This window comes from Pseudomonas sp. GD03944 (genome assembly GCF_029839275.1).
Lineage (GTDB): Bacteria > Pseudomonadota > Gammaproteobacteria > Pseudomonadales > Pseudomonadaceae > Aquipseudomonas.
This window is the reverse complement of sequence record NZ_JAOCAH010000010.1, coordinates 55,523-167,424: the sequence shown is the minus strand read 5'-3', so window position 1 is coordinate 167,424 and position 111,902 is coordinate 55,523. Positions and strand designations below refer to the sequence as shown.

General features: G+C 66.0%; 106 protein-coding genes, 2 tRNA genes and 1 other RNA gene (1 of these 109 cut by a window edge). 65 read left to right on the top strand and 44 right to left on the bottom strand.

The genetic code is table 11. The annotated features are described in order from the left end of the window. Nucleotides 1–392, bottom strand: the 5' end (the start) of a protein-coding gene (locus tag N5C28_RS16665; protein WP_279824043.1) for a sterol desaturase family protein. It extends 826 nt beyond the left edge of the window; the window shows 392 of its 1,218 coding nt (coding positions 1–392); its start codon is at nt 390–392; its stop codon lies off the left edge, out of view. 95 nt (nt 393–487) lie between these two features. Between N5C28_RS16665 and N5C28_RS16660 the strand changes: the two genes are divergently transcribed. From N5C28_RS16660 to N5C28_RS16610, 11 genes are all read left to right on the top strand, one after another. Beyond that, nucleotides 488–1,594, top strand: coding sequence for an NAD(P)/FAD-dependent oxidoreductase (locus N5C28_RS16660; RefSeq protein ID WP_279824042.1), 1,107 nt, complete (start codon nt 488–490; stop codon nt 1,592–1,594). 61 nt (nt 1,595–1,655) lie between these two features. Beyond that, nucleotides 1,656–3,890 carry an AsmA family protein gene (locus N5C28_RS16655; RefSeq protein ID WP_279824040.1) on the top strand — a complete coding sequence of 745 codons (2,235 nt, stop codon included), beginning with the start codon at nt 1,656–1,658 and terminating at the stop codon, nt 3,888–3,890. Beyond that, nucleotides 3,887–4,954, top strand: a complete 1,068-nt coding sequence (gene mutY / locus N5C28_RS16650) for an A/G-specific adenine glycosylase (protein WP_279824038.1) — start codon at nt 3,887–3,889, stop codon at nt 4,952–4,954. The genes N5C28_RS16655 and mutY overlap by 4 nt, the downstream gene beginning before the upstream one ends. Continuing rightward, nucleotides 4,951–5,223 (top strand): oxidative damage protection protein, encoded by a 273-nt coding sequence (locus N5C28_RS16645; protein ID WP_279824036.1) that lies wholly within the window; start codon nt 4,951–4,953, stop codon nt 5,221–5,223. The genes mutY and N5C28_RS16645 overlap by 4 nt, the downstream gene beginning before the upstream one ends. 90 nt (nt 5,224–5,313) lie before the next feature. Beyond that, nucleotides 5,314–5,389 (top strand) — tRNA-Phe (locus N5C28_RS16640). 278 nt (nt 5,390–5,667) lie between these two features. Next, nucleotides 5,668–6,441: an ABC transporter ATP-binding protein gene (locus tag N5C28_RS16635; protein ID WP_279824034.1), complete on the top strand. Its 774-nt coding sequence runs from the start codon at nt 5,668–5,670 to the stop codon at nt 6,439–6,441. A 16-nt stretch (nt 6,442–6,457) separates the two neighbouring features. Continuing rightward, a complete protein-coding gene (locus tag N5C28_RS16630; RefSeq protein WP_279824032.1) occupies nt 6,458–7,210 on the top strand; it encodes an ABC transporter substrate-binding protein in 753 nt (250 codons plus the stop codon). Between the two features lie 49 nt (nt 7,211–7,259). Further along, entirely contained in the window at nt 7,260–7,955 is a 696-nt protein-coding gene (locus N5C28_RS16625; protein WP_279824031.1) for an ABC transporter permease, read from the top strand. Next, entirely contained in the window at nt 7,952–8,641 is a 690-nt protein-coding gene (locus N5C28_RS16620; protein WP_279824029.1) for an ABC transporter permease, read from the top strand. The genes N5C28_RS16625 and N5C28_RS16620 overlap by 4 nt, the downstream gene beginning before the upstream one ends. A 42-nt stretch (nt 8,642–8,683) precedes the next feature. Further along, nucleotides 8,684–9,898: a methyltransferase gene (locus N5C28_RS16615; protein WP_279824028.1), complete on the top strand. Its 1,215-nt coding sequence runs from the start codon at nt 8,684–8,686 to the stop codon at nt 9,896–9,898. Between the two features lie 293 nt (nt 9,899–10,191). Next, nucleotides 10,192–10,267 (top strand) — tRNA-Thr (locus N5C28_RS16610). Between the two features lie 195 nt (nt 10,268–10,462). Here the strand turns inward: N5C28_RS16610 and N5C28_RS16605 are convergent. Further along, entirely contained in the window at nt 10,463–11,896 is a 1,434-nt protein-coding gene (locus tag N5C28_RS16605; RefSeq protein WP_279824025.1) for a catalase, read from the bottom strand. A gap of 407 nt (nt 11,897–12,303) precedes the next feature. Here N5C28_RS16605 and rfbB point away from each other — a divergent pair, with 407 nt between their 5' ends. The 9 genes from rfbB to dctM all read left to right on the top strand — a co-directional run bounded on the left by rfbB (nt 12,304) and on the right by dctM (nt 22,310). Then, nucleotides 12,304–13,362, top strand: coding sequence for a dTDP-glucose 4,6-dehydratase (gene rfbB, locus N5C28_RS16600; protein ID WP_279824024.1), 1,059 nt, complete (start codon nt 12,304–12,306; stop codon nt 13,360–13,362). Beyond that, nucleotides 13,359–14,225 carry a glucose-1-phosphate thymidylyltransferase RfbA gene (gene rfbA / locus N5C28_RS16595; protein WP_279824022.1) on the top strand — a complete coding sequence of 289 codons (867 nt, stop codon included), beginning with the start codon at nt 13,359–13,361 and terminating at the stop codon, nt 14,223–14,225. The genes rfbB and rfbA overlap by 4 nt, the downstream gene beginning before the upstream one ends. Nucleotides 14,226–14,228: 3 nt before the next feature. After that, nucleotides 14,229–14,774, top strand: coding sequence for a dTDP-4-dehydrorhamnose 3,5-epimerase (gene rfbC, locus N5C28_RS16590; RefSeq protein ID WP_279824020.1), 546 nt, complete (start codon nt 14,229–14,231; stop codon nt 14,772–14,774). After that, complete coding sequence (gene rfbD / locus N5C28_RS16585; protein WP_279824019.1) at nt 14,771–15,640, top strand: dTDP-4-dehydrorhamnose reductase; 870 nt, start codon at nt 14,771–14,773, stop codon at nt 15,638–15,640. Before rfbC ends, rfbD begins: the two co-directional genes overlap by 4 nt. A 45-nt stretch (nt 15,641–15,685) precedes the next feature. Continuing rightward, complete coding sequence (locus N5C28_RS16580; protein ID WP_279824018.1) at nt 15,686–17,500, top strand: ATP-binding protein; 1,815 nt, start codon at nt 15,686–15,688, stop codon at nt 17,498–17,500. Continuing rightward, a complete protein-coding gene (locus tag N5C28_RS16575; RefSeq protein WP_279824015.1) occupies nt 17,497–18,885 on the top strand; it encodes a sigma-54 dependent transcriptional regulator in 1,389 nt (462 codons plus the stop codon). The genes N5C28_RS16580 and N5C28_RS16575 overlap by 4 nt, the downstream gene beginning before the upstream one ends. A 344-nt stretch (nt 18,886–19,229) precedes the next feature. Beyond that, nucleotides 19,230–20,225 (top strand): C4-dicarboxylate TRAP substrate-binding protein DctP, encoded by a 996-nt coding sequence (dctP, locus tag N5C28_RS16570; RefSeq protein WP_279824012.1) that lies wholly within the window; start codon nt 19,230–19,232, stop codon nt 20,223–20,225. A 169-nt stretch (nt 20,226–20,394) separates the two neighbouring features. After that, nucleotides 20,395–21,033 carry a TRAP transporter small permease gene (locus N5C28_RS16565; RefSeq protein WP_279824009.1) on the top strand — a complete coding sequence of 213 codons (639 nt, stop codon included), beginning with the start codon at nt 20,395–20,397 and terminating at the stop codon, nt 21,031–21,033. Next, entirely contained in the window at nt 21,030–22,310 is a 1,281-nt protein-coding gene (gene dctM / locus N5C28_RS16560; RefSeq protein WP_279824007.1) for a C4-dicarboxylate TRAP transporter large permease protein DctM, read from the top strand. Before N5C28_RS16565 ends, dctM begins: the two co-directional genes overlap by 4 nt. A 160-nt stretch (nt 22,311–22,470) precedes the next feature. Here dctM and N5C28_RS16555 read toward each other — a convergent pair whose 3' ends face one another. After that, on the bottom strand, nt 22,471–24,117 hold the full coding sequence (locus tag N5C28_RS16555; protein WP_279824006.1) for an acyl-CoA synthetase: 1,647 nt from the start codon (nt 24,115–24,117) through the stop codon (nt 22,471–22,473). A gap of 230 nt (nt 24,118–24,347) precedes the next feature. Between N5C28_RS16555 and N5C28_RS16550 the strand changes: the two genes are divergently transcribed. Next, a complete protein-coding gene (locus tag N5C28_RS16550) occupies nt 24,348–26,273 on the top strand; it encodes a beta-ketoacyl synthase (protein ID WP_279824005.1) in 1,926 nt (641 codons plus the stop codon). A 136-nt stretch (nt 26,274–26,409) separates the two neighbouring features. On the opposite strand, the gene cysQ is transcribed toward N5C28_RS16550, so the two are convergent. Both cysQ and nudE read right to left on the bottom strand, forming a co-directional pair. Continuing rightward, nucleotides 26,410–27,231 carry a 3'(2'),5'-bisphosphate nucleotidase CysQ gene (cysQ, locus tag N5C28_RS16545; protein WP_279824003.1) on the bottom strand — a complete coding sequence of 274 codons (822 nt, stop codon included), beginning with the start codon at nt 27,229–27,231 and terminating at the stop codon, nt 26,410–26,412. Further along, a complete protein-coding gene (gene nudE, locus N5C28_RS16540) occupies nt 27,228–27,794 on the bottom strand; it encodes an ADP compounds hydrolase NudE (RefSeq protein ID WP_279824002.1) in 567 nt (188 codons plus the stop codon). The genes cysQ and nudE overlap by 4 nt, the downstream gene beginning before the upstream one ends. Before the next feature lie 75 nt (nt 27,795–27,869). Between nudE and yrfG the strand changes: the two genes are divergently transcribed. The 6 genes from yrfG (at nt 27,870) to N5C28_RS16510 (ending at nt 34,232) form a co-directional block, all read left to right on the top strand. Then, complete coding sequence (yrfG, locus tag N5C28_RS16535; RefSeq protein WP_279824000.1) at nt 27,870–28,580, top strand: GMP/IMP nucleotidase; 711 nt, start codon at nt 27,870–27,872, stop codon at nt 28,578–28,580. Between the two features lie 87 nt (nt 28,581–28,667). Continuing rightward, a complete protein-coding gene (locus N5C28_RS16530) occupies nt 28,668–29,552 on the top strand; it encodes a LysR family transcriptional regulator (RefSeq protein ID WP_279823998.1) in 885 nt (294 codons plus the stop codon). Nucleotides 29,553–29,723: 171 nt separating this feature from the next. Continuing rightward, on the top strand, nt 29,724–30,569 hold the full coding sequence (gene fdhD, locus N5C28_RS16525) for a formate dehydrogenase accessory sulfurtransferase FdhD (RefSeq protein ID WP_279823997.1): 846 nt from the start codon (nt 29,724–29,726) through the stop codon (nt 30,567–30,569). Next, entirely contained in the window at nt 30,566–32,887 is a 2,322-nt protein-coding gene (locus tag N5C28_RS16520) for an FdhF/YdeP family oxidoreductase (protein ID WP_279823996.1), read from the top strand. Before fdhD ends, N5C28_RS16520 begins: the two co-directional genes overlap by 4 nt. Before the next feature lie 278 nt (nt 32,888–33,165). Beyond that, nucleotides 33,166–33,651 carry a glycine zipper domain-containing protein gene (locus N5C28_RS16515; RefSeq protein WP_279823995.1) on the top strand — a complete coding sequence of 162 codons (486 nt, stop codon included), beginning with the start codon at nt 33,166–33,168 and terminating at the stop codon, nt 33,649–33,651. Between the two features lie 158 nt (nt 33,652–33,809). After that, nucleotides 33,810–34,232 carry a glycine zipper domain-containing protein gene (locus tag N5C28_RS16510; protein ID WP_279823991.1) on the top strand — a complete coding sequence of 141 codons (423 nt, stop codon included), beginning with the start codon at nt 33,810–33,812 and terminating at the stop codon, nt 34,230–34,232. Nucleotides 34,233–34,300: 68 nt separating this feature from the next. Here N5C28_RS16510 and N5C28_RS16505 read toward each other — a convergent pair whose 3' ends face one another. The 6 genes from N5C28_RS16505 to N5C28_RS16480 all read right to left on the bottom strand — a co-directional run bounded on the left by N5C28_RS16505 (nt 34,301) and on the right by N5C28_RS16480 (nt 41,059). Then, a complete protein-coding gene (locus N5C28_RS16505) occupies nt 34,301–35,113 on the bottom strand; it encodes a DUF4824 family protein (RefSeq protein ID WP_279823989.1) in 813 nt (270 codons plus the stop codon). Next, nucleotides 35,110–36,177, bottom strand: coding sequence for a DUF2157 domain-containing protein (locus N5C28_RS16500; protein ID WP_279823988.1), 1,068 nt, complete (start codon nt 36,175–36,177; stop codon nt 35,110–35,112). Before N5C28_RS16500 ends, N5C28_RS16505 begins: the two co-directional genes overlap by 4 nt. A 112-nt stretch (nt 36,178–36,289) precedes the next feature. Next, the gene (locus N5C28_RS16495) at nt 36,290–36,724 is read right to left on the bottom strand and encodes a thioesterase family protein (protein ID WP_279823986.1); all 435 of its coding nucleotides are present in this window, start codon (nt 36,722–36,724) and stop codon (nt 36,290–36,292) included. Nucleotides 36,725–36,804: 80 nt separating this feature from the next. Continuing rightward, nucleotides 36,805–37,968: an iron-containing alcohol dehydrogenase gene (locus N5C28_RS16490; protein ID WP_279823985.1), complete on the bottom strand. Its 1,164-nt coding sequence runs from the start codon at nt 37,966–37,968 to the stop codon at nt 36,805–36,807. A 65-nt stretch (nt 37,969–38,033) separates the two neighbouring features. Next, nucleotides 38,034–39,824, bottom strand: coding sequence for an acyl-CoA dehydrogenase C-terminal domain-containing protein (locus N5C28_RS16485; protein ID WP_279823983.1), 1,791 nt, complete (start codon nt 39,822–39,824; stop codon nt 38,034–38,036). Then, nucleotides 39,821–41,059, bottom strand: a complete 1,239-nt coding sequence (locus tag N5C28_RS16480) for a 3-hydroxyacyl-CoA dehydrogenase (RefSeq protein WP_279823982.1) — start codon at nt 41,057–41,059, stop codon at nt 39,821–39,823. Before N5C28_RS16480 ends, N5C28_RS16485 begins: the two co-directional genes overlap by 4 nt. A gap of 166 nt (nt 41,060–41,225) precedes the next feature. On the opposite strand from N5C28_RS16480, the gene N5C28_RS16475 reads away from it, so the two are divergent. Continuing rightward, nucleotides 41,226–42,128 (top strand): LysR family transcriptional regulator, encoded by a 903-nt coding sequence (locus N5C28_RS16475; RefSeq protein WP_279823980.1) that lies wholly within the window; start codon nt 41,226–41,228, stop codon nt 42,126–42,128. A gap of 7 nt (nt 42,129–42,135) precedes the next feature. On the opposite strand, the gene N5C28_RS16470 is transcribed toward N5C28_RS16475, so the two are convergent. Next, nucleotides 42,136–42,294, bottom strand: coding sequence for a hypothetical protein (locus tag N5C28_RS16470; protein ID WP_279823978.1), 159 nt, complete (start codon nt 42,292–42,294; stop codon nt 42,136–42,138). Nucleotides 42,295–42,497: 203 nt separating this feature from the next. On the opposite strand from N5C28_RS16470, the gene N5C28_RS16465 reads away from it, so the two are divergent. Both N5C28_RS16465 and N5C28_RS16460 read left to right on the top strand, forming a co-directional pair. Next, a complete protein-coding gene (locus N5C28_RS16465) occupies nt 42,498–43,436 on the top strand; it encodes a class I SAM-dependent methyltransferase (protein WP_279823976.1) in 939 nt (312 codons plus the stop codon). A gap of 79 nt (nt 43,437–43,515) precedes the next feature. Further along, complete coding sequence (locus tag N5C28_RS16460) at nt 43,516–44,169, top strand: DUF3313 domain-containing protein (RefSeq protein ID WP_279823975.1); 654 nt, start codon at nt 43,516–43,518, stop codon at nt 44,167–44,169. A 3-nt stretch (nt 44,170–44,172) separates the two neighbouring features. Here the strand turns inward: N5C28_RS16460 and N5C28_RS16455 are convergent, their stop codons facing one another. Both N5C28_RS16455 and N5C28_RS16450 read right to left on the bottom strand, forming a co-directional pair. Then, nucleotides 44,173–44,514 (bottom strand): cupin domain-containing protein, encoded by a 342-nt coding sequence (locus tag N5C28_RS16455; protein WP_279823974.1) that lies wholly within the window; start codon nt 44,512–44,514, stop codon nt 44,173–44,175. A gap of 135 nt (nt 44,515–44,649) precedes the next feature. Beyond that, on the bottom strand, nt 44,650–45,075 hold the full coding sequence (locus N5C28_RS16450; RefSeq protein WP_279823972.1) for an HPF/RaiA family ribosome-associated protein: 426 nt from the start codon (nt 45,073–45,075) through the stop codon (nt 44,650–44,652). A 124-nt stretch (nt 45,076–45,199) separates the two neighbouring features. Between N5C28_RS16450 and N5C28_RS16445 the strand changes: the two genes are divergently transcribed. From N5C28_RS16445 to N5C28_RS16430, 4 genes are read left to right on the top strand one after another with little or no spacing between them, the layout of a single operon-like run. Next, nucleotides 45,200–46,342: an ABC transporter permease gene (locus N5C28_RS16445; RefSeq protein ID WP_279823970.1), complete on the top strand. Its 1,143-nt coding sequence runs from the start codon at nt 45,200–45,202 to the stop codon at nt 46,340–46,342. Next, the gene (locus N5C28_RS16440; protein WP_279823969.1) at nt 46,339–47,127 is read left to right on the top strand and encodes an ATP-binding cassette domain-containing protein; all 789 of its coding nucleotides are present in this window, start codon (nt 46,339–46,341) and stop codon (nt 47,125–47,127) included. The genes N5C28_RS16445 and N5C28_RS16440 overlap by 4 nt, the downstream gene beginning before the upstream one ends. Further along, the gene (locus N5C28_RS16435) at nt 47,128–48,045 is read left to right on the top strand and encodes an MlaD family protein (RefSeq protein ID WP_279823966.1); all 918 of its coding nucleotides are present in this window, start codon (nt 47,128–47,130) and stop codon (nt 48,043–48,045) included. Next, nucleotides 48,042–48,662: an ABC-type transport auxiliary lipoprotein family protein gene (locus tag N5C28_RS16430; RefSeq protein WP_279823964.1), complete on the top strand. Its 621-nt coding sequence runs from the start codon at nt 48,042–48,044 to the stop codon at nt 48,660–48,662. The genes N5C28_RS16435 and N5C28_RS16430 overlap by 4 nt, the downstream gene beginning before the upstream one ends. A gap of 6 nt (nt 48,663–48,668) precedes the next feature. Here the strand turns inward: N5C28_RS16430 and N5C28_RS16425 are convergent, their stop codons facing one another. The 3 genes from N5C28_RS16425 to hslO all read right to left on the bottom strand — a co-directional run bounded on the left by N5C28_RS16425 (nt 48,669) and on the right by hslO (nt 53,548). Next, nucleotides 48,669–50,597, bottom strand: coding sequence for a RecQ family ATP-dependent DNA helicase (locus N5C28_RS16425; RefSeq protein WP_279823963.1), 1,929 nt, complete (start codon nt 50,595–50,597; stop codon nt 48,669–48,671). Nucleotides 50,598–50,955: 358 nt separating this feature from the next. Continuing rightward, on the bottom strand, nt 50,956–52,497 hold the full coding sequence (locus N5C28_RS16420) for a phosphoenolpyruvate carboxykinase (RefSeq protein WP_279823961.1): 1,542 nt from the start codon (nt 52,495–52,497) through the stop codon (nt 50,956–50,958). Between the two features lie 157 nt (nt 52,498–52,654). Next, nucleotides 52,655–53,548, bottom strand: coding sequence for an Hsp33 family molecular chaperone HslO (gene hslO, locus N5C28_RS16415; protein ID WP_279823960.1), 894 nt, complete (start codon nt 53,546–53,548; stop codon nt 52,655–52,657). 97 nt (nt 53,549–53,645) lie between these two features. Between hslO and N5C28_RS16410 the strand changes: the two genes are divergently transcribed. After that, on the top strand, nt 53,646–54,443 hold the full coding sequence (locus N5C28_RS16410) for a phosphatase PAP2 family protein (protein ID WP_279823958.1): 798 nt from the start codon (nt 53,646–53,648) through the stop codon (nt 54,441–54,443). Nucleotides 54,444–54,513: 70 nt separating this feature from the next. On the opposite strand, the gene N5C28_RS16405 is transcribed toward N5C28_RS16410, so the two are convergent. Next, on the bottom strand, nt 54,514–54,912 hold the full coding sequence (locus N5C28_RS16405) for a S4 domain-containing protein (protein WP_279823957.1): 399 nt from the start codon (nt 54,910–54,912) through the stop codon (nt 54,514–54,516). 224 nt (nt 54,913–55,136) lie between these two features. On the opposite strand from N5C28_RS16405, the gene N5C28_RS16400 reads away from it, so the two are divergent. Continuing rightward, nucleotides 55,137–55,571 (top strand): ATP-dependent zinc protease, encoded by a 435-nt coding sequence (locus N5C28_RS16400; RefSeq protein WP_279824116.1) that lies wholly within the window; start codon nt 55,137–55,139, stop codon nt 55,569–55,571. After that, nucleotides 55,568–56,473, top strand: a complete 906-nt coding sequence (rimK, locus tag N5C28_RS16395; protein WP_279823955.1) for a 30S ribosomal protein S6--L-glutamate ligase — start codon at nt 55,568–55,570, stop codon at nt 56,471–56,473. The genes N5C28_RS16400 and rimK overlap by 4 nt, the downstream gene beginning before the upstream one ends. A 12-nt stretch (nt 56,474–56,485) precedes the next feature. On the opposite strand, the gene N5C28_RS16390 is transcribed toward rimK, so the two are convergent. The 3 genes from N5C28_RS16390 to ompR all read right to left on the bottom strand — a co-directional run bounded on the left by N5C28_RS16390 (nt 56,486) and on the right by ompR (nt 62,499). Beyond that, nucleotides 56,486–60,274, bottom strand: coding sequence for a bifunctional diguanylate cyclase/phosphodiesterase (locus tag N5C28_RS16390; protein ID WP_279823953.1), 3,789 nt, complete (start codon nt 60,272–60,274; stop codon nt 56,486–56,488). A 66-nt stretch (nt 60,275–60,340) separates the two neighbouring features. Next, nucleotides 60,341–61,654, bottom strand: a complete 1,314-nt coding sequence (locus tag N5C28_RS16385) for an ATP-binding protein (protein ID WP_279823951.1) — start codon at nt 61,652–61,654, stop codon at nt 60,341–60,343. 110 nt (nt 61,655–61,764) lie between these two features. Continuing rightward, nucleotides 61,765–62,499: a two-component system response regulator OmpR gene (gene ompR / locus N5C28_RS16380; protein ID WP_279823950.1), complete on the bottom strand. Its 735-nt coding sequence runs from the start codon at nt 62,497–62,499 to the stop codon at nt 61,765–61,767. 355 nt (nt 62,500–62,854) lie between these two features. Here ompR and N5C28_RS16375 point away from each other — a divergent pair, with 355 nt between their 5' ends. The 4 genes from N5C28_RS16375 to N5C28_RS16360 all read left to right on the top strand — a co-directional run bounded on the left by N5C28_RS16375 (nt 62,855) and on the right by N5C28_RS16360 (nt 67,629). Then, a complete protein-coding gene (locus tag N5C28_RS16375) occupies nt 62,855–65,170 on the top strand; it encodes a Tex family protein (protein WP_279823949.1) in 2,316 nt (771 codons plus the stop codon). A gap of 4 nt (nt 65,171–65,174) precedes the next feature. Beyond that, nucleotides 65,175–65,564 (top strand): PaaI family thioesterase, encoded by a 390-nt coding sequence (locus N5C28_RS16370; protein ID WP_279823947.1) that lies wholly within the window; start codon nt 65,175–65,177, stop codon nt 65,562–65,564. Between the two features lie 127 nt (nt 65,565–65,691). Further along, nucleotides 65,692–67,272, top strand: coding sequence for a glutamate--cysteine ligase (gshA, locus tag N5C28_RS16365; RefSeq protein ID WP_279823946.1), 1,581 nt, complete (start codon nt 65,692–65,694; stop codon nt 67,270–67,272). A gap of 156 nt (nt 67,273–67,428) precedes the next feature. After that, nucleotides 67,429–67,629, top strand: a complete 201-nt coding sequence (locus tag N5C28_RS16360; protein ID WP_279823945.1) for a ribosome modulation factor — start codon at nt 67,429–67,431, stop codon at nt 67,627–67,629. A 40-nt stretch (nt 67,630–67,669) separates the two neighbouring features. On the opposite strand, the gene argA is transcribed toward N5C28_RS16360, so the two are convergent. The 4 genes from argA to N5C28_RS16340 all read right to left on the bottom strand — a co-directional run bounded on the left by argA (nt 67,670) and on the right by N5C28_RS16340 (nt 72,335). Continuing rightward, nucleotides 67,670–68,968 carry an amino-acid N-acetyltransferase gene (gene argA, locus N5C28_RS16355; RefSeq protein WP_279823944.1) on the bottom strand — a complete coding sequence of 433 codons (1,299 nt, stop codon included), beginning with the start codon at nt 68,966–68,968 and terminating at the stop codon, nt 67,670–67,672. 134 nt (nt 68,969–69,102) lie between these two features. Further along, nucleotides 69,103–70,254, bottom strand: a complete 1,152-nt coding sequence (gene argE / locus N5C28_RS16350) for an acetylornithine deacetylase (protein WP_279823942.1) — start codon at nt 70,252–70,254, stop codon at nt 69,103–69,105. 98 nt (nt 70,255–70,352) lie between these two features. Beyond that, nucleotides 70,353–71,618, bottom strand: coding sequence for an inorganic phosphate transporter (locus tag N5C28_RS16345; protein WP_279823941.1), 1,266 nt, complete (start codon nt 71,616–71,618; stop codon nt 70,353–70,355). Between the two features lie 39 nt (nt 71,619–71,657). Next, nucleotides 71,658–72,335, bottom strand: coding sequence for a TIGR00153 family protein (locus N5C28_RS16340; protein WP_279823939.1), 678 nt, complete (start codon nt 72,333–72,335; stop codon nt 71,658–71,660). A gap of 252 nt (nt 72,336–72,587) precedes the next feature. Here N5C28_RS16340 and N5C28_RS16335 point away from each other — a divergent pair, with 252 nt between their 5' ends. Continuing rightward, nucleotides 72,588–73,952, top strand: a complete 1,365-nt coding sequence (locus tag N5C28_RS16335) for an inorganic triphosphatase (RefSeq protein ID WP_279823937.1) — start codon at nt 72,588–72,590, stop codon at nt 73,950–73,952. A 58-nt stretch (nt 73,953–74,010) separates the two neighbouring features. Here the strand turns inward: N5C28_RS16335 and N5C28_RS16330 are convergent, their stop codons facing one another. Continuing rightward, nucleotides 74,011–74,478 (bottom strand): Lrp/AsnC family transcriptional regulator, encoded by a 468-nt coding sequence (locus N5C28_RS16330; RefSeq protein WP_279823935.1) that lies wholly within the window; start codon nt 74,476–74,478, stop codon nt 74,011–74,013. Between the two features lie 124 nt (nt 74,479–74,602). Between N5C28_RS16330 and N5C28_RS16325 the strand changes: the two genes are divergently transcribed. Together N5C28_RS16325 and N5C28_RS16320 are read left to right on the top strand one after the other, a co-directional pair. Further along, nucleotides 74,603–74,941, top strand: coding sequence for a hypothetical protein (locus N5C28_RS16325; RefSeq protein ID WP_279823933.1), 339 nt, complete (start codon nt 74,603–74,605; stop codon nt 74,939–74,941). A gap of 137 nt (nt 74,942–75,078) precedes the next feature. Further along, entirely contained in the window at nt 75,079–76,863 is a 1,785-nt protein-coding gene (locus tag N5C28_RS16320) for a GspE/PulE family protein (protein ID WP_279823932.1), read from the top strand. Between the two features lies 1 nt (nt 76,864). On the opposite strand, the gene N5C28_RS16315 is transcribed toward N5C28_RS16320, so the two are convergent. After that, nucleotides 76,865–77,572, bottom strand: a complete 708-nt coding sequence (locus N5C28_RS16315; protein ID WP_279823931.1) for a murein L,D-transpeptidase catalytic domain family protein — start codon at nt 77,570–77,572, stop codon at nt 76,865–76,867. Between the two features lie 130 nt (nt 77,573–77,702). Here N5C28_RS16315 and N5C28_RS16310 point away from each other — a divergent pair, with 130 nt between their 5' ends. From N5C28_RS16310 to N5C28_RS16295, 4 genes are all read left to right on the top strand, one after another. Further along, nucleotides 77,703–79,283: a L,D-transpeptidase family protein gene (locus tag N5C28_RS16310; protein WP_279823929.1), complete on the top strand. Its 1,581-nt coding sequence runs from the start codon at nt 77,703–77,705 to the stop codon at nt 79,281–79,283. A gap of 90 nt (nt 79,284–79,373) precedes the next feature. Continuing rightward, nucleotides 79,374–80,297 carry an SPFH/Band 7/PHB domain protein gene (locus N5C28_RS16305; RefSeq protein ID WP_279823926.1) on the top strand — a complete coding sequence of 308 codons (924 nt, stop codon included), beginning with the start codon at nt 79,374–79,376 and terminating at the stop codon, nt 80,295–80,297. A 4-nt stretch (nt 80,298–80,301) separates the two neighbouring features. Next, on the top strand, nt 80,302–80,751 hold the full coding sequence (locus N5C28_RS16300; protein WP_279823923.1) for an NfeD family protein: 450 nt from the start codon (nt 80,302–80,304) through the stop codon (nt 80,749–80,751). Between the two features lie 207 nt (nt 80,752–80,958). Beyond that, on the top strand, nt 80,959–81,258 hold the full coding sequence (locus N5C28_RS16295) for a DUF2388 domain-containing protein (protein ID WP_279823922.1): 300 nt from the start codon (nt 80,959–80,961) through the stop codon (nt 81,256–81,258). Nucleotides 81,259–81,351: 93 nt separating this feature from the next. Here N5C28_RS16295 and N5C28_RS16290 read toward each other — a convergent pair whose 3' ends face one another. The 9 genes from N5C28_RS16290 to N5C28_RS16250 all read right to left on the bottom strand — a co-directional run bounded on the left by N5C28_RS16290 (nt 81,352) and on the right by N5C28_RS16250 (nt 90,943). Beyond that, the gene (locus N5C28_RS16290; protein ID WP_279823921.1) at nt 81,352–81,681 is read right to left on the bottom strand and encodes a transporter substrate-binding domain-containing protein; all 330 of its coding nucleotides are present in this window, start codon (nt 81,679–81,681) and stop codon (nt 81,352–81,354) included. A 264-nt stretch (nt 81,682–81,945) separates the two neighbouring features. Next, entirely contained in the window at nt 81,946–82,332 is a 387-nt protein-coding gene (gcvH, locus tag N5C28_RS16285; protein WP_279823918.1) for a glycine cleavage system protein GcvH, read from the bottom strand. Nucleotides 82,333–82,445: 113 nt separating this feature from the next. Continuing rightward, nucleotides 82,446–83,528 (bottom strand): glycine cleavage system aminomethyltransferase GcvT, encoded by a 1,083-nt coding sequence (gene gcvT / locus N5C28_RS16280; protein ID WP_279823917.1) that lies wholly within the window; start codon nt 83,526–83,528, stop codon nt 82,446–82,448. Between the two features lie 199 nt (nt 83,529–83,727). After that, the gene (locus tag N5C28_RS16275) at nt 83,728–85,344 is read right to left on the bottom strand and encodes an iron ABC transporter permease (protein WP_279823914.1); all 1,617 of its coding nucleotides are present in this window, start codon (nt 85,342–85,344) and stop codon (nt 83,728–83,730) included. A gap of 122 nt (nt 85,345–85,466) precedes the next feature. Continuing rightward, on the bottom strand, nt 85,467–86,468 hold the full coding sequence (locus N5C28_RS16270; RefSeq protein ID WP_279823912.1) for an extracellular solute-binding protein: 1,002 nt from the start codon (nt 86,466–86,468) through the stop codon (nt 85,467–85,469). A 110-nt stretch (nt 86,469–86,578) separates the two neighbouring features. After that, nucleotides 86,579–87,796: a 2-octaprenyl-3-methyl-6-methoxy-1,4-benzoquinol hydroxylase gene (locus N5C28_RS16265; protein ID WP_279824115.1), complete on the bottom strand. Its 1,218-nt coding sequence runs from the start codon at nt 87,794–87,796 to the stop codon at nt 86,579–86,581. Nucleotides 87,797–87,827: 31 nt separating this feature from the next. Continuing rightward, on the bottom strand, nt 87,828–89,012 hold the full coding sequence (gene ubiH, locus N5C28_RS16260) for a 2-octaprenyl-6-methoxyphenyl hydroxylase (protein ID WP_279823910.1): 1,185 nt from the start codon (nt 89,010–89,012) through the stop codon (nt 87,828–87,830). Nucleotides 89,013–89,016: 4 nt separating this feature from the next. Continuing rightward, nucleotides 89,017–90,351, bottom strand: coding sequence for a Xaa-Pro aminopeptidase (gene pepP, locus N5C28_RS16255; protein WP_279823908.1), 1,335 nt, complete (start codon nt 90,349–90,351; stop codon nt 89,017–89,019). Between the two features lie 37 nt (nt 90,352–90,388). Then, nucleotides 90,389–90,943 (bottom strand): YecA family protein, encoded by a 555-nt coding sequence (locus N5C28_RS16250; protein WP_279823906.1) that lies wholly within the window; start codon nt 90,941–90,943, stop codon nt 90,389–90,391. 146 nt (nt 90,944–91,089) lie between these two features. On the opposite strand from N5C28_RS16250, the gene N5C28_RS16245 reads away from it, so the two are divergent. The 5 genes from N5C28_RS16245 (at nt 91,090) to N5C28_RS16225 (ending at nt 93,292) form a co-directional block, all read left to right on the top strand. Then, nucleotides 91,090–91,299 carry a TIGR02449 family protein gene (locus N5C28_RS16245; protein WP_279823905.1) on the top strand — a complete coding sequence of 70 codons (210 nt, stop codon included), beginning with the start codon at nt 91,090–91,092 and terminating at the stop codon, nt 91,297–91,299. Beyond that, on the top strand, nt 91,296–91,610 hold the full coding sequence (locus N5C28_RS16240; protein WP_279823904.1) for a cell division protein ZapA: 315 nt from the start codon (nt 91,296–91,298) through the stop codon (nt 91,608–91,610). The genes N5C28_RS16245 and N5C28_RS16240 overlap by 4 nt, the downstream gene beginning before the upstream one ends. A 32-nt stretch (nt 91,611–91,642) precedes the next feature. Next, nucleotides 91,643–91,821, top strand: a non-coding RNA gene (gene ssrS, locus N5C28_RS16235) — 6S RNA. A gap of 49 nt (nt 91,822–91,870) precedes the next feature. Then, the gene (locus tag N5C28_RS16230; protein WP_279823902.1) at nt 91,871–92,467 is read left to right on the top strand and encodes a 5-formyltetrahydrofolate cyclo-ligase; all 597 of its coding nucleotides are present in this window, start codon (nt 91,871–91,873) and stop codon (nt 92,465–92,467) included. 375 nt (nt 92,468–92,842) lie between these two features. Next, complete coding sequence (locus tag N5C28_RS16225; RefSeq protein WP_279823900.1) at nt 92,843–93,292, top strand: EVE domain-containing protein; 450 nt, start codon at nt 92,843–92,845, stop codon at nt 93,290–93,292. A gap of 20 nt (nt 93,293–93,312) precedes the next feature. On the opposite strand, the gene N5C28_RS16220 is transcribed toward N5C28_RS16225, so the two are convergent. Continuing rightward, nucleotides 93,313–93,726, bottom strand: a complete 414-nt coding sequence (locus N5C28_RS16220) for a flagellar basal body-associated protein FliL (protein WP_279823899.1) — start codon at nt 93,724–93,726, stop codon at nt 93,313–93,315. A gap of 185 nt (nt 93,727–93,911) precedes the next feature. On the opposite strand from N5C28_RS16220, the gene N5C28_RS16215 reads away from it, so the two are divergent. Next, nucleotides 93,912–94,889 (top strand): NADPH:quinone oxidoreductase family protein, encoded by a 978-nt coding sequence (locus N5C28_RS16215; protein ID WP_279823897.1) that lies wholly within the window; start codon nt 93,912–93,914, stop codon nt 94,887–94,889. Between the two features lie 3 nt (nt 94,890–94,892). Here N5C28_RS16215 and N5C28_RS16210 read toward each other — a convergent pair whose 3' ends face one another. Then, nucleotides 94,893–95,723, bottom strand: coding sequence for a sigma 54-interacting transcriptional regulator (locus tag N5C28_RS16210; RefSeq protein WP_279823896.1), 831 nt, complete (start codon nt 95,721–95,723; stop codon nt 94,893–94,895). A 60-nt stretch (nt 95,724–95,783) separates the two neighbouring features. After that, entirely contained in the window at nt 95,784–96,365 is a 582-nt protein-coding gene (locus N5C28_RS16205; RefSeq protein ID WP_279823894.1) for an alpha/beta hydrolase, read from the bottom strand. Between the two features lie 260 nt (nt 96,366–96,625). Here N5C28_RS16205 and oscA point away from each other — a divergent pair, with 260 nt between their 5' ends. From oscA to N5C28_RS16180, 5 genes are all read left to right on the top strand, one after another. Continuing rightward, a complete protein-coding gene (gene oscA, locus N5C28_RS16200; RefSeq protein ID WP_279823893.1) occupies nt 96,626–96,808 on the top strand; it encodes a sulfur starvation response protein OscA in 183 nt (60 codons plus the stop codon). A gap of 167 nt (nt 96,809–96,975) precedes the next feature. Beyond that, nucleotides 96,976–97,977, top strand: coding sequence for a sulfate ABC transporter substrate-binding protein (locus N5C28_RS16195; protein WP_279823892.1), 1,002 nt, complete (start codon nt 96,976–96,978; stop codon nt 97,975–97,977). 78 nt (nt 97,978–98,055) lie between these two features. Further along, nucleotides 98,056–98,868 (top strand): sulfate ABC transporter permease subunit CysT, encoded by an 813-nt coding sequence (gene cysT, locus N5C28_RS16190; protein WP_279823891.1) that lies wholly within the window; start codon nt 98,056–98,058, stop codon nt 98,866–98,868. Between the two features lie 10 nt (nt 98,869–98,878). After that, on the top strand, nt 98,879–99,742 hold the full coding sequence (gene cysW, locus N5C28_RS16185; RefSeq protein ID WP_279823890.1) for a sulfate ABC transporter permease subunit CysW: 864 nt from the start codon (nt 98,879–98,881) through the stop codon (nt 99,740–99,742). 60 nt (nt 99,743–99,802) lie between these two features. Then, on the top strand, nt 99,803–100,804 hold the full coding sequence (locus N5C28_RS16180; protein WP_279823888.1) for a sulfate ABC transporter ATP-binding protein: 1,002 nt from the start codon (nt 99,803–99,805) through the stop codon (nt 100,802–100,804). 157 nt (nt 100,805–100,961) lie between these two features. Here the strand turns inward: N5C28_RS16180 and N5C28_RS16175 are convergent, their stop codons facing one another. Continuing rightward, nucleotides 100,962–101,651 (bottom strand): helix-turn-helix transcriptional regulator, encoded by a 690-nt coding sequence (locus tag N5C28_RS16175; protein WP_279823887.1) that lies wholly within the window; start codon nt 101,649–101,651, stop codon nt 100,962–100,964. 83 nt (nt 101,652–101,734) lie between these two features. On the opposite strand from N5C28_RS16175, the gene N5C28_RS16170 reads away from it, so the two are divergent. Both N5C28_RS16170 and N5C28_RS16165 read left to right on the top strand, forming a co-directional pair. Beyond that, nucleotides 101,735–102,094 carry an antibiotic biosynthesis monooxygenase gene (locus N5C28_RS16170; RefSeq protein ID WP_279823886.1) on the top strand — a complete coding sequence of 120 codons (360 nt, stop codon included), beginning with the start codon at nt 101,735–101,737 and terminating at the stop codon, nt 102,092–102,094. After that, a complete protein-coding gene (locus N5C28_RS16165; RefSeq protein WP_279823884.1) occupies nt 102,091–102,849 on the top strand; it encodes a sulfite exporter TauE/SafE family protein in 759 nt (252 codons plus the stop codon). Before N5C28_RS16170 ends, N5C28_RS16165 begins: the two co-directional genes overlap by 4 nt. A 42-nt stretch (nt 102,850–102,891) precedes the next feature. Here the strand turns inward: N5C28_RS16165 and N5C28_RS16160 are convergent, their stop codons facing one another. Beyond that, the gene (locus tag N5C28_RS16160; protein WP_279823882.1) at nt 102,892–103,293 is read right to left on the bottom strand and encodes a hypothetical protein; all 402 of its coding nucleotides are present in this window, start codon (nt 103,291–103,293) and stop codon (nt 102,892–102,894) included. Nucleotides 103,294–103,415: 122 nt separating this feature from the next. Here N5C28_RS16160 and N5C28_RS16155 point away from each other — a divergent pair, with 122 nt between their 5' ends. Both N5C28_RS16155 and N5C28_RS16150 read left to right on the top strand, forming a co-directional pair. Continuing rightward, nucleotides 103,416–104,213 carry a helix-turn-helix domain-containing protein gene (locus tag N5C28_RS16155; protein ID WP_279823880.1) on the top strand — a complete coding sequence of 266 codons (798 nt, stop codon included), beginning with the start codon at nt 103,416–103,418 and terminating at the stop codon, nt 104,211–104,213. Nucleotides 104,214–104,357: 144 nt separating this feature from the next. Beyond that, a complete protein-coding gene (locus N5C28_RS16150) occupies nt 104,358–105,101 on the top strand; it encodes a hypothetical protein (protein ID WP_279823879.1) in 744 nt (247 codons plus the stop codon). 53 nt (nt 105,102–105,154) lie between these two features. Here the strand turns inward: N5C28_RS16150 and N5C28_RS16145 are convergent, their stop codons facing one another. Continuing rightward, a complete protein-coding gene (locus N5C28_RS16145) occupies nt 105,155–105,679 on the bottom strand; it encodes an Mpo1-like protein (RefSeq protein ID WP_279823877.1) in 525 nt (174 codons plus the stop codon). 91 nt (nt 105,680–105,770) lie between these two features. Between N5C28_RS16145 and N5C28_RS16140 the strand changes: the two genes are divergently transcribed. Both N5C28_RS16140 and N5C28_RS16135 read left to right on the top strand, forming a co-directional pair. After that, entirely contained in the window at nt 105,771–106,454 is a 684-nt protein-coding gene (locus tag N5C28_RS16140) for a Crp/Fnr family transcriptional regulator (protein WP_279823875.1), read from the top strand. A 66-nt stretch (nt 106,455–106,520) separates the two neighbouring features. Continuing rightward, nucleotides 106,521–108,491: an alkaline phosphatase D family protein gene (locus N5C28_RS16135; RefSeq protein ID WP_279823873.1), complete on the top strand. Its 1,971-nt coding sequence runs from the start codon at nt 106,521–106,523 to the stop codon at nt 108,489–108,491. A gap of 482 nt (nt 108,492–108,973) precedes the next feature. Here the strand turns inward: N5C28_RS16135 and N5C28_RS16130 are convergent, their stop codons facing one another. Beyond that, on the bottom strand, nt 108,974–110,287 hold the full coding sequence (locus N5C28_RS16130) for an FAD-binding oxidoreductase (protein WP_279823872.1): 1,314 nt from the start codon (nt 110,285–110,287) through the stop codon (nt 108,974–108,976). 136 nt (nt 110,288–110,423) lie between these two features. Next, on the bottom strand, nt 110,424–111,788 hold the full coding sequence (locus N5C28_RS16125) for a glutamine synthetase family protein (protein WP_279823870.1): 1,365 nt from the start codon (nt 111,786–111,788) through the stop codon (nt 110,424–110,426). Between the last annotated feature and the right edge of the window lie 114 nt (nt 111,789–111,902).

The window sequence follows — 111,902 nt, the reverse complement described above, 5'->3', positions numbered from 1 at the left end:
GCTGTCTGGAACGCGCCTTTGCGCAGCGCCGTGGACAGGTTGAAGTCCTCGCTGGAGTGATGGGGCTGGTGCGCGCCCCACAGCAGGTTGTAGCGGTGCAGGGTGCGGTGCGCCCAGTAGAAGCAGAAATCCACGGCGATGAAGCCCAGCAGCCAGGCCCAGGGCGAAGTCGCATCCCACTCGAACAGCCGCCCGTGCTCGTACAACCAGGCATAGGGCACCACCAGCAACAGGCGCAGAGGCCCTTCGAGCAACACCCGCAGCACCGCCGTGTTGATGCTGGTACTGGCATCGGCCAGGCGATAGGTGCTGCGCCCGGCATGACGCTCGTAGGCCAGCTCCGCCAGCATCAGCAGGATGTACAAGGGAAAGGCCATGATCGCGACGTTCATGAACACCTCGTGGTTCTTGTTATGCTCGCCAGCCTACCGCTGTCGGCCAGCCCGGCAGGCAGCCGAACCCGCCAAACATCGCCACCGAACACGCCATGGACAGTATCGATACCCTGGTCATTGGTGCCGGCGCCGTCGGCCTGGCTTGCGCCGCACGCCTCGCCGGGACGAGCCCCGACCTGCTGATCGTCGACGCCGAAGCCGCCGTGGGCACGCACACCTCGAGCCGCAACTCCGAGGTCATCCACGCCGGCCTCTACTACCCGCGAGGCTCGGCCAAGGCGCTGTTGTGCCTGGAAGGCCGCGAGCGTCTGTATGCCTGGTGCACGGAGCACGGCGTGGCCCATCGACGGATCGGCAAGCTGCTGGTGGCCGTGAGCGAGGCCGAGCAGAGCAAACTGGAGGCGCTCGCCAGCAACGCCGACGCCTGCGGCGTCCATGACCTGCAGGCGCTGGACCGGGCGCACCTGCAACGCCTGGAGCCGGCGCTGCATGGGGTCTCGGCCCTGCTTTCGCCCAGCACCGGCATCATCGACAGCCACGCCTACCTGCAGTCGTTGCTCGCGGCCGCGGAACGACTGGGCGCCCAACTGGCCCTGCATACCCGGGTCGACGGGCTGCACCACGACGGCGACGGCTGGATCGCCAGCGGCCTGAGTGCCGGCCAGCCGTTCCGCATCAAGGCCCAGCGCGTGATCAACGCCGGCGGGCTGTTCGCCCGCCAACTGGCCCAACGCACCCAGGGAATGCCGGCCGCCCGAATCGCGCCGTCGCACTGGTGCCAGGGCCGCTACTTCGCCTACAGCGGCCGCTCGCCGTTCCAGCACCTGATCTACCCGATGCCGGAAGCCAATACCGCGGGCCTGGGCATTCACGCCACCCTCGACCTGGGCGGCCAGCTGCGCTTCGGCCCCGACGTGCAGTACGTCGACACACTCGATTACAGCGTCGACGAACGCCTGCGCGAGCCCTTCGCCCAGGCCATACGCCGCTACTTTCCGGCGCTCGATACCCAGCGCCTGCTACCGGCCTATAGTGGCATCCGGCCAAAACTCGTCGGCCCCGGGGAACCGGCTGCCGACTTCCTTATCCAAACCTCTGCCGAACACGGCCTGCCTGGCCTGATCAACCTGTTCGGCATCGAATCACCGGGGCTGACCGCCAGCCTGGCCATCGCCGAACGTGTGGCACGCCACCTTTGAAACGCGTCGGCGCTATACTCGCGCCCTCATACTTCAGTCATTCACCAACAAGGATTCGTCCATGAAAGCGCTCGGCAAAATCCTGGGTCTGTTCTTCCTCGGGCTGTTGCTGATCATCGTGGCGCTGGGCTTTGCCCTGACCCACCTGTTCGATCCCAACGACTATAAAGATGAGATTCGCCAACTGGCCCGGGAAAAGGCCAACCTGGAGCTGACGCTCAATGGCGATATCGGCTGGAGCCTGTTTCCCTGGCTCGGCCTGGAGCTGACAGACGCCACCCTGGCCAGCGCCACCACCCCCGACCAGCCTTTCGCCGACCTGCGCCTGCTGGGCCTTTCGGTGCGCGTGCTGCCGCTGCTGCGCAAAGAAGTGCAGATGAGCGATATCCGCATCGACGGCCTCAACCTCAACCTGCAGCGCGACGAAAATGGCCGCGGCAACTGGGAAGATGTCGGCCATCCGCCTCTCCCGGCGGACGCCCCGGCCCAGCAGAGCACCGAAGCCACCCCAGGCGAGGCACCCGAGACCGAGCCCACCACCGCTGCCCAGCAAGGCGCGCCGATCAAGCTGGACATCGACAGCCTGATCATCAACAGCGCCCGCGTGGATTACCACGACGTGCAGAAGGGCCAACAATTCAGCGCCGAAAGCATCCAGCTCACCACCGGTGCCATCCGTGAAGGCGCCGCCATCCCGATCAAACTCAGCGCGTTCTTCGGCACCAACCAGCCGGTGATGCGCGCTCGCAGCGAGCTGCAGGGCGAGCTGCGCTTTGATCGTGTGCTCAAGCGCTATCAGCTGGAAGACGCCCGCCTGTCGGGTGAGGCCTCTGGCGAGCCGTTCGACGGCCAGACCCTGACCTACGCCGTCCAGGGCCAGTTGCTGGTCGACCTGGCCGCCCAGGTGGCGGAGTGGAACGGCCTGAAGCTGTCCGCCAACCAGCTGCGCGCTCTGGGCGAGCTGAAAGTGCGCGACCTGGAAACCGACCCGAAGCTGACCGGGGCCTTCTCGATCGCCTCGCTCAACCTGCGCGAGTTTCTCACCGGCATCGGCCAGAAGCTGCCGCCCATGACCGATGACAAGACCCTCAACCAGTTGGAGCTGGTCACCCGCCTCAGCGGCACGCCGAAGAGCCTGACCCTGGAAGAGCTGAAGCTGAAGCTCGACGAAAGCAGCTTCACCGGGCAGATCGCGGTCGCCGACTTCGCCAAGCAGGCCCTGCGCGTGCAGCTCAAGGGCGATCGCCTGAACCTCGACCGCTACCTGCCGCCACCGGCCAAGGACGACAAGAGCGCCGGTGCCGCGCGCCGCGCCGAGGTCAAGGAAAGCGTCGCCAGTGCCGGCCAGAGCGGCAGCACGCCGCTGCCGAACGCCCCGACCCAGCAAGCCTGGGACGCTTCGCCGGTGCTGCCGGTGGAGGCGTTGCGCAAACTGGACCTGCAGGTCTCCCTGGGGCTCGACCAGCTGACCGTGAAGAAACAGGCCATCGCCAACGCCACGCTCAAGGCCCGAGCCCAGGGCGGCCTGCTGACCCTGGAAGACGCCCGCGGCAAGCTGGGCGACGGCGCCTTCGAAGCCAAGGCCAGTGCCGACGTGCGCCCGGCCATCCCGCTGCTCAGCCTGGAAAGCCGCCTCGACCGCATGCCGGTGGAGCCCTTCCTGAAAACCGAAGAACGCCCGGCGCCGCTCAAGGGCCAGCTCGACTTCCAGACCCGCCTGACCACCACCGGCAACAGCCAGAAAGCCTGGGTCGAAGGGCTCAACGGCAACGCCAGCTTCCTGCTCAATGACGGCGTGCTGGTCGATGCCAACCTGGAACAGCAACTGTGCCGCGGCATCGCCACCCTCAACCGCAAATCGCTGAACAGCGAGCCGCGCGCCAAAGACACCCCGTTCGACACGCTGCAGGGCAACCTGCAGTTCCGCAACGGCGTGGCCAGCAACCCCGACCTCAAGGCACGCATTCCCGGCCTGGCGGTCACCGGCAACGGCGACCTCGACCTGCGCGTGCTGGGCCTGGACTACCGCGTCGGCATCACCATCGAAGGTGACCAGCGCGAAATGCCCGACCCGGCCTGCCAGGTCAACGAACGCTACGTCGGCATCGAATGGCCGCTGCGCTGCCGTGGCCCGCTGGAGCTGGGCGCCAAGGCCTGCCGCCTGGACCAGGACGGCATGGGCAAGGTCGCAGCCAAGCTGGCCGGTGACAAGATCAGCGAGAAGCTCGAAGAAAAACTCGGCGACAAGGTCAGCCCCGAGCTGAAAGACGCCCTGAAAGGTCTGTTCAAACGATGAGTCCCGAGCAGTTTTCCAGCGCCGTACTGGGCTGGTACGACGACCACGGCCGCAAGGACCTGCCCTGGCAGCAGGGCATCACCCCATACCGGGTGTGGGTGTCGGAGATCATGCTGCAGCAGACCCAGGTCAGCACCGTGCTGGGCTACTTCGACCGGTTCATGGCGGCGCTGCCCTCCGTGAAAGACCTGGCCGAAGCCCCCGAGGACGAAGTCCTGCACCTGTGGACGGGCCTGGGTTACTACACCCGTGCGCGCAACCTGCAGAAGACCGCGCAGATTGTCATGGCCGAGCACGGTGGTGAGTTCCCCAGGGACGTCGACGCGCTCACCGCCCTGCCCGGCATCGGCCGCTCCACCGCTGGCGCCATCGCCAGCCTGAGCATGGGCCTGCGCGCGCCGATCCTCGACGGCAACGTCAAACGCGTTCTGGCGCGCTACGTCGCCCAGGAAGGCTATCCGGGCGAGCCCAAGGTGGCCCGGCAGCTCTGGGACGTGGCCGAGCGTTTCCTACCCCAGGACCGCGTGAACAACTACACCCAGGCGATGATGGACCTGGGCGCCACGCTCTGTACCCGCAGCAAGCCGAGCTGCCTGCTCTGCCCGCTGCAGAGTGGCTGCCAGGCGCACATGCTGGGCCTGGAAATCCGCTACCCGATCGCCAAGCCGCGCAAGGCCCTGCCGCAGAAGCGCACGGTGATGCCGATCCTGGCCAACCGCGAAGGCGCCATCCTGCTCTACCGCCGCCCGTCCAGCGGCCTGTGGGGCGGTCTGTGGAGCCTGCCCGAGCTGACCGACCTGCAAGCCCTGGAGCCCCTGGCCAGCCAGCACGCCCTGCACCTCGGACAACGCCGCGAACTGGACGGGCTGACCCACACCTTCAGCCATTTCCAGCTGGCCATCGAACCCTGGCTGGTCCGGGTCGAGTCGCAGCCCAGCGACATGGCCGATGACGACTGGCTCTGGTATAACCTCGCCACCCCGCCGCGCCTGGGCCTCGCCGCCCCGGTGAAAAAACTCCTGAAGCGCGCGGCCGATGCACTGAACACTGGAGAACAGCCATGACCCGCACCGTACTGTGCCGCAAGCACAAGCAAGAACTGCCTGGCCTGGATCGCCCACCGTACCCGGGCGCCAAGGGCGAAGACATCTTCAACAATGTCTCCCGCCAGGCCTGGGACGAATGGCAGAAACACCAGACCCTGCTGATCAACGAACGCCGCCTGAACATGATGAACGCCGAGGACCGCAAATTCCTCCAGGGCGAGATGGACAAGTTCCTCTCCGGCGAGGAATACGCCCAGGCAGATGGCTACGTACCGCCCAGCGAATAAGGCTTTTTTACGTAAACGCCCGTTATCGCTAAATTTTTTCCAACTCGCGCTTGACACCCACCCTTCAAATCCGTCTAATAGCGCCCCGTTGCCCAGGTAGCTCAGTCGGTAGAGCAGGGGATTGAAAATCCCCGTGTCGGCGGTTCGATTCCGTCCCTGGGCACCACTTACCGAGAAACCCCAATTGGACTTCGTCTTCTTGGGGTTTTTTATTTGGCCGTGATTTTGCTTTGGATGAACGGCCAACATTCCTGCCTCCACCTGTCGAGCAGGGGTTCGAATTGCATCGTCGCGACAGGCAACTGCGGTCAGGCGACACCGATACCAACGAGGCGGCCCCTGGCCAGCAAACGGCTTGGCGGTCTGTAAAACGCTATGCTAGGTTGGCGGTCGCCAGACGACCACGTATCGCCTGAGCGCACCCGTATAAAAAGAGGACAACCCATGACCGAGGCTGCGCCCGCGCTAGAAATCCGTGACCTGCACAAGCGCTACGGTGATCTTGAAGTGCTCAAGGGCATCTCCCTCACCGCACGCGATGGCGACGTGATTTCCATCCTCGGCTCGTCCGGCTCCGGCAAATCGACCTTCCTGCGCTGCATCAACCTGCTGGAAAACCCGCACAAGGGTCAGATCCTCGTCGCCGGCGAAGCGCTCAAGCTCAAGGCCGCCAAGAACGGCGAGCTGATCGCCGCCGACAACAAGCAGATCAATCGCCTGCGCAGCGAAATCGGTTTCGTCTTCCAGAATTTCAACCTGTGGCCCCACATGAGCGTGCTCGACAACATCATCGAGGCGCCCCGTCGTGTGCTGGGTCAGAGCAAGGCCGAGGCCATCGAGATCGCGGAAGCGCTCCTGGCCAAGGTCGGCATCGCCGACAAGCGCCACGTCTATCCCAACCAGCTGTCCGGTGGGCAGCAACAGCGGGCGGCGATTGCCCGCACCCTGGCCATGCAGCCGAAAGTGATCCTGTTCGACGAGCCGACCTCGGCGCTCGACCCGGAGATGGTACAAGAAGTGCTTAATGTGATCCGCGCGCTCGCCGACGAGGGTCGTACCATGCTGCTGGTAACCCATGAAATGAACTTCGCCCGACAGGTCTCCAGTGAAGTGGTGTTCCTGCATCAGGGCTTGGTAGAAGAGCAAGGTCCACCCGAGCAGGTGTTTGAAAACCCGAACTCGGCGCGCTGCAAACAATTCATGTCCAGCAATCGCTAACACGGAGCAACAACGCATGCAGAACTACAAGAAGATCCTGCTGGCCGCTGCCGCCACCCTGGCTTTCGGTACCAGCGCTGTCGCCGCTGACAAACTGAAGATCGGCACCGAAGGCGCCTACCCTCCCTTCAACCTCATCGACGCCAGCGGCCAGGTCGGCGGCTTCGACGTGGAAATCGCACAAGCCCTGTGCGCCAAGATGAAGGCCGAGTGCGAAGTGGTCACCTCCGACTGGGACGGCATCATCCCGGCCCTGAACGCCAAGAAGTTCGACTTCCTGGTGGCCTCGATGTCGATCACCGACGAGCGCAAGCAGGCCGTTGACTTCACCGAGCCCTACTACACCAACAAACTGCAGTTCATCGCCCCGAAAAGCAGTGACTTCAAGACCGACAAGGCCAGCCTGAAAGGCAAGGTGATCGGTGCCCAGCGCGCCACCATCGCCGGCACCTGGCTGGAAGACAACATGAACGGCGTGGTCGACATCAAGCTGTACGACACCCAGGAAAACGCCTACCTCGACCTGTCCTCGGGCCGTCTCGATGGCGTGCTGGCCGACACCTTCGTGAACTGGGAATGGCTCAAGAGCGACGCCGGCAAGGACTTCGAGTTCAAGGGCGACCCGGTATTCGACAACGACAAGATCGGTATCGCCGTTCGCAAGGGCGACGCCCTGCGTGAGCGCCTGAACACCGCCCTGGAAGAGATCGTTGCCGACGGCACCTACAAGAAGATCAACGACAAGTACTTCCCGTTCAGCATCTACTAAGCAGCCAGCCCTGCGCCGCCCCTCGGGCGGCGCAGGCTTCTGAGTTTCCATGACTTTCGACCTCCACGGATTCGGCCCGGCACTGGCCGCCGGCACCCTCATGACCATCAAGCTGGCGCTCAGCGCGCTGTGCCTGGGTCTGGTGCTCGGTCTGCTCGGCGCCCTCGCCAAGACTTCTCCGTACAAGCCGTTGCAATGGCTTGGCGGCACCTACTCGACCATCGTGCGCGGCATCCCCGAACTGCTCTGGGTGCTGCTGATCTATTTCGGCACCGTGAACGCCCTGCGCGAACTCGGTGAGTTCCTGGGCGTCGGCAGCCTCGAGCTGGACCCGTTCGCCGCCGGTACCATCGCCCTCGGCCTGTGCTTCGGCGCCTACGCCACCGAAGTGTTCCGTGGCGCGATCCTCGCCATTCCCAAGGGCCACCGCGAAGCGGGCCTGGCCCTCGGCCTGTCCAAGGCCCGTATCTTCCAGCGCCTGATCCTGCCGCAGATGTGGCGTATCGCCCTGCCGGGCCTGGGTAACCTGTTCATGATCCTGATGAAAGACACCGCCCTGGTGTCGGTCATCGGCCTGACGGAAATCATGCGCCGCTCGCAGATCGCCGTGACCGCCAGCAAGGAGCCGTTCACCTTCTTCATGGTGGCCGCCTTCATCTACCTGGGCCTGACCATCCTCGCCATGATTGGCCTGCACTTCCTCGAGAAGCGCGCCTCCCGCGGTTTCATCAGGAGCAGCCAATGAACTGGGAATTGATCATCAAGTGGCTGCCACGCATGGCCGAAGGCGCCATGCTGACCCTGGAGCTGGTGGCCGTCGCGGTCATCGCCGGGTTGATCCTGGCAGTGCCCATGGGCATCGCCCGCGCCTCCAAGCACTGGTACGTGCGCGCCCTGCCCTACGGCTACATCTTCTTCTTCCGTGGCACGCCGCTGTTGGTGCAACTGTTCCTGGTCTATTACGGCCTGGCCCAGTTCGATGTGGTGCGCCAGGGCCCGCTGTGGCCGATCCTGCGCGACCCATACTGGTGCGCCATCATCACCATGACGTTGCACACCACCGCGTACATCGCCGAGATCCTGCGCGGCGCCATCCAGGCCGTTCCACCCGGCGAGATCGAAGCCGCACGTGCTCTGGGCATGTCCCGCGCCCAGGCCATGCTGCACATCATCCTGCCGCGGGCTGCACGCATCGGCCTGCCGGCCTACAGCAACGAAGTGATCCTGATGCTCAAGGCCAGCGCCCTGGCCAGTACGGTCACCCTGCTGGAACTCACCGGCATGGCGCGCACGCTCAACGCCCGCACCTACGTGACCCTGGAGTTCTTCTTCACGGCCGGCCTGTTCTACCTGGCGATCGCCTTCGTCCTGGTGCGCGCCTTCAAGCTGCTGGAACGCTGGCTGCGCGTCGACGCCTGCCAGGGCCGCTGAGGATCGAGGGCTAAGACGCCCTCGAGCAGAGCCGTCAACACCATGGACTCGAGCCCCCTCAGCGGTGACACCCTGCTCCAGCGCTTCCAGGCGCTGGATGCGTTTCTCCTCGAACACCAGGCACTCTGGAAACCCCGCCCCTTCATTCACCGCGAGCTGCCCTGGGAGCGCGACCATCCACAGCTCTCGCAGTGGCTGCGCGCGCGCAGCCTGCAGGACGCGGAGCACGCGCACAACACGCCCCACGACCTGCCGGCACCCCAGCCGTTTCCGCAGCTGGCCGAACAGGCCCTGCGCCTGAGCCAGGTCGGCCCCCTGGCACAGCATGCACTGCCTGCGGTATCGCCCCACGCCAGCGTGGACGTACCGGGCCGCAAGTGGCAGCAGATCCTGGCATTCGCCGGCAGCACGCAGTTCGCCCGCCCGGTGACACACTGGCTCGACTGGTGCGCCGGCAAGGGCCACCTCGGCCGCGTGCTCGTCCAGGAAGGCCAGGCCCTGACCTGCCTCGAGCACCAGGCCGAGCTGGTCGTCAGCGGGCAGCAACTCAGCCAGAAACTGGGCATCGCGGCGCAGCACCGGCAACAGGACGTGATGGCCGCCGATGCCGGCACCCACCTTCTGCCCCACCACACCCCGGTTGCCCTGCACGCCTGCGGCGATCTGCATGTGCGCCTGATGCACCTGGCCAGCCGCACCGGGTGCACACAGCTGGCAATCGCCCCCTGCTGCTACAACCGCACCGAGGCGTCGCGTTACCAGCCCTTGTCCACCGTCGCCAGCGGCTCACAGCTGACCCTGTCGCGTGACGACCTCGGCCTGCCCCTGAGCGAAACCGTCACCGCCGGTGCCCGGGTCCGGCGTCAGCGTGACCTCTCCATGGCGCGGCGCCTGGCCTTCGACGTGCTGCAGCGCGAACTGCGGGGTATCGATGAGTACCTGCCTACGCCTTCGCTGCCACCGGCCTGGCTCGACAAGGACCTGGCGACCTATTGCGCGGACCTCGCCGAACTCAAGGGCCTGCCCACACCGTCACCTCGGGAGTGGCAAACACTGGAAGCCGAAGGCTGGCGACGCTTGGCCGAAGTGCGCAACCTGGAGCTGCTGCGCGCCCTGTTCCGCCGCCCCCTGGAAGTCTGGCTGCTGCTCGATCGCGCCCTGTACCTGCAGGAACAGGGGTACACCGTGCAACTGGGACAGTTCTGCGATTACAGCCTCACGCCACGCAACCTGCTGCTCCTGGCGGAGCATCACTGAGTTGCTCACACAATCTGTGGATAACTGTGTTGATAGATTCTGGGCAAAGCGCGCAAAGGCCGACCCGGTCGGCGCCAGAGACGACTGATCATTTTTTGATCACATCGCAAAGCCCAATAAAAACAGCCAGTTAGAGCAATCCGCGATACAGCGCACAGAAAATGCGCACGAACGTACCAGCTGCCTCTCGATTGTGCATAAGGGTGTGCCTGCTGATAGCCGAGCCCGTGTCGATCTGCCTCGCAGAGCGCTTTACTCGGCCGAACGAATGGATATAATGGCGCCCCTCAAAGGCCGGTATAGCTCAGCTGGTAGAGCAACTGACTTGTAATCAGTAGGTCCCGGGTTCGACTCCTGGTGCCGGCACCATACGAAGTACCGAAAAAGGCTCACCGCAAGGTGGGCCTTTTTCGTTTTCCGTCTCGATCAAGGTGAGGTAAACAACGTAACAGTCACCAACTCTGCCCCATCCATGGCCAAGACCTAGTCGGTTCTGACAGTCATCAAACGAAAAAAGACCTGCAGCTTCGGCAGGTCTTTTTACCGTTACGCCCAACTGACGGATTACAAGCCCAGCGCCCTGGCCACCCCCGCACCGTAGGCCGGATCGGCCTTGGTGCAGTTATCCACATGGCGCTGCTTGATCATCACCGGGGCATCGCCCATCGCCCTGGCGGTGTTGTCGAACAGGGCCTGTTGCTGCTCCGGGCTCATCAGGCGGAACAGATTGCCCGGCTGCTCGTAGTAGTCAGGGTCCACCCGGTGATCCCAGTTGGTGGCATCCCCTTCCAGCGGCAGCGGTGGCTCGGTCAGTTCGCGCTGGTCCTCCCACTCGCCAAAGCTGTTGGGGTAATAGGACAGGGTCGAACCCAGGTTGCCATCGGTGCGCATCGCCCCGTCGCGGTGGTAGCTGTGGAACGGGCACTTGGGTGCGTTGACCGGAATGTGGTTGAAGTTGACCCCCAGGCGGTAACGCTGGGCATCGCCGTAGGAGAACAGCCGCGCCTGGAGCATCTTGTCCGGCGAGAAGCCCACCCCCGGCACGATGTTGGCCGGCGAGAACGCCGCCTGCTCGACCTCGGCGAAGTGGTTGTCCGGGTTGCGGTTGAGCTCCAGCACGCCCACCTCGATCAGCGGGTAGTCACCGTGCGGCCAGACCTTGGTCAGGTCGAAGGGGTTGTGCTTGTGGTGGCGCGCCTGCTCTTCGGTCATCACCTGGATGCACAGCTTCCAGCGCGGAAACTCGCCCCGCTCGATGGTTTCGTACAGGTCGCGCAGGTTGCTCTCCCGGTCCTGGCCGACCACCTCGGCGGCCTGGCTGTCGCTCAGGTTCTCGATGCCCTGCTCGCAACGGAAGTGGAACTTGGTCCAGACCCGCTGGTTGTCGGCATTGATCAGGCTGAAGGTGTGACTGCCGAAGCCGTGCATGTGCCGGTAGCTCCTCGGGATGCCCCGGTCGCTCATGACGATGGTGACCTGGTGCAGGGCCTCGGGCAGCAGGGTCCAGAAATCCCAGTTGTTGGTAGGGCTGCGCAGCCCGGTGCGCGGGTCGCGCTTGACCACATGGTTCAGGTCAGAAAAACGCAGCGGGTCACGGAAGAAGAACACCGGGGTGTTGTTGCCGACGATGTCCCAGCTGCCCTCCTCGGTGTAGAGCTTCAGCGCAAAGCCGCGAATGTCGCGCTCCGCATCCGCAGCGCCACGCTCCCCGGCTACGGTGGAGAAGCGCAGGAACACGGGGGTCTGCTTGCCCACGCTGGAGAGCGCCTTGATCTTGGTGTAGCGCGTGACGTCCTGGGTCACGGTGAAGGTGCCATAGGCCCCCGCGCCCTTGGCGTGCATGCGGCGCTCGGGGATCACTTCACGGTCGAAATGCGCCAGTTTCTCGAGCAGCCAGATGTCTTGCAGCAGCGCCGGCCCGCGCGGCCCGGCGGTCTGGATATTGAGGTTATCGGCCACCGGCGCCCCGGTAGCATGGGTCAGTTTTTTCTTGGACATGCGCAGCTCCTCAGTTCAGGACGGCAGGCAAGTCAGCGTCGAAACCAGGGACGTGGCGCAGTCGGCCCTTCGCCAGAACGGGCACCGCCACGGCCTTCGCTGAACGTCGCAACGGCGTGATACCCCAGGCCTGCGGCGAACTTGCCGGTGGATTCATACGGGTGTTGGCCAACATGCCTGCGACGATGACCGTGTCGGGGGCCATGCTGTGCGAGCTGGAAGTCTAGATCGGTATTGGCGAAACCGCCGCTGCGCTTGGCGCATCGGCAAGCGGCTGGCGCCATCCAGCCCGTGCCGCTGCTATCGTCTGAAACGGCTCGGCTGGTACTACAGACAGTGCTTGCAGCACCGACCGGCAACCGACAAGCTAGACCCGACTCACACGACACTCTGCCAAGGCCCCTATCATGCGCATCCTTGTCACCGGCGGCGCCGGTTTCATCGGATCGGCACTTGTCCGCCATCTGCTCAACGACACCGAACACAGCGTGTTCAACCTGGACAAGCTGACCTACGCCGGCAACCTGGAATCACTGGCCAGCGTCGCGGACAACCCGCGCTACCAGTTCCTCCAGGCCGATATCGGTGACCAGCCGCGGGTCGCCCAGGCCCTGGCCGACTTCCAGCCGGACGCGATCATGCACCTGGCCGCCGAATCCCATGTGGACCGCTCCATCGACGGGCCCGCGGCGTTCATCCAGACCAACATCGTCGGCACCTACAGTCTGCTCGAAGCCACCCGCGCTTACTGGAGCGCCCTGCCCGAGGCGCGCAAGCAGGCGTTCCGCTTCCACCACATTTCCACCGACGAGGTCTACGGCGACCTGCACGGCGTCGATGACCTGTTCACCGAAACCACGCCCTACGCCCCCAGCTCGCCCTACTCGGCGAGCAAGGCCGCCTCCGACCACCTGGTTCGCGCCTGGCAACGGACCTATGGCCTGCCGGTGCTGCTGACCAACTGCTCGAACAACTACGGCCCCTACCATTTCCCGGAAAAGCTGATCCCGCTAGTGATCCTCAACGCCCTGGATGGCAAGCCGCTGCCGGTCTATGGCGACGGCCAACAGATCCGCGACTGGCTGTACGTCGAAGACCATGCCCGCGCTCTGCTGACCGTGGTCAGCACCGGGCAGGTCGGCGAGACCTACAACATCGGCGGGCACAACGAGCAGAAGAATCTGCACGTGGTGAAGAGCATCTGCGCGCTGCTCGACGAGCTGTCGCCGCGCCAGCCAGGCGGCTCGTACGCCGAACAGATCACCTTCGTCACCGACCGCCCCGGCCATGACCAGCGCTACGCCATCGACGCCGGCAAGATCGAGCGCGAACTCGGCTGGACCCCGCAGGAAACCTTCGACAGCGGCCTGCGCAAGACCGTGCGCTGGTACTTGGACAACCTCGACTGGTGCCGACGCGTTCAGGACGGCAGCTATCAATGCGAACGACTGGGAGTCTCCGTATGAAAGGAATCATCCTCGCCGGCGGCTCCGGCACCCGCCTGCACCCCATCACCCTGGGCGTGTCCAAGCAGCTGCTGCCGATCTACGACAAGCCGATGATCTACTACCCGATCTCGGTGCAGATGCTGGCCGGCATCCGCGACATCCTGATCATCTCCACCCCCCACGACCTGCCGCAGTTCGAGAAGATGCTCGGTGATGGCAGTCAGTTCGGTGTGCGTTTCAGTTATGCCGAGCAGCCGTCCCCCGACGGCCTGGCCCAGGCGTTCCTGATCGGCGAATCGTTCATCGGCCGGGATCCGGTGTGCCTGATCCTCGGCGACAACATCTTCCACGGCCAGCACTTCACCGAAAAGCTGCTGCGCGCAGCCCGCGAAGCCAGGGGCGCCACCGTCTTCGGCTACTGGGTCAAGGACCCTGAGCGCTTTGGCGTGGTCGAATTCGACGAGGGGGGCAATGCCATCTCCATCGAAGAGAAGCCCAAGCAGCCGAAATCCAGCTACGCCGTGACCGGCCTGTACTTCTACGACAACGACGTGATCGAGATCGCCAAGGCGGTCAAACCCTCGCCCCGTGGCGAGCTGGAGATCACCGATGTCAACAATGCCTACCTGCAACGTGGCGACCTGCGGGTCGAACGCTTCGGCCGCGGTTTCGCCTGGCTCGACACCGGCACCCACGACAGCCTGCTGGAGGCCTCCCAGTACGTGCAGACCATCGAACACCGCCAGGGCCTGAAGGTCGCCTGCCTGGAAGAAATCGCCTACCAGCAGGGCTGGATCGATCGCGAACAACTGCTGAAGCAGGCCCAGGCGTTCGGCAAGACCGGCTATGGCCAGTACCTGTTCGGCCTGGCAGAGGAATGACGCATGCAAGTGATCCGCACCCAGATTCCCGACGTGCTCATCCTTGAACCCCGCATTTTCGGCGACGATCGCGGCTTTTTCTTCGAAAGCTTCAATGCGCGCGCCTTTGCCGAAGCCACCGGCCTGGAGCGCGAGTTCGTCCAGGACAACCATTCGCGCTCCCAGCGCGGCGTGCTGCGCGGCCTGCACTATCAACTGCAGCAGGCCCAGGGCAAGCTGGTGCGGGTCGCCGCCGGCGAGGTGTATGACGTCGCGGTCGATATTCGCCGCCACTCCCCCACCTGCGGGCAGTGGGTCGGCGTCCACCTGTCAGCGGAAAACAAGCGCCAGCTCTGGGTACCGGAAGGTTTCGCCCATGGCTTCGTGGTGCTCAGCGAGCATGCAGAGTTTCTCTACAAGACCACCGACTACTACGCCCCCGCCCACGAGCGCTGCATACGCTGGGACGACCCCACGCTGGCCATCGACTGGCCACTGGACTTCACACCGCAGCTGTCGGCAAAGGACCAGGCCGGCAGCCGCTATGACGAAGCGGAGCTGTTTCCATGAACATTCTTCTGATCGGTGCCAACGGACAGGTCAGCCGTGAATTGCAATTGCGCCTGGCAGGCCAGGGACAGGTGATCGTCCGCGGCAGCCAGCAACTCGACCTGGCCAGGCCCGAGCAGATTCGCCAGCAGGTGCGCGACCTGCGCCCGGATCTGATCATCAATGCCGCGGCCTACACCGCGGTCGACCAGGCGGAAAGCGAGCGCGACCTGGCCTTCGCCATCAACGCGACAGGCCCCGGCATCCTTGCCGAAGAGGCCGCCGCGCTGGGCGCTCCGCTGATCCACTACTCCACCGATTACGTGTTCGATGGCAGCAAGGAAACGGCCTACACCGAAGCCGACACCCCCACGCCCCTGGGCGTCTACGGCCAGAGCAAATGGGCCGGCGAACAGGCGATCCAGGCGGTCGGCGGCGCGCACCTGATCCTGCGCACCAGCTGGGTGTACTCCCTGCACGGCCGCAATTTCCTGCTGACCATGCAACGCCTGCTGCAGGAACGGGAAAGCCTCAATGTGGTGGTCGACCAGGTCGGCGCCCCGACCTGGGCCGGCAGCATCGCCCAGACCACCGAACAGATCATCCAGCACTGGCGCAACGACCAGGGCGGCCCCTGGGGCACCTACCACCTGACGGCCCAGGGCGAGATTTCCTGGTTCGGTTTCGCCAGTGCCATCGCCGAGCAGTTGCGCCTGCAGGGCAAACCGGTGGCCCAGTTACAGGCCATTCCCAGCAGCGAGTACCCGACGCCGGCGCGGCGGCCGCTCAATTCGCGCCTCGACTGCAGCCGCCTGCAAAAGGAGTGGTTCGTGCAGCTGCCCGACTGGCCCAGCGCGTTGCTCGAGTGCCTGCACGGTCCCCGCTGAAGCGCGAACGTGCATAATAGGCCGGTTCCCCAGGCGACCGCCCCGATGACCGACCCCGCGCTCATGACCAAACGCCCACGCTGGCGCAGCCTCGCGCTGCTGGCCCTGCTGCTGACGCCCCTGCTGTGGCCGTTGCACCAGTTGGCGGAGCGTTACTACAGCGGCGAGCTGATCGAACAGAACCGCCAGACCCTCGACCTCTACGTCGCCAACCTGCTGGGCAACCTGCGCCGCTACGAAGTGCTGCCGCCGATCCTGGGCGACCTGCCGGCCGTGCGCAACGTGCTGCAGTCACCGGACGACCCCGTCGCCATGGACAAGGCCAACCGCCTGCTGCACAAGGTGCGCGAGCAGGTCGGGGCCGACGTGATCTACCTGATGGATCCCCAGGGCAATACCCTGGCCACCTCCAACTGGGACCAGACAGACAGCTTCATCGACCGCAACTTCGCCTTTCGCCCCTACTTCCGCGAGGCGATAGCCGGGCGCCCCGGGCGCTTTTTCGGCCTCGGCACCACCTCCGGCAAGCGCGGCTACTACTTTGCCGCCGCGGTGCGCGAGGACAACCGCAACCTCGGCGCCCTGGTGGTCAAGGTCGACCTCGACCACACCGAAACCCTGTGGGGCAACACGCCGGAACAGCTGCTGGTGACTGATTCCAATGGCGTGGTGATCCTGACCTCGCGCGGCGACTGGCGCTTCCGGGCCACTCGCCCGCTGGACAGCGCGGAGCGGGCGGCGATTTCCGCCAACATCCCCTACCCCACCCAGTCGCCGCCACCGCTGAAGATCAACGAAAGCGCCTGGCTCCGACAGAACCGCGACCTCGAAGAGATCGACTGGACGGTGAGCATCCTCGCCCCCCGCACCCTGATCGACCGGCCGGTACGTACTGCCGTGGCCATCGGCGGCGCGACTCTGCTGGTGCTGATCCTGCTGGTCGGCCTGGCGATGCAGCGCCGCCGCCACTATCTCGAACGCATCGCCCTGGACACCCGGGCCCGCGCGGAGCTGGAGCAGAACGTCCGGGAGCGCACCCAGGACCTGGAGCTGCTCAACAGCCGCCTCAAGGACGAAGTGCTGGAGCGCGAACAGGCGCAGCAGGAGCTGGTACGCGCCCAGGACGAGCTGGTCCAGGCCGGCAAACTGTCGGCACTCGGCACCATGAGCGCGAGTATCAGCCATGAGCTCAACCAGCCCCTGGCCGCCATTCGCAGCTATGCCGATAACGCCGGGGTATTGCTTGACCACGAGCGCACCGAGGACGCCCGGGGCAACCTCAAGCTGATCAGCCAGCTGACCGAGCGCATGGCTTCGATCATCGCCCATCTGCGTGCTTTCGCCCGCCGCGACCGGCACGCGCCGGAAAGCGTGGCCCTGCAACCGGCCCTGGACGACGCCCTGGCCCTGCTGGCCAAGCGCCGGCGCGCCATGGAGGTCGAGCTGATCCGCGACCTGCCCGAGGAAACCCTGTGGGTGCAGGCCGGCGAAACCCGCCTGCGCCAGGTCCTCGGCAACCTGCTGGCCAATGCCCTCGATGCCCTGGGCGAAAAACCCCATCCGCGGCGTATCTGGCTGAGTGCCGAACGCACCGCGGAGGGCGTCCAACTGCACCTGCGCGACAACGGTCCCGGCTTCAGCGCCGAAGCCCTGCAGCGCGCCCGTGAGCCCTTTTTCACCACCAAGACCAGCGCCCAGGGCCTGGGCCTTGGCCTGGCGATTTGCGACACCCTGATGCGCGCCCTCGATGGCGAACTGCTGTTCGCCAACCACCCCGACGGTGGCGCCCTGTTGACCCTGCGTCTGCATGCCGCTGAACACGGCCTGAAACCCCAGTCGCCCGAGGACTTTGCTGTATGAGCACGACTATCGACGCCCGCACCCAGGTGCTGCTGATCGACGACGACCCCCACCTGCGCCAGGCCCTGAGCCAGACCCTGGACCTGGCCGGCCTCAAGGTCACCACCCTGTCCGATGCCCAGGGGCTGGCCGAGCGCATTGAGCGCGACTGGCCCGGCGTGGTGGTCAGCGATATCCGCATGCCGGGTGTGGACGGCCTGGAACTGCTCAAGCAACTGCACGAGCAGGACCCGGAACTGCCGGTGCTGCTGATCACCGGCCACGGCGACGTGCCGCTGGCCGTGCAGGCCATGCGCGCCGGCGCCTACGACTTCCTGGAAAAGCCCTTCGCCAGCGAAGACCTGCTCGACAGCGTGCGCCGCGCCCTGGCCCTGCGCCGCCTGGTGCTGGACAACCGCAGCCTGCGCATGGCCCTGGCGGACCGCCAGCAGCTGTCCACTCGCCTGGTCGGTCAGTCCCCGGCCATCCAGCGCCTGCGTGAGCAGATCGGTGCCCTGGCCAGCATTTCCACCGACGTGCTGATCCTGGGTGAGACCGGGGCCGGCAAGGAAGTGGTCGCCCGAGCCCTGCACGATCTGTCGAGCCGCCGCGACGGCCCCTTCGTCGCGATCAACGCCGGTGCCCTGGCCGAGTCCGTGGTGGAAAGCGAGCTGTTCGGCCACGAGCCGGGGGCCTTCACCGGTGCGCAGAAGCGCCGCATCGGCAAGTTCGAATTCGCCAACGGCGGCACCCTGTTCCTCGATGAGATCGAAAGCATGACCCTGGAGGTGCAGGTCAAGCTGCTGCGTCTGCTGCAGGAACGGGTCGTCGAGCGCCTCGGTGGCAACCAGCTGATCCCGCTGGACATCCGCGTCATCGCCGCCACCAAGGAAGACCTGCGCCAGGCCGCCGACCAGGGCCGCTTCCGCGCCGACCTCTACTACCGCCTGAATGTCGCGCCCCTGCGCATTCCGCCCCTGCGTGAGCGGGGCGAGGACAGCCTGCTGCTGTTCCAGCACTTCGCCGATGCCGCCAGCGCCCGCCACGGCATGCCGGTGCGCGAACTGCAGCCTGGGCAGCGCGCCCTGCTGCTGCGTAACCCCTGGCCAGGCAATGTTCGCGAACTGCAGAACGCGGCAGAGCGCTTCGCCCTGGGCCTGGACCTGGACCTGGAGCGCCCGCTCGACCAGCACCTGAGCAACGTGCCCCAGGCCGGCAACCTCAGCGAGCAGGTGGAAGCGTTCGAGCGCGCCCTGATTGCCGCCGAACTGACGCGCCCCCACGGTTCGCTGCGCAGCCTGGCCGAAGCGCTCGGCGTGCCGCGCAAGACGCTGCACGACAAGCTGCGCAAGCACGGGCTTAACTTTGCCGACGCTGGCGGGTCCCCGCCAGAGGACCAGGACTGATCGGCAGCTTTCCGCTCATCAGTAGTACTGCGGACGCTCCGACCGCGCGTCGGAGGCTCCCTCAATATGACGTAACAAACTTCTCGTCCTACAATCGAACAGCGTGCCAGTGCTATTCCACGGGCCTCTCACGGCTTTCTGAAAAGTCTGTTGTGTCGCCTGTCACAAGGCTGGCATGACGGTTGCTCTACCCTTCGCGCCAGGCGAACCAACAAGTACAAGTTCAGGGGCTTAGCATTCCACCCGCGTCCGTTCTCGAACGGCGTCCCCCCTTGCTCTTGTTTGTCCGCTTATCAGCGCCACAGCGCTAAACACGACGACACATAACAAGAGGAAAAACTCGCATGTTCAAAACCACTGCCAAGGCGCTGGCTTGCGCCCTGTCCCTGAGCATCGCCGGGATGGCACAGGCTGCCGACCCGATCGTCATCAAGTTCGCCCACGTAGTGGCTGAGCACACCCCGAAAGGCCAGGGTGCTCTGCTGTTCAAGCAACTCGTCGAAGAGCGCATGGCTGGCAAGGTCACCGTTCAGGTCTACCCGAACTCCTCGCTGTTCGGCGACGGCAAGGAAATGGAAGCGCTGCTGCTCGGTGACGTACAGCTGATCGCCCCGTCCCTGGCCAAGTTCGAGCACTACACCAAGCAGATCCAGATCTTCGACCTGCCGTTCCTGTTCAACGACATCGCCGCGGTAGACCGCTTCCAGCAGAGCCCGGAAGGTCAGGCCCTGCTCAAGTCCATGGAAGGCAAGGGCATCACCGGCCTGGGCTACTGGCACAACGGCATGAAGCAACTGTCGGCCAACAAGAAACTGGTTGAACCCAAAGACGCCCGTGGTCTGAAGTTCCGTGTACAGGCATCCGCCGTACTGGACGAGCAGTTCAAGGCACTGCGCGCTGCGCCGCGCAAAATGAGCTTCGCCGAGGTTTACCAAGGCCTGCAGACTGGCGTGGTCAACGGTGCGGAAAACCCGTACTCGAACATCTACAGCCAGAAGATGCACGAAGTGCAGAAGTTCATCACCGAGTCCGACCACGGCGTACTGGACTACATGGTGATCACCAACACCAAGTTCTGGTCCGGCCTGCCGGATGACGTGCGCACCGAGCTGGAAGCCATCCTGGCCGAAGTCACCGTCGAGGTGAACAAGCAGGCCGAAGCGCTGAACCAGAACGACAAGAAGCGCATCCTGGAAGCCGGCACCACCGAAATCATCACCCTGACTCCCGAGCAGCGCGAACTGTGGCGTGAAGCCATGCGTCCGGTGTGGAAGAAGTTCGAAGGTGACATCGGTGCCGACCTGATCAAGGCCGCCGAAGCCGCCAACCAGGCTGGCTGAGCAACACCCCGGGGCCTGGCGACCGCCAGGCCCTCGCGGCGGTACCTGAGCGGAACCGCCGCCACTTGCATCATCGACAGCGGGACTCATGGCGGACAACCGCCACGCACGTTCTGACCCATCTGTCCAATCGTCGCTTCGCGACCGCTTTACTGACGGAGATAATCCCATGCACGCTGTCGCTCGTGTCTGGAATAACCTGGAAGAGTTCATGGTGGCCTTCCTGCTTGCAGGCATGACCCTGGTCACCTTCTCTTACGTGGTTTTCAACAACCTCTATGGTGTTTTCTATTCCCTGGGAGACTCGCTGCCCTTCGCCAACGATGCCATGTTCAGCATCGGCGACGGCATCCTCTACGTGGCCCAGGAAATGACCTGGAGCGTGGCCCTGACCAAGGCCATGTTCGGCTGGCTGATCTTCATCGGCCTGGCCTGGGGCGTGCGCATCGGCGCGCACATTGGCGTCGACCTCGTTGTGCGTCAGTTCAACCCCGAAAACCAACGCCGGGTTGCCATCCTGGCCCTGTTGATCTGCCTCGGCTATTGCGCCCTGATGGCCTATTCCAGTGAGCAATGGGTCGCCGTCCTGTTCAGCGTCGGCACCGGTGCCGAGGACCTGGACCGCTTTGGCATTCAACAATGGCACATCGTGATGATCGTACCCATCGGCTTCACGCTGATGTTCGTGCGCTTCCTGGAGATTTTCATCCGCGTCCTGCAGGGCAAACAGCAGGGCCTGGGCCTGCACAGTGAGGTGGATGACGCCGTCAAGCTGGCTGAGAACGACAAGGCGGAGACCACCAAATGACCATTGCCTTCCTCTTCATCGCCCTGTTCGTGCTGATGTTCATCGGCATTCCAGTGGCGATCTCCCTGGGTTTGTCCGGGGCCATGACCATCCTGTTCTTCAGTAACGACTCGGTGCGTTCGCTGGCGATCAAACTGTTCGAGACCAGCGAGCACTACACGCTGCTGGCCATCCCGTTCTTCCTGCTGTCCGGTGCGTTCATGACCAGCGGCGGCGTGGCCCGTCGCCTGATCGACTTCGCCAACGCCTGCGTCGGCCACATCAAGGGCGGCCTGGCCATCGCCGCGATCCTGGCGTGCATGCTGTTCGCCGCCCTGAGCGGCTCGTCGCCGGCCACCGTGGCCGCGGTGGGCTCGATCGTGATCGCCGGCATGGTGCGTTCGGGTTACAAGCAGGACTTCGCCGCCGGCATCGTGTGTAACGCCGGTACCCTGGGCATCCTGATCCCGCCGTCGATCGTCATGGTGGTCTACGCCACCGCGACCGAGACCTCGGTGGGCAAGCTGTTCATGGCGGGCGTGGTACCGGGCCTGCTGCTCGGCCTGGTGCTGATGGTCGTCATCTACATCATGGCGCGCGTGCAGAACATGCCGTCGCTGCCACGGGCGTCCTTCAAGGAAATCCTCGTGGCCGGCCGCAAGGCGGGCTGGGGCCTGATGCTGATCGTGATCATCCTCGGCGGTATCTACTCCGGCATGTTCACCCCGACGGAAGCCGCTGCCGTGGCCGCCGTGTACGCGGCCTTCGTGGCGATCTTCGTCTACAAGGACATGACTGTCCGCGAGTGCCCGAAGGTCATCATCGAGGCCGGCAAGCTGAGCGTGGTGCTGATGTTCATCATCGCCAACGCCATGCTGTTCGCTCACGTACTGACCACTGAGCAGATCCCGCAATCGATCACCGCCTGGGTCGTCGAGCAGGGCTTCAGCCCGATCGAGTTCCTGATCGTGGTGAACATCGTGCTGCTGATCGCCGGCACCTTCATGGAGCCGTCGGCGATCATCCTGATCCTCGCGCCGATCCTGTTCCCGATTGCCATGCAACTGGGCATCGACCCGATCCACCTGGGCATCATCATGGTGGTGAACATGGAAATCGGCCTGATCACGCCACCCACCGGTCTCAACCTGTTCGTGACCTCGGCGGTCACCGGCATGCCGCTGACCCGCGTGGTGCGCGCAGTATCGCCGTGGCTGCTGGTGATGCTGGTGTTCCTGCTTCTGGTGACATACGTGCCCTTCATCTCGCTGGGCCTGCCGAACATGCTCGGCATGTAACAACCGCTACTTCATGGGGGTTCGCCCCCATTGCGCCCGGCCTTCGTGCCGGGCTTTTTTATGGCCGTTCACTTCTCTGCGAAAGCGGGCCTTTGTAGGAGCGGGCTTGCCCGCGAGCTCTGGCTTCAGGATCAGATAAAGCTCGCGGCCAAGGCCGCTCCTACAGGTTCTTGTCCGCAGCCAGGGCCCTGGCCTGTTCGCGCAGCACGAATTTCTGCACCTTGCCGGTGGAGGTCTTCGGCAAGTCGCAGAACACCACCGCGCCAGGCACCTTGAACCGCGCCATGCGCTGCTGGCAGAACTCGATCACCGCCTGGCTCTCCAGGGTCACCCCCGGCTTGGGGGTGACGAAAGCACAGGGGGTTTCGCCCCAGCGCTCGCTCGGCATCGCCACAACGGCCGCTTCGAGAATCTGCGGGTGGCGGTACAGCACGTCCTCCACCTCGATCGAGGAAATGTTCTCGCCGCCGGAAATGATGATGTCCTTGGAGCGGTCCTTGATCTCGACGTAGCCGTCCTCGTGCCACACGGCCAGGTCGCCGGAATGGAACCAGCCGCCCTTGAAGGCTTCGGCAGTGGCCGTCGGGTTCTTCAGGTAGCCCTTCATCACCACGTTGCCGCGCATCATGATCTCGCCGATGGTCTGCCCATCGCGAGGCACCGGCTCCAGGGTCTCGGGATCGGCCACCATCAGGCCATCGAGCAGCGGCGCCCGCACACCCTGCCGGGATTTCAGGCGCGCCCGCTGGTCCGGCGCCTCGTCATCCCACTCGGTTTTCCATTCGCACGCCACGCTGGGGCCATAGGTCTCGGTCAGGCCGTAGACATGGGTGACGCGAAAATCCAGGGCTTCCATCGACTCGATCACCGCCGCCGGTGGCGCCGCACCAGCAGTCAGCACCTTGACCGGCCGGGTCTTGAGCGCCTTCAGCTCGGGCGACGCGTTGGCCAGCATGTTCAGCACGATCGGTGCCCCGCAGAAATGATCGACCCCGTGCTCGGCCATCGCCGGGTAGATCGCCTCGGCCCGCACGTGACGCAGGCACACACTGACGCCCACGTAGGCCGCCAACGCCCAGGGGAAGCACCAGCCGTTGCAGTGGAACATCGGCAAGGTCCACAGGTACACCGGGAAGCGCGTCATGTCCCAGCACATGGCATTGGACAGGGCGTTCAGGTGTGCACCGCGGTGGTGATAGACCACGCCCTTGGGGTTACCCGTGGTGCCGGAGGTGTAGTTCAGGGCGATGGCCTGCCACTCGTCGTCCGGCAGCTGCCAGGCGTAATCCGCGTCACCCTCGGCGAGCAGGGCCTCGTACTCCAGCTCTCCGATCAGCAGCCCCTGGTCGTATTCGGGGTCGTCGATGGCAACGATCAATGGTCGATTGGGCAGGTGGCTGGTGGCGCGCTGCACGGTCCCGCCGAATTCCTTGTCCACCAGCAGCACCTTGGCCTCGCCATGCTGCAGGATGAAGGCGATGGTTTCGGCATCCAGGCGCGTGTTGATGGCGTTGAGCACCGCACCGCACATCGGCACGCCGAAATGCGCCTCGAACATGGCCGGGCCGTTCGGTGCGATGACCGCCACCGTATCGCCTACGCCGATGCCGCGCTTGGCCAGGGCCGAGGCGAGGCGGATGGAACGCTCATAGGTTTGGCCCCAGGTCTGTCGAAACCGGCCGTTGATCAGCGCCAGCCGCTGCGGATAGACGCTGGCGGCACGCTCGATGAAACTCAGGGGGCTGAGTGCCTGGAAGTTCGCCGCGTCGCGCGGCAGGCCGTATTCGTAGGGATTGACGCTGTTCATTATTGTTCTCCAGCCTGGATGCTTGGAGAAACCCTAGCAGGACTGTGGTCAAGCGAACCCGCGACCTTGGTCGAAGCAGTGACTCACAGGTCATGGATCGCGTCAGCATACTCATCCGAACAACCGAGTCGGCGGCCAGCCCCCTGGCCACGACCTGCGTTCATGCAGGCCGACAAGCCTCCACCACGTTATCTGTGCTTGTCCGGCGCTTTCTATGAAGGAGTTCCCGCGTGAAGTCTCGCTTACCTGTGATTGTTGGTTTTGGTGGTTACAACGCCGCTGGGCGAAGCTCCTTCCACCACGGCTTTCGTCGCACCGTACTGGAGTCCATGGACACCGCCGCACGCCAGGAGACCCTCGCCGGCCTGGCGGTCATGATGAAGCGCGTGCGCGTGGTCGATGGCGCCTACCAGAGCGAAGACGGCCAGCCGCTGAGCCTGGCGGACATCGAACAGCGCTTCGCCGAAGAAATCCTGGCTTCGACCCTGGTGCGTCGCATCGAAAAGCAGCACCTGGACGTGGACGCCGCGCACTGGCAGAAGAGCCTCGGCGTCGCCGCTTCGGCCGAAGCGCCGCTGAGCTTCGTCAGCAGCCGCAAGCAGCTGCCGGAACCGCTGCCGGCCAACTGGTCGGTGGAGCCGTTGAACGCCACCGATGTCCGCGTGACCCTGCACGATCACTGCGAATTCAAGGTCGACAGCTACCGCGCCCTGCCGGTGAAATCCGCCGGCCAGTTGCCCACCGGCTTCGAGCCGAGCGAGCTGTACAACGCCCGTTTCCACCCGCGTGGCCTGGCCATGACCGTGGTCGGCGTCACCGACGCCCTGCGTTCGATCGGCATCGATTGGCAACGCATCGTGCAGTCGGTCGCCCCGGATGAAGTGGCGGTGTTCGCCGGCAGCATCATGAGCCAGCTGGACGAAAACGGCTTCGGCGGCCTGATGCAGTCGCGCCTCAAGGGTGGGCGGGTCACGGCCAAGCAATTGGCCCTGGGCCTGAACACCATGCCGGCCGATTTCATCAACGCCTACGTGCTGGGCAGCGTCGGCACCACCGGCAGCGTCACCGGCGCCTGCGCGACCTTCCTCTACAACCTGCAGAAAGGCATCGAGCAGATCGCCAGCGGCAAGGCCCGCGTGGCCATCGTCGGCAACAGCGAAGCCCCCATCAACCAGGAATGCATCGACGGCTATGGCGCCATGGGCGCCCTGGCCACCGAAGACGGCCTGCGCCAGATCGAAGGCAAGACCGGCTCCACGTCCGAAGACGTGGATTTCCGCCGCGCCAGCCGCCCGTTCGGCGAGAACTGCGGCTTCACCCTGGCCGAAGCCTGCCAGTTCGTGGTGCTGATGGACGACGAGCTGGCCCTGGAGCTGGGCGCCGACATCCACGGCGCGGTACCGGACGTGTTCATCAACGCCGACGGCTTCAAGAAATCCATTTCCGCGCCCGGCCCAGGCAACTACCTGACCGTGGCCAAGGCCGTGGCCAGCGCTGTGCAGCTGCTGGGCGTGGAGGCGGTACGCGAGCGCAGCTTCGTGCATGCCCACGGTTCCAGCACCCCGGCCAACCGGGTCACCGAATCGGAAATCCTCGACCGCGTTGCCAGTGCGTTCGCCATCGAGCAATGGCCGGTCACGGCGGTCAAGGCGTTCGTCGGCCACTCCCTGGCCACCGCCAGCGGCGACCAGGTGATCTCCGCCCTGGGCAGCTTCAAGTACGGGATCATTCCGGGCATCAAAACCATCGACCAGGTGGCCGATGACGTTCACCAGCAGCACCTGAGCATCGCCAACGTCGATCGCCAGCGCGCGCCCGAGAACCTGGACGTGTGCTTCATCAACTCCAAGGGCTTCGGCGGCAACAACGCCAGCGCCCTGGTGCTGGCACCCCATGTGGTCGAGCGCATGCTGCGCAAGCGTCACGGCGAGGCGGCGTTCGCCACCTACCTGGCGCGCCGCGAGCAGACCCGCACCGCGGCCCAGGCCTACGACGCCCAGGCCCTACGCGGCCAACTGGACATCATCTACAACTTCGGCAACGACCTGATCGACGACACCGCCATCGAGATCGGTACCGAGCAGATCAGCATCCCGGGGTTCAGCCAGCCGCTGGTGTTCAAACAGGACGACCGCTACGCCGACATGCTCGACTGAGCACGTCGGCAGTCCGCCTGACCAACCCACCGGCACCCGGTGGGTTACGGCGCAACGAGTTCATGTGGTGATAGACGACACGTGGCAATGCGCCTAACCCACCCTACGGGTGATAGTGGGCGCCGCCCCGCCCGGCTCAATCCAGCGCGCGGGCCAGTTCGAGCAGGTCGGCACGCCACTCGGCGGCGGCCGGCAGTGCCAGGAAGGAGGGGTTGAGCAGCGACTCACGCGCTTCGTAGGCCAGCACCTCACCATCAAGGCTCAGTACCTCGCCACCGGCACCTTCCAGCACGCCCTGGGCGGCGGCGGTGTCCCACTGCGAGGTCGGCGCCAGGCGCGGATAGAAGTCAGCGCCGCCTTCGGCCAGTTGGCAGAACTTCAGGGAGCTGCCGACGCTGACCAGGTTCAGGTCGCCGAAGCGCTCGCCCAGCCCGGCCAGCAACTGCTCCTGCGCCGGGCTGGAATGACGACGGCTGGCCACCACGGTGAAGGCCTCGGCAGGCTTCACCCGCACCTGGATGGGCGTATCACCAGCGCCCTCCCCCATGATCCAGGCGCCCAGGCCCGCGCCGCCGGCATAGCAACGGCCGGTAGCGGGGATGCCGACCACGCCGAATACCACACGCCCGTGTTCGATCAGGGCAACGTTGACGGTGAACTCTTCCGAGCCCGAGATAAATTCCTTGGTCCCGTCCAGCGGGTCCACCAGCCACCAGCGCTGCCACTGGGCGCGTTCCGCCAGGGGAATGTCCGCCGCCTCTTCCGACAGCACCGGGATGGTCGGATCGAGGGCCCGCAGACCGGCATCGAGAACATGGTGCGCGGCCAGGTCCGCCGCGGTCACCGGCGAGGCATCGGCCTTTTCGGTGACGGCAACGCCGGTACGCCAGTGCGGCAGGATCGCCTCACCCGCCGCGCGCACCAGACGCACCACATCGGCAAGCAGGGGATGACTCATGGGCGCAGCACCCCGCGCTGGGTCAGCAGGTCCCGAACCAGGTACAACGCCGCCAGGGCGCGCCCTTCGCTGAATTGCGCATGCTGCACCAGGCTCGACAGCTCGCGCAGGTTGACCTTGTCGACCCGCATCGGCTCCGGTTCGTCACCGGGCAGGCGCTCCTCGTAGAGGTCCCGCGCCAGCACCACCTGGATCTTCTGGCTCATGTAGCCGGGCGACAGGCTCAGCTCGGTAAGGTATTCCAGCTCCCGCGCACCGAATCCCGCCTCTTCCTTCAGTTCACGGTTGGCCGCGGCCAGCACGTCTTCACCCGGTTCGATCAGGCCCTTGGGCAAGGACAGTTGGTAGTCGTCGGTACCGCCGCAGTACTCCTCGACCAGCACCGCATGCTCATCGTCGAGCATCGCCACCACCATCACCGCACCGTATCCGGCGCCTCGGCCGACCAGCCGCTCATAGGTCCGCTCCTCTCCATTGCTGAAGCGCAGTTGCAGCGCCTCGACGCAAAACAGTCGACTGCTGGCGACGATCTCGCGGTGGAGAACAGTGGGCTTCTGACGCATGGGGGCGGCTCCTGACCAGAACATGGCGGGTTATCATAAGCGGGTTCCCCGATTATCTGTGCAGGAGATTGCGCGATGACGACGCCAATACCGCGCCATGCGCCTGGTCTCGAAACGAATGCCGCTGCAGCGCTGCCCTGGCAGCAAATCGACACTGTGTTGCTGGATATGGACGGCACCCTGCTCGACCTGCATTTCGACAACCATTTCTGGCTGGAACACCTGCCCCAGCGCTACGCCGAACTGCATGGCGTCAGCCGGGCCCTGGCCGACGCCGAGCTGATCCCGCTGTTCCGCCAGCATGCGGGCCAGTTGAACTGGTACTGCACCGACTTCTGGAGCCGCGAGCTGCGGCTGTCGATCCGCGACCTCAAGCGCGAAGTCGCCGAACTGATCGCCCTGCGCCCGGACGCCGATACCTTCCTCGCCGCCTTGCGCGACGCCGGCAAACGGGTGGTGATGATCACCAATGCCCACCGCGATTCGCTGTCGCTGAAGCTCGAGCGCATCGAGCTGGCGCCCTACTTCGACCGTCTGATCAGCTCCCACGACTACGGCTTTCCCAAGGAAAACCAGCAGTTCTGGCACGCCCTGCAGCAGGACCTGCAGTTCGAGCCCGCGCGCAGCCTGTTCATCGACGACAGCCTGCCGATCCTGCGCAGCGCCCGCGACTTCGGCATCGGCCACCTGCTGGCGGTGCGCGAACCGGACAGCCGCCTGGGCCCGAAAGACACCGAGGAATTCGCCGCCGCCGAGGATTACCGCGTCCTGCTGAACGGCCTGTAAGTGCCCGGCTTCGCAATACCCGGACGCCGTTCATGGGGTTCGCGGGGCCAGCCGCGCTAGAATCGGCCCATCCCAAGGAGCCCGGCAATGGACATCAAGCAACTGAAGTTCCTCATCGCACTCGACGAGACCCGGCATTTCGGTCAGGCCGCCGCGCGCTGCCACATCACCCAGCCGACCTTGTCGATGCGCCTGCGCAGCCTGGAGGAAGAGCTGGGCCTGGAACTGGTGCACCGCGGCCAGCGCTTCGAGGGTTTCAGCGCCGAAGGCGAACGCATCCTGGCCTGGGCCCGCAGCCTGATGGCCGCCCACGATGGCCTCTACGCGGAGGCCGCCGCCTGCCGCGGGCAACTGGTCGGTACCCTGCGCCTGGGCGTGGTGCCGCTGGCCGGCTTCGACCCGATGCGCCTGGTGCAGCTGTTCGCCGACCAGCACCCGAACCTGCGCTTCCAGCTGTTCGCCCTGAGCAGCGAGCAGATTCTGGAACGCCTGGGGCGCAACCAGCTGGACCTCGGCCTGTCCTACCTGGACCGCCTGGATCGCGAGCACTTCGACAGCCTGGAGCTGGAAGAAACCCGCATGGGCCTGCTCTACGACCGGCGCCACTTCCAGTTCACCAGCGAACAGCTGCGCTGGGAAAGCCTGGTGGAGCTGCCCCTGGGGCTGCTATCGGCGGGCATGCACTTCCGCCAGTCCATCGACCACAGCTTCCGCTCGCGCGGCCTGACGCCCCTGGCGCGCCTGGAGACCGATGCCGTGCACCAGTTGCTGCAGGCCGTCAGCGCCGGCCTGTGCTGCTCGATCATGCCGCTGAGCAGCGGCCTGTCCGATTTCACCGAGCACCTGGCGCTGACCCCCATCGAAGATGCGCACACGCTGGCACCGCTCGGCCTGATCCTGCGCCGCAGCGCACCCCGCTCGGCCATCGCCGACGCCTGTTTTGCCGAAGCCAGGGCCCTGCTTAACGCCTGAGCCATTTTTCGGGTAAAAAAAACCGGTCCGTTGTACCTGGCGCAACCCGCTGGCGACGGGGCTTCCAGCGCCTTGATAGATGGCATCGATCACTGCATCAGCAGTAGCAATTAGACACTAGGGGGCCGGCCGCCTAGGCTGATGTGTCAATCTGTCGCAGGGAATTCTGCCGTGCCCCGCCCCGCTTCGATCTCCACGCCGGCCAACGAAGCCGCCGCGCTGACACCCAACGGCTATGCCTATGCCGAACTGGATGCCGGCGCGCAGGTGGCAGACGCGGTATTGGCCGAAGAATGCGCCCTGGCGATCAGCTACAACGGCATCAGCCACGCCGTGATGATGGTCTCTCCGACTGCGGTCGAGGACTTCATCGCCGGTTTCAGCCTGAGCAGTGGTCTGGTCGACTCCATCGACGAAATTTATGACATCCGCGTGAAACGCATCGGTGCCGCCATCAATGCTGAGGTGGACATCAGCAACCGCGCGTTCTGGGCCATGAAGCAACAGCGCCGCCAACTGGCCGGCACCAGCGGCTGCGGCCTGTGCGGCGTGGAAGCCCTGGAGCAGGCTCTGCCGAAACTGGATGCACTGGCGATCAGCCCGCTGCCACCGGCCGATCACCTGCTCGAACTGCGCCCACGTATCAACGACGCCCAGCGCCTGGCGCGCCAGAGCGGCGCCCTGCACGCGGCGCTGTTCATCGACAGCACTGGCGAGATCGTCCTGTGCCGCGAAGACATCGGCCGCCACAACGCCCTGGACAAGCTGATCGGCGCCCTGCAGCGCGACGGCCGCAACAGCCGCGACGGCTTTGCCGTGGTCACCAGCCGCTGCAGCCTGGAACTGATCCACAAGGCCGTGCGCGCCAACATCGCCACCCTGGTCAGCCTCTCCGCACCGACCGCACTCACCGTGCAATGGGCCCGGCAGCACCACCTCAACCTTATTCATTTGCCCCACCACAGCGCGCCCCGGGTCTACAGCCCCGCGCCGCCAGCCAGAGAGCACCACGCATGAGCCTGCAACCCGTGAAACCCCGCTACAAACCCTATACCGGTGCAGCCGCTGGCTGGGGTGCGCTGCGCAGCGTGGCGCACTTCTGGCTGGACAGTAAGCAACCGTTCAAGAACCTGCGCGCCCTGCTCAAGACCAACCAGAGCGGCGGCTTCGACTGCCCGGGTTGCGCCTGGGGCGACTCGCCGGAAGACGGCCACATCAAGTTCTGCGAGAACGGCGCCAAGGCGGTCAATTGGGAAGCCACCAAGCGCGGCGTGGACGCCTCGTTCTTCGCCCGTTACACCGTCAGCCAGCTGCGCGAGCAGAGCGACTACTGGCTCGAGTACCAGGGCCGCCTGACTGAGCCGATGCGCTACGACAGCGCCAGCGACCGCTACGTGCCCATAGCCTGGGACGACGCCTTCGCCCTGATCGCCAAGCACCTGAAGAACCTCGACAGCCCCAACCAGGCCGAGTTCTACACCTCCGGCCGGGCCAGCAACGAGGCGGCGTTCCTCTATCAGCTATTCGTCCGCGCCTACGGCACCAACAACTTCCCCGACTGCTCGAACATGTGCCACGAGGCCAGCGGCGTGGCCCTGGGCCAGAGCGTGGGCATCGGCAAGGGCAGCGTGACCTTCGCTGACTTCGAGCACGCCGACGCCATTTTCGTCCTCGGCCAGAACCCGGGCACCAACCACCCGCGCATGCTCGATCCGCTGCGCGAAGCGGTCAAACGCGGCGCCCAGGTGGTCTGCTTCAACCCGCTGAAAGAGCGTGGCCTGGAGCGCTTCCAGCACCCGCAGAACGCCCTGGAAATGCTCACCAACGGCTCCGAGCCGCTGAACACTGCGTTCTTCCGCCCGGCACTCGGTGGCGACATGGCCGCCATGCGCGGCATCGCCAAGTTCCTCCTGCAGTGGGAGCGCGAAGCCCAGGCCAATGGCCAGCCGGCGGTCTTCGACCATGCCTTCATCGCCGAACACACCGACGGGGTGGACGACTACCTGGCGCTGCTCGATGCCAGCGACTGGAATGCGCTGAGCGCACAGTCTGGCCTCAGCCTGGACGAGATCGAGCAGGCCGCTCACATGTACCGCCGCGCCGAACGCGTGATCATGTGCTGGGCCATGGGTATCACCCAGCACCACCACTCGGTGGCGACCATCCAGGAAATCGTCAACCTGCAGCTGCTGCGCGGTAACCTCGGCCGTCCGGGCGCGGGCCTGTGCCCGGTGCGTGGCCACAGTAACGTGCAGGGCGACCGCACCATGGGCATCAATGACCGTCCGCCGGTCGCCTTCCTCGATGCCGTGGAAAAACGCTTCCAGTTCCAGGTACCGCGCGAGAACGGCCACAACACCGTCGAAGCGATCAACGCCATGGTCCGCGGCGATGCCAAGGTCTTCATCGGCCTGGGCGGCAACTTCGCCCAAGCCACTCCGGACAGCCCGCGCACCCACCAGGCCCTGCAGAACTGCGACCTGACCGTGCAGGTCAGCACCAAGCTCAACCGCAGCCACCTGACCACCGGCACCGACGCGCTGATCCTGCCGTGCCTGGGCCGTACCGACATCGACAAGCAGGCCACCGGCCCGCAATCGGTGACCGTGGAAGACTCGTTCAGCATGATTCACGCCTCGTTCGGTCAGCTCGCGCCGCTGTCGAAGCAGATGCGCTCGGAGCCGGCCATCGTCGCCGGCATCGCCAAGGCCACCCTGGGCAACCACCCGGTGGATTGGGACGCGCTGATCGCCGACTACAGCCTGATCCGCGACCTGATCGCCGACACCATCCCCGGCTTCGCCGACTTCAACAAACGCGTGCAACACCCGGGCGGTTTCTACCTCGGCAACTCGGCCGGCGCGCGTCGCTGGAACACCGCCAGCGGCAAGGCCAACTTCAAGGCCAACCCGTTGGTCGAGGACCTGTTGCCGGCTCAGGTGCGCAACTCGGGCCAGACGCCGGACCTGATTCTGCAGACCCTGCGTTCGCACGACCAGTACAACACCACCATCTACGGCCTCGATGACCGCTACCGCGGCGTGAAGGGCCAGCGCCAAGTGCTGTTCGCCAACGAAGCCGACATCATGCGCCTCGGCTACAAGCCAGGGCAGCTGGTGGATATCACCTCGCTGTGGGATGACGGCGTCGAGCGCAAGGTGTTCGGTTTCACCCTGCTCGCCTTCGATATTCCGGCGGGCCAAGCGGCGGCCTACTACCCGGAAGCCAACCCGCTGGTACCGCTGGAGAGCTTCGGCAAGGGCAGCTTCACCCCGACCTCGAAGTTCATCGCCATTCGTTTGCAGGCGGCCGAAGGCAACGGGCGCATTCTGTAACGACCAAACCAGTGGAGAGGGGTCCGGCGAACGCCGTGATCGCCTCTCCGCTTGCGCCTGATGCGGCGTGTTCAGCTCATCCCAAAATGGGGTAAAAAAGACTGAAAACAGCGCCAGCCAAGTTTCTCTGACAACGCCAGAAGCCCCGTAGTTCGGCGGCTGCAGCGAATTTTGAAGAAATAGTGAAAAATACCGCAAGGCCGACAAACGGCGCTTGTCGGCCGTCTCGCTCGACCTCAGGATCGGCCCCATCACAGTCACCTGAGGTCGTCCTCATCATGAAATTGTCCTCGATTCTCCTCCTGTCCATGAGCCTGGCCAGTGGTGCCGCGCTCGCCGGCAATACCGAAGCCGGTGTGGGCGGTGCCCTGGGCGGAGTGTTGGGTGCGGTCGTCGGGCAACAGGTCGGTGGTACCACCGGTGCCGCCATTGGCGCCGGTGTAGGTGGCGCGGCAGGCAGCATGGTCGGTGCCGACCGCCGCAGCCGTACCGAAGCGGCCATCGGCGGTGCCCTCGGCGCGGCTGGCGGCAACGTGGTTGGTCAGCAGGTCGGTGGCAACACCGGCGGGCTGATCGGTGCCGCGCTCGGCGGCGGTGCCGGCGGCGCCCTGGGCAACTACTATGGCGACGATCGCCGCCATGACGACGACCGTCGTCGCCACTACCGCGATGACCGTCGTTACTACCGTGATCACCCGGGCCGCGGGCACAAGTATGGTCACTACAAGCGCCACAAGCACCACGGCTGGCGCCACGACGATTGATCAACGCAGCGCCTGGCGATCGCCCGGCGCGTCTCCCGACGAGTGGCGGGAATTTCCTTGCGAATCATGATCTAACAGACGCCCCACGGCCTGCATGACAGGCCGTGGGGTCATTCGCCCGCTCGATGGGCAGCGGTTTCTTCTGGAAGGTTGGCAGTATGCGCACTCTCTTTTCCGCGCTGGCATTCAGCGCGCTGGCAGCTCCGGCTGCATTCGCCGGCGACACCGGCAAAGTCGCCATCGGCAGTGGCCTGGGCGGCGTGCTGGGTAACGTGGTAGGCCAACAGGTCGGTGGCAGCACCGGTGCGGCCATCGGTGCCGGCCTCGGCGGTGCGGCGGGTGGCGTGATCACCGCGCGGGACGGCAACAAGACTGAAGCGGCCCTGGGTGGCGGCCTCGGCGCCGCCGGTGGCTCGGTGGTCGGCGGCCAGCTCGGCGGCAGCACCGGTTCGACCATCGGTGCCGGCCTCGGCGGTGCCGCAGGTGGCGCCCTGGCCAACGAGTACGCGGGCAGCGACCGTGATGACGGTCATCGCCACGGCAAGAAGCACAAGAAACACAAGAAGCACCGCCATCACTGATGGCCGTACCGCCCATGAAAAAGCCCGCCATTGGCGGGCTTTTTCATGCCTGGGTCACGCGATGGTCTTTAACGCACCGCGTCAATCATCCACGGCTCGTAGCGCTGGCCAAAGGCGATCTCGGCCCGGACTTTTGGCTTCTGCTCGCCGTAACGCTGATGCCTGTTCCAGGTGGAAAACACCTCACGCAGCGCGAACGGCACGCTGATCTCGGCAACCTCCGAACGGATCGACGCACTGAAGAGCGGGGTGTCCTTGTCGGAGCGGTAGTAGGGCCGCATATATCCCGCGATCAGCGCATACCGCCTGCGATCCGGGTACTGCGCCCGCAGCGCTTCGACATCCAGCCCGGCATCCACGAGGAACAGGCGGCTGCTGTGATGCTCCTCATCCTCCAGGTACTCACGTTGCCGATCGCGCCGGTGCTGCAACGCTTCGTCGTCCGGGAGCGCCTGCAACCGCGCCTCGGCTTTTTCCAGCGCCTGCCGAGTTCGCTTCAGCTCACGTTGATAGGCCGGCCCATCCAGCTCCAGCACCAGCCAGACCGAGCGCTCCAGGTTGCGCCGATAAAACTCCAGCTCGATCGTGTCGGTGACCGCTGGCACGACGAAGCCCAGGGACAGCAACTTGCTCCGGTCCAGCCAGATGACCTCGCCCTGATTCCCTTCCTCCCGCCACATCAGCTGCAGGTGCAGCACACCGTCCGTCTCCCGATCCAGCCACAATCCGCGGGACAGCATCAGCTCGCGTTCGCTGAGCGTCAGCACGCTCTGCGGCTCGCCACTGCGGTTGTAGTAAACGCCGGCCAGCGCCACCGCGTTGCTCAACAGGATCAGCCCCAGGCTCAGCCACAGCCAGCCACGCACGCCCGGACGACTCATCGCGCGCCTCCCGTGAACTGCCTGCGCCAGCGCTGCAGCACCACCAGCAACAGCAGCGACAAGGTCCCCAGCAGCAGGAAGAACAGGTACTTGGGCATCAGCTCCCACCACCAATCGAACAGCTTGGCGTAGAGGAAGATCACCGCGAACACCAGGCTGACGTTGACCACCTCGGGCCAGCCCCGGCGAATCCCCAGCCAGGTCGCCAGCCCGGCGAGGACGAAACTGAGGAAGCGATAGACACCCTCGACCACGTCGCTCGACCACGGCAGGTAACTGGAATTGCCCTCGTAGGAGAGCACCAACACCGGGATGAACAGCGCCAGCAGGCCCAGGCTGCGGTACAGGCTGGCGAAACCGCTGAAGCGTGTATGGTCGATCAGCTGTGGCACGCAGAACACCACCAGCGCCACGGGCAGGAAGTTCTCCGGACGCTCATACAGGCTGAACCAGTAGAACCCGCCCCAGGCATTCACCCGGGCCGCGACGAACACCCCCAGGCACAACAACCCGAAGCCCAGCAGCACGCGCTGTCGGCACTGGTAGGCCAGGATCAGCGACAGGAGGCCCCAGGGCACCAGCGCCTTGTCCGAAGGAGTGATATTGAAAATCTGCCCGAGCATGACCAGGTTCAACACAAAGCAGACGACGGCCAGCAGCGCCGCCAGCTTCACGTAGTAACCGGAGCTGTCGCGTTTCTGTATCCAGAAAGTCAGCAACACACTGCCCAGGGCGCTGCCCAGCAGGATGGCCACTTGCGACGCCTCGTTGAACAGGCCCCAGAACTGGTAGAACAGGAAGAACAGCCCGGTCGCCAAGGCCAGGGCGCCGAACAGCGAGGCGGCCCGCATGCCCAGCGACAGCTGCCGCGAGCGCTGGTCGGCGTCGATGTCCAGGTGCGTGGTGAAATGGTCGAGCAGCCCCCGGTGGTAGCGATCGATCGCCTGCTGCTGCTCGCCGGACAGGTCGACCACCTGATCCACCTGAAGCTGCAACAGCTCCTGCTGAAACGCATGAATCCGATCCGCGCGTTGCTGCGCCTGTTCACGGGTTGGGTTGGCCATGGCCGCCGGGACTCTCCTTGGCCCTTCTCGGGCGATGCTCACATCCTAGCGTCACCCGGGAAAAACACGAATGCCCGATGCGCGGGATCGAACCTGCGTCACGGGCCGCGGCTTACTCCAGGCTCAACCGCGCCAGTGCACCCCGCAGCGCTTCGGGGATCGGCACCGGGCGGTTGCTGGTGCGGTCGACGAACACATGGACGAAGCGGCCGGCGGCGCAGGCTTCGTCTTCGCCGGCCTTGAACACCGCCAGTTCGTACTGCACGGAGCTGTTACCCAGCTTGCCGACCCGCAGGCCGATCTCGATGGCATCGGGGAAGGCGATGGAGGCGAAGTAGTCGCAGCTGGAGCTGACCACGAAACCCACCACCTCGCCGCTGTGGATATCCAGCCCGCCCACCTCGATCAGGTAGGCGTTCACCGCACTGTCGAAGTAGCTGTAGTAGGTGACGTTATTGACGTGGCCGTACACATCGTTGTCGTGCCAGCGCGTGGTGATTGGCTGGAAGTGGGGGTAATCGCCGCGCGTGTGCTGGGGTGGATTCATGGGTGTCCTTGAAGGGTTGAATGAGGCGCGGCGCAAGCCCCTCCCACACAGGGATCGAGGGCTTCAGCCGCGACAGACCATCAATAGGCCGACTGGTAGATGGCCAGGGCGTGGGCCTCGGTCATCTCCCGGGGATTATTCACCAGCAGGCGCTGCTGCAGCATGGCATCGCTGGCCAGTTGCTCCAGCATATCCTGCGGCACACCGGCATCGCGCAAGCGCGTCGGCAGGCCGCTGCGCTCGCTGAAATCGGCCAGGGCCAGGATGAACTGCTCGGTCTGGTCCATGGCGCTGCCACGGCGCAACGAATCGCCCACCACCAGCGGTGCCAGCTCAGCGTACAGGGGGGCGGCGGCCGAGGCATTGAACCCCAGCACATGAGGCAGCACCAGGGCATTGCTCAGGCCGTGGGGAATGTGGAAGTGCCCGCCCAGGGGATAGGCCAGCGCGTGCACCGCGGCCACCGGCGCGTTGGCGAACGCCTGGCCGGCCAGGCAGGCGCCCAGCAGCATGGCCTGGCGTGCCTCGCGGTTGCCGCCGTTGTGCACCACTTCATCGAGGTTGGCCGCCAGCAGGCGCAGGGCCTCCCGGGCCAGCAGGTCCGACAGCGGGTTTTTCTTCAGGGCACTGGTGTAGGCCTCGATGGCGTGCACCATGGCGTCGATGCCCGTGGCGGCCGTCACCGCCGGCGGCAGGCCCAGGGTCAGGTCGGCGTCGAGCAGGGCCAGGTCCGGCAGCAACAGCGGCGAGACCACGCCCATCTTGGTGGTGGCGCCAGTGGTGATGATCGCCACCTGGGTCACTTCCGAACCGGTGCCCGCCGTGGTCGGCACCTGGATCAACGGCAGGCGATGGCCCTTGGCATTGCCCACGCCGTAGATGTCCTGCAGGGTCTGCCGGCACTCGGGGTGCGCGAGCAGCGCCACCAGCTTGGCCACGTCCATCGAACTGCCGCCACCGAAGCCCACGATCAGCTCGGCCTTGAGCGCCTTGGCCTGGTTCACGGCGTCCAGCACGATGGATTCGGGCGGGTCGGCCACCACCTGGTCATAGACCGCCACCGACATGCCGGCGCTGGAGAAGCCGGTCAGCACCTCCGCCAGCAGGCCGAGCCGGGTGATGCCCGGGTCGGTGACGATCAGCACCGACGCGGCGCCGCGTTCGGCGCAGAGCGTGGCCAGGCGCCGGGAAGCGCCGGTTTCGCAGATGATCTGCGCGGTGGTGGAGAAGCTGAAGGGATGCATGCTGCTGTCCTCCTGTTGTCTTGCGTGGGGGCGAGAGGGCATTGAAGCCCTCGCGCACCGGACGATCAGAACGCGAAGCTGGCCTCGGGCATGGCCATCAGGCACTGCGCGCCGCCCATCAGCGCCTCGCGGTGGCTGCTGGCCCGCGGCAGGACCCGGCGCATGAAGAACTGCGCACTGTGCAGCTTGGCCTGGTAGAAGGCGGCATCGCCCTCACCGACGTCCAGGGCATCCTGCGCCCGGGCTGCCGCCTGCAACCAGAACCCGGCCAGCAACACGTAGGCCGAGTACTGGAGGAAGTCCACCGAACAGGCGCCGATCTCCTGGGCATCGCGCTGGGTGGCCGCGATGATCTCCTGGCTCAACTGGCGCCACTCCTCCAGGCGCATCGTCACCGTATCCGCCAGGTCCGCCAGCGCCTGCCGGCCGACCTGGTCATCGCACAGGGCCTGGAACTCCTCCTGCAGGGCCCGCAGCTCCGCCCCGCCATCGCCCAGCAACTTGCGGCGGATGTAGTCCAGCGCCTGAATGCCGTTGGTGCCCTCGTAGAGCTGGGTGATGCGGCTGTCGCGCATCAGTTGCTCCACACCCCATTCGCGGATGTACCCATGTCCACCATAGACCTGTACGGCATGGCTCGCGACTTCCTGGCCCATATCGGTGAAGAACGCCTTCACGATCGGGATCAGCAACGCCGCGCGCTTGCCGGCCGCCTTGCGCGCGACCGCCTCGGGGTGGCCGTGCTCCAGGTCGAGCTGCCGGGCGCAGTAAACGGCCAGCATGCGGCAGCCTTCGACCAGGGTCTTCTGGGTCAGCAGCATGCGCCGTACATCCGGGTGGTGAATGATCGGGTCGGCGGCCTTGTCCGGCTCGGCCGCGCCGGTCAGGGCACGGGATTGCAGGCGCTCGCGGGCGTAGCGCAGCGCCGCTTGGAACGCCGCCTCGCCGATGCCCAGGCCCTGCAGACCGACCTGGAAGCGCGCGTCGTTCATCATGGTGAACATGCACGCCAGGCCCTGGTTGGCCTCGCCGATCAGCCAGCCCCGCGCGCCGTCGAAGTTCATCACGCAGGTGGCCGCGCCCTTGATCCCCATCTTGTGCTCGATGGCGCCGCAGCTCAGGTCATTGCGCGGCCCCGGCGTGCCGTCGTCAGCGGCAATGAACTTGGGCACCAGCAGCAGGGAGATGCCTTTCACCCCGGCCGGGGCATCGGGCAGGCGCGCCAGCACCAGGTGCACGATGTTTTCCGAGAGGTCCTGTTCGCCGCCGCTGATGAAGATCTTGCTGCCGCTGACCCGGTAGCTGCCGTCCGCCTGGGGCTCGGCACGGGTGCGCAGCAGCGCCAGGTCGGTGCCGGCCTGGGGTTCGGTCAGGCACATGGTGCCGGCCCACTGGCCGCTGACCAGTTTTTCCAGGTACTGGGTCTTCAGGCTTTCGCTGCCGTGCTTGTACAGCGCCAGCACCGCGCCTTCGGTCAGGCCGGAATACACGCGAAACGACAGGCTCGCGCCCATCAGCATTTCATGGAAGTTGCACGCCAGCATCTGCGGCAGCGCCTGACCGCCGTACTCGCTCGGCCCGGTCATGCTCGCCCAGCCGTTATCCACGTACTGCTGGTAGGCCTCGCGGAAGCCATCGGGCGTGGTCACCTGCCCGTTCTCGAGCACGACCCCTTCTTCGTCGCTGCTGCGGTTGAGCGGCGCCACCACCTCGGCGGCGTAGCGGCCGCCCTCTTCCAGCACGCCGTCGATCAGTTCGCGGTCCAGGCCATTGCCCAGCACCTCGCAATGACCGGTGACATCGAACAACTCATGCAGGACGAAACGCATGTCCCGCAGCGGTGCCTGGTAACTCATACTCGCCCCTCCTGAACCTGGTCGAAACGCTTGCCGGCGGCTGCCAGCCCGTCGATCAGCGCGGCCGGCTTCCAGTGCTCGCCGAACCGCGCCTGCAGGGCCTGGAGCCGCTGCCGGATATCTGCCGCGCCCTGGCTGTCGGCCCAGCTCATGGGGCCGCCCTGGGCGGTGGGGAAGCCGTAGCCGTTGAGGTACACCAGGTCGATGTCATGGCTGTTGGCCGCGATGTTCTCTTCGAGGATCTTCGCGCCCTCGTTGACCAGCGCCAGCAGGCAGCGCTCGAGGATTTCCTCCGGGCCGATCTCGCGACGCGTCATGCCCAGGTGCGCGGCGGTCTCCTGCACCAGCATGTCCACTTCCGGATCGTGCTCGGCCTGGCGACTGCCCTCGGCGTAGCGGTAGTAGCCCAGGCGGGTCTTCTGGCCGAAGCGGCCAAGTTCGCACAGGCGGTTGTCGACCTGCACCGCCGGATCGTCCTGGCCAGTGCCGGCCAGCTCGCGGGCGCGCCATTCCAGGTCGATGCCCACTACGTCGTACATGCGGAACGGGCCCATGGCGAAACCGAAGCCCTGCAGGGCCGCGTCGACCTGATGCGGGTAGGCGCCTTCGAGCAGCATCATCCGCGCCTCGCGCACGTAGGTGTGCAGCATGCGGTTGCCGATGAAGCCGTCGCAGTTGCCCGCCACCACGCTGACCTTGCCGATGCGCTGGCCGAGGGCCAGGGCGGCGTCCAGCACCGCCGGGGCGGTACGGGCGCCGCGCACGATCTCCAGCAGTTTCATGATGTGCGCCGGGCTGAAGAAATGCAGGCCCAGCACCTGCTCGGGGCGCCGGGTGACGGCAGCAATCGCGTCGATATCCAGGGCCGAGGTGTTGCTGGCGAGGATTGCCCCGGGTTTGAGGGTGTCGTCCAGGGTGCGGAAGATCTGCTGCTTGAGTTCGAGGTTCTCGTACACCGCCTCGATCACCAGGTCGGCATCGGCCAGGGCCGCGTACTCGCCAACCGGCGTGACACAGGCCAGGCGCTCGGCGGCCTGCGCCTCACTGATGCGCCCAAGACGGACGTTGTGCGTGTTGGTGTCGGCGACCACGGTCATGGCCTGCTCGAGCATCTGCGGGTTGTTGTCCAGCCACAGGACCCGGATGCCGGCATTGGCCAGGCTCATGACGATGCCGCGACCCATGGTGCCGGCACCGATCACCGCGGCGAGCTGGACGGGAAAGACGTTGCTCATGGGAATCCTCTTGTTGTTATCCGAGCAAAAAATCGCCAGCCACCTTAAGCAAGGCGTTACTATTTTTGAAATTTAGTCTTGTGATACTTCATATTCAGCCGCTGAATAAATTGGCGCCGCACCGTGCGCGCTGCGACCCTGCACCTGCCCATCGCCGGAGACACCCGTGAGGCTGCATCCCCACTTCGACCTCAACCTGCTGCGCGTGCTCGACGCCTTGCTGCGTGAGCAGAACGTATCGCGCGCGGCCGAACGCCTGGCCCTGAGCCAGCCGGCCGTGAGCAACGCGCTCAACCGCCTGCGCTCTCTGCTCGACGACCCGCTGTTGGTCCGGGTCGGTCGCAGCATGCAGCCGACGCCCCGGGCCCTGGCGCTGGAGGCGCCGATTCGCGAAGCGCTGCAGCAGATCGAGCAGAGCCTGAGCGCCGACCAGGCCTTCGACCCGGCCCGCAGCACCCAGCATTTCCGCATCGCGGTCACCGACTACGTCGAGCTGATCTGCATGCCGCGCCTGATCGAGCAGTTGAACCGGGAGGCGCCGGGGATTCGCATCGACATTCGCCACCTCAGCCCGAGCCTGCCGGCCGACGCCCTCGACAAGGGCGAGCTGGACCTGGTGCTGGGGCGCTTCGAGGAGACACCGGCGCGCTTCAGTCGCCGCCACTGGATGAGCGAAAGCCTCACCCTGGCGGTGCGCCAGGGCCATCCGCTGTGCGCGGCGGGCGTGGACCTGCCGACCTTCCTGACGTTGCGGCATTTGTGGGTGCACGGCGGGCAGACCCGGGGCATGGTCGATCAGTGGCTGGGGGAGCAGGGCCTGGCCCGGGACATCCTGTACACCACGCCCAATTACCTGCAGGCCGCCCATATCGTCGCCGGCAGCGACCTGGCGGCGGTGCTGCCCAGCCAGCTGGCCCGGCACTTCGCGGGGTTGCTGCCCTTGCAGTTGCTGGAGCTGCCGTTCGCGGTCGGCCCGTTCCACCTGGACGTCGTCAGCCTGGCGCAGCGCCAGCGCGATGCCGCCCTGCAGTGGCTGATCGAGCAGATCGTCGTAATCGGTCAGGGATGACGGCCCGTCAGAGCGGGCCTTCGCTGATCAGCATGCCGTGCGCCACCAGGCAGGTGCGACGACCGAGCCGCAGTTTCAGGGGCTCGCGGCTGGCAATGACCCAGCCCGCGCCGAGCAACTGATCGATATAGGCCCGCAAGGCGGGCAGGTAGCGCTGTTCTTCCACGGCCGAATTCCTTCTCGATAATGCCCTCGAACGACGGCACATCACCTCGACAGGTGCACGCAGAGAGCATAGTGACGCCAGGCCTACAATCAAGGCGCTTTCGGCCCTGCGCCGCGTGATCCGATGACCGGCCTGGCAACCCACGCCGGTCGGGGCCGGCCTCGCCTGATAGAATCGCGCCCCCACTGCCCAGACCGACCACGATGACCCCTGCCGACCTGACCACCCTGCACGATCACCTGCTCGCCGCCCTGAGCCCGCCGCCGGCGGAAACGCGGCGCCTGTTCCACGGGCGCGGCCGCCGCTGGCCAGGGCTGGAGCAGATCACCGTGGACTGGTTGCAGGGCATCGTGCTGGTGGCGCTGTTTCGCGAGCCCGAGGCCGAGCACCTGGCCGCGCTCACCGACCGGCTGCTGGCCCTCGCCCAGACGCCGGCCTGGCGCGACAGCGGCGCCCACAGCCTGCTGCTGCACCACCGCTACCAGGCCGACAGCCGCAGCGAATGGCTGCTGGGCGAGCCGGTGGAGCACTGGCTGATCGACGAAGACGCCCTGCGCTTCAAGCTGGACCTGGGCCAGAAGCAGAACAGCGGCCTGTTCCTCGACATGCGCTACGGCCGCCGCTGGGTCCGCCAGCACGCCGAGGGCAAGCGCGTGTTGAACCTGTTCGCCTACACCTGCGGGTTCTCGGTGGCAGCGATCGCCGGAGGCGCCAGCCGGGTGGTCAACCTGGACATGGCCCGGGCCGCCCTGACCCGTGGGCGCGACAACCACCGGCTCAACCAGCACGACCTGGGCAAGGTCGAGTTCCTCGGCCATGAGCTGTTCAAGTCCTGGGGCAAGGTGCGCAAGCTGGGGCCCTACGACCTGATCATCATCGACCCGCCGTCGTTCCAGAAGGGCAGCTTCGCCCTGACCCAGGACTACCAGAAGATCCTGCGCCGCCTGCCGGAGTTGCTCAGCGAGCACGGCGAGGTGCTGGCCTGCGTCAACGACCCACAGATCGGTCCGGACTTTCTGATCGACAACGTCGCCCGGGAAGCGCCCGAGCTGGTGTTCGTCGAACGCCTGGAAAACCCGCCCGAATTCGCCGACATCGAGGCCGACGGGGGCCTCAAGGCCCTGGTGTTCCGCCGCACCTGAGGCGCCCTTGCGCGCCGCCCGAGCACGGGGAAAAGACTGGGCTAGAGTTAAGTCACCTGCCCCGCGCGAGCATGCTGCAATGTCCCTGAAAACGTTCGTTCTTGGGTTATCAGCCGTCGTGATGCTGTCCGGCTGCGCCAGTAATACCACTCAACCCTCGCAGTATTCCGGCTTCCTCGGCGACTACTCGCAACTGCGACCGGCGCAGTCGGCCAGCGGCGTACCGGTCATGCGCTGGGTGTCGCCGGATTTCAAGCTGGAGAATTACCGCTCGGTGCTGGTGATCCGGCCGGTGTTCCACCCGGCGCCAGCGCCCAGCGACCAGGTCAGCCAGCAGACGCTGGATGAAATCACCGCCTACCTGCAGCAGGCCATGAAGCTCGAACTGGCCGGGCGGCTGCGCATCGTCGAGCAGGCCGACAGCGACACCCTGGTGCTGCGCACGGCGATCAGTGCCATCGACCTGTCGCCGGAAGGGCTGAAAGTCTACGAGGTGATCCCGATCGCCCTGGTCACGGCCGCCGCCAGCGCCGCTGCCGGGACCCGCGACCTGGACACCGATATCTACGTGGAACTGGAAGCCATCGACGGCCGTACCAGCCAGCCGATGGCCCGCGTGGTGCGCAAGGGGCACGGCCTGCAACTGGAAAATGACAGCACCCAGCTGCGCCTCCAGGACATCAAGCCGGTGCTCGACGAGTGGGCCAAGGACGCGCGCAACTTCAAACCCTGACGATCAGGCGAAGACGAAGTACTTGCGCACGGTCTCCACGACTTCCCAGGTGCCTTTCATGCCGGGCTCGACGATGAAGATATCGCCGGCCTTGAGGTGGATCGGCGCCTGGCCGTCCGGGGTGATGATGCAATAGCCTTCCTGGAAGTGGCAGTACTCCCACTTTTCGTAGGCCACGCGCCATTTGCCGGGGGTGCAGATCCAGGTGCCCATGATTTTCGTGCCGTCGGCCGAGGTGTAGGCATTGAGGTTGACGGTATGCGGGTCGCCGCCGATGCGCTCCCACTTGCAGGCATCCAGAACGGGGACGGGAACGGTGTCGCGAAGAACGGTGATGGGTTGCATGTCGGCTCCAGATCAGGGGGTGTGAATGACACCCCCTAACCTAAAGCGGATCGAGCCGCGCGCATTGTCCTGGGTTCGACACGCCGTTGCCTGGAAACGCAGGCGGTCATCCAGCGATGCGCGATTGCAGCGGGATCAATCCTTGCCCAGGGCGTCCTGGCGGGCGAGAAATTCTTCCTGGAGCAGCGCGTCCTTGACGTGTTCCGGGTCTTCTTCGAGCAGCGGGTCATCCAGGTGCCCGGTGGGCGTGGCCTTGCTCTCGAGCTTGCCGATCAGGTGATCCAGCGCATGGCGCATTTTCTCGGCGGCACCGTCCACCGCCAGGTCCAGGCTCGCGGCCTTGTGGGTCACGGACAGCGACTGGTGCCCCTTGGGGCGCGCCTCGATCTGGCAACGCTTGTCGTCGCCACCGGCCTTGTCGCCGTTCTCGTCGGAGAGGTGAACCTCGACGCGGGTCAGGAATTCATCGAAGCGATCCAGTTGGTCGCTGACGACCGAACCGACCCACTCCTGTAACCGCGCACTGCCTTCAATGTGGTTGCTGTTCACTTGAACTTGCATGGTATGCCTCACGTTTACGGGTCTGTTTGGTTGGAGGGTATACCGGCGCATGAGTTTCCCATTGATTGTAATCAACCTTTGCGATGGCTATTCGGCACGCCGCCCGCGGGGGTAAGCTCAGGGCATGACGACCGCGCCCTACATCACGCCTATCGAGTCGAGCCGCACGGATGCCGCCAGCGGTTGGCAGGTCGGCGGCGACTGGACGCTCGCCCATTACGCCCGGTTGCGCGAGCAGGTGCTGCGCCTGCAGGGCAGCGCCACCGATGGCCAGCTGGACCTCAGCACGTTGCAGGCACTCGACACGGCCGGTGCCTCGCTGTTGGCCGACCTGGTCGGGCCGGAGCGCCTGTCGCAGTTGGTCGAGAACGCCAATGATCTGCCCGGCGAACGCCGCGCCCTGCTGCTGGCCGTGGCCCAGGCCATCCTGCGCACGGAAACCTGCGAGCACCCGCAGCCGGTAGCGGCCTGGCGCGAGGTGCTGGGGCACATCGGCGAAGCGGTCACCGAGTTCTGGGACCAGGCCATGGCGCTGCTCGGTTTCATCGGCATGACCCTGTCCAGCATGTTCGCCATTCTCCTGCGCCCCCGGCGTTGGCGCATGACCTCGCTGTTCGCCCACCTCGAACAGAGCGGCCTGAACGCGGTGCCGATCGTGGCCCTGCTGACCTTCCTGGTGGGCGCGGTGGTGGCCTTTCTCGGGGCGACCATCCTGGCCGGCTTCGGCGCCACCATCTACACGGTCGACCTGGTGGCCTTCTCCTTCCTGCGTGAATTCGGTGTGCTGCTGACCGCCATTCTCATGGCCGGTCGGACTGCCAGCGCCTTCACCGCGCAGATCGGCTCGATGAAGGCCAACGAGGAAATCGACGCCATCCGCACCCTCGGCCTCAGCCCCCTGGAACTGCTGGTACTGCCCCGGGTGTTCGCCCTGCTGATCGCCCTGCCGGCGCTGACCTTCATCGCCATGCTCAGCGGCATCCTCGGGGGCGGCGTGGTGTGCGCGGTGGCGCTGGATATCCCGCCGGCGATGTTCCTCTCCCTGCTCCAGGAAAACATCCAGCTCCAGCACTTCCTGGTGGGCATGTGCAAAGCGCCGATCTTCGCCTTCCTGATTGCCGTGATCGGCTGCCTGGAAGGCTTCAAGGTCAGCGGCAGCGCCCAGTCGGTGGGCGAACACACCACCTCCAGCGTGGTCCAGTCGATCTTCGTGGTCATTGTGCTCGACGCCGTGGCCGCGCTGTTCCTGATGGAGATGGGCTGGTGACGGACGACGCCATCATCGAGGTGCGCGGCCTGGTCAATCGCTTCGGCGCGCAGACCGTGCACCAGGACCTGAATCTGCAGCTCAAGCGCGGCGAAATCCTCGGCGTGGTCGGCGGCTCGGGCACCGGCAAATCGGTGCTGCTGCGCAGCATCGTCGGCCTGCGCCAGCCCACCGGGGGCAGTATCCGGGTGTTCGGCGAAGACCTGCTGGCGCTGCCGCCGGACCAGCGCTCGCACCTGGAGCGCCGCTTCGGCGTGCTCTACCAGCGTGGCGCGCTGTTTTCCTCGCTGACCGTGACCGAGAACATCGCCCTGCCGCTGATCGAACACGCCGGCCTTAGCCGCGCCGACGCCGAGCACCTGGCCGAGGTCAAGCTGGCCCTGGCCGGGCTGCCCAGCAACGCCGGCGACAAATACCCGAGCGAGCTGTCCGGCGGCATGGTCAAGCGCGCCGCACTGGCCCGGGCGCTGGCGCTGGACCCGGACATCCTGTTTCTCGACGAACCCACCGCCGGCCTCGACCCGATCGGTGCCGCCGCCTTCGACCAATTGATCCGCACCTTGCGTGACGGCCTGGGTCTGAGTGTATTCCTGGTCACCCATGACCTGGACAGCCTCTACACCCTGTGCGACCGCGTGGCGGTACTGGGCCAGAAACGCGTGCTGGTGGCGGATCGCCTGGAGGTCGTCGCGGCCACCGACGATCCGTGGATTCACGACTATTTCCATGGTCCGCGCGGGCGCGCGGCCAAGCACGCCGCCAGCGGCCCGGCAGGAGGACACTGAATGGAACCCCGCGCCCATCACGTACTGATCGGACTGTTCACGGTCATCACCGTGGGGGCGGCGCTGCTGTTCGCCCTGTGGCTGAGCAAGGCCGGCGCCGACCGTGAGTTCAAGGAATACGTAGTGATCTTCAACGAGGCCGTCACGGGCCTGTCCCAGGGCAGCGCCGTGCAGTACAGCGGGATCAAGATCGGCGACGTGGTCAGCCTGCGGCTCAACCCGAACGACCCGCGCCAGGTGCGGGCCCACGTGCGCATCGTCGACCAGACGCCGATCAAGGCCGACACCCGCGCCCGCCTGACTATCACCGGGATCACCGGCACGGCGGTCATCCAGCTGTACAGCGGCACGCCCGGCAGCCCGAACCTGGAAGGCGAAGGCGGCAAGCCGGCGGAAATCGTCGCCGACCCCTCGCCTCTGTCGCGCCTGATGGCCAACAGCGAGGACCTGGTGGTCAGCGTCACCCGCCTGCTGGACCAGGCCAACCGCATGTTCTCCGAGCAGAACGCCGAGCGGGTGTCCAAGACCCTGGCGCACCTGGAGCAGATCACCGCCAGCGTCGCCTCCCACGGCGATGACATCGGCGTCGCCCTGCAGCAGATCACCCATGCCACCCGCGAAGCAGCCAGCCTGATGCAGGAGGCCAAACGCATGCTGGCCACCGACGGCCAGCAGACCCTGGCCAATGCCGAACGCCTGATGGCCTCCCTGGAGCGCAGCAGCAGCACCATCGAGCGCCTGCTGAACGACAACCACGAAGCCCTCGGCAACGGCATGCGCAGCATGGGCGAAATCGGCCCGGCGATCAGCGACCTGCGCGAAACCCTCGGCTCGTTGCGCGCGTTCTCCCGCCAACTGGAACAGGACCCCGCCGGCTACCTGCTGCGCAGCGAACCGATCAAGGAATTCCAACCATGAGACGCCTGCTTTGCCTCACCACCCTGGCGCTGGCCAGCCTGCTCAGCGCCTGCTCGATCCTGCCCAAGAGCGAGCCGTTGGACGTCTACCTGCTGCCGGCCAGCACCGCCGAACCGGCGCAGCCAGGGGCCGCTCCCGTGGCCTGGTCGCTGCGGATCAACACGCCCCTGGCCAGCCAGTTGCTCGACAGCACGCGCATCGCGGTGATTCCCGAGGGCGACCGGATCAGCGCCTACCAGGGGGCACGCTGGAGCGACAAGGGACCGCTGCTGCTGCGCAACCGCCTGATCGACGCCTTCCTGGCCGATGGCCGGATGCCCGCGGTGAGCAGCGACGATGCGCGCCTGCAGGCCGACCTGGAAATCAACACCGACCTGCGCGCCTTCCAGAGCGACTACCTGGACGGTCGCCCGACCGCGCACATCCTGCTGGATGCCCGGCTGGTCAACACCGCCAGCCAACGGATCGTCGCCAGCCGCCGTTTCGAGGTGCGCCAACCGGCCGTGGACACCTCGGTGCCGGCGGTGGTCCGGGCCTTCGGCCTGGCAGGCGATCAGCTGTCCAGCCAGTTGCTGGAGTGGACCTGGGCCCAGGGGCAGGCCCAACGCCAGCGCTAAACCCATTCAGGTCAGCGTCGCCACCTGCCGGCGCACCTCGGCATAGGGATAGTCCTCCAGACTGGCGAAGCCCTTTATCTGCCGGGCTTTCAACCGGGTGAACAGCGGCACGCTGATCCCGCAGAGAAAGCGCGTCAGGCATTCGCCGCTGGGCGGCGCGCCCTTGTGGGCCTGGTGCTTGAGGATGAAGTCGCCACACAACGCAGCCAGGTCCTGCGTTGCCAGGTCCGGCAGGGCCGGAGGCGGCGGCAAGTGCGCGACCTGGCCCCGGCACACCGAGCAATGCCCGCACTGCGCCGGCGCGTTGCCGTCACCGAAGTAGGCCGCCAGGCGCTGGCTCAGGCACTGGTCACTGGCGAACAGCTCGAGCATGGCCTGGATACGGCGAATCTCGCTGGCCTCCTGCTGGGTGAAGTAGGTGTGCAGCTCATCGCTCAGGCGCTCGGGGTCGAAGTCTGGGTCGAGCAGCGCATAGACCTCGGTCATCTGCTTGCTTTCCAGCTCGATCCAGCCCCGTTCCTGGAAGAAATCCAGGGCCTTGACCACCCGGCCGCGCTCGGCCTGGTGCTGGTCGTAGAGGGCGTCGAAATCCACCGTGCACCAGGTCCGCGCCCGCGCCGAGGTGGCGACGATCGCCTCGATGAACTGCCGCCGCTCGCCCTCGAACGTGTCCAGCAGCGCCTCCGGCTCGATCAGGTACTTGAAGCGGTATTCGGCGAAATAGGCATAGCGCGGCGCGATGATGCCGCGCAGCTCCAATTGTACCAGCAGGGTCTTGAGCGGCAGCTGACGGATGTTGCTCTGCTCGCTGAGGGCGTTGAGCATCAGCTCCCACTGGCCGTCCGCGGCGCCGCTCAGCAGCTCGTCGAGCACGCAGCGGATACCGTCACGCTCGGGGGTGTCGCCGTAGACGAAGTTCTCCAGCACGTTGAGGCTGTCGCGGTTGGCCAGCACCAGGCAATCGGACGGCTGGCCATCACGGCCGGCACGGCCGATTTCCTGGCTGTAGTTCTCGGTGGATTTCGGCAGATCGAAGTGCACCACGTTGCGGATGTCGCTCTTGTCGATGCCCATGCCGAAGGCGATGGTGGCGACGATGCAGTTGATGCGCCCGTCCATGAACTGGCGCTGGATCGCCTCCCGCGCCTCGTGGCCCATGCCGGCGTGGTAGGCGCTGGCGGCGATGCCGCGCTGGCTCAACTGCTCGGCCACCTGTTCGGCGGTCTTCTGCTGGGTGACGTAGACGATGCTCGGCTGGCCCGCCTTCGCCCCTAGCCACTCGACAAGGCGCCGCTGCTTGTCACGCCCGGCCACCGGCTCCACCAGCAGGTTCAGGTTGGGGCGGTAGAACCCGGTGGTGACCACATCGCCGTCGGCGATGGCGAATTTCTTCTGCATGTCGGCGATCACTGGCGGCGTCGCCGTGGCGGTGAGCAGCAGCACCTGGGGAATGCCGAACTGCCGCTGGTAATCCGGCAACTTGAGGTAGTCGGGGCGGAAGTTGTGGCCCCACTCGGAAATGCAGTGCGCCTCGTCGACCACCAGCAGGGAAATCGGCACCTGGCTGATGAAGGTGCGAAAGCGCTCGTTCTTCAGGCGCTCGACCGAAATCATCAGGATTTTCAGCTCACCGGAGCGGGCCCTGGTCATGGTCTCCGCAACCTGCTCGCGGCTCTGGGCCGAATCGATGCTCGCCGCACTGATGCCGTGGGCATGCAGGAACGCCAGTTGGTCCTGCATCAGGGCGAGCAGCGGCGACACCACCAGGGTCAGGTGCGGCAGGTGCAGCGCCGGCAACTGGTAGCACAGGGACTTGCCCGAGCCGGTGGGAAAGATCGCCGCGGCCGAGCGGCCGGCGAGCACGGTGCTGATGACGGCTTCCTGGCCAGGGCGCAGCTGGCTGAAACCGAAGACACGTTCGAGGGTGGTGGGCATGAGCTGTCACTCCATTGACCGCTGAAGGGTCGATGACCATAACGCGGTACGTTCGATGAAACCACCCGGGGGCGAAACGAGCGTCCCGCCGATCCAGGTAGGGGCATCTGGCCAGGTGCTGCCAGGGGTGGCGATTACAGGGCCCCGGTAGTGCGGCTTACCCCGTAGGAGCGGACTTGTCCGCGAGCTTTTAATCCGACCGACACATCGGCTAAACGCGCGGGACGCCGAGCTCGAGGCCAAGGCCTCTCCCACGAATGCCGGACGGCAGCGGTGGCCCATCCGCGCACGCAGAAAAGGATCGGCCCAGAAACGACAAAGGCCACCCGAAGGCGGCCTTTGTCAGAACGGGTTCAGCTTACAGCTGAGGACCGGCGTTCTTGATGGCGTCGCTCACGTCGAACTTCTGGAAGTTGTCGATGAACAGCTTGGCCAGGCCCTTGGCGGCTTCGTCGTAGGCGTTCTTGTCAGCCCAGGTGTTGCGCGGGTTGAGCAGGTTGGTTTCGACGCCCGGCACCGACTTCGGCACATCCAGGTTGATGATCGGCAGGTGCTCGGTCTCGGCACCGATCAGCGCGCCACTCTGGATCGCAGCGATCACGCCACGGGTGGTCGGGATGTTGAAGCGCTTGCCGACACCGTAGCCACCGCCGGTCCAGCCGGTGTTGACCAGGTAGACCTTGGAGCCGAAGGCATTGATGCGCTTGATCAGCAGCTCGGCGTAGACGCCGGCCGGACGCGGGAAGAACGGTGCGCCGAAGCAGGTGGAGAAGGTCGACTTGATGCCGCCGCCCGAACCCATTTCGGTGGAACCGACCAGCGCGGTATAGCCGGACAGGAAGTGGTAGGCCGCCTGCTCGTTGTTGAGGATCGACACAGGCGGCAGCACGCCGGTCAGGTCGCAGGTCAGGAAGATCACCGCGTTCGGCTCGCCGCCGAGGTTCTTCTCGCTGCGCTTCTCGACGTATTCCAGCGGGTAGGCCGCACGGCTGTTCTGGGTCAGGCTGTCGTCGGCGTAGTCCGGGGTGCGGCTGTCGTCGAGGACGACGTTTTCCAGCACGGTGCCGAACTGGATGGCTTTCCAGATGACCGGCTCGTTCTTCTCGGACAGGTCGATGCACTTGGCGTAGCAACCGCCTTCGATGTTGAACACCACGCCTTCGCCCCAGCCGTGCTCGTCGTCACCGATCAGGTAACGCGATTCGTCGGCGGACAGGGTGGTCTTGCCGGTGCCGGACAGACCGAAGAACAGGGTCACGTCGCCTTCTTCGCCGATGTTGGCGGCGCAGTGCATCGGCAGCACGTCTTTTTCCGGCAGCAGGAAGTTCTGCACAGAGAACATGGCTTTCTTCATTTCACCGGCGTAACGCATGCCGGCGATCAGCACTTTCTTGGCGGCGAAGTTGATGATCACGCAGCCATCGGAATTGGTGCCATCACGCCCCGGCACGCACTCGAAGTTGGCGACGTTGAGCACTTGCCACTCGGTGCGGCCAGCCGGGTTGTAGGCCTGCGGGTTGATGAACAGCTGACGGCCGAACAGGTTCTGCCAGGCGGTAGCGGTGGTCATCTTGACCGGCAGGTAGTGCTCTTCGGCGGAGCCGACGTGCACCAGGGAAACGAAATGGTCCTGGGCCTTGTTGAAGGCCTCGACGCGGTCCCACAGGGCATCGAACTTGTCGGCCGGGAACGGACGGTTGATCCCGCCCCAGGCGATCTGGGCGTCGGTGCTCGGCTCCTGAACGATGAAACGGTCAGCCGGCGAACGACCAGTGCGGTGGCCAGTGCGTACGACCAACGAGCCGTTGGCGGCCAGTTCGCCTTCGCCGCGGCGAATGGCTTCTTCGACCAGTTGAGCTGCGCTGATGTTGGTGTACACAGCGGGAGTGGCTTGCGTCATGTGGGTCCCCGTCGGCCGGCGGCCGAGTCTTTCGAACGTTGTGTAGTAGAACGCCAGTTCGACTACAGCGATAAAAAAGTCGCGGGAGTATGCCAGAAAGCACCTCCCTTGGCAGCCTCCCTTCTGCCAAGTGGGTCAATAGGCAAAACCTATCGAATCAATGCCGCGTGTCAGACGGTGCCTGACTGCCGCCACCGGCGAAGAGTTGCGCAACATCGGCGGCGTCGAAGGCATAGCGTTCGTTGCAGAACTGGCAGTCGATGACCACGCTGCCGTCATGCTCTTCGAGCAGCAGCTCGGCATCGGCCTGCCCTAAACTGACCAGCGCCCTGGCGGAACGTTCACGGGAGCAGCTGCAGCGGAATTGCAGCAGGCGCGGCTCGAACAGGCGCAGCGGCTCTTCGTGGTAGAGACGGTGCAGGACCGTTTCGTTGTCCAGGCCCAGCAGCTCTTCGTTGGTCAGGGTCGCGGCGAGGGTCACCACGTGCTCCCAGCTGGCCTCGCGGGCTTCATCGTCTTTCAGGCGATCGGGCGGCAGCTGCTGCAGCAGCAGGCCACGGGCGCGCTGGCCGTCGGCGCACAGCCAGACCCGGGTGGCCAGCTGTTCGGAACTGGCGAAGTAATCGGTCAGGCAGGCGGCCAGGTCGACACCCTCGAGGCCGACGATGCCCTGGTAACGCTGGCCCTGGCGCGGCTCGACAGTGATCGCCAGCACGCCTTCGGGCATCAGCTCGGTCAGGCCGGCGCCGGTCCCGATCTGCTCGGCGTGGTAGCGCGCGATGCCGCGCACTTCGCCTTCGCTGGAGCATTCGACCATCAGCAACGGCACGGCGCCGGACGAACGCGCCTGGAGGATCAGTTGCCCGTCGAACTTGAGGGTGCTGACCAGCAGCGACGCGGCGGCCAGCAGTTCGCCGAGCAGTTGCGCCACCGGCTGCGGGTAGGGGTGCTTGGCCAGGACATGCTGGTAGCTCTCGCTCAGACCGACCAACTCACCACGAACATCGGAGTCGTCGAACAGGAAGCGCTGGGTGTGATCGGTGTTGTGCATGGGGCAACCAGATGTGAACAAAGGATGACAGAGCGGCGCGAGGCCTTTATAAAGCGCGGCGCCACTTTCGGACAGGACGATCAAGGAGCGTCATTCTATGGACAAAGCCCACCGCATCCAAGCCACTTGGCGATGGCCGGCCCTGCTGGGCCTCAACCTGCTGGCCCTGGCCGTGCTCGGCAGCTGGCTGCTGCCCGCAACCCGCGAGCTGTGGGAAAGCGCCAACCTGTGGCTGTTCCATGGCCTCAATGGCTCGCTCAATCAACATTTCCTGTGGGACGGCATCTGGGCCCTGACCAGCATCCGCCTGTGCGACATCCTGCTCGGCGGCCTGATGCTGACCCTGCTGGTCCACCCGCGCTGGGTCTTCGCCGACGGCGAGCTGCGCACCGCCCTGTTCACCTTCGTCGCGCTGCTGATGGTGCTGCTGGTGATTCGCGTGCTGTTCACCAAGCTCGCCAACAACCTGGGCTGGCAGCACGCCAGCCCGTCGATGGTGGTGGCCGGCGCCATTCACCTGAGCGACTCGTTCCCGGGCCTCGAACGCGTCTTCGAGCTGAAGGACCGCTCCAGCCGCAGTTTCCCGGGCGACCACGCCTCGGTCCTGCTGCTCTGGGGGATGTTCATGACCCTGTTCAGCCGCGGCTGGAAGCGCACGTTCAACCTGACCCTGGTGGTGCTGTTCATGCTGCCGCGCCTGGTCACCGGCGCCCACTGGCTGGTGGACGTGACCATCGGCGGCGTGGTGGTGGCCCTGCTGGCCTTCGCCTGGGGCTACTGCACCCCGCTGGCGAGCCACATCGCCAACGGCCTGGCCTGGATCAGCCGGCCGGTGCTGGTGGTGTTGCAGCACGTACCGGGGCTGCGCCAGCTGACGGTGATCAAGGCCCACTGAGTCCTTGCAGCACCGGGGCCTGAGTCGCAACACGGGTAACCGCCGTCGCGGCTGAAGCCCCTCCCACAGGTCAGTCGTCCTGGCCGCCGCGGAACTGAAACAGCTGGCGACGCTGTTTCTTGCTCGGCCGGCCGTCGGTCTGTACGCCCAGGGCGCCGGCCTTGCGCTGCTCCGCCGCCTGCTCGCGGCGGGCGATGCTCTCCGGCGTCTCGCTGTACAGCGTCTGGGCTTGCGGCGCGCCACGCCGCACCACCGACAGCGCCTGGATCACCACCGTGCGCTCGTCGAAACCGGTGCGGATCAGCAGCTCATCCCCGACCTTGGGCTCCTTGCTCGGCTTGCAGCGCTCGCCGCGGCAATGCACCTTGCCACCTTCGATGGCCGCCTTGGCCAGGGCGCGGGTCTTGTAGAAGCGTGCGGCCCACAACCATTTGTCGAGGCGCACCTTATCGTCATCTTTATCGCTCATCGTTCACTCAATCAGCCTTGCCTGCATGAATCCCGCAGGATGCCGGGATCATAAGGCATGAGGGTCTATTCTCGATTCAGTGCGCGCCACGTTGTCGAAAAAATCTCGCCCGTTGCATGGGCGCGACGGCACGACTCGCCACGGGATCGGTCTGCCCCCTAGAATGCCTGGAACCTCAACGGAAGCCTGCCTTGAAAACCTTCGACCACCTCTCTGTGATCGGTCTGCGCGAGTGGATCAATCTGCCGGAACTGGGCATGGTCGGCCTGCGCGCGAAAATCGACACCGGCGCCAGCACCTCCAGCCTGCACGCCAGTGACATCCAGCCCTTCCAGCGCGACGGCGAAGACTGGGTGCGCTTCACCGCTCACCTCGGCACCCTGGTGCAGCGGCGCCACCGCTGCGAGGCGCCGCTGGTGACGGTCAAGCGGATCAAGAGCTCCAACGGCCAGGCCCAGTCACGCTACGTGATCCGCACCCAGCTGTCCCTCGGCGACCGGCTGTGGTCGGTGGAATTCACCCTCGCCTGCCGGAAAACCATGCGCTACCGCGTACTTCTGGGATCCAAGGCACTGATTGACGGTCAGCTGGTGGTCAACCCGGCCCTGGCTTATGTACAAGACAAACCCTCGCTCATCGACCTTTCCGGTGCCCAATGAAAATCGCCGTGCTGTCGCGTAATCCGCGTCTGTATTCCACCCGCCGCCTGGTCGAAGCAGGCCAGCAGCGCGGGCATGACATGGTGGTGATCGACACCTTGCGGGCCTACATGAACATCGCCAGCCACAAGCCGCAGATCCACTACCGGGGTGCGCCGCTGGAGGGCTTCGACGCGGTGATCCCGCGCATCGGCGCCTCGGTGACCTTCTACGGCTGCGCGGTGCTGCGCCAGTTCGAGATGATGGGCGTGTTCCCGCTCAACGAATCGGTGGCCATCGCCCGCTCCCGTGACAAGCTGCGCTCGCTGCAGCTGCTGTCACGGCGCGGCGTGGGCCTGCCGGTGACCGGCTTCGCCCACTCCCCGGACGACATTCCCGACCTGATCCAGATGGTCAATGGCGCCCCGCTGGTGATCAAGGTGCTGGAAGGCACCCAGGGCATCGGCGTGGTGCTGTGCGAGACGGAAAAGGCCGCCGAGTCGGTGATCGAGGCGTTCATGGGCCTGAAGCAGAACATCATGGTCCAGGAATACATCCAGGAAGCCGGCGGCGCCGACATCCGCTGCTTCGTGGTCGGCGACAAGGTCATCGCCGCGATGAAGCGTCAGGCCAAGGCCGGCGAGTTCCGCTCCAACCTGCACCGCGGCGGCACCGCCAGCCTGGTGAAGATCACCCCGGAAGAACGCATGACCGCCATCCGCGCGGCCAAGGTCATGGGGCTGTCGGTGGCCGGCGTGGACATCCTGCGTTCGCACCACGGCCCGCTGGTGATGGAGGTGAACTCCTCCCCCGGCCTGGAAGGCATCGAGACCACCACCGGCAAGGACGTGGCCGGCATCATCATCCAGTACCTGGAAAAGAACGGCGGCCCGCACCTGACCCGGACCAAGGGCAAGGGCTGACACCGCCGGCCGTCACTCCGGCGCGGGCACCGTCCCGTGCCGCTCCAGCCACTGGATGAACCCCGGCTCGTCCAGCGGCTGGCTGAAGAAGTACCCCTGCCCGAGCGCACAGTCCTGTTCGCGCAGCACATCGAGTTGATGCTGGCTCTCGATGCCTTCGGCCACGCATTCGAGGCCCATGTTGCGGGCGATCATCAGGATGGTCTGCACCAGCATCAGGCCGCTCCCGCCATTCTCCAGGTCCTGGGTGAAGCTGCGGTCGACCTTCAGCCGGTCCAGTGGCAGGCGCTTGAGGTAGGTCAGCGACGAATACCCGGTGCCGAAGTCATCGATGGCGAAGCGCACGCCCAGGGCCTTCAAGGCCTGCATGTTGGCGATGCATTGCTGCACGTCCTCGAGCAGCACCCCTTCGGTGATTTCCAGCTCCAGGGCCGACGCCGGTATCCGGTGCGCCGCCAGGCACGCCCGCACACGCTCGACGCAGCCTGACTGGCGCAGCTCCCGTGGGCTGAGGTTGACCGCCAGGACCATCTGCGGCCAGCGCGGCAGCCAGCGCGCGAGGGTGGCGCAGGCGGCGTCCAGCACCCAGTGCCCCAGCTCCTGGATCAGTCCGGTTTCCTCGGCCAGGGCGATAAAGCTGCCGGGCATGATTTCACCGCGTTCCGGGTGCTCCCAGCGCAGCAGCACCTCGGCCCCCGCCACCGCCCCGCTGGCCAGCGCCAGCTGCGGCTGGAACACCAGGTGCAACTGGTCCCGCTGGATCGCCTGGCGCAGCTCGCTCTGCAATTGCAGGCGCTGGTCGATGGCCGCCTGCATCTCCGGCGCGAAAAAATGCAGCGCATTGCGCCCGGCGTGCTTGGCCCGGTACATGGCGGTGTCCGCCTGCTTGAGCACGTCGGCCGCCACCTGCTCGCCAAACGGGTGCAGGGCGATGCCGATGCTGGCGCTGATCGCCAGCTCGTGGCCGTCGATGCGGCAACTGCCCTTGAGGCTGCTCAGGAGTTTTTCTGCGGTCGCCGCCGCGTACTCCGCCGCCGCCTCGGGGTTGCTGTCCAGGGCTTCGAGCAGCACCACGAACTCGTCGCCGCCCATGCGCGCCAGGGTGTCTTCGGTGCGCAGGGTGCGGGCCAGGCGCATGGTGACTTCGCGCAGCAAGCCGTCGCCCACCTGGTGACCGAGGCTGTCGTTGACCGTCTTGAAATGGTCCAGGTCGATGAACAGCAGCGCGCCCAGGCTGCCGTCGCGCAGCTCGCGGTCCATGGCGTGCTGCAGGCGGTCGATCAGCAGGCGCCGGTTGGGCAGGCCGGTGAGTTCGTCGCTGTAGGCCAGCCGCTCGATCTCGCGCTGGTAGCGCTGGCGCTCGGAAATGTCGGTGACGCTGCCACGAATCAGGATTTCCTCCCCCGGCATGCGCACCAGACGTACTTCGCAGGGGATCTGCCGCCCGCCGCTGTCACGGTGCAGCCAGTCGAACACCGGCACCTCGCCGGCAATGGCCTGCTTCAGGTAGACCCGGCCGATATCCGCCGAGGCACGGCCGTTGGCCTGCTTGGCCGGGCTCAGGTCGAGCACGCTCTTGCCCAGCAGTTGTTCCCGGGTGTAGCGCAGCAGGCGCAGGGCATTCTCGTTGAAATCCACCATGCCGCCATGGGGGGTGAACAGCATGATGGCTTCGGGGGCGTGTTCGACGATGGTCCGGTAGCGGGCCTCGGCCTCGTGCCGCGCGCTGATGTCCTCGACCAGCAGGAGGAACATGCCGATCTGCCCGTTGGCGTGGCGCACCGCCCGCAGGTTCAGGCGCGTGTACACCAGCGAGCCGTCCGGGCGCAGGAAGCGCTTGTCCAGCTCGTAGCCCTCGCGGGCGCCAAGCAGCACCGCGTCGAGCAGCACCTGCTCGGCGGCGAGGTCTTCCGGGTGGGAGATGCTGTCCCAACTGCAGGCCAGCAGTTCCTCGCGGGAGCGGTCGAGGATGTTGCACAGCGTCGGGTTGACCTCTTCCCAGGCATACCCGGGAGATATCTGCGCCATGCCGATCAGCGGCGCCTCGAAGAACAGGCGCAAGCGCTCGTCGCGCTCGCGCAACTGCTGCTCGGCGCGCTTGCGCGCACTGATGTCCTGGATCGCCCCGTAGAGTTTGGTCAGTTCGCCGCCATCGCGCTCGCTGACGCCGTTGATGCGCACCCAGCGGGTCTTGCCCCGAGCCGTGGTCAGGCGCACTTCGATATCGAAATGGTCGAGGCCCTGGCGCAGGCGCAGCAGCGTCTTCTCGGCGAGAAGCCGGCCGTTGGCATCCAGGTAGTCGAGGCTCTGCTCGAAGGTCGGCGTGCCAGCGTAGGGGTCGAGCTCGTAGATGCGGAAACAGCCCGGGCTCCAGTACATGCTCATGTCGGACAGGGTCAGCACCCAGCCGCCCAGGTCGGCGATGTTTTCCGTCTGGCTGAACAGGTAGCTCTGCAGCAACAGCTCCTCGCGCTGGGTGGCCACCTGGGCGGACAACTGCTCGCGGGCCGACACGTCGTGCTGCAGGGCGATGAAATGGCTGACGCCCTGCTCATCGTGCATCGGCGCCAGGATCAGCTCGTTCCAGAACAGGCGGCCGTCCTTGCGGTAGTTGCGCACCACCGCATGGCAAGCCGTGCCGTGGCGAATGGCCTGGCGCACGCTGCGCAAGCCGAGCTGCTCGCGGTCGGTGCCCTGGAGGAACCGGCAGTTCCTGCCGAGGATTTCCGAACGCGTGTACCCGGTGATCCGCTCGAACGAGGGGTTGCAGTAGATCAGCGGCACATCGGGTTGGCGCGCGTCGGCGATGGTCACCCCCAGGGGACTGGCCTCCAGGGCCAGGTTGGCCAGCGCCAGTTGCTTCTGGATCTGCGCGCTGCGCGCCAGGGCCAGGCGCAGGTCGCTGAGGCTGCGACCGACCAGCAGCGTCGCCACCATGAACAGCAGCACCGTCAGGTGCAGCTCCAGGCGCTGCGGGTCGAGCAGGCCGGTGGTATCGCCGTAACCGCGCAGGAACGGCAGCGCCAGCACCATCAGCGCGGTGAGGATCGACCCGCACAACGCCCCCACGAAGCCCCAGACCAGCGCCAGGCTGAGCATCACCACGCCGATCAGCGGCAGTTTGAGGGTCAGCGGCACCACGCTGAGCAACCAGGGCACCCCCAGCAACAGGGCCAGCAGCAATGGCCAGGGCGGCAGGCGGCGCAACCCGGCGGGCAGGGCCTCCAGCCCGTCGCGGTCCACCGGCCGACGCAGCAACCAGCCGCGACGGCGCAGCCAGGGCGTGAGATAGGCCAGCAGCGGAATGGTGATGATCAGCCCGGTCAGGCTGTCGGCCAGCCACAGGTTCAGGGTGGAATACAGCCAGCCTTCGGAGGCCAGGTGCCCCATCAGCCACAGGCTACCCTGCACGCCGATGCAGACCACGGCCGCCGGGATCAGCACGCCGAGCAGCATGAAGCGCAGCACGTGGCTCAAATCCGGCAGCGCCGCGTCGAAGGCGCGCCGGCGCAGCAGCAGCCAGGCCAGGGCGGGGGCGAGGGTTTCAGGCAGTGCGTAGAGCGGCGCCCAGCGCCACTCCAGTCCCCAGAGTGGCACGCAGAGCATGGCGTTGAGGTACATCGCCAGCAGCACCCGCGGCCCCCACCACTGGCACAGCACCAGCCCGAGGGCGAACGGCACATACCAGAGCGCCGCCCCATCGCTGAACTGGGTGGCCAGTGAAAGCCAGGTGGCGAGGTGGAACAGCGGCAGCGGCAGCCACCATGTCCAGCTCGGCAGGCGGTTGGGGACGACAGGCATGCAGACCTCGGGTCATTGCGCTGCCATAGCATAGATCAGCGCAATGACCTGGACCCCGCGAAGGGCTCAGACCGCGTCGCGCGGCAGCAGCAGCCCCAGGGGCAGGCAGACACGGGCCTCCAGGCCACCACCGGAGCGGTTGCGCAGCTCCACGCTGCCGCCGTGCAGCGCCGCGATGCGCTTGACGATGGCCAGGCCCAGGCCCGCGCCCTGGCCGCCCCGGGCACGGTCGCCGCGAATGAACGGGTTGAAGATGATGTCCAGTTCCGCCGGGTCGATGCCGGCGCCCCGGTCCAGCACGCTGAGCACCACGTAGGGCGCGCTGTGGTCGCCCGACACCGAGACCGCCACCTCGACCGCGTTGCAGCCATAGCGCAGCGCGTTCTCGATCAGGTTGACCAGCAGGCGCTTGATCGACACCCGGCGCAGCGGGAACACCGGCACTGGTTCGAGGCACAGGCGCACCAGCTCCTGCTGCTGGTTGTAGGGCGTGACCACTTCGCGGATCAGCTCCAGCAGGTCGAGGTCTTCCACCGGTTCGTCGCGGCCGTCGCGGATGAAGGCCAGGAACTGGTCGAGGATGGCGTCCATGTCCTCGATGTCGCGCACCATGTCGTCGGTCAGTTCCGAGTCGCTGTTGAGGAATTCCAGGGACAGCCGCAGCCGGGTCAGGGGCGTGCGCAAGTCATGGGAGACCCCGGCCAGCATCAGCTCGCGCTCGCGCGCCGCCTGCTCGACGTCCTCGGCCATCTGGTTGAAGGCGCGGTACACCTCGGTCATCTCGCTGGGGGTGTCACTGACCGGTAGGCGCACGCTGCGCCCCTTGCCGAGTTGCCGGGCGGCGAACACCAGGCGCTTGAGCGGCGCACTCAGCTGGCGGACGAAAATCCACGCGGCGGCGGTAGACAGCAGACCGATGGCGAGGAACCAGCCCAGCACACTCCAGATGCGCTGCCCGCGCAGCGGATGCGGGTACAACGGCACCCGCAGCCAGTCGTCGCCCAAGCTCGGGGCATGCACCCAGAGCGCCGGCGGGCTCTTGGCCCGGACCCGCACCTCGGTGTCCGGCCCCAGTTCGGATTGCATCTGGCGCTGGAAGATTTCGCTGTAGGGCCAGTGCTGCTCGCTGGCCGGCACCGATTTCTTTGCCACGCGCTTCAGGCCCGCAGCCTCAGCGATGGTCTCTCGGTCCTCCGGGTCGGCGGCCCAGTAGGCACGCAGGGTCAACGCCGCGCCATGGCTGTACTGACGGTCGACCAGCACGTCTTCGTTCATCATCAGGTACACCAGGGTCAGCGCCTTGGAGAACAGCACCACGATGAGCACCAGCCACAGCGTGCGGGCGAAGAAGCTTTGCGGGAACCAGAGCGGGGTTTTCATCGGAGAAACACGACACCTGTGATCGGCACGCCCGGCCAAGTGGCCGGGCGCTGGGATGGATCGCTCGCGAGCGGGTGACCGGTGCGCAGGCCGCGCCGGTCACCGGGGCATTACTTGTTGCCGTCCGGCACGAACACGTAACCCACGCCCCAGACGGTCTGGATATAACGCGGTTTGGACGGGTCCGGCTCGATCAGCCGGCGCAGGCGGGAAATCTGGACGTCGATGGAACGCTCCAGGGCATCCCATTCGCGGCCACGCGCCAGGTTCATCAGCTTGTCCCGGGTCAGCGGCTCGCGGGCATGCTGCACCAGGGCCTTGAGCACCGCGAACTCACCGGTGGTGAGCATGTGCACTTCCTCGCCCTTCTTCAGTTCGCGGGTCGCCAGGGACAGCTCGTAGTCGCCGAAGCTGACACTTTCGTCCTCGCTGCCCGGGGCGCCCGGCACCACCGGCGCCTGGCGACGCAGCACGGCCTTGATCCGCGCCAGCAGTTCACGGGGGTTGAACGGCTTGGCCAGGTAATCGTCGGCGCCCAGCTCCAGGCCTTGAATACGGCTGGCTTCATCGCCCTTGGCGGTGAGCATGATGATCGGCACCTGGTTGTTCGCCGCACGCAGGCGACGGCAGGCGGACAGGCCGTCCTCGCCCGGCAGCATCAGGTCCAGGACCACCAGGTTGAACAGTTCCCGGGACAACAGACGATCCATCTGTTCGACGTTTTCCACCGCACGCACGCGGTAGCCCTGCTCGTCGAAGAAGCGCTCGAGCAGGCGTCGCAGACGGGCATCGTCGTCGACAATCAGGATTTTTTCGCCTTCAACCGGAAGTGCAGTGCTGCTCATAGGGGCTCCTTGACCGAGAATCCGCGGTACCCACAGGGGGCCGGCGGTTTCCAACGCCGGCATTATGGCCCAGGCACCTGGGCCAGCGGGTTGACCATTGTTAGCAGATTTTTCCCCGAACGGTTCCCAGAACTCGACCGTGCGGTGTTTATAATGCGCCGCTTCGTTGTGTGGCTGTCGCGCAACGACACCCTCCTGGCAGCCCTCGGCCCCTGTGCGCAGAGGGCGGGAAACGTCCCGTCGGGAGCGAGTGACGCACGTCAGCCTTCATGTTCCGCGCGCCACGCCTGGCGTGCCTGTCAATCCGGTCCGGGTCCGCGGGCCGGTTTTTCGTTTCAGTGTGGGTAGCTCGAGTATGGATAGCATCAACAACCGCATCGCCGAAGAACTGGGCGTGCGCCCGCAACAGGTGGCCGCCGCCGTGGCGCTGCTCGATGAAGGCTCCACCGTGCCGTTCATCGCCCGCTACCGCAAGGAAGTCACCGGCAGCCTCGATGACACCCAACTGCGCAACCTCGAAGAACGCCTGCGCTACCTGCGCGAGCTGGATGATCGCCGCGCCAGCATCCTCGCCAGCATCGAGGAACAGGGCAAGCTGACCCCGGAGCTGGCCCGCGAGATCAACCTGGCCGACACCAAGACCCGCCTCGAAGACCTCTACCTGCCGTACAAGCAGAAGCGCCGCACCAAGGGCCAGATCGCCCTGGAAGCGGGCCTCGGCGAACTGGCCGACGCGCTGTTCAACGACCCGACCCTGGAGCCCGAAGGCGAAGCCGTGCGCTTCATCGATGCGGACAAGGGCTTCGCCGACACCAAGGCCGTGCTCGAAGGCGCCAAGTACATCCTCATGGAGCGCTTCGCCGAAGACGCCACCCTGCTCAACAACCTGCGCAGCTTCCTCAAGGACAACGCCACCCTCAGCGCCCGCGTCATCGCCGGCAAAGAGGAAGAAGGCGCCAAGTTCCGCGATTACTTCGAGCACGACGAGAAGTTCAAGAGCGCGCCGTCGCACCGCGCCCTGGCGATCTTCCGCGGTCGCAACGAAGGCATCCTCAGTGCTGCCCTCAAGGTCGGCGACGAGCTGCCCGGCACCATGCACCCGTGCGAAGTGATGATCGGCGAGCGTTTCGGCATTTCCGCCCGCGGCCGAGCTGCCGACAAGTGGCTCGGCGAGGTGGTGCGCTGGACCTGGAAGGTCAAGCTCTACACCCACCTGGAAACCGACCTGCTGGGCGAGCTGCGCGAAGGCGCCGAAGACGAGGCCATCTCGGTGTTCGCCCGCAACCTGCACGACCTGCTGCTGGCCGCGCCGGCCGGCCCACGCGCCACCCTGGGCCTCGACCCGGGCCTGCGCACCGGCTGCAAGGTGGCGGTGGTGGATGCCACCGGCAAGCTGCTCGACACCGCCACGGTCTACCCCCATGCCCCGCGCAACGACTGGGACGGCACCCTCAACGTGCTGGCCAGGCTGTGCGCCAAGCACGGCGTGGACCTGATCGCCATCGGCAACGGCACCGCCAGCCGCGAGACCGACAAGCTGGCCATCGAACTGATCAAGAAATACCCAGCGCTGAACATGACCAAGATCATGGTCAGCGAGGCCGGCGCCTCGGTGTACTCCGCCTCCGAACTGGCGGCCAAGGAATTCCCCGACCTCGACGTGTCGCTGCGTGGCGCGGTGTCCATCGCCCGTCGCCTGCAGGACCCGCTGGCCGAGCTGGTGAAGATCGACCCGAAATCCATCGGCGTCGGCCAGTACCAGCACGACGTGTCCCAGCTCAAGCTGGCGCGCAGCCTCGACGCCGTGGTGGAAGACTGCGTGAACGCTGTGGGCGTTGACGTCAACACTGCCTCCAGCGCCCTGCTGGCGCGGATCTCCGGGCTCAACGCGACCCTGGCGCAGAACATCGTCGCGCACCGCGACGCCAACGGCGCCTTCAAGACCCGCGACGAGCTGAAAAAGGTCTCGCGCCTGGGTGAAAAGACCTTCGAACAGGCCGCCGGCTTCCTGCGCGTGATGAACGGCGAGAACCCGCTGGACGCCTCGGCGGTGCACCCGGAAACCTACCCGCTGGTGCAGCGCATCGCCGCCGACACCGGCCGCGACATCCGCTCGCTGATCGGCGACAGCGGCTTCCTCAAGCGCCTCGACCCCAAGCAGTTCACCGACGAGCGCTTCGGCCTGGTGACCGTGGGCGACATCCTGCAGGAGCTGGAGAAGCCGGGCCGCGACCCGCGTCCGGAATTCAAGACCGCCGAGTTCCAGGAAGGCGTGGAAACCCTGAAGGACCTCAAGCTGGGAATGATCCTCGAAGGCGTGGTCACCAACGTGACCAACTTCGGCGCCTTCGTCGACATCGGGGTTCACCAGGACGGCCTGGTACACATCTCGGCGCTGTCGGAGAAGTTCGTCAAAGACCCGCGTGAAGCGGTCAAGGCCGGCGACGTGGTCAAGGTCAAGGTCATGGAAGTGGACATCCCGCGCAACCGCATCGCGCTGTCCATGCGCATGGGCGACACCCCCGGCGAGAAAGTCGAAGGCCCGCGTGGCGGCGGCAATTCGCGTGGCAACACGCCGCGCAGCGAGCGCCACTCCAGCCAGGACAAGCCGGCCCCGAGTAACCCGGGCATGGCCGCGCTGTTCGCCAACGCCAAGCAGCTGCGGAAGTAAGCCGGTGAACGAACCGGTCGAAGCCGTCGGCAAGAGCAGCGCCTTCGGGCGCCTGCTCGGCCTGGAGATCGTCAAGGCCGAAGGCGGCGAGGCCGTGCTGCGGCTGAGCATGCACGACGGCCTGCGCAACCTGCACGGCAAGCTGCACGGCGGCGCCCTGTTCTCGCTGATCGACACCGCCATGGGTCAGGCCAGCCACAGCCTGACCGACGGCACGCCGAGCAGCGTCACCCTCGAATGCAAGATCAACTACATTCGTAGCGTCAGCGAAGGCGATCTGCTGTGCCGCGCCTGGATGGTCCACGCCGGACGCCGCACCCAGGTGATCGAGGCCGAAGTGCATCAGGGCGAAAAACTCGTCGCCAAGGCACAAGCGACCTTCGCCTGCGTATAACGGTGCCGCTGCAAGCTGAGGTATAACGGGCGTACGACTAGACGACCACGTCCGTTATCCGTCCCCCTTGTAGACCGCGCGATCCACCCCCATATTGGGGCGACCGATGCGTGAAGGAAATGCAATCTTGAGCGACCTGTTCCCCCGCCGCCTGGCCCTGCTTGGCGAGCGCGCCAACCTCTCCCTGCTTTCCCAGTGCCTGCACGGTATCGAGCGTGAATGCCTGCGTGTCGACGACGACGGACAGCTGGCCCTGACGGCGCACCCCGCCGCGCTGGGTTCGGCCCTGACCCATCCGCAGATCACCACCGATTATTCCGAATCGCTGCTGGAGTTCATCACCCCGGCCAAGGCAGACCCGGCCGCGACCCTCGATGACCTCGAGCAGATCCACCGTTTCGCCTACAGCAAGCTGGACGGCGAATACCTGTGGAGCCCGTCCATGCCCTGCGCCCTGCCCGAGGAAGAGGTGATCCCGATCGCCCGCTACGGCAGCTCGCTGATCGGTCAGCTCAAGTACGTCTACCGCAAGGGCCTGGCCCTGCGCTATGGCAAGACCATGCAATGCATCGCCGGCATCCACTACAACTTCTCCTTGCCGGATGAGCTGTGGACCCTGCTGCAGCAGGCCGAAGGCGACACCCGCAGCGCCAAGGACTTCCAGTCCGCGCGCTACATCGCCCTGATCCGCAACTTCCGCCGCTACAGCTGGCTGCTGATGTACCTGTTCGGCGCCTCGCCGGCACTGGACAGCGGCTTCATGCGCGGCCGCCCGCACCGCCTGCAGCAGCTCGACGCCACCACCCTGTACCTGCCCTACGCCACCAGCCTGCGCATGAGCGACCTGGGCTACCAGAGCAGCGCCCAGGCAGGCCTCACGCCCTGCTACAACGACCTCAACAGCTACACCGACAGCCTGCGCGCGGCGGTCGGCACGCCCTACCCGCCCTACGTCGAAGCAGGCACCAAGCGCGACGGCGAGTGGCTGCAGCTGAACACCAACATCCTGCAGATCGAGAACGAGTACTACTCGAACATCCGTCCCAAACGCGTGACTTACAGCGGCGAACGGCCGATCCAGGCGCTGATGGCCCGTGGCGTGCAGTACGTCGAAGTGCGCTGCCTGGACATCAACCCCTTCCTGCCGCTGGGCATTGACCTCGTTCAGTCGCGCTTCCTCGATGCCTTCCTGCTGTTCTGCGCCCTCAAGGACAGCCCGCAGCTGGAAAACACCGAATGCCACAGCTGCACCGACAACTTCCTCAAGGTCGTCAAGGAAGGTCGACGCCCCGGCCTGCACCTGCAACACGACGGCAAGCAGGTCGAGCTGAAGGACTGGGCCCACGAGCTGCTCGACAGCATCCAGCAGCTGTCCAGCCTGCTCGACCAGAGCCACGCCAGCGACGCCTACAGCCTGGCCCTGGCGGCGCAGCGCGCCAAGGTGGACGACGTCAGCCTGACGCCCTCGGCCCAGGTACTGGCCGAACTGCGTCAGGGCGAAAGCTTCACCCAGTTCGCCCTGCGCCAGAGCAAGCGGCACGCCGAGCATTTCCGTGGCCAGCCCCTGAATGCCGAACAGCAGGCCGCCTTCGAGGCCGCCAGTGCCGAATCCCTGGCCCAGCAGGCCGAACTGGAAGCCCAGCCGGAAGGTGACTTCGACACCTTCGCCGCCGCCTACCAGGCGAGCATCCTCGCGATCGCCACCTGATCCGCGCCCTGCCCCTGGCGGTCTTGCGGCCGCCAGGGGCAAAAGACAACTGCGTCACAAAAGCAATCAGCGGGGTAAAAGCCGGGATCAGCGGTGCCTTGCGCGGCCTGCAGGGCGGCTAGCATAGGGGTATACGAACCGTTCGAGCGATTGCCGATGGCGCACGACGCGCAGCCCGAAGATGAACGCCACTGGAGCCTGGAGAGCCTCAACAAGGCCTACCAGCAAGGCTATATGGCCGGCCTGACCGGCCAGAAGAAAACCGCCGGTGCCGCCGCCGACGTACTCACCGCTGCCTGGGAGGCCGGCTGGGACGACGGCCACGAACAGATGCGGCGCCAGCAGAAGAGCGCCTGACGCCCCCTGCCGCTCGGAGCCGATGAACCGGCCCCCTCCCTTACAACGCCTTTTCGAACACCTGGGAATTACGCTGGTTGTTGTACAGCGACGCCCGGGCGGCCGGCAGACGGTCGACGCTGCTGGGCACGAAGCCGCGCTCGCGGAACCAGTGGGCGGTGCGGGTCGTCAGCACGAACAGGGTCTTCAGGCCCTGGGCCCGGGCCCGCTCCTCGATGCGTTCGAGCAACTCATCGCCACGACCGCCATGGCGGTACGCCGGGTTGACCGCCAGGCACGCCAGTTCGCCACTGTCGGAGTCGGCGATCTGGTACAGCGCCGCGCAGGCGATGATCAGGCCGTCGCGCTCGACGATGCTGAACTGCTCGATTTCCCGCTCCAGCACTTCCCGCGAACGGCGCACCAGGATGCCCTGCTCTTCCAGCGGGCTGATCAGCTCGATCAGACCACCCACATCCTCAATGCTCGCTTCGCGCAGCGATTCGAATTGCTCCTGGTCGACCAGGGTGCCGCCACCGTCACGGGTGAACAGCTCGGTGAGCAGCGAACCGTCATCGGTGTAGCTGACGATATGCGCGCGCTTGACCCCGGCGCGGCAGGCCTGGGCGGCGGCGTCGAGCAATTCGGCCTGGTAGCTGTTGCCCAGCCGCGCCAGGTAGGCCGGCACCTGCTGCGGGCGCAGTTCGCGCACCAGCCGGCCCTGCTCGTCGAGCAGACCTTGTTCGGCGCTGAACAGCAACAGTTTGTCGGCACCGAGGTCGATGGCGGCGCGGGTGGCGACGTCTTCGCAGGCCAGGTTGAAGATCTCCCCGGTGGGCGAATAGCCCAACGGCGATAGCAGGACGATGCTGCGCTCGTCCAGCAGGCGCCCGATGCCCTTGCGGTCGATGCGCCGCACTTCACCGGTGTGGTGGTAGTCGATGCCGTCGACCACGCCGATCGGCCGGGCGGTGACAAAATTGCCGCCGGACACCCGCAGCCGCGAGCCCTGCATGGGCGACGCCGCCATGTCCATCGACAGGCGCGCCTCGATGGCGATACGCAGTTGCCCCACGGCGTCGATCACGCACTCCAGGGTCTGCCCGTCGGTCACCCGCAGGTCACGGTGAAAATGCGGCGTCAGGCCACGCATGGCCAGGCGCGCTTCGATCTGCGGCCGCGAGCCATGCACCAGGATCAGGCGCACGCCAAGGCTGTGCAGCAGCACCAGGTCGTGAACGATGTTGCCGAAATTGGGGTGGGCGACGCCCTCGCCCGGCAGCATCACGACGAAGGTGCAGTCGCGGTGGGCGTTGATGTAGGGCGAAGCATGGCGCAGCCAGTTAACGTAATCGTGCATTGCAAAAGGAACCTGTGGGTCGTGAACGGAACGCATGAACAGGCGCATCCGGCGCCAGACGAAGTACCCGCTTTATCGTCGCAGTTGGGGCAGCATCACGCGTTCACTCCTCCATATGACACAGGGACAGCCCATCAGGCCGTCGGACTCAGGCAATAGTGTTGAATCAGCTCACGCAACAGACCCACGGTCGGTTGCAGGCGGGACAGGTCCAGGTACTCACCGGGCTGGTGGGCACAATCGATGTCGCCCGGGCCCAGGACGATGGTCTGGCAGCCCAGTTGCTGAAGATAAGGCGCTTCCGTGGCAAATGCCACCGCGACCGCCGCATGCCCGGTCAGGCGCTCAGCCAGACGCACCAGCTCGGCGTCGGCGCTCTGCTCGAAGGGCGGCACGCTGGGGAACAGCGGCGCGAAGTCGATCTTCACCTGGTGCTGTTCGGCCAGCGGTTGCAGCTTCTGGCGGATCGCCGCACGCAGCGCCTCGGGCTGCATGCCCGGCAGCGGGCGTAGGTCGAATTCCAGCGAGCACTGGCCGCAGATGCGGTTGGGGTTGTCGCCGCCATGGATGCAGCCAAAGTTGAGGGTCGGCTGCGGCATGCTGAATTGCGGGTTGTTGAATTCGCGCTGCCACTGGGCGCGCAAACCGCGCAGCTCCAGCATCACGTCCTGCATCGCCTCCAGGGCGCTGTGGCCCAGGGCAGGGTCGGAGGAATGGCCGCTCTGCCCGAGAATGTCGATGCGCTCCATCATGATGCCTTTGTGCAGGCGAATCGGCTTGAGGCCGGTCGGCTCGCCGATCACCGCGGCACGCCCCAACGGCGCGCCGGCCTCGGCCAGCGCCCGGGCGCCGGACATGGAGCTTTCTTCATCGCAGGTGGCGAGCACCAGCAGCGGCTGCTTGAAGGGCTGGTCGATCAGGGTCCTGACGGCCTCGATCACCAGCGGGAAGAAGCCCTTCATGTCGCACACACCAAGGCCAACCCAACGGTCGTCGGTCTCGGTCAGCTTGAGGGGGTCGCTCGCCCACAGTGATTCATCGAATGGCACGGTGTCGGTATGGCCGGCCAGCACCAGGCCGCCCGGGCCGGAGCCATAGGAGGCAAGCAGGTTGAATTTGCCGGGGGTGATTTCCTGCATCTCGCAGGCGAAACCCAGATCGCCCAGCCAGGTGGCGAGCAGGTCGATGACCTGGCGGTTGGACTGATCCAGTGCCGGCTGGGTGCAGCTCACGGAGGGGGCTGCGATCAGCGCCGCGAATTGGTCTTTAAGGGAGGGTAATGGCATGGGCGACCTCTCAGCTCGGCCTCCCATCATAGAGCGATGGGCGGTCGACACAAGCCGCCCATGCAAAACGGCCGGGGAAGTCCCCGGCCGTTTCGGTGTTACAGGAAGATCAGCATCATGATCTGGAAGTAGATGATCGCCAGGACGGCGCCGACCGGCAGCGTGACCAGCCAGGACATGAAGATCTTGCCGATCACCCCCAGGTTGAGTGCCCCGATGCCGCGGGCGATACCCACCCCCAGCACCGCACCGACCAGCGTGTGGGTGGTGGAAATCGGCAGGCCGATGGCAGATGCCCCCACCACGGTGGACGCGGTGGCCAGCTCGGCAGCGAAACCACGGCTAGGGGTCAGCTCGGTGATTTCCTTGCCGATGGTGGCAATTACCTTGTAACCGTAGGTAGCCAGACCGACCACGATGCCTACGGCGCCCAGCAGCAGCACCCAACCGGGCACAATGGAGCTTTCGCCGACGGAAGCGTCTCCACCGGACTGGATGACACCGACAATGGCCGCCAGCGGACCGACCGCGTTGGCCACATCGTTGGAACCGTGGGCGAAGGCCATGGCGCAGGCAGTGAAGATCATCAGAACGGCGAACACCTTTTCCACGCTGGCGTAGTGGAATGCCTTGTCGGCCTCCTCGTCGATCTTGATTCGGCTCAGCAGGGCAACGCCCAGCAGCATCACCACGGCACCAACCCCCAGCGAAAACAGCACACCCTCGACCTTGGAGAGGTCCAGGCCGATATGCTTGAGGCCTTTGGTCAGGGTCATGACGCTGACCATGAAGCCCGTCATGAACATGTACAGGGGAACGAAGCGCTTGGCGTTGAGGAAGGGGTTGTCGGTATCGATGATCAGCTTCTGCACACTGACGAACAGGCCGAATGCGACGATCCCCGACAGCACGGGCGACACCACCCAACTGGCGACGATGGGGCCGACACCGCTCCAATGCACGGCATCCATGGACACGCCGACCGCCGCGAAGCCGATCACGGCACCGACGATGGAGTGGGTGGTCGACACCGGCCAGCCACGGGTGGAGGCGACCAGCAGCCACGTACCCGCCGCCAGCAGTGCCGACATCATGCCCAGCACCATGAGATCCGGGCTGATCATCGACGCGTCGACGATACCGCTCTTGATCGTCTCGGTGACTTCGCCACCCGCCAGGTAGGCCCCGGCGAACTCGAAGACCATCGCGATCAGGATCGCCTGTTTGATGGTCAGCGCGCGCGACCCCACCGACGTGCCCATGGCGTTGGCCACATCATTGGCCCCCACGCCCCATGCCATGAAAAACCCGAAAAGACAGGCAAGCAGCAGCAATACGAGGCCGTAGTCCGCAATCAGAGACATAAATAATTAATCCGTAGATTCCAGAAAGGACACTGGCGCCTAGCGCGCCAGCAGTTGTTCCAGTCGGTTGCCGACACGTTCGGCACGATCGGCCACGTCGCCGATCCATTCGATGATCTGATAGAGGAACATCACATCGACCGCAGGAAGATCCTTTTCCAGCTTGAACAGCGTACGACGGACCTCGATTTGCATCTTGTCGGTATCGCGTTCGATCTGCTCGAGTTCCATGACCATGGACTCGACCAGTGCAGCTTCCCGGCCACCGAAACCGGTTTCCAGCAGTTCGTCCAGCTCGTTCATCGCCTTGAGCGCCTGGGCGCTGGCGTCGACCGTGCGTTGCACGAATGCCCGCATCAGAGGTTGCAGCCCCTGAGGAATCACCATTTCGCGCCCCAGCATCAGGCCGGCGATATCCTTGGCGCGGTTGGCCACCTTGTCCTGCACGCTCAGCAGTTCGAGCAGGTCCGAACGCGGCACCGGAAGAAACAGGCTCTTGGGCAGGTGCAGGCGCACGCTTTTCTTGAGCTTGTCGGCTTCGTGTTCGAGGCGAACCATTTCCTGCTGGACCTGCTCGACACGGACCCAGTCTTCGGCCATCACGGCGTCGAAGAAGGGCAGCAGATTCGCGGCACACTCATGGGCCTTGGCAAAATGCTTTTGCATCGGCCCGATGGGCGAGCGGCCGAACAGGCTGGCAAATGGATTGGTAGGCATAGGGTTACCCCTGGGTAAAAAGAGGGCGGCAGTATACGGAGCGTGCCAGTCACCTGCCAGCGCGCATGTAATCAACTTGTAACAATCGATAGGGTAGACCCGAAATCCGTATCGGCCCATTCGACCCGACCGATCAACCGCGACTGCATCCGCCGCGCTTTTCCACTACCCTGTACGGCCATACGCCCGTCATCCGTCAAACGCCGCACGGGCCACCTGCTTTTCACCGGTTCATCGAGCCCCGTCATCGCAATGAATAAAGAAACCGAAATCAAACTGCGGGTCAGCCGCGACACCCTGGCTGCCCTGCGCGAGCACCCGTTGCTGAAGAAGCGCAACAAGAGCGGCTGGGAACAACGGGACCTGCTCAACCAGTATTTCGACACCCCCGAGCGTGACCTGGCCAAGGCCAAGGTCGCCCTGCGCCTGCGCCGCGACGGCGACCAGGTGATCCAGACCCTCAAGAGCCGCGGCCACAGCGTCGCCGGCCTGTCGGAGCGCAACGAGTGGGACTGGTACCTGACCAAGGCCAAGCTCGACCCGAAGAAGCTCGATGACAGTTGCTGGCCCGCCAGCCTGGCCGAGCTGGACAAAAAACAGCTGAAGCCGATCTTCACCACCGACTTCGTCCGCGAGCGCGCCGAGATCGCCTGGGGCCGCGGCAAGGCCAAGGTGGTCATCGAAGCGGCGCTGGACCTGGGCAAGGTCATCGCCGATGGCCAACAGGAAGAAATCTGCGAGCTGGAACTCGAACTGCGCCAGGGCGAGCCGGATGCCCTGCTGGAACTGGCCAGCGAGCTGGCCGCCGACCTGGCGCTGATGCCGTGCGACATCAGCAAGGCCGAACGCGGCTACCGGCTGTTCGACGCTGCCAGCTACGCGGTCAGCCTGCCCCTGCCGGACCTTTCCGCCGAGGCGAGCCTGGACGACAGCGTGGCCGCCATCGGCTGGCACCTGCTCGGCAGCAGCCAGCGGCTCGCCGAGCAATACCGTTTCAATGGCCACTGGCGTTTGCTGGTGGACTGGCTGGAGCAGTTGAGCGATTTGCGCGCCCTGCTCGGCAGCCTCGGCCAGGCCGCCCCGCGCGCCAGCAGCAGCGAGCTGCGCCAGGCGCTGGACGCCCTGCTCAACGATTGGCGCCCGCGCATCCAGGCTGGCCAGCACGACGAGGCCGCCCGCCAGAACGCGCCGGCCCTGTTCGCCGCCGAGCTGGAAGCACCGCGTTGGGGTCAGTTCTCGCTGCAGACGTCACGCTGGTTGCTGGCCCGTGCCTGGACCGCGGCGCGCAACAACCGCGGCAACCGTCAGGGCGCCGCACCGCTGGGCAACTGGCTGCCCACGCTGATCGCCGAGGAAGGCTCCGACCTGCGCCTCAAGCGCTACCAGCAGCAGCCGGAAGACCTGGCCGAGCAACTGCCGCGCATCGAGCGCCTGCTGGTCTGGCTGCGCCTGGCTCGCCACCTGCTGGAGGTGCCGGAAGCCGATCGCCTGTACGGCGAGCTGAGCAAGCTGCACGACCTGGCCCTGCAGCCCCTGGACGATGAGCAACGTGACCTGCGCGCCAGCCAGGCGCAGATCGTTCAGAGCCAGAAGGCCTGGCGAGAGCTGGTCAAGTAAGCCGACCGCCCGGGCACGCCAGCGCGGCGTGCCCGGGACCGTCTGAAGCAGACGCCACTCAGCCGACCGGCAGCGTGGTGGTCGACTTGATCTCCGACAGGGCGACGATGGAGTTCACCTCCTGGATGCCCGGCACCAGCGACAGCTTCTCGAAGAAGAAGCGCTCGTAGGCCTCGATGTCGCGCGTGACGATGCGCAGCATGAAGTCCACCGCCCCCATCAGCACATGACACTCCAGCACTTCGGGAAACTCGCGCATGGCCTCGGCGAACTCGGTGAGGTTGGAACGGCCGTGGGCGTTGAGTTTGACCTGGGCGAACACCTGGGTGTTGAGGCCGATCTTCTTGCGGTCGAGCAGGGCCACCTGGCGGCGGATCACCCCCTCGTCCTTCAGCCGCTGAATACGGCGCCAGCAGGGTGACTGCGACAGCCCCACCCGCTCGGCGATCTCCGCCGTGGCGAGCCCGGCGTCCTCCTGCAGCAGCGCAAGAATGCGCTGGTCATAAGCATCCAGGGCGACGGACATAAAAAATCCTCATATTCCGAACAATGAGGAAAGACTATCCACAGATCACTGATAACGACAGAAAAACAGGCAGAAATTTTGCCCGGCAAACTGGAAAACTGATCTCCACAGCAAGGAGACTGCCATGCCCATCCAGCCGCTTCGTTCATCGCCCCTCGACCCCGTCGGCGTGCCTGCCGAACCCCTGCGTCCCGACCCGTGGCAAAGCGCGCCGGCGCCGCCCATCGAGTTCCGCATCCGCAGCGAGGCAGAGGCCGAGGTGCTGTGCCGCCTGCTCGGCCTGTTCGCCCAGCTGGACCTGGTGCCGCAGCACATGCACCTGGAGCGCCACGGCCATGACCTGCACCTGGCCCTGCGCTTCGCCGGGCTGTCGCTGCACCGGGCGGGGGTGATCGCCGACAAGCTGCGTGGCCTGGTCTGCATCTGGCAGGTGGACTGGCACATCAATCCCACTTCGGGCTGAGCGATTACCGGGGCTGGGCGCTCGGTCACGCTTGGTGCATCGCCCCGCCCGGCAGTTTCGGGCATGCTAACCCTCGAATCGAACGGCATGAGCGTCTACCCTTGCCTTGCCGTACGCCGAGTGACCTAGGAGCCCGAATGTCCGCCTTTGCTGCCACTGCCCATGACCGAACCCTCGACCTCGGCGACCTGCTTCGCGAGCTGGTAGCCCAGGGCCGGATCGATCAGGACAGCGCCGAACAGTGCCTGGCCATTCGCCGCAGCGCGACCAACAACCAGCTGCATCCCCTGGAATTCCTCGCCGCCCAGCAGCTCAGCGACCTGCACCGGCCGGACAAGAAACTCGACCTGGAAACCCTCACCGTGTGGCTGGCCGAACTCGCCGGCCAGCCGTACCTGCGCATCGACCCACTGAAGATCGACGTGGCGGCGATCACCCCGCTGATGTCCTACGCCTTCGCCCAGCGCCACAAGATCCTGGCGGTGGCCGTCAGCCCCGAGGTCGTGACCATCGCCAGCAGCCAGCCCCTGGTGCACAGCTGGGAAGCCAACCTGACCCACGTGCTCAAGCGCCCGATCAAACGGGTGGTGGCCAACCCGGCGGACATCCAGCGCTTCACCGTGGAGTTCTACCGCCTGGCGCGCTCGGTCAGCGGCGCCAGTGCCAACGACATGAAGATCAGCGGCGTCGGCAACTTCGAGCAGTTGCTGAACCTGGGCGCCCAGGACCAGGAGCCGGACGCCAACGACGCGCACATCGTCAACATCGTGGACTGGCTGTTCCAGTACGCCTTCCAGCAGCGCGCCAGTGACATTCACATCGAGCCGCGGCGCGAACAGGGCAGCGTGCGGTTCCGCATCGACGGCGTGCTGCACACCGTCTACCAGTTCCCGCCACAGGTCACCATGGCAGTGGTCAGCCGCCTGAAGACCCTGGGCCGGATGAACGTGGCGGAGAAACGCAAACCCCAGGACGGCCGGGTCAAGACCAAGACCCCGGCCGGCGGCGAAGTCGAATTGCGCCTGTCCACCCTGCCCACCGCCTTCGGCGAGAAGATGGTGATGCGGATCTTCGACCCGGAAGTGCTGCTCAAGAGCTTCGACCAACTGGGTTTCTCCCCGGACGACATGAAGCGCTGGGAAAGCATGACCAGCCAGCCCAACGGCATCATCCTGGTCACCGGCCCCACCGGTTCGGGCAAGACCACCACGCTCTACACCACGCTCAAGCAGCTGGCCACGGACGAGGTGAACGTGTGCACCATCGAAGACCCCATCGAGATGATCGAAGGGGCCTTCAACCAGATGCAGGTGCAGCACAACATCGACCTGAACTTCGCCAGCGGCGTGCGCGCCCTGATGCGTCAGGACCCGGACATCATCATGGTCGGCGAGATCCGCGACCTGGAAACGGCGGAAATGGCGATCCAGGCGGCCCTCACCGGTCACCTGGTGCTGTCGACGCTGCACACCAACGACGCCCCCAGCGCGATCACCCGTCTGCTGGAACTGGGCGTGCCGTACTACCTGCTGAAGGCCACCCTGCTCGGGGTCATGGCGCAGCGCCTGGTGCGTACCCTGTGCCCGCACTGCAAGGCGCCGCACACGCTGGAAGAAGACGACTGGCAGAGCCTCACCAAACCCTGGAACGCACCGTTGCCGACGGGCGCGCACAAAGCCGTGGGCTGCCTGGAGTGCCGCGACACCGGCTACCGCGGCCGCGCCGGGGTGTACGAGATCATGCTGCTCAACGACAACGTCAAACCGCTGATCACCGCCGACACCGACCTGATCGCGCTGCGTCGCCACGCCTTCAAGGAAGGCATGCGCAGCCTGCGCCTGTCAGGCGCGCAGAAAGTGGCCGCCGGGCTGACGACCATCGAGGAAGTGCTGCGGGTCACCCCGCAGAGCGAGCAGAAGTAGCTCAGCCTTTGGAGCGGCCATGCAGGGCCGCCATCTGCTGCGGCTCGCAAGTCAGGTAGGCCGAATTGCGCGTCCAGCGTGGGTCGGAATGCCAGGCGAACAGGTACTGCCCGCCCTTCAACTGATCGACCACCAGCCGCGCCACCTCCTGGCGCACCGCCGGGCAGCCCAGGCTGCGGCCGATGCGCCCCTGGCTCTGCACCAGCAGTGGGCTGACGTAGTCCGCCCCGTGAATGACGATGGCACGTTCCCGGGCCAGGTCGTTGACCCCTGGATCGAGGCCGTCCATGCGCAGCGAGTAACCGTGTTTGCCCCGGTAGCTTTCCGACGTGCGGAACAGACCCAGGCTGGTCTGGTTGCTGCCCAGGCGGTTGGAAAACCGCTCGGCCATGTTCTCCCCCGACGCCCGACCATGGGCCACGAAGTCACGCAGCAGCAGGCTCTTGTGCTCCAGGTCGAAGATCCACAGGCGGCGTTCGGTGGACGGCAGCGAATAGTCGATCACCGCCAGCCGCGAGGCCGGCGCCGCGCCGTGGTTGACCGCGCATTGCATGGCGGCGAGGGCATGCTGCAACGCCTCCGGGGCCAGTTCGGGGGCCACCCGGGCCAGCTCGCGCTTGAGGGTGTCATTCTGCGGAACGGCCGCGAACAGGGGCGCAGCACAAAACCAGAGCCCTGCGAGGCAGAGCCAGCCAATACGTCCAACCATGGGTGAAAATACCTCTGGAACCCTGCTCCGCAACCCCCTGTCACAAGACCTCAGAGGTGACCTGCCTATACTGGACCTTGAACGTCCGTCTGCCGGGACGTTTCGATGAACCAATGGTTGGAGCAGTAGATTGTTCAAAAAATGCGCATCTTACCTGACCCCTGCGCTGCTCATCCTGCCACTGGTCGCCAATGCCACCGGCGAGCGATTACTGGCAAACAACGACATGCGCCCCTGGCTGAACGGGGCGGAGCAACTCTGTACCACCTGGCCGAAGCGCCTGGGCGACGATGCCCGGCACCTGCTGGAAGACTTCTACCAGCAGCGCGACGGTCAGCCCGCCTGGCAGTCGGTGCTGCAATGGCAACAGCTGAAGGCCGAAGTCGCCCAGCTGGCAGACGACGGTCTGCAGCCGAATGACTACCTCCTGCCGGACTGGCAGGACGGCGCCCGACAGGCCCCCTGTAACGAACTGCTGATCAGCCACGCCTACCTGCAGGCCCTGTCGCACCTGCGCCAGGGGCGGTTGTCCCAGCAGCGCCTGGAACCGCTGTGGCGGGCCTCGGCCTGGCCGAAGACCGACACCCGCCAGGCCACCCTGTCCATCGCCCTCCATCACGTGCCCGCACCGTCCCAGGCATTCGGCGCCGCGCGCCCGGACAATCCGCTCTACACCCGGCTGCGCGCGGCCTACGCAGAACGGCGCCAGCAGCCCGTCGGTGAATGGTCGGCAATTCCTGACGGCCCGCTACTCAGGCCTGGCGGCAACGACCCGCGCCTGCCGGCACTGCGCGCGCGGCTGGCTGCCGAGGGTTACCTGACACCCCTGACCACCGACCTGGGCAACGCCTTCGACCCGCTCACCGTCGACGCCCTGAAAGCCTTCCAGGCCGAGCACGGCATCAACCCCGACGGCATCCTCGGGCAGGCCAGCCTGGTCGAGCTCAACGTGCCTGCCCAGCTGCGCCGCGACCAACTATGGATCAACCTGGAACGCCTGCGCTGGCTGGTCGACGACCTGCGCGAAGCCGAGGTGACGGTCAACGTCGCCGCCGCCGAACTGCGGGTGATGCGCGACGGCCAGGTGCACTGGCGCACCCGCACCCAGGTCGGCCGGGCGGAACGGGCCACCCCGCTGCTGGCGTCCTACATCAATCGCCTGACCCTGAACCCGACCTGGACCGTGCCGCCGACCATCTTCCGCGAAGACAAGCTGCCGGAAATCCGCAACGACCTCGCCTACCTCGAGCGCAGCGAACTCAGCGTGCTCGACACCCAGGGCAATGCCCTCGACCCGCAGACCGTCGACTGGGAGAACCCGGGGCAGGTGGTCCTGCGCCAGGCGGCCAGCGCCCACAACCCCCTGGGCCAGGTGGCCCTGCGCTTCAGCAATCCGTTTTCGGTCTACCTGCACGACACGCCGAGCCAGCTGCTGTTCGACAAGTCACCCCGGGTCTTCAGCTCCGGCTGCGTGCGGGTCGAGGCGGTCGACAAGTTGCTCACCCTGCTGCTGCCGGAAGACGAACTGCAACCGGTGCAGGAGCGCCTGGCCACCGGCAAGACCCAGGAATACCGGCTGAGCCCCCGGGCACCGCTGCTGATCGGCTACTGGACCGTGGAAGCCGATGCCGACGGCACCCTGCGCTACGCCCCCGACACCTACCTGCTCGACCCCCATTTGCTCCGCGCCCTGCAACAAGCTGGGCACTGAATCACAGGCTGGCCTGGCACTCCGGCAAAGCAGCGGCTATAGGCATACAATCGGCCACCACCTGATGTGATGCACAAGGAGATACGTTCAATGGAACTCGGCAGTGTCATTCTGCTTTTCGTCGGCCTCGCCGTGGCCGTGGTATTCATGGGGTTCAAGGTGGTGCCGCAAGGTTCCGAGTGGACGGTAGAACGCTTCGGCCGCTACACCACGACGCTCAAGCCCGGCCTGAACATCATCGTGCCGGTGATGGACCGCGTGGGTCACAAGATCAGCGTCATGGAAAGCGTGCTGGATATCGAGCCGCAGGAAGTGATCACCTCGGACAACGCCACCGTGCAGATCGATGCGGTGTGCTTCTTCCAGGTCATCAACGCCGCCCAGGCCGCCTACGAGGTCAACAACCTCCAGCACGCCATTCGCAACCTGGTGATGACCAACATCCGTACCGTGCTCGGCTCCCTGGAGCTGGACGCCATGCTCAGCCAGCGTGATGCAATCAACGAGCGGCTGCTCAAGACCGTGGACGAAGCCACGGCGCCCTGGGGCATCAAGATCACCCGTATCGAGATCAAGGACATCAGCCCGCCCGAGGACCTGATGGCCGCCATGTCCGGGCAGATGAAAGCCGAGCGGATCAAGCGCGCCCAGATTCTCGAAGCCGAAGGCCTGCGCGCCGCCGCCATCCTCACCGCCGAGGGCAAGAAACAGGCACAGATTCTCGAAGCCGAGGGTCAGCGCCAGGCGGCCTTCCTGGAAGCCGAGGCCCGCGAGCGGGCGGCCACCGCCGAAGCCGAGGCGACCCGCGTGGTGTCCGAGGCCATCGCCAGCGGCAACGTCCAGGCGATCAACTACTTCGTGGCGCAGAAATACATCGACGCCCTGGGCCAGGTGGCCAGCGCCGACAACAGCAAGGTCATCATGATGCCGCTGGAAGCCAGCCAGGTGATCGGCGCGGTGGGCGGTATCGGCGAGATCGTCAAGGCGACCTTTGGCAGCGAGAAGAAGGGCTAAGGGGATGTGGGATTACTTGCAACACCTGTCGTTCTGGGACTGGCTCGCCTTCGGCACCCTGCTGCTGATCCTCGAGGTCTTCGGCGCCGGCGGCTACCTGCTGTGGATCGGCGTGGCGGCCGCCGGGGTCGGCGTGCTGACCTACGTGTTCCCGGAGATGCCCTGGCCCCTCCAGTTCGTCCTGTTCGGCGTGCTGTCGGTGGCCACCGCCGTGTTCTGGTGGCGTCGCCAGCGCACCGCGGCCAAGCCGTCCGACCAGCCGGGGCTGAACCGCCGCGGCAGCGAGTTGCTCGGCCGCCAGTTCGCGCTGCATGAAGCGATCATCAGCGGCCGTGGCAAGATCAAGGCCGGCGATTCGCTGTGGCTGGTCACCGGCCCGGACCTGCCCGCCGGCAGTGCGGTCAAGGTCATCGGCCAGGACGGCGTGCTGCTGAAAGTCGAAGCCGCGGCCTGACCCTCGCCCCCGCACCGCGCAACGCGCAACGCGGTGCGGGTAGCCACTACTGGCCACACCTGGCCACCGCCCCTGCCCACCCTGCAAGGCCCCACCCCGCGGCCCCCTCTACACCGCGGCCTGCCCTACATTTGATCGGTTGCTCGGAACCGTTGCGCCATGCTGGCACTCTTACTATTACCCCCCAAACCGAAGGAGTGACCCACCATGCGCCGACTTGCCCCGTTGTTTCTTGCCGCTTGCACCCTGGCCTCCGCGCCGGCATTCGCTGACGGCCTGTTGCGCGACATTCTCTCTTCCGGGGCGACCACCGCCTCGACCTACCTGACGTTCAAGGACAACAAGATGATCGTCCCGGCGCGGGACGATGCGAGCAGCTTCATCGCCAGCAATGGCGAGATCCGCGGCCCGCACCTGGAGGCCGCACTGGTCAAGCTGCGCGCTGACCACCCGGACCTGAAAGCCAGCGACATGGAACTGGCGACCGCCATCCTGGCCGCCGAGTAGGTTCGGGCCTTTCGGTCCCTGCCAGCCCCAGGCAGGGATCGGCAGTCGACGTTTCGCACGGCCGCACGATGCCCGCCGTGCGAAACGTCAGCCCTATGGCAGGGCGTACACCTTGAACAGCATCCGCGTGGCGTCACCGGGCTCATCCAGGTACTGGCGGTAGATCCGCTCCATGTCGCCCGAGTGGTACAGATCGCTCATCACCCTGTCCACCAGCAGGCGGAAGTCTTCGTCGCCGCGGGCCAGCGCCAGTCCGGCCGGCACGAAGTTGAACAGGCGGTTCAACACCATCAGCCCGCCCTCCTCCGGCGCATCCTGCAGCAGGCTCTTGAGCACCATGCGCTCGCCGAAGAACGCATCGGCCTTGCCCTGGGCCACCAGCAGCACACGCATCGTCAGTGGTTTGTTGGTTCTCCCGATCATGAAACCTACCTCCCAGTGTCCCTACACGGAAAACGGGTACGACCGCCACGAGGGCGACCCAAAACCGAGGGGCGGAGCATCGGTGGCTGGTGAGCACCAAACCAATACGCAGACGCCTTTTTCGGACGGTCGTAAATGCAACAGACGGTCATAACCGGCCAGGGCGGCGCCGGCAGCAAAAGCCGCAGAACGGAAGGAAACGGGGGGCGAAACGAGGGGGTGGCAGGGCCCGCTGCACAAGGCAGCGAGCCCACGCGCGGGGTATTACTCGGCGGAGGCGCTGGCCTTGTAGGCCGCGGCGTCCAGCAGCTTGTCCAGCTCGCTGGCATCGCTCGGCTGGAGCTTGAAGAACCAGCTGCCGTACGGGTCGCTGTTGACGTTTTCCGGGCTGTCGGCCAGGCCATCGTTGATCGCGATGACTTCGCCCGAGACCGGTGCGTAGATGTCCGAAGCGGCTTTCACCGACTCCACCACACCTGCTTCCTGACCGGCGGCCAGGGTCTTGCCGACTTCCGGCAGCTCGATGAACACCACATCGCCCAGGGCTTCCTGGGCGTGGTCGGAAATACCCACGGTCACGCTGCCATCGGCTTCCAGGCGGGCCCATTCGTGGCTGGCGGCGTAACGCAGATCGGCGGGGATAGAGCTCATGTGTCGTTCCTCATCAGACATGACGGCGACCGCGCCGTCTGGAAAATTTAGCAGGCGTTCGCCGTACCGAAAGCCATGGATTGAAAAGCGCTGAACAGCCGCTCGGCGGCGGTTCAGATCAGGGTCTTACCGTGCCGGACAAACGTCGGTTTGACCACCCGCACCGGGTACCATTTACCGCGAATTTCCACCTCGGCCCGCTCGCCGGTGGCCGCCGGCAGACGCGCCAGGGCAATCGACTTGCCGAGGGTCGGGGAGAAGCTGCCGCTGGTGATCTCACCCTCGCCCACCCCGTCCACGCGCACCACCTGGTGGGCCCGCAGCACGCCGCGTTCCTCCAGCACCAGGCCGACCAGTTTCGGTGTATCACCGGCGGCCCGTTGCGCTTCCAGCGCCCCACGCCCGACGAATTGCCGACCGGCCGGCTCCCAGGCCACCGACCAGCCCATGTTCGAAGCCAGGGGCGAGACGCGCTCGTCCATGTCCTGGCCGTACAGGTTCATGCCGGCCTCCAGGCGCAGGGTATCGCGCGCGCCCAGGCCGATCGGCGGAATGCCGGCGCCCACCAGTTCGTTGAGGAAGGCCACCGCCTGGTCGGCCGGCAGCATCAGCTCCAGGCCGTCTTCGCCGGTGTAGCCCGTGCGGGCGATGAACCAGTCGCCTTCCGGCAGGCCCTGGAACGGCTTGAGTTCATGGATCAGCGCCGCGCGGGCCTGGGTCACCAGCTCCGACACCTTGGCGCGGGCCTGGGGGCCTTGCACGGCGAGCATGGCCAGGGTCTTGCGTTCCTGCAGGTCGACAGCGAAATCGACGCTCTGCAGGCGCATCCAGGCCAGGTCCTTGTCGCGGGTCGCCGCGTTCACCACTACTCGGTAGTGGTCATCCACCCCGTAGACGATCAGGTCATCGACCACCCCGCCCTGCTCGTTGAGCATGCCGCTGTACAGGGCCTTGCCCAGGCTGTTCAGGCGTTCGACGTCGTTGGCCAGCAGGTGCTGCAGGTAGGCCTTGGCCTGGGGGCCGGCCACGTCGATGACGGTCATGTGCGACACGTCGAAGACGCCGCAGTCGCGACGCACCTGGTGGTGCTCCTCGACTTGCGAGCCGTAGTGCAACGGCATGTCCCAACCGCCGAAATCGACCATCTTGGCACCGAGTGCAAGGTGCAGGTCGTAGAGAGGTGTGCGCTGTCCCATGGGATCTCCTTCCGGGCTTGGCGAAGCCGCGGACGGTGGCGCGAATCCGTTGAGCCCTCGAAACAGGGGCCCTTCAGGGGATTTCACGCCCCCGGTCTGAATGACGGACCGCGGCGAATGGCGCGCATTGTAGCCGCAAGGTAGGGGCGGGTCATCTGGCCGTGGTCATGGGCCAGCAAACCCGCGGCAATGCGGCGTGCTAACCGAAGCGCCGGGCGGAACGGCGGATCAACAGGATCACCGGCAGCAGCCCGACCAGCACCAGGGTCAGGGCCGGCAGCGCCGCACGCGCCCACTCACCTTCGCTGGTCATCTCGAAGATACGCACCGCCAGGGTGTCCCAGCCGAACGGCCGCATCAGCAGGGTGGCGGGCATTTCCTTGAGCACATCGACGAACACCAGCAGCGCCGCCGACAGCACGCCAGGCACCAGCAGCGGCAGGTAGACCCGGAAGAACAGGCCGACCCCGCCGACGCCCAGGCTGCGCGAGGCCTCGGGCAGCGACGGGCGGACCCGCGCCAGGCTGTTTTCCAGCGGCCCGTAGGCCACCGCCAGGAAGCGGATCAGGTAGGCCAGCAGCAACGCCGCCACGCTGCCCAGCAACAGCGGCTTGCCCGCCCCGCCCAGCCAGCCGGACAGCGGGATCACCAGCTCGCGGTCGAGGTAACTGAAGGCCAGCATGATCGCCACGGCCAGCACCGAGCCCGGCAGCGCATAGCCCAGGTTGGCCACACCCACCGTGGAGCGCATCACCCGGGTCGGCGTCAGGCGTCGGGCGAAGGCCAGCAGCAGCCCCACGCTGACGGTGATCAGCGCGGCCATCGCGCCGAGGTAGAGGGTGTGCAGGATCAGCGCGGTGTAGCGCTCGTCGAGGTCGAAGCGGCCGCGCTGCCAGAACCACACCAGCAGTTGCAGCATGGGGATCACGAAGGCGCAGGCGAACACCAGGCCGCACCAGCCGGATGCGGCCCAGGCCTTGGCCCCGGTCAGGTGGTACAGCGCCTTGCCCCGGGGCCGCTCACTGACCGGGCGCACCGCGCCGCGCGCACGCCGCTCGCCGTAGAGCACCAGCACCACCGCGAGCAGCAGCAGGCTGGCCAGCTGGGTTGCGCTGGTCAAGCTGTAGAAGCTGTACCAGGTCTTGTAGATCGCCGTGGTGAAGGTGTCGTAGTTGAACACCGAGACCGCGCCGAAATCGGCCAGGGTTTCCATGATCGCCAGGGCCAGGCCGGCGCCGATGGCCGGGCGCGCCACCGGCAAGGCCACACGCCAGAACGCCTGCCAGGGATTGAGCCCGAGCACCCGCGCCGCTTCCATCAGGCCCTTGCCCTGGGCCAGGAAGGCGTTGCGCGCCAGCAGGTAGACGTAGGGGTAGAACACCAGCACCAGCACCGTGATCACCCCGCCGGTGGAGCGCACCCGGGGCAGGCGCACCCCGCTGCCGAACCACTCACGCAGCACGCTTTGCACCGGGCCGGAGAAGTCCAGCAGGCCGACGAAAACGAACGCCAGCACGTAGGCCGGGATGGCGAACGGCAGCATCAGCGCCCAGTCCAGCCAGCGCCGGCCAGGGAATTCGCAAAGGCTGGTGAGCCAGGCCAGGCTGACGCCCAGGACCGTCACGCCGATACCCACGCCGAGCACCAGCGTCACGGTGTTGCCGATCAGGCGCAGCATCTGGGTCTGCCACAGGTGCGCCCAGATCTGCCGGTCGATGTCGTGCCAGCTGAACAGCAGCACGCTCAGTGGCAACAGCACCAGGGCGGCGATGGCGAACGCCAGGGGGTACCAGCGGCGCTGGGCAGGATGGGCCACGCAGAATCCTCGACGGCAGAAAGGACGACGCCCCGGGGCAATCGGGGCGTCGCAGTATAACGGCAGCGACCGCTCGGGTCGGCGGGCCGCTGCGCAGTGAGGCGCAGCGGCTCACACGCGGCTCAGTACCAGCCGGCGCGGTCCATCAGCATGGTGGCTTCGGCCTGGCGCTTGCCGGCCACCTCGGTGGCGATGGAGTCGGCCTTGAAGGTGCCCCACGCGGCGACTTCCTCGGACGGCGCGACCTGCGGGTTGGCCGGGAACTCCTGGTTGACGCCGGCGAAGATGCTCTGGGCTTCCGGGGTGGTCATCCACTCCAGCAGCTTGCGCGCCTGTTCGGCATGGGGGGCGTGCTTGGTCACCCCGGCACCGGCCAGGTTGACGTGCACGCCGCGGTCGTTCTGGTTCGGCCAGAAGGGTTTGACCTTCAGGTCCGGCTGCGCCTTGTGCATGCGGCCGTAGTAATAGGTGTTGGTGATGCCCACGTCGCACTGGCCGGCGTCGATGGCCTGCAGCACCGCGTTGTCGTCGGCGAACACGTCGGTGGCCAGGTTGTTCACCCAGCCCTGGAGGATTTCCTCGGTCTTCTGCGCGCCGTGGGTTTCGATCAGGGTGGCGGTCAGCGACTGGTTGTAGACCTTCTTGCTGGTGCGCAGGCACAAGCGGCCTTCCCAGTGCTTGTCAGCCAGGGCTTCGTAGGTCGACAGCTCGTTCGGGTCGACCCGCTCGGTGGAATAGAAAATGGTCCGTGCGCGCAGCGACAGGCCGGTCCAGCTGTCGGTGCTGGAGCGGTACTGGGGCGGGATGTTGGCGTCGATCACGGCGGACTTCGTCGGCTGCAGCACGCCTTCCTGCTCGGCCTGCCAGAGGTTGCCGGCATCGACGGTGATCAGCATGTCGGCCGGAGTATTCGCCCCTTCGGCCTTGAGGCGGGCAATCAGCGGCGCTTCCTTGTCGGTGATGAACTTCACCTGCACACCGGTCTTGGCGGTGTAGGCATCGAACACCGGCTTGATCAGCTCATCGATACGGGAGGAATACACCACCACTTCGTCGGCGGCCTGGACAGCGCCGGACAGCGCCGTGAGGGAGAGAGCAGCGATCAGACGCGTGCTTGCCTGCATGATTGGCCTCTGGGTCTACAGGAAGAAGAGGCGCCAAATGGTAGTGAATAGCATTTGGCACCTCAACCACTCTCTGTCACCGGCGGGCATTTGCCGCAGGCAGACGCCGATCAGGCCCGCGCCAGTTCCGGCAGGTCGCCGGTCAGCCCCAGGGCCTGGCGCACGAACAGGGCCTTGGCTTCCGGCAGGTCATCCACAAGATTCAGGCCGGCATTGCGCAGCCAGCGCAGGGGCAACGGGTCGGCCTGGAACAGCCGCTCGAAGCCTTCCATCGCGGCCATCATCGCCAGGTTATGCGGCATGCGGCGGCGCTCGAAGCGGCTCAGCACGCGCTCTTCGGCCAGGTTCTCGCCACGTTCGTGGGCATGCAGCAACACATCGGCCAGCACCGCCGCGTCCAGGAAGCCCAGGTTGACGCCCTGCCCGGCCAGCGGGTGAATGGTGTGCGCGGCGTCGCCGATCAGCGCCAGGCCTTCTTCGACGTAACGCTTGGCGTGGCGCTGGCGCAGCGGAATGCACAGGCGGCGGTCGGCATGCAGCACCTTGCCCAGGCGGTGTTCGAAGTCGACGCCCAGTTCGGCGCAGAAGGCGTCGTCGTCCAGGGCCATCAGGTGCTCGGCCCGAGCCGGCGTGGTGGACCAGACGATCGAGCACCAGTGCTCGCCCTCGGCGCCCACCAGCGGCAGGAAGGCCAGCGGGCCCTCATCGGTGAAACGCTGCCAGGCCGTGGCCTTGTGCGGCCGCTCGCAGCGCACGCTGGTGACGATGGCGTGGTGCAGGTAATCCCACTCCCGGGTCGCGCAACCAGCCAGGCGGCGCACTGCCGAGTTGGCGCCATCGGCGGCCACCAGCAGGCGGGTGCGCAGCTGGCGGCCATCGTTGAGGGTCAGCAACCAGTCGTCGCCACTGCGGCGCAGTTGCTCCAGGCGCGCATTGGCCATCAGGCCCACGTCGCTGTCGTGCAGGCGTTCGAGCAGGGCATCCTGCACCACGCGGTTTTCGATGATGTGGCCGAGGGTGTCGGCGTGCACGCTGGCGGCATTGAAGTGAATCTGGCCGGTACCGGAGCCGTCCCACACCTGCATCTCGCCGTAGGGGCTGCTGCGCCGCGCGACCACGCCGGGCCACACGTCCAGACGCTCCAGCACGCGCTGGCTGGCGGCCGACAGCGCACTGACCCGCGGCTCGAAGGACGCGTCGTGGTCGAACGGCTGGACACTGAGCGGCCCGCCATCGAGCACCAGAATGTTCAGCCCGCTGTCCTTCAGCGCCAGGGCCAGGGTGCTCCCCACCATGCCTGCGCCGACGATGATCAGATCCGCGTCCATCATGCTTCCTTCCAGGTGAAGCCGGCGTCCATCACAGAGGCCGGGTGCCAAGGCCCATGGCCTGGCGCGCAAACCAGCGCTTGGCCGGTGGCAGCAGGTCCAGGCCGAGCAGCCCCAGGTTGCGCCCGGCGGCCAGCACGGGCTCGGCCGTGCTGAACAGGCGGGTGACCTGGTCGGAGAATCCTACGGTCATCTGCTGATCGAGTTGTTGACGCTGGACATAGCCTTGCAGGGTGGCGAAGTCACCGAGTGGCGCCTCGCTGTCCAGCAGCACTTCGGCCAGCGCCAGGGTGTCGCGCAAGGCCAGGTTGTAGCCCTGCCCGGCGATCGGGTGCAGGCTGTGGGCGGCGTTGCCGAGCACCACCAGGTTCGGTCGCACCTGCTCGCAGGCTTCGATCAGGGCGAGCGGGTACAGGTGACGGGCACCGACCTGGCGCAGCGCACCCAGGCGGTAGCCGAACGCCAACTGCAGCTCCTCGAGGAACTGCGCTTCGTCGATTTTCAGCAGGCGATCGGCATCCGTCGTGGCGCGGGTCCAGACCAGCGCACAGCGGTTGTCCGCCAGCGGCAGCATGGCCATCGGACCGTCTTCGGTGAAGCGCTCGAAGGCCTGGCCGCGGTGCGCTTCCTGCGGGCTGACGTTGGCGATCAGCGCACTCTGCCCATAGGGCGTGTGCTTGACGCCGATGCCCAGTTGCTCGCGCAGGGTCGAACGCCCGCCATCGGCCAGGATCGCCAGGTCGCAGGTCAGGCTCGATTCGTCGCTCAGGGTCAGTTGGTAGCCATCGGCCAGGGCATCCAGGCGCACCACTTCGGCCGGGGTGCGCCAGATCACCACGTCACGGTCCAGGGCCTGCCACAGGCACTCGCCGATCCAGGCGTTCTCCACCACGTAGCCCAGGGCGGGGACGCCTTCCTGCATGGCGTTCAGGCGCGCCGCGGCGAAACGGCCACGGTCGGACACGTGAATCTGCTGGATGGGTTCGGCGCGCTGGGCGATGTGTTGCCACAGGCCGAGGCGCTGGTAGATCTGCTGCGTGCCATAGGACAGCGCCGTGGAGCGCGCGTCGTAGCTGGGCTGGTAGCCGCCACCGGGGGCGAAGGGCTCGATCAGGCAGATCTGCCACCCGACCTTCCTGGCATGCTCCTGCAGGGCCAGGGCCAGGCTGGCGCCCACCAGGCCGCCGCCGATAATCGCGATATTCACCCGTTGCATGGGATCAGGCCGCCTCGTTCCGTGCCGCCGCCATCAGGGCTTCGATCTCGGCCACGGTCTTCGGTACGCCGGAGGTGAGGATCTCGCAGCCGCTGCGGGTCACCACCACATCGTCTTCGATGCGCACGCCGATGCCGCGCCACTTCTTCGCCACGTTCTGGTTGTCCACAGCAATGTAGATGCCCGGCTCCACCGTCATGGCCATGCCCACTTCCAGCACGCGCCACTCGCCGCCGACCTTGTAGTCGCCGACGTCGTGCACGTCCATGCCCAGCCAGTGGCCGGCACGGTGCATGTAGAAGGGCTTGTAGGCCTCGCTGGCGACCAGGGTCTCGACATCGCCCTGCAGCAGGCCCAGCTCGACCAGGCCCGCGGTGATGACGCGCACGGTCGCCTCGTGGGCTTCGTTCCAGTGCTTGCCGGGGCCGATGGCCTCGAAGGCGGCTTCCTGGGAGGCCAGCACCAGCTCGTAGATGGCTTTCTGTTCCGGCGAAAAACGCCCGCTGACCGGGAAGGTGCGGGTGATGTCGCTGGCGTAGCAGTCGATTTCGCAGCCGGCGTCGATCAGCACCAGGTCGCCGTCCTTCAACGCCGCGTCGTTCTCGCGGTAGTGCAGGATGCAGGCGTTCTTGCCGGCCGCGACGATCGAACCGTAGGCCGGCATCTTCGCCCCGCCCTTGCGGAACTCGTAATCCAGCTCGGCTTCCAGGTGGTACTCGTACAGCCCGGCGCGGCTGGCCTGCATGGCCCGCACATGGGCACGGGCGGAAATCTCGGCGGCGGCCTTCATCACCTTCACTTCACCGGCCGACTTGTACAGGCGCATGTCGTGCAGCAGGTGGTCGAGGGCCACGAATTCGTTGGGCGGCGTCGCCCCCTGGCGGGCCTTGGAACGGATCACGTTGATCCACTCCATCAGGTGGCGGTCGAATTCCTGGTTGGTGCCCATGGCGTAGTACACGCGCTCGCGGCCTTCGATCAGCCCCGGCAGGATGTCGTCGATGTCACCGATGGGAAACGCGTCATCGGCGCCGTACTGGCTGATCGCACCGTCCTGCCCGGCCCGCAGGCCGTCCCACAGTTCACGCTCCGGGTCGCGCTCGCGGCAGAACAGTACGTACTCGCCGTGCTCGCGGCCGGGGATCAGCGCGATCACCGCTTCCGGCTCCGGGAAGCCGGAGAGGTACTGGAAGTCACTGTCCTGGCGGTAGATGTGCTCGACGTCGCGGTTGCGGATGTACACCGGTGCGGCCGGCAGGATGGCGATGCTGTTCGGTTCCATCTGCGCCATCAGCGCCTTGCGCCGGCGGGCGTATTCCGACTTGGAGATACTGGTCATGGGCAGCTCGGGTCCAGTTCAGAGGCAAGAGTGAAGATCAGTGCAGCGACGGTTTCGCCGCCGGTGCCACGGGCTTGGCGCACTCGCTGAACAGCAGCAGCGGTGCGACCCGCAGGTATTCCATGACTTCCATGTAATCGTTCTCGCCATCTTCCGACTCTTCCAGGGCGTTCTGCACCTGGGAGATGGCAGAGAGATCCTGCAACACTTCCATGGCCTCTGCACTGAGCGCGGTGTCGCGGGCCGTCAGGCCGAAGCCGCCGAGGAAGCCCTGGCACCACTGGCCCAGTGCGGCGGCGCGTTCGCTCAGCGGCGCGTCGTCGGAGGGCAGCAGCAGAACCACGGCGATGTCATCGCCGGACAGCTCGCCCTTGACCATCTCCTGCAGGCCGATCAGGGCCTGGCGCACGCTGTCCTGCGGGGCGCTACCGAGCAGCTCGGCGGCATCCACCAGCCAGCTGTCGGTATCGAAACCGGCACCGGCGCAGCTGCGGCCCAGCAACAGGCCGTGCAATTCAGCGGGGGAGACGGGGTTGGCACTGCTGGCGAGCAGCGCGGCGAAAGCGGTGTACGGGGAGCTGGAAGTCGACATAGATAACTAGGCGCCAGACGGCGCAATCACTAGAATAGAGGCCTCGTATCCTAGCACCGGCAGACGCGGCAAAACCATCCGGGGGTTTGACCCCATGTATGGAGGCGCCTATATAGTCCGGTCATTCCTTGCCTTAGCGAGAGCCCATGGAAGACGCCGATCTGCATGCCCTTACGACCAAGTTGGACCTGCTGCTCCAGCGGGTCGAGCAGCTCAAGGCCCATAACCGACTTCTCCTGGCGAGTGAAAAGTCCTGGCGTGAAGAGCGCGCCCATCTGATCGAAAAGAACGAAATGGCCCGGCATAAGGTCGAATCCATGATTTCGCGCCTGAAAGCCCTGGAGCAGGACTCATGACTCAGTCGAACACCGTAAACGTACAAATCCTCGATAAAGAATATTGCATCGCCTGCCCCCCGGACGAGCGCGCCAACCTGGAGAGCGCTGCGCGCTACCTGGACGGCAAGATGCGCGAGATCCGCTCCAGCGGCAAAGTCATCGGCGCCGACCGGGTTGCCGTGATGGCTGCCCTCAACATCACCCACGACATGCTGCACAAACAGCAGAGCATCGACGTGCAGTCCGGCTCCACCCGCGAACAGGTGCGCGAACTGCTCGCCCGGGTCGACCATGCCCTCGCCGATGACCCGGATAGACAGCCGGGCTGACCGCAGCGCATCAGATTCGTTATACTGGCGACCGCTCCCTGAAGTGTGCGCCAGTTGGTGATGTCCCTGAGCCGATACGCACAAACCCGGGGGTTGCCTGTTGAGGCCGGTGTGCATGTCCGCCTGACGGAAAGCCTTAACGCCTCCTGCAACCTCCACCTTGAACTTTCGGGTTCAAGGGCTAAACCGACAGCGGCACGTCGGGGAGTCACTCTTTCCTAGCTCGCAGCGCCTGAGGCGTCCGGTCCTTGCACCCGACCATGCTCGATACCCGCGACCTTTCCCGCCCTCAGCTGCGTCGCCTGCTGCGCCAACGCCGCCGTGCACTCGACAAGCCGGCCCAGCGCCGCGCCGCCCGTGGTCTCTACCGCCAGCTCGCCCAGCACCCGCTGTTTCGCCGCGCCCGGCACATCGCCCTGTACCTGCCCAATGATGGTGAAATCGATCCGCGGCTGCTCCTGCGTGCGGCACAGCGTCGCGGCAAGGCCACCTACCTGCCGGTACTCAAGCCCTGGCCGCGCACCAAAATGGTTTTCCAGCGCATCGCCCCGAACGAGCCCCTGCTGCCGAACCGTTTCGGAATTCCGGAGCCGCGACGCAACGTCGCACGGCAGCGTGACGTGCGCACCCTGGACCTGGTGCTGATGCCGCTGGTCGGGTTCGATCGGTTTGGGGGGCGCATCGGGATGGGTGGCGGTTTCTATGACCGCAGCCTGAGCTACCGCAGCATGCGCAAAAATTGGCACAAGCCGACGCTATTGGGCCTGGCGCATGAGTGTCAGCAGGTGGATCGACTGGTTCTGGCCAGTTGGGACGTGCCGCTCGCGGCGACAGTGACGGACAGGGGCTGGTACTGATTTTTGGTGCCGCGATCCATGCGGCGCCTGGCGTCTTCGGGCAGACTTACGGCTGCTGGGAGACGTTGATCGGGGCTTGATTCGGACGATCCCACTGACTCTGGGTGTAACCCGTGGTAACCACGCCCAGGGTGAACAGAACGACCAATACCCACAGTATGTCTGGCTTGCGTTTCATTGGATGCCTCCCCCTTCAAGGCATTCGGAGCGCCGTGAACCGGCGACTGTTTTTATGGGCCATGCGGCACTGGCTGGAGCAAAGGCCGGCATTGTCTGCCAGCCGCATTGACCCTGCAATTCCTGGCGCCAAACGGTAACCCGCGGCGCCCATGGCCATCGGTCCGCTGAGCGGACCGAGCGAATGGAGCAAAGTTCATGCCTAACTGGCTGATGAAATCCGAACCCGACGAACTGTCCATCCACGACCTGCAGCGACTCGGCCAGGCCCGGTGGGACGGGGTGCGCAACTACCAGGCGCGCAACTTCGTGCGCAGCATGGCGGTGGGCGATCTGTTCTTCTTCTACCACTCCAGCTGCCCCGAGCCGGGAATCGCCGGCATCGCCCGGATCAGCCAGGCGGCCTACCCCGATCCGACCGCGCTGCAGCCCGACAGCCACTACTTCGATGCCAAGGCCAGTGCCGAGAAGAACCCATGGAGCGCGGTGGACGTGGAATTCGTCGAAGCCTTCAAGGCGGTCATTCCCCTGGCCGAACTGAAAGCACAGAGCGCGCTGTCAGGCCTGGCCCTGGTGCAGAAAGGCAGCCGGCTCTCGGTGATGCCGGTGAGCGACGAGGAGTGGGCGGCGATCCTCGCCCTGCGCTGAGCGGGCGGAACGCCGCGCGGTCAGCGCTGCAGGATCAGGTTGTTGAACAGCAGGTCCTCGACCAGCGGCTTGCCTTCTTCGGCGGTCAGCACCTGCTGCACCTGCTTGAGGGCCTCCTGGCGCAGCAGCTCCTTGGAGTCGGCGGCGCTCAGGCCCTCTTCGGTCTGCTGGGAGAACAGCATCACCAGCTGGTTGCGGATCAGCGGCTCGTGGTGCTTGACCTTGGCTTCGACGTCGGCGCCGGTCACCCGCAGCGACACATCGGCCTTGTAGAACTTCAGCTTGGGGCCGGAACCGAAGTTGCCGACCAGCGCGGGCACCAGGCTGAGGTAGATGACCTGAGGCGCAGCGGCCTTCTCTTCGTCTTCCGACGCATGGGCCGACAGGGTCAGCGACAGGCCAAGCAACAGGGCAATCAGGGCTTTAACCGGCATGGGCTCTCCGTAGGTCCGGGATTCGCCGTGACCACGGCAAACCATCAAAGCGCCTAGCATAGCCACAGCGGCGCGCTTACCCAAGCCCGATGCTTATGCCGGAGTATCAGGCACGGGCATGCTCGTTGACCCCCCTTGCCCCCCACCTACACTGCTTGGCCATAACCCACAGAGGATATGCCCCGATGAAAGCCGTGTTGTGCAAAGCCTTCGGCCCCGCCGAAACCCTGGTCCTGGAAGAGGTGGCCAGCCCGGAAGCGAAGAAGAACGAAGTGCTGCTCGCGGTGCACGCGGCCGGCGTCAACTTCCCCGACACCCTGATCATCGAGGGCAAGTATCAGTTCAAGCCGCCGTTCCCGTTCTCCCCGGGCGGTGAAGCCGCGGGCGTGGTCACGGCGGTGGGCGAGAAGGTCAGCCACCTGAAGGTCGGCGACCGGGTCATGGCACTGACCGGCTGGGGCAGCTTCGCCGAAGAGGTCGCGGTGCCCGGCTACAACGTGATGCCGATCCCGGCACAGATGGACTTCGCCAGCGCCGCCGCCTTCGGCATGACCTACGGCACCTCGATGCACGCCCTCAAGCAGCGCGCCAACCTGCAACCCGGCGAAACCCTGCTGGTGCTCGGCGCCTCTGGCGGCGTCGGCCTGGCGGCGGTGGAAATCGGCAAGGCCATGGGCGCCAAAGTGATCGCCGCGGCGAGCAGTGCTGAAAAACTGGAAGTCGCCAAGGCCGCCGGTGCCGACGAGCTGATCAATTACACCGAGAGCAGCCTCAAGGACGAAGTGAAGCGCCTGACCGGCGGCCAGGGTGCCGACGTGATCTACGACCCGGTCGGCGGCGACCTGTTCGACGCGGCCATCCGCAGCATCGCCTGGAACGGTCGCCTGCTGGTGGTGGGTTTCGCCAGCGGACGCATCCCGGAACTGCCGGTCAACCTCACCCTGCTCAAGGGCGCGGCAGTGGTCGGGGTGTTCTGGGGCTCCTTCGCCCAGCGCCAGCCCCAGGACAACGCGGCCAACTTCCAGCAGCTGTTCGCCTGGCACGCCGAAGGCAAGCTCAAGCCACTGGTGTCGCAGACCTTCCCGCTGGAACAGGCGGCCAAGGCCATCGACACCCTCGGCCAGCGCAAGGCCGTGGGCAAGGTGGTGGTGCAGGTGCGCTGACCCTCAGCCGCCTGCGGGCAGGCTATCCAGGTGGTGCGGGCCGATCTCGGCGGAGCCGGCCAGCAACAGCGCAAAATGAATGACGTTTTCCAGCTCGCGGGTGTTGCCCGGCCAGCGGTGCGCTTCCAGCACCTGCTGCGCCGCCAGGCTGATCGCCGGAATGGCGATGCCCAGGCGCTGGGCATGGATACCGAGAAAGTATTCGGCCAGCGGCAGGATATCCCCCACCCGCTCGCGCAACGCGGGAAAGCGCAATTGCCCGTCGCAGAGGTAGGCATATAGCCGCTCGTTGAAGGTCCCGGCCGCCACGGCGCGGCTCAGGTCGATGCTGCTGGCCGCCAGCATCCGCACATCCACCGGAATCGCATGGGAGGCCCCCACCCGGTACACCTCGCGGGTTTCCAGCGCCGCCAGCAGCTTGATCTGCTGCGCCTGGTTCAGGTCAGCGATCTCATCCAGGTACAGCGTCCCGCCATTGGCCGAACCGAACCAGCCGGCCCGGCTGCTGACCGCCCCCGGGTAGGCGCCCGGCGTGTGCCCGAACAATTCCGCTTCGCCCCACTGCGGGCTGATCGCCGCACAGCTGACCGAGACGAACAGGCCGCCCCGCTCGCTCTGCCGGTGGATATGTCGCGCCAGCAACTCCTTGCCGGTCCCGGTCTCGCCCAGGATCAGCAGCGGTTGAGTGCCCGGCGCCAGGGCATCGGCCTGCTCGCGCAGGCGGCGCGACAGCGGGTCGACGAACACCAGCGCCTTGGCCCGGATGCTCAGCGGGCTGCGTTCGGTGTCGGCAAAGGTCAGCGGCGCCTGGTCGGCGAATCCAGGAGAGGTCATGGCAATTCTCGGAAAAAACGGGAGGCAGCGAGCGCGGTGATCAATGCGCCCGCATGGGAATCAGGCGCGTTGGCGGTGCGTGTGTTCGATGCGGTGCTGCAGGCGATAGAGGTAGGCGAAACCCTGCTCCCAGCGCTGGTGGCCGGAGGTGACATTGATGTGCCCGGCGCCGCTGAGAATCGCCACATCGCTGCCCCAGTCGCGGGCCAGTTCGATGGCCCGGGCCGCGCTGGCGGCGCTGTCGTTGTCCGAGCCGACCAACTGGCTGGCGAAGGGCAGCAATGACGTGGGGATCGGCGCGAAGCCACGCAAGGCGTCCGGGCAGTTGGGACGCTGCACGTCCGCCGGGGCGACCAGCAGGGCCCCGCGCACCCGGCGCAACAGCGACACCGGCGCCTGCGCGGCCCAGTGCGCCACGGTGATGCAACCCAGGCTGTGGGCAATGAGGATCGCCGGGCGCGGGTCCGCGGCGATGCTGCGCTGCAGTTCGGCCACCCAGTCTTCACGGCGCGGCGTCAGCCAGTCGGCCTGCTCGACCCGCGCGCTGTTCGGCAGGCTGCGTTGCCAGTGGCTTTGCCAATGCTCGTCGGACGAGCCTTGCCAGCCCGGCACGATGAGGTAGCGGATCGATTCACTGCGCATTGGCGAAGTCTCCAGAAGGGTGCGTGCTGGCAGTGTAGGCAGCGCTAGGAGATATCAAAAAGAATAAGAATTCATTTGCTTATTCCACAAAAGAAATTCGCTCACGCCTCCTTATGAGCACGTCGCATATTATTTTAAGGAATATAAATGTTCTTAAACAGTATTTTTAAGAATATTCGGACTTGCCTAGTATCCGCTCCACACCCGCCACAGGCCGTACGAGAACGCATTGAGCGGGGCATTCCAAGGAGCACAAGAACATGACCGCAACCCTGCGAAACCTCGAAGGCCAGGACGAAGCAAGCATCCTGCGCGAGATCCAGAGTGCCCTGCATGGCCTGAAATTCGGTTCGGTGGAGATCACCGTACACAACGGCCAGGTGGTGCAGATCGAGCGCAAGGAAAAATTCCGTTTGCAGCCGCCCACCGGCAAGAACACCTGATCGACCGACCATGAGCCCGACTGGACAACCGGAGGGCGTGACCATGAATCCCGTAACCGCCATGAACACGCTTAGCCGGTACTGCAGCTGTTGCCCGCGAATGTGCCGCTGAATCCTCGACACCTTACTCGCCAACACAAAAATTTGACTCTATTAGGAGCTGCACCATGTCCATCCGTCGTTTCGCTCTCGCCGCCCTCGCCAGCGCCCTGGTCGCCGGCCCGGTTTCCGCACAGACCCTGCTCAACGTGTCCTACGACCCGACCCGTGAGCTGTACGTCGAATTCAACAAGGCCTTCAACGCCCACTGGCAAGCCCAGGGCAACGAAGCCCTGACCATCCAGCAATCCCACGGTGGCTCGGGCAAACAGGCCCGCGCGGTGATCGACGGCCTGCAGGCCGACGTGGTGACCCTGGCCCTGTCCGGCGACATCGACGCGATCAACCTGAACCAGCAGTTGATCGACCCGAAATGGCAGTCCCGCCTGGCCGACAACAGCACCCCGTACACCTCCACCATCGTGTTCCTGGTGCGCAAGGGCAACCCGAAAGGCATCAAGGACTGGGATGACCTGGTCAAGGATGGCGTGGAAGTCATCACCCCGAACCCGAAAACCTCCGGCGGCGCTCGCTGGAACTTCCTGGCCGCCTGGGCCTTCGCCAAGAAGAAGTACGGCAACGACGAAAAAGCCCTGGAATTCGTGACCGAGCTGTACCGTCACGCCCCGGTGCTGGACACCGGCGCCCGTGGCTCGACCATCAGCTTCGTCCAGCGTGGCCTGGGCGACGTGCTGCTGGCCTGGGAGAACGAAGCCTACCTGTCGCTGGCCGAAGAAGGCGGCGACCAACTGGAAATCGTCACCCCGTCGCTGTCCATCCTGGCCGAGCCGCCAGTGGCCGTGGTCGACAAGAACGTCGACCGCAAGGGCACCCGCAAGGTCGCCGAAGCCTACCTGCAGTACCTGTACACCGAAGAAGGCCAGCGCATCGCCGCGAAGAACTTCTATCGCCCCCGCAATGCCGAAGTGGCCGCCGAGTTCAAGGACCAGTTCAAGGACCTGGAGCTGGTCACCATCGACAAGGATTTCGGTGGCTGGGCTGCCGCACAACCGAAGTACTTCGATGACGGCGGCGTGTTCGACGACATCTTCAAGAAGATCAACCAGTAACCCCTGACTGATCGGCAGGCCCCCACGTCTCGCGACGCTGGGGGCCTCGCTCTGCGGACCTGTACAAAAGGACTCCCCATGTCTCGTCGAACCTCCTCGGTCATACCCGGCTTCGGGCTGACTCTGGGCTACACGATCACCTACCTGGCGCTGATCGTACTGATCCCGCTGGGTGCCATGTTCCTCTATTCCCTGCAGCTGACGCTGGATCAGTGGTGGAACCTGATCACCAACCGTCAGGTGCTGTTCTCCCTCAAGCTGTCGTTCGGCACCGCCCTGGCGGCGGCGCTGCTCAACGGCATCCTCGGCACCGTCATTGCCTGGGTCCTGGTGCGCTACACCTTCCCGGGCCGGCGCCTCATCGATGCCATGGTGGACATGCCGTTCGCCCTGCCGACCGCGGTGGCCGGTATCGCCCTGACCGCGCTGTACGCGCCCAATGGCCTGATCGGTTCGCTGTTCCCGTTCAAGATCGCCTACACCCCGCTGGGCATCACCCTGGCCCTGGTGTTCGTGACCCTGCCGTTCGTGGTGCGCACCCTGCAGCCGGTATTGGCCGACATCCCCAAGGAAGTCGAAGAAGCCGCCGCCTGCCTGGGCGCCAAGCCGCTGCAGGTGTTCTGGCACGTGCTGCTGCCGAGCCTGCTGCCCGCCTGGCTCACCGGTTTCGCCCTGGCCTTCGCCCGTGGCGTCGGCGAGTACGGCTCGGTGGTGTTCATCGCCGGCAACATCCCGTTGCGCACCGAGATCCTGCCGCTGCTGATCGTCTCCAAGCTGGACCAGTACGACTACCCGGGCGCCACCGCCATCGGCGTGATCATGCTCGTGGTCTCGTTCATCCTGCTGCTGCTGATCAACATCCTGCAGCGCCGCATCCAGCCGCAACTCTGAGGAGCCCGTCATGAGCCTTGCAACCCTTGGCAAGAACACGGCGCGCCCGGTGCGCCGCTCCCCCGGCGCCATCGCCCTGATCGTGGTGGCCTGGGCCGTGTTCGCGGTGATCCTGCTGCTGCCGCTGTACATCGTCGTCACCCAGGGCCTGAGCCGTGGCCTGGAGTTCTTCTGGGAGGCGATCCGCGAGCCGGATGCCATTTCCGCCCTGAAGCTGACTCTTTTGGCCACGGCCATCTCGGTACCGCTGAACCTAGTGTTCGGCGTGGCCGCCGCCTGGTCGGTGACCAAGTTCGAATTCCGCGGCAAGAGCATCCTGGTGACCCTGATCGACATGCCGTTCTCGGTCTCGCCGGTGGTCGCCGGCCTGATCTACGTGCTGCTGTTCGGTGCCCAGAGCAAACTGGCGCCCTACCTGCAGGACCAGAACCTGCAGATCATCTATGCCGTGCCGGGTATCGTCCTGGCGACCATCTTCGTGACCTTCCCCTTCGTGGCGCGCGAACTGATCCCCCTGATGGAGGAACAGGGCACCACCGAAGAAGAGGCCGCACGCCTGCTCGGCGCCAATGGCTGGCAGATGTTCTGGCATGTCACGCTGCCTAACGTAAAATGGGCGCTGATTTACGGCGTGGTGCTCTGCACGGCGCGGGCGATGGGTGAGTTCGGGGCGGTGTCGGTGGTGTCCGGCCACATCCGCGGTTACACCAACACGCTGCCACTGCACATCGAAATTCTCTACAACGAGTACAACATCGTCGCCGCGTTCAGCGTGGCCATTCTGTTGCTGGTCATGGCCCTGGTCGTGTTGCTGCTTCGCCAGTGGAGCGAAGCGCGCCTGAGCCGGCAGCTCAAGGCCAACAAGGACGATTGATTCATTCCGCCGGCTGCGCCTGACGCAGCCCCCGGTAATACGAGATCAGCAGGTAAAACCATGAGTATCGAAGTTCAAGGCATCAACAAGCACTTTGGCCAGTTCAAGGCGCTCAACGACATCAACCTGAACATCAACAGCGGCGAGCTGGTGGCACTGCTCGGCCCGTCCGGCTGCGGCAAGACCACGCTGCTGCGCATCATCGCCGGCCTGGAAACCCCGGACACCGGCAACATCGTGTTCCACGGCGAAGACGTCTCCGAGCACGACGTGCGCGACCGCAAGGTCGGCTTCGTGTTCCAGCACTACGCCCTGTTCCGCCACATGACCGTGTTCGACAACGTCGCCTTCGGCCTGCGCATGAAGCCAAAAGGCGAGCGCCCGAACGAAAACGTGATCAAGAAGAAGGTCCACGACCTGCTGGACCTGGTGCAGCTCGACTGGCTGTCCGACCGCTACCCGGAGCAGCTCTCCGGTGGCCAGCGCCAGCGTATCGCCCTGGCCCGCGCCCTGGCGGTGGAACCGAAAGTGCTGCTGCTCGACGAACCCTTCGGCGCCCTCGATGCCAAGGTGCGCAAGGAACTGCGCCGCTGGCTGGCCCGCCTGCACGAAGAAGTGCACCTGACCTCGGTGTTCGTGACCCACGACCAGGAAGAAGCCATGGAAGTGGCCGACCGCATCGTGGTGATGAATAAGGGCGTGGTCGAGCAGATCGGCTCGCCGGCGGAAGTCTACGAGAAGCCGGCCAGCGATTTCGTCTACCACTTCCTGGGTGACGCCAATCGCCTGTACGTCGGCGACGACCACCACGTGCTGTTCCGCCCGCACGAAGTGCACCTGTCCGCCGAACCGCAGGACGATCACCAGGCCGCCGAAGTGCGCGACATCCGCCCGCTGGGCGCCATCACCCGGGTGACCCTCAAGGTCGAAGGCCAGGACGAGCTGATCGAAGCCGAAGTGGCCAAGGATCACCTCAGCCTGGACAACCTCAGCCGCGGCGCCACGCTGTACTTCAAACCCAAGGCGGGTCAGCCGGTCGCCCAGCCCACCACCCAGGGCTGATTGCGTTTAGTCGAGGGAAGGGCTCTGACCGCTCGCGGCTAAAGCCCCTCCCACGCGCCGGCTCGTGTTGTGGGAGGGCTTCAGCCGCGAGTTTCATCGCCGTTGAAGCCCCTTCTGCGTTCCACCGCCAGCGATTCCGCTCGGCTCCCCGCTATAGCTACTGCGCAATCGCGCCGATCACCTGCCGTCCTTCGGGCGACACATGCAACGCCCGCGAGCTGTTCGACGGCCGCACCCAGCCCGCTTCCTTGCAGCGCAGCAGCAACGCCGCGCCAATCGCGCCGCCCAGGTGCGGCTTGCGTTCGCTCCAGTCCGGGCAGGCACAGGCCAGTTGCCGGCGCCGTTGCGCCACGGCCGGTACGTCGATGCCCAAGGCCTGCAGGCCCTGGGTACCGGCGTCGGTGATGGTCACCCGTTTGCCATCCTGCGCCAGCCAGCCGGCGGCGCTCATCCGTTCGAACACCCCCACTGCCAGCTCGCCGGCCAGGTGGTCGTAACAGGTGCGCGCCTCGCGCATGGCCATCGGCGTGCCGCGAGAGGCCGGCACCACGCGGCTCTTGCGCGGCAGGGTGGCGAGCGCCGCACCGGCCAGCGCCTCCACCGCCTGCCCCACCTCGGGGCCTGCGAGCGCGTAGTAGCGGTTACGGCCGTGGCTCTGCTGCACCAGCAGGCCGCCTTCGGTGAGCTTGGCCAGGTGCGCGCTGGCCGATGACGGCGACAGGCCGGCCAGCAAGGCCAGCTCCCCCGCCGGGCGCGCGCTGCCATCCATCAGGGCCCAGACCATGGCGGCACGGCCGGGGTCGGCGAGCAGAGCGGCAACGGAGCTGATGCCAGGGCTGTATTCCATAGTTCACTCCACGACGAAACATGGTGGTCGTACGCTGACGATACTGGCAGCGAAATCCATCACGTGCCACCCAAGGAGAGACCATGCTCGCCGTGATCTTCGAAGCCCAGGCCTGCCCCGACCAGCAGCACGCCTACCTGGACCTCGCCGCCGCCCTGACCCCCTTGTTGGCGGGGCGCGACGGCTTTATTGCCATCGAACGCTTCCAGAGCCTGACGAATCCGGGCAAGGTGCTGTCCCTGTCGTTCTGGCGCGACGAAGCGGCCATCGCCGCCTGGCGCCAGCAGGAAACGCACCGCCAGGCGCAGGCCGCCGGCCGCAGCCACCTGTTCAGCGACTACCGCCTGCGTATCGCCAGTGTGCTGCGCGACTACGGCATGCACTCACGCGACCAGGCGCCCACGGACAGCCTGCTCATTCACCGCTCGGAGCCCCTTGCATGATCACCTTCGACAGCCTTGCCGGTTACCTGCCGCTGATCCTCTTCACCTTCCTGCTCGCCGGCATGGTCAAGGGCGTGGTGGGCCTGGGCCTGCCCACCATCGCGGTGGGCCTGCTCGGTCTGGTGATGACGCCCATGCAGGCGGCTGCCTTGCTGATCGTGCCGTCGCTGGTGACCAACATCTGGCAGCTCGCCGATGGCCGCAGCCCGCTGCCCATGCTGCGCCGCCTGTGGCCGATGCTGGTGGGCATCGTGATCGGCACGCTGCTCATGGGGTTGCTGGTGCAGAGCGCCGACATGCCCCAGGCCACCCGCTGGCTCGGTGTCGCCCTGCTGGTGTATGCGGTGCTCGGCCTGGCCTCGATCCGCTTTCACGTGGCCCCAGCCCATGAGCAGTGGCTGGCGCCGCTGATCGGTGCCGTAACGGGGGCGATCACCGCCCTGACCGGGGTATTCGTGATCCCGGCGGTGCCCTACCTGCAGGCCATCGGCCTGGAGAAGGACGACCTGGTGCAGGCGCTCGGTATTTCCTTCACCGTCTCCACCCTGGCCCTGGCGGTGAGCCTGGGCCACAGCGGCGAGCTGCTGCAGCCGGCGGTCCTCGGCATGTCAGCCCTGGCCCTGCTGCCCGCCCTGCTGGGCATGGCCGGCGGCCAGTGGCTGCGCAAGCGCATCAGCCCGGAGCGCTTCAAACGCTGGTTCTTCATCGGCCTGCTGCTGCTCGGTGCCGACCTGGCGCTGCGCGGCGGTTTCTGAACCGGGGCCGGCGGGAGGGCAACCCTCCCGCCTTGCCACCCCTCACAGCGCGACCGCGCGGGACTGGCGCAGGCCGAACCACTGCAGCTCGGCCAGCAGCCCTACCACCACGGCCTGGCCGATGATGAACACGTAACCGAACAGGTTCGGGCTGACCCAGCCGAGCACCAGCAGCATCACGCTTTCGATCACCCACAGGGTGTTCAGGGTGATCACCGCCCACACCGCCAGGCGATGCAACTGCGGCTGGCGCGACAGCCAGAACAGCAGGCCGCCCAGGGGCAGCAGGATCAGCGCGCTGGCCATCAGCAGCAGACGCGGCAGGTCGAGGAAACCGACCAGCCAGTTGGCGCTCAGTACCAGCAGCAGGCCGGTGGAGATACCCAGCAGACCGTCGGCCAACAGGGCATTGCGCAGCAGCGGGGAAGGTTGCACGTGGCTCATGATGTTTCTCCTGGCTCGGCACCGGGATTGGTGCGTGGTCCTAGAATCGATCCGGCGCTGACGGGCGTCGATTACCTGCCAGGTAATGGCCGGCATGACGCCGCTGGACTATCGTGCAGGCCATGAACAACTCCCAGACCGCCGGCGCCCTGTTGCGCCAATGGCGCCAGCGGCGCCGCCTCAGCCAGCTCGACCTCGCCTGCGAGGCCGAGATTTCCACGCGCCACCTGAGCTTCGTGGAAACCGGCCGCTCCCACCCCAGCCGCGAGATGCTGCACCTGGCCGAACAGCTGGACATTCCCCTGCGCGAACGTAACCGCCTGCTCGGCGCGGCAGGCTACGCGCCGCTGTACAGCCAGCACGCACTGCAGGACCCGGCCCTCGACGCCGCGCGCAGCGCCATCGAGCAACTGCTCAAGGCCCACGAGCCCTACCCGGCCATGACCATCGACCGACACTGGAACCTGCTGGCGGCCAACGCCTCGGTGGGGCCGTTCCTGGCCGGGCTGGCGCCGCACCTGCTCGGCCCGCCGCTGAACGTGATGCGCGTGTCGCTGCACCCGGACGGCCTGGCGCCACGCATCGTCAACCTGGCGCAATGGCGCGCCCACCTGCTGGCCCGGCTGCGCAACGACATCGCCATCAGCGGTGACGAGCAGTTGCAGGCGCTGCTCGACGAACTGCTCACCTACCCCGCCCCCGACGACGCCGATGAGCATGACCACAGCACCGTGCTCACGCCGCTGCAGTTTCGCACCGACGAGGGCGTGCTCAGCCTGATCGGCACCATCACCGTGTTCGGCACGCCCAACGACGTGACCCTGTCCGAACTGGCCCTGGAAACCTTCTTTCCTGCCGACGCCGCCAGCGCCGATTACCTGCGCAAACTGGCCGCCCCACAGCCCGCCCGCGACGGTTGAACCGTTTCGCTGGCGCTGGTTTTCCGACGAAATCACTCTTTGGGGTAATTTCCACCGGCCGAGGAGGCACTACCCTATAGGCAGCGGAAAACCCCGCTACCCCTCCATCCGCCTGCTCACAAGAATAATAAGGAGCACCTGGGAATGCGTTCCAAGCCGTTGTTTCACAAGTGCATTGTCTGGGCCTTCGGGCTACTCGCGAGCCTCTCGCCAATCGCCCTCGCCGAAGCGGCGAGCCCCCAGGAACAGGCCCAGGTACACGCCAGCCGCGCCACCAGCAGCCTGATGCTGTTACGGGGCGAAGGCTTTCAGAAGGTCCATCAGGAGCGCCTGGAAACCGATCTCCAGGCGCTGGATGCCGCGTTGCAGAGCCTGACCAACCCCAGTGGCGACCTCGCCACCCGCCACCAGGAGCTTGTTACCCTGCTGCGCCAGGGTGTTTCCTTCGGCCCCAACGAAGACGACGTGCCCTGGAGCTACACCCAGGCCCTGAGCAAGGGCCTGCGCGAATTCCTCCAGGCCGTGCGCGAGCAGCCGCAGAACGACGGCAGCGAGCTGGCGGCCAAGGTCGAATACCTGGCGGTGCAATACCTCAGCCGCTCCTACGTCGGCACGTTCGAGATCGCCCGCGAGCTGCCGGACACCTACCTCGGCCAGGACGAACGCCTGCTGGTGCCGTCCGTCGACGAGGAGCTGTCTGCCCTGGATGAGAAGGCCAACCCGGATGTGGCCAAGCTGAAGGTGCGCTGGGAATACCTGAAGGCCGCGCTGAGCGACATGAACAGCAAGAGCAACACCCTGGAAAGTGTGTCCGGTCGGCCGTTCGCCCCCATCACCGTGGACCGCCACAGCCGGGCGCTGACCAGCCAGTGGATGCGCATGAACTGAGGCCCGCCGGGCGGCGGGCCGAAAGGGGGCGGGCGCTCAGCCCAGCCTGAACGTCACGCCGTGGCGTTCTTCTCGCGGATGCAGGTCGGGCCGGCACGCTCGACCACCACGTGCTCCACCTCGCGGCGCAGGCCCAGCAGGAAGCCCAGCTCCGCCACCACGAACAGCGGCCCGACGATCAGGCCGGACAGGTCATCGACGAACGCCGGCTTGCGGCCCTCGTAGTAGTGGCCGACGAACTGGATGATCCAGCCCACCACGAACAGCCCCAGGCCCACGCCCAGCCACTGGGCGGTGGATTGCACCGCCAGCGCGGCGCCGGTCCAGACACTCAGCCACAGCAGCACCGCCATCACCAGGCCGAAACGCAGGTCCAGGCGGAAATAGAACACGGCCGCCGCCAGGGCCACCAGCGCCGCGGGCGATACCCACAGGCCGAGCAGCTCGAAGCCGGGGCGCGACAGCAGGACGGCCACCGCCAGGAAGATCATCGGGATGCCGACGAAATGGGTGGCGATGTTGCGGCGGTCGCGGTGGTAGGTCGCGTACTGCGCCAGGTGATCAGTCAGTGTTTTCATTGTTGTTGTCCTCAAATCGAACAGGCCAGAGGATAATGACGCCAACCGGTCGCGCCGCACTGTCAGCTAGCCGACAAACCCTGGAGCCCCGATGCCCGAACACGCTCACTACCGCGCCCGCGTGCGCGAAGGCCACTGGTTCAGCGCCCTGCCGGCGGAGCTGCAGGACGCCTTGCTGGCCGCGGCCCAGGTGCAGCACCTGGAAGCCGGCCAGCGCCTGTTCCGCCGCGGCGATGCGGCCAGCGGGCTGTATGCGGTGGTCGAGGGCGCCATGCGCATCGGCGCGGTCAGCCGGAACGGCAAGGAAGCGCTGCTGACGCTGATCGAGCCGCCCTACTGGTTCGGCGAGATCTCCCTGTTCGATGGCCAGCCGCGCACCCACGACGCCTTCGCCGAAAGCGCCAGCACCCTGCTGCTGGTGCCCCAGGCCAGCCTGCTCGCCCTGCTCGAGCGCGAACCCCGCTACTGGCGCGACTTCGCCCTGCTGATGAGCCACAAGCTGCGCCTGGCCTTCAATGCCCTGGAAGAGATGAGCCTGCTGCCGGCCGCACCGCGCCTGGCCCGGCGCCTGCTGCTGATTGCCGAGAACTACGGCGAGGGCGAACCGCGCCGCGTCATCCACCTGGCCCAGGAACAGCTGGCGCTGATGCTGGCCCTGTCGCGGCAGACCACCAACCAGATTCTCAAGGAGCTGGAAGCCCAGGGCATCGTGCGCCTGACCTACGGCGAAATCGAAATCCTCGACCTGCAACGGCTGCGCGGCCATGCCCGCTAGGGTCATGGCGAACTAATGGCCACGCACCCGGTCTATTGCAGCCCTTTACCAGAGCCCGCACTCCCGATGCCCGACCCCACGCCCTCGCCCAACCCGCCCACCTCTCTGCCGCTGGTCCTGGCCGGCCCGCTGTTGCGGCGCATGCAACCGGAGCGCGTGGTGCTGTGGCTGGTGGGCTCGCGGCAGCTGGACCTGACCCTGCGCCTGGATGCGGACGGCGACACGGCGCAGGACCATCGCCTGGACGAACAGCAGTGCCAGGTGGTGCAGGTGGGCGAGCGGGCCTTCCTGCACCTGATCGACCTGACCCTCGACACGCCGCTGCCCTGTGACGTGCGCATCGACTACGACCTGCTGATCGCCAGCGACGAGCAATCGCCTCTGGGCATCGCCGACTGGGCGCCACACCTGCTTTATGAGGGCGCCGAGCGCCCGAATTTCGTCCTGCGCGAACGCATCGACCAGGTGCTGCACGGCTCCTGCCGCAAGCCGCACCACTGCGCGCCGGACGGCCTGCTCTGCGTCGACCGCCTGCTGGCCAAGCCCCACGAGCCCCGGCAGCGGCCCAACCTGCTGCTGATGAGCGGCGACCAGGTGTACGCCGACGATGTGGCCGGCCCCATGCTGCGGGCGATCCACCAGGTCATCGCGGCCCTGGGCCTGTTCGGCGAGCGCCTCGAAGGCGCGGTGGTCGACGACAGCGAAGCGCTGTACCAGCACCCGGCCAGCTACTACCAGCGCGCCGAGCTGCTGCCAGCCCTGGCCACCAACGAGACCCTGCGCGAGAAATTCTTCGGCGGCGTGGAAAAGCCGATCTTCACCAGCAACACCGCCGACAACCACCTGGTGACCTTCGCCGAGGTCCTGGCCATGTACCTGCTGGTCTGGTCACCGACGCCCTGGACCCTGCTCGACACCGAGATGCCCGAGCTGACCCCGGAGGAAACCGAGCGCTACCAGGACGAGCGCGGCCGCGTCGAAGCCTTCCGCAGCGGCCTGGGCCAGGTGGCTCGGGCGCTGGCGCACATCCCGACGCTGATGATCTTCGACGACCACGACGTCACCGACGACTGGAACCTGTCCGCCTCCTGGGAGCAGGTCGCCTATGGCCACCCGTTCTCCAAGCGCATCATCGGCAACGCGCTGATCGCCTATCTGCTGTGCCAGGGCTGGGGTAACAACCCCGATGCCTTCACCGAGCCGCTGCAGGCGATCCAGGCCATGACCCGCGGCCGCGACGCCGAGAACCACCTGGACGCCAGCGCGCAGGATGAGCTGATCGAAACGCTGCTGAGCTTTCACCAGTGGCAGTACGTGCTGCCCACCACGCCGGCCTTGGTGGTGCTCGACACCCGCACCCGGCGCTGGCGCAGCGAACGCAACCTGAAGCGGCCGTCCGGGCTGCTGGACTGGGAAGCGCTGTGCGAATTCCAGCAGGACCTGCTCGACCACCCCAGCGCGATCATCGTTTCGCCGGCGCCGATGTTCGGCGTCAAGCTGATCGAAACCATCCAGCGGGTCTTCAGCTGGGCCGGCCACCCGCTGATGGTCGACGCGGAAAACTGGATGGCCCACCGTGGCGCCGCCCAGGTGATGCTGAACATCTTCCGCCACTCGCGCACGCCGGGGCATTACGTGATCCTCTCGGGTGACGTGCATTACTCCTTCGTCTACGAGGTGCTGATCCGCCAGCGCAAGCGCGGCCCACACATCTGGCAGATCACCAGCAGCGGCCTGAAGAACGAATTCCCACCGCGCCTGCTGGACTGGTTCGACCGCCTCAACCGCTGGCTGTACGCACCCTGGTCGCCGCTGAACTGGCTGACCAAGCGTCGCCGCATGCAGGTGGTGCCGCGCATCCCGTCGCGCAGCAAGGCCGGCGAGCGCCTGTGGAACGGCGCCGGCGTCGGCCAGGTGTTCTTCAACGACCAGGGCCAGCCCTGCGACGTCATCCAGCACAACGCCGACGGTTCCCCCCCCGTGGCCTTCGTCGACGACCGCGACGAAGCGCGGGAGCTGCAATCGCAGCGCACCTAGCACGCCTCGAGTGGTCCCCCGTGGGAGGGGCTTTAGCCGCGAGCGTGTGCAATCGCCGCTGAAGCGCCTCCCACACGCCCATCACCGACACGACCCTCAGCCGCAACGCACCTGACACCGGAGCGCGCCCTGTAGGAGCGGGCTTGCCCGCGAGCGTTTGTTCCGACCATCACCTCGATGCTGGCCATGACGCCGTCGAGCTCGCAGCTGAAGCCGCTCCTACAGGTTGTGCACCTCCACGACAGAGACCATAGGGTGGAAAACCGCAAAGCGTTTTCCACCACGACCCTCAGCCGCAACGCACCTGACACCAGAGCGCATCCTGTAGGAGCGGGCTTGCCCGCGAGCGTTTGTTCCGACCATCACCTCGGTGCTGGCCATGACGCCGTCGAGCTCGCGGCTGAAGCCGCTCCTACAGGTTGTGCACCTCCACGGCAGAGACCGTAGGGTGGAAAACCGCGAAGCGTTTTCCACCACAACCCTCAGCGCAGCTTTTCCAGCATCTGGTAGTACCACATGCCCGCGGCCAGCATCGGGTTGCCGAGCACGTCGCCCAGGGGCACCTTGATGTGCGAGCAGCCAGCGAAGGTGTCGAACTGCTCCAGGGTGCCGGTCAGGGCGTTGGCCATGATCTCGCCCATGATGTGGGTGGTGGCTATGCCATGGCCGGAGTAGCCCTGGCAGTACCAGACGTTGTCCGAGAGCTTGCCGAGCTGCGGGATGCGGTTGATGACGATGCCCATGGCGCAGCTCCACTGGAAGTCGATCGCCACGCCCTTGAGTTGCGGGAAGGTGCGTTCGATGCCCGGTCGCAGCTCCGCCGCGATGTCCCGCGAATCGCGGCCCGAGTAGTTGCAGCCGCCGCCGAACAGCAGGCGTTTGTCGGCGGTCAGGCGGTAGTAGTCGAGCACGAAGCGGCAGTCGTACACCGCCAGGTCTTGGGGGTTGAGCTGCTCGGCCAGCTCGCCCAGAGGCGCGGTGGTGACGATGCCGCCCATGGCCGGGAAGATCATGCCCTTGAGCTTTTTCGCCTCCAGCTTGTGGTACACGTCGCCGGCCAGCAGCACCTGGCGGGCGTTGATCCGCCCCTGTTCGGTGATCACCGCCGGCCGCACACCGTGCACGATATCCAGCACCGGCGAGTGCTCGAAGATCAGTGCCCCCAGGCTCTCGGCGGCGCGGGCTTCGCCGATGCACAGGTTGAGCGGATGCAGGTGCATGTTGCGGGTGTTCTTCAGCGCGCCGCTGTAAAGGTCGCTGGCCAGGTGGTTGCGCACGCCTTCGCGATCGAGCAGGGTCACGCTGTCGCCCATGCCGCGGCGCAACGCCTCTTCGTAGCTGTTGGCCAGCTCGTCCATGTGCGCCGGTTTCATGGCCGCGTGCAGGTGGCCGTGCTTGAGGTCGCAGTCGATGCCGTAGCGGGCCACGCGGTTCTTGATGATGTCGTGGCCGCGCCAGCGCAGGTGCCAGATGAAGTCATCCACCTCGCTGCCCAGGCGGTTGCGCATCTGCTTGCGCATGGCTTCGTCGCCGGACAAGCTGCCAGTGACCTGGCCGCCGTTGCGCCCGGTGGCGCCCCAGCCGATCTTCTGCGCCTCGACGATGGCGACCTTGAGGCCGCGCTCGGCCAATTCCACCGCGCTGGCGACCCCGGTGAAGCCGCCGCCGATGATCACCACATCGACACTGACCTCGCCTTGCAGGGTCGGGTAATCGGTGTCCTGGTTGAGGGTGGCGCTGTAGTAGGACGGGCAGCGCTCTGCCGCGGGAATGGCGGCCTGGATAATGGCATTCATGGGGAAATCCTTCTCGGCGCGCCGGGCGCACCGTGGGTATTCGGGTTGGGCGTTTGGTGGATAACCTCGACGCGTTATCCACACTACGAACGGTGGACAAGCTGCGCGTTGTCCACCCTACGTCATGACATTCCGGTCAGGCCTGGGTCAGGTACCAGCGCCAGTCCTGCTCGCTAACCTCGGCCATGAACTGCCGGTACTCGGCGCGCTTGACCGCCAGGTACACGCCCAGGAAGGCGCTGCCCAGGGCTTCGCGGGCCCAGCTGGAACGTTCCAGCGCCTGCAGCGAGGTCAGCCAGTCGGTGGGCAGCAGTTCCTGGGCCTGCTCGTAGCCGTTGCCCTCCACCGGGTCGCCCGGGTCGAGGTCCTCGCGGATGCCGCGGTGGATGCCGGCCAGGATCGCCGCCGCCGCGAGGTAGGGGTTGGCGTCGGCGCCGCAGATACGGTGTTCGATATGCCGGGTATTGGCTGGGCCACCGGGCACGCGCAGCGACACGGTACGGTTATCCACACCCCAGGTCGGGGCCAGGGGCGCGTAGCTGTTGGCCTGGAAGCGCCGGTAGGAGTTGGCGTTAGGGCAGAACAGCAGCAGCGAATCGAGCAGCGAGGCGAGCATGCCGCCCACCGCCTGGCGCAGCAGCGGCGTGCCGGCCGGGTCTTCGGCGGCGAACAGGTTGCGGCCCTCGGCATCGGCCAGGCTGACGTGCATGTGCATGCCGGTGCCGGCCAGGTGATCGAAGGGTTTGGCCATGAAACACGCCTGCATCCCATGCGTGTGCGCCACCCCCTTGACCAGCCGCTTGTAACGCACCGCCTGGTCCATCGCCAACAGCGCATCGCCGTGCTCCAGGGTGATCTCCACCTGGCCCGGGGCGTATTCGGAAATCGCCGTGCGCGCCGGAATGCCCTGGGCCTTGCATGCCGCGTAGAGGTCCGCCAGGAACGGCTCGATCTGCTCCAGCTCGCGCAAGCCATAGACCTGGGTCTGCCGCGGGCGCTGGCCATCGGCATCCAGCGCAGGTTGCGGGCAACCGGCGGCGTCGCGCTTCTGGTCGAGCAGGTAGAACTCCAGCTCGCAGGCCATCACCGGGTGATACCCCTCGGCCTTGAGCTGGTCGATGACCTGGATCAGCACATGACGCGGGTCGGCCACCGCGGCCGGCATGCCAGACTGCGGGTGCATGCTGACCTGCACCGCCGCCATGGGAATCTGCCGCCAGGGCATGCGGGTCAGGCTGCCTTCCAGCGGAAAGGCGCGGCAATCGATGTCGCCGACATCCCAGACCAGGCCGGAATCCTCGACGTCATCGCCGCCCATGCTCAGGCCGAGAATGGTGCTGGGCAGCGGGCGGCCGCTTTCGTAGACGGCGAGCAGCTCATCGCGGTGCAACAGTTTGCCGCGCGGCACGCCGTTGGCGTCGAGGATGAACAGCTCGAACATGTCGATATCGGGGTTTTGCGCCAGGAATGCCTGGGCCTGCTCGATGGAAGCGAATTGCATGGGACTCTCGTTAGCGCCGGATGGCGCGCACTGCCCGAGACGGGCAACAGCTAGCGACGGGCTGTGATGACAGCCGGTGGGATCAGCCAACCACGAGAATAGCGTCCGGCGGGC

What these genes read in the sequence shown, in the direction of transcription:
- N5C28_RS16660 (WP_279824042.1), top strand. Translation starts at nt 488, where the DNA reads ATGGACAGTATCGATACCCTGGTCATTGGTGCCGGCGCCGTCGGCCTG.
- N5C28_RS16655 (WP_279824040.1), top strand. Translation starts at nt 1,656, where the DNA reads ATGAAAGCGCTCGGCAAAATCCTGGGTCTGTTCTTCCTCGGGCTGTTG.
- mutY (WP_279824038.1), top strand. Translation starts at nt 3,887, where the DNA reads ATGAGTCCCGAGCAGTTTTCCAGCGCCGTACTGGGCTGGTACGACGAC.
- N5C28_RS16645 (WP_279824036.1), top strand. Translation starts at nt 4,951, where the DNA reads ATGACCCGCACCGTACTGTGCCGCAAGCACAAGCAAGAACTGCCTGGC.
- N5C28_RS16635 (WP_279824034.1), top strand. Translation starts at nt 5,668, where the DNA reads ATGACCGAGGCTGCGCCCGCGCTAGAAATCCGTGACCTGCACAAGCGC.
- N5C28_RS16630 (WP_279824032.1), top strand. Translation starts at nt 6,458, where the DNA reads ATGCAGAACTACAAGAAGATCCTGCTGGCCGCTGCCGCCACCCTGGCT.
- N5C28_RS16625 (WP_279824031.1), top strand. Translation starts at nt 7,260, where the DNA reads ATGACTTTCGACCTCCACGGATTCGGCCCGGCACTGGCCGCCGGCACC.
- N5C28_RS16620 (WP_279824029.1), top strand. Translation starts at nt 7,952, where the DNA reads ATGAACTGGGAATTGATCATCAAGTGGCTGCCACGCATGGCCGAAGGC.
- N5C28_RS16615 (WP_279824028.1), top strand. Translation starts at nt 8,684, where the DNA reads ATGGACTCGAGCCCCCTCAGCGGTGACACCCTGCTCCAGCGCTTCCAG.
- N5C28_RS16605 (WP_279824025.1), bottom strand. Translation starts at nt 11,896, where the DNA reads ATGTCCAAGAAAAAACTGACCCATGCTACCGGGGCGCCGGTGGCCGAT.
- rfbB (WP_279824024.1), top strand. Translation starts at nt 12,304, where the DNA reads ATGCGCATCCTTGTCACCGGCGGCGCCGGTTTCATCGGATCGGCACTT.
- rfbA (WP_279824022.1), top strand. Translation starts at nt 13,359, where the DNA reads ATGAAAGGAATCATCCTCGCCGGCGGCTCCGGCACCCGCCTGCACCCC.
- rfbC (WP_279824020.1), top strand. Translation starts at nt 14,229, where the DNA reads ATGCAAGTGATCCGCACCCAGATTCCCGACGTGCTCATCCTTGAACCC.
- rfbD (WP_279824019.1), top strand. Translation starts at nt 14,771, where the DNA reads ATGAACATTCTTCTGATCGGTGCCAACGGACAGGTCAGCCGTGAATTG.
- N5C28_RS16580 (WP_279824018.1), top strand. Translation starts at nt 15,686, where the DNA reads ATGACCGACCCCGCGCTCATGACCAAACGCCCACGCTGGCGCAGCCTC.
- N5C28_RS16575 (WP_279824015.1), top strand. Translation starts at nt 17,497, where the DNA reads ATGAGCACGACTATCGACGCCCGCACCCAGGTGCTGCTGATCGACGAC.
- dctP (WP_279824012.1), top strand. Translation starts at nt 19,230, where the DNA reads ATGTTCAAAACCACTGCCAAGGCGCTGGCTTGCGCCCTGTCCCTGAGC.
- N5C28_RS16565 (WP_279824009.1), top strand. Translation starts at nt 20,395, where the DNA reads ATGCACGCTGTCGCTCGTGTCTGGAATAACCTGGAAGAGTTCATGGTG.
- dctM (WP_279824007.1), top strand. Translation starts at nt 21,030, where the DNA reads ATGACCATTGCCTTCCTCTTCATCGCCCTGTTCGTGCTGATGTTCATC.
- N5C28_RS16555 (WP_279824006.1), bottom strand. Translation starts at nt 24,117, where the DNA reads ATGAACAGCGTCAATCCCTACGAATACGGCCTGCCGCGCGACGCGGCG.
- cysQ (WP_279824003.1), bottom strand. Translation starts at nt 27,231, where the DNA reads ATGAGTCATCCCCTGCTTGCCGATGTGGTGCGTCTGGTGCGCGCGGCG.
- nudE (WP_279824002.1), bottom strand. Translation starts at nt 27,794, where the DNA reads ATGCGTCAGAAGCCCACTGTTCTCCACCGCGAGATCGTCGCCAGCAGT.
- yrfG (WP_279824000.1), top strand. Translation starts at nt 27,870, where the DNA reads ATGACGACGCCAATACCGCGCCATGCGCCTGGTCTCGAAACGAATGCC.
- N5C28_RS16530 (WP_279823998.1), top strand. Translation starts at nt 28,668, where the DNA reads ATGGACATCAAGCAACTGAAGTTCCTCATCGCACTCGACGAGACCCGG.
- N5C28_RS16520 (WP_279823996.1), top strand. Translation starts at nt 30,566, where the DNA reads ATGAGCCTGCAACCCGTGAAACCCCGCTACAAACCCTATACCGGTGCA.
- N5C28_RS16515 (WP_279823995.1), top strand. Translation starts at nt 33,166, where the DNA reads ATGAAATTGTCCTCGATTCTCCTCCTGTCCATGAGCCTGGCCAGTGGT.
- N5C28_RS16510 (WP_279823991.1), top strand. Translation starts at nt 33,810, where the DNA reads ATGCGCACTCTCTTTTCCGCGCTGGCATTCAGCGCGCTGGCAGCTCCG.
- N5C28_RS16505 (WP_279823989.1), bottom strand. Translation starts at nt 35,113, where the DNA reads ATGAGTCGTCCGGGCGTGCGTGGCTGGCTGTGGCTGAGCCTGGGGCTG.
- N5C28_RS16500 (WP_279823988.1), bottom strand. Translation starts at nt 36,177, where the DNA reads ATGGCCAACCCAACCCGTGAACAGGCGCAGCAACGCGCGGATCGGATT.
- N5C28_RS16495 (WP_279823986.1), bottom strand. Translation starts at nt 36,724, where the DNA reads ATGAATCCACCCCAGCACACGCGCGGCGATTACCCCCACTTCCAGCCA.
- N5C28_RS16490 (WP_279823985.1), bottom strand. Translation starts at nt 37,968, where the DNA reads ATGCATCCCTTCAGCTTCTCCACCACCGCGCAGATCATCTGCGAAACC.
- N5C28_RS16485 (WP_279823983.1), bottom strand. Translation starts at nt 39,824, where the DNA reads ATGAGTTACCAGGCACCGCTGCGGGACATGCGTTTCGTCCTGCATGAG.
- N5C28_RS16480 (WP_279823982.1), bottom strand. Translation starts at nt 41,059, where the DNA reads ATGAGCAACGTCTTTCCCGTCCAGCTCGCCGCGGTGATCGGTGCCGGC.
- N5C28_RS16465 (WP_279823976.1), top strand. Translation starts at nt 42,498, where the DNA reads ATGACCCCTGCCGACCTGACCACCCTGCACGATCACCTGCTCGCCGCC.
- N5C28_RS16460 (WP_279823975.1), top strand. Translation starts at nt 43,516, where the DNA reads ATGTCCCTGAAAACGTTCGTTCTTGGGTTATCAGCCGTCGTGATGCTG.
- N5C28_RS16455 (WP_279823974.1), bottom strand. Translation starts at nt 44,514, where the DNA reads ATGCAACCCATCACCGTTCTTCGCGACACCGTTCCCGTCCCCGTTCTG.
- N5C28_RS16450 (WP_279823972.1), bottom strand. Translation starts at nt 45,075, where the DNA reads ATGCAAGTTCAAGTGAACAGCAACCACATTGAAGGCAGTGCGCGGTTA.
- N5C28_RS16445 (WP_279823970.1), top strand. Translation starts at nt 45,200, where the DNA reads ATGACGACCGCGCCCTACATCACGCCTATCGAGTCGAGCCGCACGGAT.
- N5C28_RS16435 (WP_279823966.1), top strand. Translation starts at nt 47,128, where the DNA reads ATGGAACCCCGCGCCCATCACGTACTGATCGGACTGTTCACGGTCATC.
- N5C28_RS16430 (WP_279823964.1), top strand. Translation starts at nt 48,042, where the DNA reads ATGAGACGCCTGCTTTGCCTCACCACCCTGGCGCTGGCCAGCCTGCTC.
- N5C28_RS16425 (WP_279823963.1), bottom strand. Translation starts at nt 50,597, where the DNA reads ATGCCCACCACCCTCGAACGTGTCTTCGGTTTCAGCCAGCTGCGCCCT.
- N5C28_RS16420 (WP_279823961.1), bottom strand. Translation starts at nt 52,497, where the DNA reads ATGACGCAAGCCACTCCCGCTGTGTACACCAACATCAGCGCAGCTCAA.
- hslO (WP_279823960.1), bottom strand. Translation starts at nt 53,548, where the DNA reads ATGCACAACACCGATCACACCCAGCGCTTCCTGTTCGACGACTCCGAT.
- N5C28_RS16410 (WP_279823958.1), top strand. Translation starts at nt 53,646, where the DNA reads ATGGACAAAGCCCACCGCATCCAAGCCACTTGGCGATGGCCGGCCCTG.
- N5C28_RS16405 (WP_279823957.1), bottom strand. Translation starts at nt 54,912, where the DNA reads ATGAGCGATAAAGATGACGATAAGGTGCGCCTCGACAAATGGTTGTGG.
- rimK (WP_279823955.1), top strand. Translation starts at nt 55,568, where the DNA reads ATGAAAATCGCCGTGCTGTCGCGTAATCCGCGTCTGTATTCCACCCGC.
- N5C28_RS16390 (WP_279823953.1), bottom strand. Translation starts at nt 60,274, where the DNA reads ATGCCTGTCGTCCCCAACCGCCTGCCGAGCTGGACATGGTGGCTGCCG.
- N5C28_RS16385 (WP_279823951.1), bottom strand. Translation starts at nt 61,654, where the DNA reads ATGAAAACCCCGCTCTGGTTCCCGCAAAGCTTCTTCGCCCGCACGCTG.
- ompR (WP_279823950.1), bottom strand. Translation starts at nt 62,499, where the DNA reads ATGAGCAGCACTGCACTTCCGGTTGAAGGCGAAAAAATCCTGATTGTC.
- N5C28_RS16375 (WP_279823949.1), top strand. Translation starts at nt 62,855, where the DNA reads ATGGATAGCATCAACAACCGCATCGCCGAAGAACTGGGCGTGCGCCCG.
- N5C28_RS16360 (WP_279823945.1), top strand. Translation starts at nt 67,429, where the DNA reads ATGGCGCACGACGCGCAGCCCGAAGATGAACGCCACTGGAGCCTGGAG.
- argA (WP_279823944.1), bottom strand. Translation starts at nt 68,968, where the DNA reads ATGCACGATTACGTTAACTGGCTGCGCCATGCTTCGCCCTACATCAAC.
- argE (WP_279823942.1), bottom strand. Translation starts at nt 70,254, where the DNA reads ATGCCATTACCCTCCCTTAAAGACCAATTCGCGGCGCTGATCGCAGCC.
- N5C28_RS16345 (WP_279823941.1), bottom strand. Translation starts at nt 71,618, where the DNA reads ATGTCTCTGATTGCGGACTACGGCCTCGTATTGCTGCTGCTTGCCTGT.
- N5C28_RS16340 (WP_279823939.1), bottom strand. Translation starts at nt 72,335, where the DNA reads ATGCCTACCAATCCATTTGCCAGCCTGTTCGGCCGCTCGCCCATCGGG.
- N5C28_RS16335 (WP_279823937.1), top strand. Translation starts at nt 72,588, where the DNA reads ATGAATAAAGAAACCGAAATCAAACTGCGGGTCAGCCGCGACACCCTG.
- N5C28_RS16330 (WP_279823935.1), bottom strand. Translation starts at nt 74,478, where the DNA reads ATGTCCGTCGCCCTGGATGCTTATGACCAGCGCATTCTTGCGCTGCTG.
- N5C28_RS16325 (WP_279823933.1), top strand. Translation starts at nt 74,603, where the DNA reads ATGCCCATCCAGCCGCTTCGTTCATCGCCCCTCGACCCCGTCGGCGTG.
- N5C28_RS16320 (WP_279823932.1), top strand. Translation starts at nt 75,079, where the DNA reads ATGTCCGCCTTTGCTGCCACTGCCCATGACCGAACCCTCGACCTCGGC.
- N5C28_RS16315 (WP_279823931.1), bottom strand. Translation starts at nt 77,572, where the DNA reads ATGGTTGGACGTATTGGCTGGCTCTGCCTCGCAGGGCTCTGGTTTTGT.
- N5C28_RS16305 (WP_279823926.1), top strand. Translation starts at nt 79,374, where the DNA reads ATGGAACTCGGCAGTGTCATTCTGCTTTTCGTCGGCCTCGCCGTGGCC.
- N5C28_RS16300 (WP_279823923.1), top strand. Translation starts at nt 80,302, where the DNA reads ATGTGGGATTACTTGCAACACCTGTCGTTCTGGGACTGGCTCGCCTTC.
- N5C28_RS16295 (WP_279823922.1), top strand. Translation starts at nt 80,959, where the DNA reads ATGCGCCGACTTGCCCCGTTGTTTCTTGCCGCTTGCACCCTGGCCTCC.
- N5C28_RS16290 (WP_279823921.1), bottom strand. Translation starts at nt 81,681, where the DNA reads ATGATCGGGAGAACCAACAAACCACTGACGATGCGTGTGCTGCTGGTG.
- gcvH (WP_279823918.1), bottom strand. Translation starts at nt 82,332, where the DNA reads ATGAGCTCTATCCCCGCCGATCTGCGTTACGCCGCCAGCCACGAATGG.
- gcvT (WP_279823917.1), bottom strand. Translation starts at nt 83,528, where the DNA reads ATGGGACAGCGCACACCTCTCTACGACCTGCACCTTGCACTCGGTGCC.
- N5C28_RS16270 (WP_279823912.1), bottom strand. Translation starts at nt 86,468, where the DNA reads ATGCAGGCAAGCACGCGTCTGATCGCTGCTCTCTCCCTCACGGCGCTG.
- N5C28_RS16265 (WP_279824115.1), bottom strand. Translation starts at nt 87,796, where the DNA reads ATGGACGCGGATCTGATCATCGTCGGCGCAGGCATGGTGGGGAGCACC.
- ubiH (WP_279823910.1), bottom strand. Translation starts at nt 89,012, where the DNA reads ATGCAACGGGTGAATATCGCGATTATCGGCGGCGGCCTGGTGGGCGCC.
- pepP (WP_279823908.1), bottom strand. Translation starts at nt 90,351, where the DNA reads ATGACCAGTATCTCCAAGTCGGAATACGCCCGCCGGCGCAAGGCGCTG.
- N5C28_RS16250 (WP_279823906.1), bottom strand. Translation starts at nt 90,943, where the DNA reads ATGTCGACTTCCAGCTCCCCGTACACCGCTTTCGCCGCGCTGCTCGCC.
- N5C28_RS16245 (WP_279823905.1), top strand. Translation starts at nt 91,090, where the DNA reads ATGGAAGACGCCGATCTGCATGCCCTTACGACCAAGTTGGACCTGCTG.
- N5C28_RS16240 (WP_279823904.1), top strand. Translation starts at nt 91,296, where the DNA reads ATGACTCAGTCGAACACCGTAAACGTACAAATCCTCGATAAAGAATAT.
- N5C28_RS16230 (WP_279823902.1), top strand. Translation starts at nt 91,871, where the DNA reads ATGCTCGATACCCGCGACCTTTCCCGCCCTCAGCTGCGTCGCCTGCTG.
- N5C28_RS16225 (WP_279823900.1), top strand. Translation starts at nt 92,843, where the DNA reads ATGCCTAACTGGCTGATGAAATCCGAACCCGACGAACTGTCCATCCAC.
- N5C28_RS16220 (WP_279823899.1), bottom strand. Translation starts at nt 93,726, where the DNA reads ATGCCGGTTAAAGCCCTGATTGCCCTGTTGCTTGGCCTGTCGCTGACC.
- N5C28_RS16215 (WP_279823897.1), top strand. Translation starts at nt 93,912, where the DNA reads ATGAAAGCCGTGTTGTGCAAAGCCTTCGGCCCCGCCGAAACCCTGGTC.
- N5C28_RS16210 (WP_279823896.1), bottom strand. Translation starts at nt 95,723, where the DNA reads ATGACCTCTCCTGGATTCGCCGACCAGGCGCCGCTGACCTTTGCCGAC.
- N5C28_RS16205 (WP_279823894.1), bottom strand. Translation starts at nt 96,365, where the DNA reads ATGCGCAGTGAATCGATCCGCTACCTCATCGTGCCGGGCTGGCAAGGC.
- oscA (WP_279823893.1), top strand. Translation starts at nt 96,626, where the DNA reads ATGACCGCAACCCTGCGAAACCTCGAAGGCCAGGACGAAGCAAGCATC.
- N5C28_RS16195 (WP_279823892.1), top strand. Translation starts at nt 96,976, where the DNA reads ATGTCCATCCGTCGTTTCGCTCTCGCCGCCCTCGCCAGCGCCCTGGTC.
- cysT (WP_279823891.1), top strand. Translation starts at nt 98,056, where the DNA reads ATGTCTCGTCGAACCTCCTCGGTCATACCCGGCTTCGGGCTGACTCTG.
- cysW (WP_279823890.1), top strand. Translation starts at nt 98,879, where the DNA reads ATGAGCCTTGCAACCCTTGGCAAGAACACGGCGCGCCCGGTGCGCCGC.
- N5C28_RS16180 (WP_279823888.1), top strand. Translation starts at nt 99,803, where the DNA reads ATGAGTATCGAAGTTCAAGGCATCAACAAGCACTTTGGCCAGTTCAAG.
- N5C28_RS16175 (WP_279823887.1), bottom strand. Translation starts at nt 101,651, where the DNA reads ATGGAATACAGCCCTGGCATCAGCTCCGTTGCCGCTCTGCTCGCCGAC.
- N5C28_RS16170 (WP_279823886.1), top strand. Translation starts at nt 101,735, where the DNA reads ATGCTCGCCGTGATCTTCGAAGCCCAGGCCTGCCCCGACCAGCAGCAC.
- N5C28_RS16165 (WP_279823884.1), top strand. Translation starts at nt 102,091, where the DNA reads ATGATCACCTTCGACAGCCTTGCCGGTTACCTGCCGCTGATCCTCTTC.
- N5C28_RS16160 (WP_279823882.1), bottom strand. Translation starts at nt 103,293, where the DNA reads ATGAGCCACGTGCAACCTTCCCCGCTGCTGCGCAATGCCCTGTTGGCC.
- N5C28_RS16155 (WP_279823880.1), top strand. Translation starts at nt 103,416, where the DNA reads ATGAACAACTCCCAGACCGCCGGCGCCCTGTTGCGCCAATGGCGCCAG.
- N5C28_RS16150 (WP_279823879.1), top strand. Translation starts at nt 104,358, where the DNA reads ATGCGTTCCAAGCCGTTGTTTCACAAGTGCATTGTCTGGGCCTTCGGG.
- N5C28_RS16145 (WP_279823877.1), bottom strand. Translation starts at nt 105,679, where the DNA reads ATGAAAACACTGACTGATCACCTGGCGCAGTACGCGACCTACCACCGC.
- N5C28_RS16140 (WP_279823875.1), top strand. Translation starts at nt 105,771, where the DNA reads ATGCCCGAACACGCTCACTACCGCGCCCGCGTGCGCGAAGGCCACTGG.
- N5C28_RS16135 (WP_279823873.1), top strand. Translation starts at nt 106,521, where the DNA reads ATGCCCGACCCCACGCCCTCGCCCAACCCGCCCACCTCTCTGCCGCTG.
- N5C28_RS16130 (WP_279823872.1), bottom strand. Translation starts at nt 110,287, where the DNA reads ATGAATGCCATTATCCAGGCCGCCATTCCCGCGGCAGAGCGCTGCCCG.
- N5C28_RS16125 (WP_279823870.1), bottom strand. Translation starts at nt 111,788, where the DNA reads ATGCAATTCGCTTCCATCGAGCAGGCCCAGGCATTCCTGGCGCAAAAC.